Consider the following 115,343-nt stretch of genomic DNA (forward strand, 5'->3'; position numbering starts at 1 on the left):
GCAGGGCCTGCCTGCGTCCACAAATCACGACTTGTGCGCCGCGGCGGGCCAGCAGGGCGGCAGTAGCCAGCCCGATGCCGTCGCTGCCGCCGGTGATGATGGCGACGCGTCCTTCGAAATCCTGGATCATCCGATGTCGAACCTCTTCTATGGTGAAAGCCGTGCCGCATTTGTGCGGGCCAGCGCTGTTCTCCTTCTCAGGATTCTTCAAATTGCGTAATTTGTAAATTAATAAATTCCGAATATATCGGAACCGCGTGAAGGCGGTGTGGCATTGCATATTGCGGGAGCGCCGGATTTTCCTGGAGCGTGTGGCCGAAGGGAATCGATATTTGGATGGATATTCTGCGTTTTCTCCGTCGGATGACCCAAGATGCGAGCGAACGTTTTGGGTTTCCATGCAGCCAATATATGCGGAAAAAAATAATTGTTGAATTACGCATAATGAGGAATAGGATCGCTCCATCGAGAACAGAAGACGAATCGAGGAAATTCGGATGTCCGGAACGAAGCTGGCTCTTGTCGCCGGTTTTAGCCGGCGCGTCGGGCGCGGTATCGCCGTCGCCATTGGCGAACTGGGCTGCATCGTTCTTGTGACCGGCCAAGTCGTCCGGTCCGATAGCGCGCGAGGCTGGGACGGGCGGTTCCCCGCCGAAAAATCCCGTAGCCGTCCATTGATTTAAGGAAGTCATGAGCAAGATTGATCCGATTTTCGCGGCCGTAACCGCGCCGGGCACGCCCTTTGAGATCGGGCAGCAGGACGGGGTCCGCTTTTTCGTTCATGCGCCTTCCGACCTTGGCCAACTGATCGAAACTGCCCGCCGGTTCGGTGATCAGACCGCGATCGTCGATTTCGACGGGCCACAGGGGGAACGGCGGTTCAGTTTCGCGGACATTTTCGACTGGCGCGACCGGCTGATCGGTCATCTGGATATCCGGCGCGGCGATCGCGTCGCCATCTGCACGCGCAACCGTGCCGAATGGATGGTGGCGTTTCTGGCCGTGATCCGCGCTGGTGGCGTTGCGGTGCTGCTCAACAGCCGCGGCTCCGCCGCCGAACTGGTCGCCATGATCGGGGAAGTGACGCCCCGGTTCGTTCTGACCGACGGAGAACGTGCTGCGTTGATCCGCGAGGGCGGCTATGAGGGAGGCTTGTTGGATATTACCCGGCCTTTGGCCGGGATTGGCGCGCCGCTGGAGGATGGTCAGCCCGCCGGTCCGGGCGATTCCTGCGCCATTCTTTTCACCTCGGGAACGACCGGGCGGGTCAAGGGGGCCGTTCTGTCCCACCGCGCCGTTATCACCGGACTGCTCGGTGCGCAGCTCACCGGATCGATGGTGATGCACAATATGGCGCAGCATTATGGGTGTTCGGTCGAGGCGATGATGGCGCAGGTGCCGCCGCAGGCTCTCCTGCTCGTCGCACCGCTTTTCCATATTTCCGGCCTCGGCGCGGGTTTTCTCGCGCCCTTCCTGTCCGGTGGCAAGATCGTCGTGATGCGCCGCTGGGATGCCCCGGAAGCGGTGCGTCTGATCGAGCGCGAAAGGGTGACACAGCTCGCGACCGTACCGACCATGTTGTGGGACATGGTGAATCATGCGCGGCGGAAAGGCGCGGATCTCGGCTCGGTGCGGAATATCGGGTCGGGCGGGCAGGCCTTGCCGCTCAATCTGCTGGAAGAGGTGCGGGCGCTCTGCCCCCATGCGATGATGGGGGTCGGCTATGGCATGACCGAAACGGCGGGCGCGATCGCCCAGGCCGTCGGCGCGGATTTCCTGCGCGCTCGTGCTTCGGCGGGCCGGGTGTTGCCGCTGGTCGACCTGCGGATCGAAGGACCGGACGGTGCCATTTGCGATCCCGGCGAAACCGGCGAGATCGTTGTGCGCAGCGCCATGGTTATGAGCGGCTACTGGAATCGGCCTGAAGACACCGCCAGAAGCTTTACGCCCGATGGCTGGTTGCGCACTGGCGACATCGGCTATCAGGATGAAAACGGCTATATCTTCATCGTCGACCGGGCGAAGGACATGGTCATTTCCGGGGGCGAGAATATCTATTGCGCCGAGGTTGAGCGCGTCCTGAGCGAAATGCCGCAGATCACCGAATGCGCCGCCTTTGGCATTACGGACGATCGGATGGGCGAATTGCTGGTCGCGGTCGTGCAGGCGGACGGCCTGGACGAACGCGCCGTCATCGACTGGGTGGCCGGCCGACTGGCCCGGTACAAGGCGCCCGCTCATGTCGCCTTTCTGCGCGGGCCATTGCCGCGCAATCATGCCGAGAAAATCGACAAGATGGCGCTGCGTGCCTTGTGGCCGCAACTTGCCGTCAAAAACTGACAGGAGAGTTTTCCATGGGGATGCCCAAGGATATCGGGATCATCGACTGCATGTTGGGCATTCCGGAAGCGGAGGATCGGTCCGAATGGTTCGCGCCTTTCCGGCCGCTCATCAAGGATCGGCAGACGCTCCAGCAATTCGCCATGCCGGCGCAATATATGTTCAAGGATATTCCGCAGACCGGCCAGGTCGACGATTTCGTGTCCTGGACCGTCGAGCAGATGGACCGGCACAATATCGACAAGGCGCTGGTCGGCTGGAACGATAATGCGACATCCTATCGCGCCAAGGAAATGTATGGCGACCGCTTTTTCTTCGACCTGCCCTGCGACCCGAATCGGGGCATGGAAGAGGTGCGTCGGATCAAGCGTATCCATGCCAAGGTCGGCCTGTCGGCGATCAGCATCTTTCCGGCGGGCACGTTGCCGCAGGTGGCGATCAACCATAAATATATGTTTCCGCTCTACACCTGCGCGGCGGAACTGGGTCTTCCGGTGCTGTTGAACGCCGGTATTCCCGGCCCGCGCATCCCGATGGAAACGCAGAAGGTCGAACATCTGGACGAGGTCTGCTGGTACTTCCCGGATCTTAAAATCGTCATGCGTCATGGCGCGGAGCCATGGGAAGCGCTGGCGGTCAAGCTGATGCTAAAATGGCCGAACCTCTATTATTCGACCAGCGCCTTTGCACCAAAACATTATCCCAAGGCGATCATCGATTACGCCAATACACGCGGCGCCGACAAGATCATCTATGCCGGATATTTTCCGATGGGTCTCAGTCTCGAACGTATCTTCAGCGACATGCAGAATGTTCCGTTCAAGGATGAGGTTTGGCCGAAATTCCTGCGTGAAAACGCTCTCAAGGTCTTTGACCTTGCATAATCAGACAGAGGTTCCCATGCCCAATACAGAGACCGGCGCCGCCGCTGACGCTCGCACGCCCCCCGTTGCCGTCTGGCAGATCCTTGAAAAGCTGCGCGGGCAGGACTTGCTCGACTGGCGGCTGGCCGAAGTGGAGGGGCGCGCATCGATCGCCGAGCGCAATCTCGACATCGGCATCCCCTTTGGCTGGTATCCGGTGCTGCTCTCGTCCGAACTGGCGGTGGGAGAGGTCAAGCCCCTGCGCTATTTCTCGCAGGATCTTGCTATCTGGCGGGGTGAGGACGGCAAGGTCCGTATGCTCGACGCCTATTGCAAGCATCTGGGCGCGCATATGGGCCATGGCGGCAAGGTCCATGGCAATCTGCTCGAATGTCCTTTCCACGCCTGGCGCTATGACGGCGATGAGGCAGTGGTGAAAGATGTGCCCTATGCGCGCAACATCCCGCCGCAGGTGAAGCGCAAATGCACCCGCAACTGGCACATTACCGAAGCCAACCGCTTCATCTGGGCCTGGTATCACCCACAGGACGCCGATCCGCTATTCGATGTCGCCATATTGCCGGAGGCCGCCGACCCGGACTGGACCGATTTCGAGGTACATGAATGGAATGTCTGGGGTTCGATCCAGAACATGGCGGAAAATGGTGTGGACGTCGCCCATTTCCGCTTCATCCACGGCACCGCCAATGTGCCGCTGGGCGAATTGCGCTGGGGCGAATGGGGCCGTGGCGCGGATGTCAGGGCGAAGATGGGCACGCCCTGGGGCGAGGTCGATGGCTGCATCAGTTACGACACCATGGGTCCGGGGCAGAGCTGGACGCGCTTCACCGGCATTTCTGAAACGTTGCTGGTCGCCTGCCTCGCGCCGGTCGAGCTGGATCATGTCCATGTCCGCTTCTGCTTCACCCAGCCCAAGGCGCAGGCCGAAGGGGAGCGGGCAGGCGTGGCCAAGGCAATCATCCGCGACATCTGCAAGCAGTTCGACCAGGACAAGGTGGTGTGGGACCGACAGAAGTTCGAGCCCAATCCGATCATCTGCGACGGTGACGGGCCGATCCCGCAGTTCCGCAAATATTATGCGCGCTATTATGTGCAGGACTGAGGGGGGTGCGATGGAAGCAGATACCGGCGTCACCCGTCGCGAAATGATTGCGGGCGCGGCCGCCCTTATGGGCGTGGCAAGTGCATCGGGCGCTGTCGCGGCAATGCGGACCGAACCGCTGGATAGCCATGACGCCCTGGGCCTCGCCGATCTGGTCCGCAAGAAGCAGGTTTCGGCCGGTGAATTGCTGGAGGCGGCCATCGCTCGCGCGGAGGCGCTTGATCCGCGTTTCAACTTTCTCGCCCAGAAACATTATGACTATGGCCGTGCGGCGATAGCCAGGGGATTGCCGCAGGGGCCGTTCGCTGGTGTGCCGTGGCTGCTCAAGGATTTGAATACCTATATCGCCGGGCTGCCGACTGAAAATGGCAGCCGCTTCTTCAAGAAGTATAAGCCCGAAGTGACCTCGGAACTGGTCCGGCGGATCGAAAAGGCGGGCTTCGTCATTTTCGGCAAGACGACGGTGCCCGAACTGGGGCTGACCGGCACGACCGAAAACAAGCTGACCGGCGATACGCGCAATCCGTGGAACCCTGCCCATATTACCGGCGGATCGTCGGGCGGCGCAGCGGCGGCGGTGGCGGCGGGGGTGTTGCCGGCGGCCCATGCGACCGACGGCGGCGGTTCGATCCGTATCCCGGCCTCCTGTTGCGGCCTGTTCGGGCTCAAGCCCAGTCGGGGGCGGGTGCCGATGGGGCCGCCGCGCACCGAGGGCTGGGGCGGGCTGTCGGTGCATCATGCGATCACCCGCAGCGTGCGCGATTCCGCCGCGATTCTCGATGCGACCCAGGGACCGGAGCCGGGGAGCCGCTATGCCGCGCCGACCCCGGCGGAGACATTCCTATCGCAAGCTGGCCGGGCGCCCGGCCGGTTGCGCATCGCGCTGATGCTGAATGCGCCCGTGGGATCGCCGGTCGATGCCGAATGCATCGAGGCCGCCCGCAACGCTGCGCGCCTCTGCGAAAGTCTCGGTCACCATGTCGAGGAGGCCGCGCCGAAGCTGGACGTCGCAGCGATCGGGGCCGCGAGTTTCGTTCTGATCGGCGCGTCGGTCGCGGCGGACATGCTGGATCGCGCCAAGGCGACCGGTGTGGCCATCAGTCCCGATGTCCTCGAACCCATCACTCTGGGCTTCGTCGGCTATGGACAGAAGACGACCGGCATGGACTTTGCGCGCGCCAACAACACGCTTCAGAATGCGGCTGTCGTCATGGCGCAGTTCATGGCCGGTTATGACATGATCCTGTCGCCCACGCTGGCCGCGCCGCCGCTGGAACTGGGCCGGATCAATCTGACGCCCGATGTCGATTTCATGACCTGGGGCCAGCGCACCGCGGCCTTCTCGCCTTTCACCCAGATCGCCAACATGACCGGTCAGCCGGCCATGTCAGTGCCGCTGGGCATGGCGAAGAACGGTCTGCCGGTGGGGGTCATGTTCATGGGCCGCTATGGCGACGAGGCGCTGTTGTTCCGGCTTGCCGGGCAGTTGGAAAAGGCCGCCCCCTGGAAGGACCAGCGCCCGGCGCTGTGACGATTTCAGGACCGGTATTTGGAGAGAATGATGCGGGGATTGGCAGGCAAGACAGGGGTTGTCGCGGGCGGCGGGCGCGGGATCGGGGCCGCCACGGCGCGCCGGCTCGCGGCCGAAGGGGCCTGTGTCGTGATCGGCGATATTGTCGGGGATTGGGCGCGCGAAACCGCGCGCGCCATTTGCGAGGCCGGCGGAAGGGCGATCGGCGTGCAGCTGGATGGAACCAGGGCCGCGTCGCAGGCCGCCATCGTCGCCGCCGCGCTTGCCGAATTTGGCGCCCTCGACTTTTACCATTCCAATCTTGCGGGCGGCACCGAAGGCGATATCGATGTCCTCAATTGCAGCGAGGCGGTGCTCGATCGCTCCTTTGCGATCAATGCCAAGAGCCATTTCCTCGCAACGCAGGCGGCCCTGCCGGTGCTGATCGAGCGCGGCGGGGGCGCGATGATCTACACCTCCTCGGGCGCCGCGATTTCGGGCAATCCGTTGCAGGTCGCCTATCCCATGACCAAGAATGCGTTGCACGCCCTCGTGCGCCACGTCGCGCGGAAATTCGGCAAGCAGGGCATCCGCGCCAACGGCATCTGCCCCGGCATCGTCCTGACCGAAGCGGTCGCCCAGCATCTGACCGAGGATTATGTCCGGTCGATGCTCGACAGCCTGCCGCACCGCCGCCTCGGCCAGCCGGACGATATTGCCGGGGCGGTCGCCTTCCTGGCGTCCGACGATGGCGAATGGGTCAACGGACAGTTGTGGCATGTCAATGGCGGGTCATTGCTGCGTGACTGAGGGAAAGCTGATGCGCCCTGTTTCCAACCCCTGGGTTGTGCTCGCGACGCTGCTGCTCATCTATATCGTCAACTATGCCGACCGATACCTCATCACCGGGCTGATCGGGCCGATCAAGGCAGAGTTCGGCATCGGCGATGCAATGGTCGGGATGCTGATGGGGCCGGCCTTCGTCCTGCTCTATGTTCTCCTTGGCGTGCCCTTTGCGCGGTTGGCGGACCGCACGTCGCGGGTGCAGATCATCGCGGCGGGCTGCGTGCTGTGGAGTGGCGCGACCATCGCCACCGGCCTGGCCCATGGCCCGGTCAGCCTGACCCTGGCGCGGATCGCGGTCGGCGTGGGGGAGGCGGCGTTCGTAGCGCCCGCCTATTCGCTGCTGTCCGATTATTTCAGGCCTGAGCGGCGCGGCCTGGCCTTCGCGATCCTCGGCCTTGCCGCCTATGTCGGCCAGATTGCCGGTCAGGCGGGTGGTCCTGCAATCGCGGCCCAGCATGACTGGCGCATGGCCTTTCATATCATGGGCGTCGTTGGCCTGTTGCTGGGTTTTTGCGCCCTGCTGCTGATCCGCGAGCCGCGGCGCGGGGGCGGGGGCGAAGGCCCGGTCGATGCCATGCCCTTCGGTCTATTGCTGCGCTGCCTGATCCGCAGCCCGGCCTATTGCAGCATGATGTTCGCCTTCGGCTTCGGCGTGCTGTCGGGCGTCGCCTTCGGCTATTGGGGGCCGGAGCTTTTTACCCGCAGCTATGGGCTTGATCCGGTGGCGGTGAAATCCACCTTCGCACTCAATTTCGGTGCGTCGGGACTGGTCGGCATGTTGCTGTTCGGCGCCCTGTCCGACCGGCTGGCGCGGCGCAGCATGGTCTGGCCGGCACGGCTTTCGGCGTTGGCGCTGGGCGCGGCGACCTGCGCCATCCTGTTCGCGACCTGGGCGGGGAGCTTCACTCTGGCGCGTCTGGCGGCCATTCCTGCCGGATTGCTGGGCGGCGGCTGGTCGGTCGGCTTCCTCGCCAGCCTGCAATATATGCTGCCGCCGCGCATCCGCGCGGCATCGACGGCGCTGTTCCTGGCGGTCACGACCCTGCTTGGCTTTTTCGTGGGGCCATGGGCGGCAGGCGCGCTGAGCGAGATGATGGGGCATGATGCCGCGGCGCTACGTATGGCGCTGACCCTCGTCATCCCCTTCGGCTTCCTGGCTGCGCTGCTCGGCTGGGCCGCAAGCGGGCGGGTCGAGCGCGATCGGGCGGCCCTGCATGACACGCTTTCGATTCGACCTGCCGATCCTTTGCTGGCAAGACCGGCAACGGAAAGGGATTGAAGCCGTCTATGAATGAGATGTTCGCGTTCGACGAAACCGACCGCAGGATTGTCGAACAGTTGCGGCAAAATGGTCGGGCGACCAACCAGCAGATTGCGGAGTCCCTGAATCTGATCGCCTCGACCGTGTCGACCCGCATCCGCCGGATGGAGGATGCGGGCATGTTGCGCGTCGTCGCTGTGTCCGATTTCGCGGTCCATGGCTTTCATGTCCTTATCCATGTGGCTGTCGAGGTCAGCGGCCGTCCTGCGCTGGATGTGGCGGAGGATCTGGCCGCCTTTCGCGAAGTGTTCGCCGCCCATCTCGTCACCGGCCGCTATGAGATCAGCCTGCTGCTCGCGTTGCGTGACATGGATGAACTGTGGCTGCTCGTCGCCGACAAATTGTCGCAGGTACCCGGCGTCCGCGCGATGACCCCGGCGATCGGCCTGGACATCGTCAAATATGGTCTCGACACTGCGCCGATCGACAGCAGGAGGCTCGCATGAGCAAGCCGGTTCTGGACGAGCTGGACCATCAGCTGATCGCCATTCTGGCGCAGGATGCCCGCGTCTCCAACCGCAAGATCGCCGGTGACCTGGGCGTCAATGAAGGCACGGTGCGCGGACGGATCAAGCGCTTGCAGCAGGACGGGCTGATCGCCTTTACCGCGCTGACCAGTCTGAAGCTGGAAAAGGCGACCAACATCGCCTTTGTCGCGGTGCAGGCCGAGGTGAGCCAGGCGCGCCGGATCGCGCGTGATATTGCACATATCCCGCTGGTTCAATCGGTGATGATCGTGCTGGGGCCGTTCAACATCATGGCCACCTGTCTATACGACGATCTGGACAATCTCCACGCGCTGGCATCGGGCCGGATATTGGCGATGCCGGGCGTCCATCATGTCGAAACCTCATTGGCGGTCAGAACGGTAAAATTCAGCAACCGGGTGGTGCGGATCACAGATGCGCCGATGGACGGCGGTGCGTAACGCTCTTTAAGGTATTCGGAATTTATATAATAAAAATTTCCGCAAATCATTGCTTGAACCAAGGAAAATCATAATATAGCACAATATCGGACGGCTAAAATAGCGCAAGCGCGCTGCCGTTCCGTTCGCGACAGAAGCTGGATGCGCTGGACCATGGCCGGCTCATCATCCTTGTCCCGCAAGTCGTCGGCAGCAAGGCCGATCGCGCGGGCAAGGCCTAGAGCAGCTTCCGATCCGATTGCATCGGCTCGGCTGCTCTAGTCTTTTTTTGCCGCCTTTTCCGAGCCAGCAGATGATTCCATCTGCTTGGAAGAGGCTCTAACAGGGATATTGAAGGCGACCCCAGATGGAATTCGCATTTACCGACGAACAACAGATGATCGCGGAGACGGCGCGCGCCTTCTTTGCGGACAATGCGACGAGCGAGCGCACCCGCAAGGCGATGGCCGGCGACGGTATCGATCGCGCGCTGTGGCACGCTTTCTGCCGGGATCTCGGCCTGTCGGGCATCGGCATCCCGGACAGCGCCGGGGGCGCGGGGCTGGGTCTGGTCGAATTGGCGATCATCGCCGAAGCGGCGGGCGCGCAGGTCGCCGCCTTGCCGATGCTGGGCAGTCTCGCGCAGGCGGCGCAGGCGATCGCGGCGGGGGGCAGCGATGCGCAGCGGACGCAATGGTTGCCGCCTCTGATCGCGGGCGATCGGATTGCGGGCTATGTCCATGACGGGGCGTTGCAGGCCAACGGCGACAGGCTGACGGGCGGATCGCGCTTCGTCACGCATGGGGTAAGCGCCGACATCTTCGTCGTCACCGACATGCGGCAGGTCTGGATCGTGCGCGCAGATGCGCCGGGCGTCGCCGTGACGATGCAGACCAGCATGGACCAGACCCGCCCCTTCGCCCGTGTCGCGCTGACCGATGCGCCGGGCGAACTCTTGCCTGATCCGGGCGCAGGGCTGGGCGCGGCACATCGTGCGGCCCTTATCATGACGGCCGCCGAAGCGCTGGGCGGCGCGCAGGCCTGCCTCGACCGCACGGTCGCTTATGCCAAGGAGCGGGTTCAGTTCGGTCGCCCGATCGGCTCCTTTCAGGCCTACAAGCATCGGTTGGCCGACATGATGATCGAGATTGAGCAGGCGCGTTCGGCTGTCTATTGGGCCGCCTGCACGGTGGACGAGGGATCGGACGAAGCGGACATCGCGATCCACGCCGCCAAATCCTTTGCCGCCGACAGTTTCTTCCGCTGCGCCGGGGATATGATCCAGCTCCATGGCGGTATCGGCTTCACCTGGGAGCATGACGCGCATCTCTTCTTCAAGCGCGCCCGTTCGCTCCAGACCATGCTTGGCAGCGGCAACTGGCATCGGGAGAAAATTGCCACGATGATGTTGGGGGAAGCAGCATGAAACTTGGTTTTTCTCCCGAGGATGAACTGTTTCGGCAGGAATGCGCCGATTGGCTGGGCGGCCAGATGGCGGGTGAATTTCGCGACATCAAGGGCATCACCAAGCTGACCGGCAGCCCGGAGCGACGCAAGGAATGGGAGCAGCAGCTTGCCGCCCATGGCTGGTCGTGCATCGGCTGGCCCCGCAAATGGGGCGGGCGTGACGCGACGCTGGCGCAGCAGGTGATCTTTGCCGAGGAATATGCCCGCGCGGGCGTGCCCGGGCGGGTCAATCATATCGGCATCGAACTGGCCGGGCCGACCATCCTGACCTTCGGCGGGGAAGAACAGAAGCAGCGCTTCCTGCCCGGCATCGCGGCGGGCAAGACCATTTTCTGCCAGGGCTTTTCCGAACCCAATGCCGGGTCGGACCTGGCCAGCGTGCGGACCAGGGCGCGCCTGGAGGGCGACGAATGGGTCGTCAACGGCCAGAAGATCTGGACCAGCCTTGCCCATGTTTCCGACTGGATCTTCGTCGTCACCCGTTCAGAGGAAGGATCGCAGGGGCCAAAGGGCCTGACCTTCCTGATGATGCCGATCGATCAGCCGGGCATCGATATTCGCGGCATCCGCCAGATCAACGGCGACGCGGAGTTCAATGAAACCTTTTTCACCGATGCGCGCTGCCCGGCGGACAGCCTGATTGGCGCGGTGGGCGACGGCTGGCGCATCGCCATGGGGCTGCTGGCGTTCGAGCGCGGCGTGTCGACGCTGGGCCAGCAAATGGGCTTTCGCAATGAACTGGACGAGATTATCGCGGCGGCCCGGAGCAATGGCGCGGCCAACGACCCGCTGATCCGCCAGCGGATCGCCAGGGCGGAAATCGGCCTGCGGTTGATGCGCTATGGCGCGTTGCGGATGCTGTCGCAGACCGACCATGCGAAGATCGACGGGGCGGCGCTGACCTACAAGATCCAGTGGGCGAGTTGGCGGCGGAACCTCGGCGAGCTCGCGATGGACGTGCTGGGGCAGGGGGGCGAGATCAGCGATCATGCCGATTATGAATGGGACACGCTGCCCAATCTGTTCCTCTTCTCGCGCGCCGACACCATCTATGGCGGCACCAACCAGATCCAGCGCAATCTGATCGCGGAGCGGGGGCTGGGCCTGCCGCGTGAACTGCGCGGCACAGCCTGAAAGTCCGGGATGTGGCAGAGGATCAGGAATCCCCTGAACGATTGAAATCGCTTCGACTGCCGCATAGTCCATTCTGACGCCAATGTGGAAGCGGTGTGGACAGCCAATGCTCATATTATATGATGTCGTATGTTTATCGGAGAAACAAAGTTCGATGATGGGAAAGCATAGGGTCGACATGCACGAGGATTTGGCGTGATGCGACCCCGCATATTGGATTCGCACCAGCATTTCTGGCGGATCGGCGGTCCTGGGCAAATGTGGCCCGATGCCGATTGGCCTTTGCTCCATCGCGATTTCCTGCCCAACGATTTATATGCCGCGACCGAGGGGCTGGATATGGCGGGAACCATTTTAGTCCAGTCCCAGCCGGACGATCGTGACACCGATTGGATGCTCGATCTGGCGGCGAATGAGCCGCTGGTGCTGGGCGTGGTCGGCTGGGCCGCACTGGAGGATGGTGCGGCGCCTGCGCGGATCGCGCAGATTGCCGCCAGACCCAAGCTTGTCGGTTTGCGACCCATGCTGCAGGGGATAGAGGATAGCGACTGGATATTGCGCGATGATCTTGTTCCGGCGATCGAGGCGATGCTGGCACATGGCCTGCGCTTCGACGCATTGGTCCAGCCGCGGCATCTGTCCGTCATTGCCCGCTTCGCCGCGCGCTGGCCCGATCTGCCGATCGTGATCGACCATGGCGCCAAGCCCCGCGCGGCGGAACGAATATTCGATCCCTGGCGTGAGCAACTCGCCGCACTCGCCCGCCATCCCAATGTCTGGTGCAAGCTTTCGGGCTTGCGAACCGAACAGGCGCAGGGGCAGATGGCGGATGCGCTGGCGCCCTATGTCGCGCATATCCTGCATTGTTTTGGCGAGCGCACGATGTGGGGCAGCGACTGGCCGGTTCTGCTGCACATGGGCGATCGCTATGCCGACTGGGTGGACGACGCATTGCGCCTTGCCGGTGATCTGGGCGAGCCAGCGCGCGCGCGCCTGTTCGAAGGGGCTGGGCGCGCCTTTTATGGCCTCCATCGATAGGAGACAATGGCGACGCCCGACTTTGGCAGGCTGAATCTTGGTGCCGTAGCGACAGTCCGGCTGAACAATGGCTGATGATAATGAAATATGCGTCCGTCGATAATGTTCAGTCAGCGGTTTCGACCGAAGGCATGAGGGCGATGGCCGAATTGCGAAAGCGAGGATCGTCGGTGACTTCCTTTCCCACCCAGTCCGGCAGTTCGACGAACTGATCCGTGGTGGAAAGCTCCACTTCGGCCAATATAAGGCCTGTCGCACGTCCAGCGAAGACATCGACATCCCAGACACGTCCCGCATGTGGAACGTGATAGCGCGTCTTTTCTATTATCGGGCTGGCGGATAGCCGTTCCAGCATCTCCTGCCCGTCTGCCGCCGATATCTCATATTCAAATTCATCGCGCGAAATGCCCGCACGCGCACTTTTGATCGTGAGCCATGCCCGGTCGTCTACGAGGCGGACGCGCACGCTCGCATGGCTTTCGTGCGCGATATAAGCTTGGCGAAGCAGTCGGCCGCCGTCGGCTGCATTTTTCCAGGAGTCGCTGACGACCAGAAATTTTCGCTCGATTTCTACTGCCATAGGCGCTCGCGGCAAGATCGCCAGGACGTAGCGAACTGATCCAGGTTAAACCAAATATCGGTTGGGTGAAAGTCTCTGTGACTGAAGTCCGGCCGGGGTGCTGGCCGATCCATTCAACCGCCATCGTCAAGCCATGTGGCAAGACGATGGCGTCGATTTTCAGCCTTCTGCCGGGACGGGCGCGGTATTTGACTTTGGATCCGAACCCGCAGGCTTTGCCTTGGGCGCGCTGATGCCCAGCTTCCGACGCGCAGGCTTTGCCGACGCAGCCGTTTCGACGGGGCCCACGCCCTTGTCTGCCGGAGCCGGCTTTGCCCTGGAACGGGTCGAGGCTTTGCCTTCGCGTGTGGGCTTGACGGTTTCGCTTGCCGCGGGCTTCGCGTTGCGGGATGTCTTAGCGGGGGAAACAGCCGTTTCGGCGCTACTCTTGGGTGCCTTGGCTTTGCGGGTGGGTTTGGGAGCCGTTTCTGCCGCAACGGTGATCTGCTCCTCGGCCGGCTTCTTCGTCGGGCTCTTCCGCGACGGGGGCGCTGCGGCCTTCGTTTGCGCTGCTGGAGTTCCGGTCTTGCCGCGGCTCTTTTGATCCGAAGATTTTTCGGTTGCCGTCAGCGGCTTATCCGCCGCTACCGGCTTATTCGATGGCGGCGAAGACTGGGCCGCTGCCTGGGCGGCCGTGCCGCGCTGGCCAAGGCCGATCTTCTGAGCGACGGCGCGGCGCTGTTCGGAATAGCCGGGTGCGACCATCGGATAGGATTTGGGCAAACCGAAACGCTCGCGATACTCGTCCGGCGTCAGGCCATTGGCGGCGAGATGGCGCTTCAGCGTCTTGTAGGGGCGTCCGTCGATCAGGCTGATGACATGTTCGCGCGAGGAAAGGCTCTTTCGAATGCTGACCGCCGGTATATGCTCGGGTGTCTCGACTTCGGCAGGCGCGGTTTCCTCGATCAGTGCGCTACGTGTCGACTGGATAAGTGCCGCGAGTTCGTTGCTCGGTACGGAATTATTGGCGACATAGGCGCTCAACAATTGCACGGTCAATATCGTGTAATCGGGCTTTTCGGTATCGGACATGAGGATTTCCCGTCGAGATAGATGTCAAGGACCACGCCGCATTGCCATGTCTGTGGACCAGCAATGGCGACTTTGCCGTATGCCGACAACTTTGTCAAAGACGCCTTATATAAGTCGCTCATGCAGTTGCTGGTCATGTCGATCCTGTATGGCGCCTATCCTATCACATCCTTCCATCGGGCTTTCCGGTTCGGCGCGGGCAGCGATGACTTCATCTATTCGGCAGAGGCGATGGGTCAAGCGTTGCCCGCGATCGACAGCACACTGGTCAATATGTTGCGAACCAGTTCGGCCTGACCGCGCGCGCCCGTCTTGGCATAGACTTTCTTCGAATAGTTGCGGGCGGTTTCGACCGTGATGCCGAGTTCCGCCGCAGCCTCCTGAATCGAAAAGCCGCTGGCGATCGCCCAGGCCAGCCTGGCCTCGCTGGGGAGAAGGCCGAACAGGTCGGCCAATTGTTCGCAGCGATCGGCGTGCGACCAGCGATCGCCGCTCAGATAGGCAATGGCGACCGGCTTGGAATGCGGGGTGGAAAAGCGATTGTGGACCGGAGTGACGAGCATGTCCATCCAGGGATCGCGGCTGAGGTTGAAGGCGCGCGGCCTGCCTTCGCGTGCATCGACATAGGATTTGACGAGCGCCGTAAGCGTGCGATCCATTTCCGGCGAGGCGGGCGTCAATCGATCATAACGGCCCCGGCGCAATATCGTCGTGCGCTGGAATAATTGTTCGACATGGGGGGTCATGTCGATGATCCGGCAGCGAGCGTCCAGTGTCATCCAGCCGAAATTCAACCGTCCGAACGCGTCCGACGTCACCGACGAACGAAAGCGTTCGCGTTCTAGCGCGATCAGGCTGCGGAGCGCGATGCGCAAATGCGGGACGAGCGCCGTCAAAAGCGCGCTGGCCGCCGATCCGATATTCCGGTCGCCCGCGCAGGTCAGCCAGGCGTCGACGCCACTTGGTTCGGTGACGCGGACGGAGCGTATATTGATGACGCCCAGCCCATGCAGAAATTCGTCGCGATAGGCGTGCTGGACCGGATCGTGCGGATTGAGCAATTCGTCGAGCGTGTAGATCCGCTCTTGCCGCATCTCCCGATAGGGAAGGGGATCGCGCTGGCCGTATTTTTCCACGAAGAGGCGATCGAGATGTGGCGGCATAGCTGGGCCGGAATGCAGTTCGACGATGGCGTCTTCGTCGATCGGCCGAAACGCCAGGCTGACATAGCGCGCGCCACTATGCGCGCGCAGCCTGTCCAGAAAATCATGCCACAAGGGCTGCTGGAATATGCCCTCGTGCAGGGCCGCCAAGAGTCCGCCGTCGTCCAGTCGCATGGCAGACATATAGGCTCCCATTTGGGAGGTGCAACATTGCGTGCGGAGTGTTGGGCCATGATATGCGAATGACTTGCAAAAGCATATTCTTTTCTGTAGAGGGCGCGCGGCTTTCAGAGGGGTTTCATGCGCCGTTTCATTTGTTCCGCGTCGGTCCTGGCGCTTTTCTCGTCCATGCCAGCCCTTGCCCAGGGGGCGCCTGCCGATGAACCCAGCGACTCGATCGTCGTGACCGCGGCGCGCACGATCCTGCCTGCCAACGCGCTGCCCCTTACCATCGAGGTCATTGATCAGGAGACGTTGAACCAGCAGGTCGCGATCGGTGGGTCGATCGTCGATGCGATCTCCACCTTGACCCCATCTTTTTCGCCGACGCGCCAGAAATTGTCCGGCGCTGGCGAAACATTGCGTGGCCGTTCGCCGCTCTATGCGATCAACGGCATTCCCCAGACCGCCGCGTTGCGCGACGGCGCGCGCGACGGCTTTACCGTCGATCCCTTCTTCATCGACCGGGTGGAGCTGATCTACGGTTCGAACGCGTTGCAGGGGATTGGCGGCACGGGCGGGATCGTCAATCAGGTCACGGTCGCACCGCCCAAGACGGACGGCATCACCGGGCGCGTGCTGGTGCAGGGCAATACCGATACGCGGTTCAGCGGCGATGGCATCGGCGGCAAGGTCGCCGGCCTCATTGGCTGGCGCAGCGGCCGCTGGGACGCCACCGTTGGGGCGGCCTATGAGAAGCGCGGCGCCTTTTACGACGGGCATGGCAATCGCGTCGGCACCGACCTGACGCAGGGTGAAACGCAGGACAGCCGCAGCTGGTCGCTGTTCGGGCGTTTCGGCTATGCGTTGAGCGACAGTGCCCGGCTGGACCTGACGATGAGCCGGTTCGAGTTGAAGGGTGAGGGCGATTATATCGCCGCCAATGGCGACTATAGGATCGATCGGCCGACCACGTCCGTCCGGGGCACGCCGCCGGGCGAACCCGCCAGGAGCCGGACGGAAAGCGCTGCCCTAACGCTGACCGACAGCAATTTGTGGGGCGGCAATTTCATCGCGCAGCTTTTCTTCAACCGCTCGCGCGACACATATGGCGGCGAGGTTGCGCCCATCGCGACCTTCCAGGACGCATCGCTTGCGCCGATCGGCACGTTGTTCGACCAGTCGCAGAATCGCAGTCGCAAATATGGCGGCAAGATCAGCTATGAGCGCGCCGTTCCGGGTTTCGAGGCGCTGACCGCGACCCTGGGTTTCGACGCGCTCTACGATCTCACCGAACAGCGGTTGATCGCGACCAACCGGACCTGGGTGCCGCCGACCGACTATCGCAGCCTCGCGCCCTTCGCGCAGTTCAATCTTGCCTTGTTCGACAAGAAGCTGCGTCTGGCCGGCGGCGTGCGGCATGAGGATGTGCGCATCAGCATCGACGATTATCAGACGCTGGCCAGCTATGGCGGCTACGCCGTGTCCGGTGGCACGCCGAGCTTCAGCGACACCTTGTTCAACGGCGGCGTCATCCTGGAGCCGTGGGACGGCATCCGCGCCTATGCCAGCTATGCCGAAGGCTATACCGTGCCCGATGTCGGCCGCATCGCCCGTGCCGTCGGTACACCGGGCGTCGATCTGGACGATTATGTCAATATCAGCCCGATCGTGTCCAATAATCGCGAAATCGGCGTCGAATTGAAGCAGGGTCCGCTCAATGCGAGCGCCGCTTATTTCTGGTCGACCAGCAAGAATGGATCGCTGCTCGTCCAGACCGCGATCGGTGCGCCGTTTGAAATCCAGCGCCAGCGCGTCGAAATACAGGGGCTGGAACTGAACCTGTCGGCCAAGATGCCCTTGCCCGGCCTGACCCTGTCGACCGGCTATGCGCATCTGATCGGCCGGACGGACGGATCGGACGATGATGTGGACGTCGTGGATCGCGATCTGGACGGCGCGAATATTTCCCCCGACCGGCTCAACGTCGCCGCCAGCTATGTCAACGGACCGCTGACAGCGCGTATCCAGACGCAATTCTTCCTCTCGCGCCAGTTCGAGCGGGAACCCGGAAAATATAATCCGCTCTATCGCTTCGACGGCTATGACGTGACCGACATCAGCCTGCGTTACCAGACGCGCTTCGGCGCCGTGACACTGGCAGCGCAGAATATCTTCGACAGCTTCTACATCGACTATTACAGCCAGACGGTCCGCCCCAACGACAATGCCCATTATTTCGCCGGGCGCGGGCGCAACTTCACTCTGTCATGGGATTATCGCTTCTGATGAAGCTGATCGACACGCTGCATCGCTGGACGGGCGGCATCGTTGGCCTCTTGCTGGCGATGCTCGGCCTGACCGGCGCGCTGCTCGTGCACAAGGACGCCTGGGTGTTGCTGCCTCACGCCCATGACGCGCAAGTGCAGGATACGGCGCATCTGGCGATGGTCACGCAGAAGATCATGGGCGATCCGGCGGTCCGGCCGCAATCGCTGACTTTCGCGTCGCAGAATTTCGGCCTGTTGCGGACGGCCCGTGGCGGCGGCGCCGGCGCCTATCTGGATCAGAATGGCGCTGTCGTCACCCAATGGCAGAGCCAGTGGGAACGCCCCGAAATCTGGATGTTCGATCTGCATCATCATCTTTTCTCCGGCGACACGGGCGAGGTGGTGATCGGCATCGCCGCGCTGTGCGGGCTGTTCTTCGTCGTCACCGGCACTTTGCTGTGGTGGCGCACGCGCAAGACTTACGCATTTCGCCTGTGGCCGGCGCGGATGAGCCGGCCTGCCATCGTCCGTCATCATCGCGATCTGGGCGTGGTCGTCGCGCCCCTGTTGCTTCTGTCGCTGGTGACGGGCGCGGTACTGGTCTTCAGGCCGATGGCCGCCCTGCTGCTGGGTCCCGGCGCGCCCGCCACGATCGACAGGTCGTTGAAAGCGCCGCCGCCGATCGACGCGAAACTCTCCGACAGGCTGGACTGGTCGGCCATGATCCGCACCGCGCGGAGCCGCTTCCCCGACGCCGAACTGCGCCGGATCAACCTGCCGCGCAGGAATAGCGGCCTCATCACGCTGCGGATGCGGTCGCCCGAGGAGTGGCTGCCCAATGGCCGCACCACGCTCTGGTTCGCGGCCGACACCGGCAGGCTCGTCGCGGCGCGTGACGCCGCCCGGCTGCCGATTTCGGTCAAGGGCTATAATCTCCTCTATCCGCTCCACGCGGCCAAGGTCGGGGGCCTGCCGTTCAGGATCGTCATGACGCTGTCGGGGCTTGCGCTGACCGTGCTGGGGACGTTGGCGGTATGGACCTTCTGGTTCAAGAAGCCGAAAGCGGCCAAGGGGCGAGGGGGAAGACCGGCTGCCCGCTCCCCCGTTGCAAAACAGACAGCGAAATAGACAATCAAACGGCGTCATGGCCGCCATAATCCGAAAAATATTCAATATAATCAAATAGTTAATTTTTATCCTGGTGATGGAGGAATGCGGAATAGGAGGGGTGCCCGTCACTGGAATGCGGGAAATATTATGGGAGCCATGCCGGGAAAAGCGCGCTACAACTGATGGGGTCGCCGATCTTCGACCCTGGCATCATCGGCGATCCGCGCCAGCTTTCGGGTTAGACGGCCATGCATGATCCTTTCCACCAGCCGCACAGATCATTGCCCGACGGCTTTCTCGATCGGCTGCGCGATCTGTTCGGCGATCGTCTGGCGACCGGCGAAGCGGTCCGCAGCCAGCATGGCCAGAGCGAAACCCATTTCGTGCCCATGCTGCCCGACGCGGTGGTCTTCGTCCGATCGACCGAGGAAGTGGTCGAACTGGTGAAGATCTGCGCCGCCGCGGAGGTGCCGATCATTCCCTATGGCGCCGGCACCTCGATCGAGGGGAGCACGCTGCCGGTGCAGGGCGGCGTCACCGTCGACCTCACCCAAATGGACGCGATCGTGGAGGTGAATGGCGAGGATTTCGACTGCACCGTGCAGGCCGGGGTGCGACGCGAGCAGCTCAACGAATATCTGCGCGACCAGGGGCTGTTCTTCCCGATCGATCCTGGCGCCAACGCCACGATCGGCGGCATGGCGTCGACCCGCGCGTCGGGCACCAACGCCGTCCGATACGGCACGATGCGCGAGGCGGTCCTGTCGCTGCGCGTCGTGACGCCCGATGGACGGGATATCCGCACCGCACGGCGCGCGCGCAAGTCTGCGGCGGGCTATGACCTCACCCGGTTGATGATCGGCAGCGAGGGGACGCTGGGCATCATCACCGAGATCACGTTGCGGCTGCACGCCATTCCCGAGGCGATTTCCGCCGCCGTGTGCAGTTTCGACAGCTTGCAGGGCGCGGTCGACACGGTGGTGCAGGCGATCCAGATCGGCGTGCCGCTGGCGCGGGTCGAGATATTGGACGACCATCAGATGCGCGCCGTCAACCGCTGGTCGAAGCTCGACTATCCCGAACTGAACACGCTGTTCTTCGAATTTCACGGATCGCCATCCTATGTCGAGGAGCAGGTTCGCACGGTGGAGGAGATCGCCGCCGCAAACGGCGGCGGCGCGTTTCGCTGGTCCAATCGGCCCGAGGAACGATCGAAGCTGTGGAAGGCGCGGCACGAAGCCTATTATGCCGCGGTCAACATCCGGCCCGGCGCGATCGGATGGGCGACGGACGTGTGCGTGCCGATCAGCCGCCTGGCCCAATGTATCCTGGAAACGCGGGCCGATCTGGACGGCGCGCGCGTTCCGGGGACGATCCTGGGCCATGTCGGCGACGGCAATTTCCATGTCATCTTCTCGATCGACCCCCATGCGCCGGAGGAAATGGCGCAGGTGGAAGCGCTCAACGACCGATTGGTCCAGCGCGCCCTGGCGATGGACGGCACCTGCACCGGCGAACATGGCATCGGCCTTGGCAAGCAGCATTGCCTGGTCGACGAACTGGGGGATGCGGTCGACCTGATGCGCGCGATCAAGCGGGCGCTGGACCCGAAGAATCTGTTCAATCCCGGCAAGATTTTTACGGTTTAGAGTATGATGACTTCACATTGATCCACCCGTCATTGTGAGCGTAGCGAAGCAATCCATGGCGCGACACTGGATTGCTTCGCTGCGCTCGCAATGACGATCCAAGAAAATGTCATCCTGCTCTAGCCCCGGACGGGTATAGCGCGCAGCGCGCCATCGGGCCGGATGCGCGTTCGAGCTAATCCCTAAGCGCGCTCCTCAATCTGTTCCCGTCATCCTAATTTTCGGGCGATGGATGGGCGGCGCTCTCATGACGGCAGGATCGGGATGGCCTTTGCCGGCAGCCTGATCGGGGGCGGTCATTTGGCCGTGCCGGGACTGGACAGGCATTTGGACGGGTTCCGCTTCGATCCTTCGCGACAGATGACGCCGGTCCGTCATGGGCTATTCCCGGCCGCCCGGTCCTCGTTTCGACCGCTGCGCCCATGAGCCGGGAGACGGCGCCCGCATTGTCCGCTGCGTTCCCGGCGCCGGGGCGCGACTGGCGAAGGCTGCTGGGCGGTTCAGGCCCGGAATTCAGGATCGGGCTGGGCCGGGTGATCGTGTCGTCCTTCGGCCTTGCCGCCGTCTATGTCGACCCGACCCAGCCCGAACGGTTCGTGACGACGGCCTATGGACTGCTGGCGAGCTATGTCGGCTTCGCTGTCCTGCTGCTGCTGTTGCACGGGAAGGTCGCGGCAAGCGTCGTCCTGCGCGTCGCATCGACGATCGTCGACATCCTGGTGGTCGGCATCCTCTCCTACATCACCGGAGAGCTTGAAAGCCCGTTCCTGATCTTCTTCATCTTCGTCATCATTTCCGCCGCCGTGCACTGGAATATCAAGGGCACGATCTGCGTCGCCGCCGCGCTTCAGGGTGTGCTGGTGATCGTGGCCATACCCGATTTGCAGGACGGCGAATCCGACGCCAATGTGCTGATCATCCGATCGGTCTTCTGCTGGGTTCTGGTTCTCCTGCTCGGCTATTTCATAGCCTACCGGAACCGCACCATTTCCAGGCTCGGCGAACTTGCGCAGTGGCCGCATGAATTCGTGCCGGACGTCGACCAGCCCTGGCTCGCCTTTTCGCTCCGGCACGCGGCGAAAGTGCTCAACGCGCACGCCATCGCCGTGCTGTGGCGCGACCCCGACGAGCCTGGTTCGCATATCGCGCTGTGGCGCGAGGGCCGGTTTCGCCTGATCGAGAAGGGCGAGCCGGGGACAATTGCGGAGCCGGCCGAAACCGGCATGGCGGATTGGCGAACCCAGGTGGAGGACCTCCAGCGGCTGGGCGCCCTGCCAAGTCTTTCGCCGGCGGAAATCGCCGCCGTCTATCATTCGGCGATTTCAACGATCCGGTATAGCGGCAGGCTGTTTCTCCTCTCGGAAGGGCCGCGCGACAATGACACGGCCGTCCTGACCCGGATCGTCGCGGCGCGCATTGCCATCGATCTGGAACAGCATTCCCTGGTGCGCGACTATGTCACCGCGGCGGAACTCAAGGAGCGGTCGAGGCTGGCGCGCGACCTGCACGATGGCGTCCTCCAGAGCCTGACCGCGGCCGTGCTGGAACTGCGCGAGCAGGAACGGGTCGTGCCCGCAGTCAGCCATCATGTGGCGCATATCCGCGCCGCGCTCGAACAGCAGCAGAAGCGTCTTCGCCGGCTGGTCGACGGCTCCTTCGCCAAGCAGCAGAGCGCCTGCTGCCTGGCCGACCAGATCGGCGTCTTCGTCGAGGCGCTGGAGCCGCAATGGGGCTGCGCGATCGCGGTGGAGATCGTCCCTGCCTATCTGGTGACGACGGCGCCGATCGCGACCGAACTCTGCCTGGCGCTGTCCGAAGCGACGGCGAATGCGGTCAAACATGGTCGTGCGACGCGCCTGGGCGTGAAGATCGTGGACCGGGGCGAACGGTTGACCCTGAGCATCGCGGACAATGGCAATGGGCATCTGGCGCCGGACCTGCCGGTTCCCGCTTCCCTGGCCGCCCGCGCGCGCGAACTGGGTGGCGACCTGGAAGTGAGGCGGGGGGATTTCGGGCTGATACTCCAGCTCTCGCTTCCCGCAACGCTGACGAAAGCGGCCCTGACATGAACGCTGCGTCGCTGGTGATATGCGATGATCACCCGCTTCTGGTCCGCGGGCTGGCCGACCTGATCGCCGGCAGCAACCATTTTCGGATCGTGGCGACCTGCGGCGACGGGCGGCATGGATTGTCCGCCATATGCGCCCTGCGGCCCGATCTGGCGGTGATCGATATCGCCATGCCCAAGATGAACGGGCTTGAACTGTTCGTCCAGGCGCGCGCCGCCGGCTGGGCCGGGCGCGGCGTGCTGCTGACGGCTGCGATTTCGGATCAGGAGACGGTGCACGCGGTCGCCGCCGGAATAAACGGCATCGTCCTCAAGGAAACGGCCGGCGCGACGCTGATCGACGCGCTGGAGGCCGTGCTGGCCGGTCAGCGATGGATGCCGCCCGACGTGTTGCAGGCTGCAGTGGGCCGCGTCCGCACCAGTCGGGACGGTTCGCCTCTGGCGGACCTGACGCCGCGCGAGCGGCAGGTGGCGCTGATGATCGCCGACGGGCGCAGCAATCGCGAGGCGGCCAGTGCCCTTGGCCTGTCGGAAGCAACGATCAAAACTTATGTCCGCACCATCTTCGAGAAGCTGGGCGCAGACAACCGGACCGCGGTGGCTTTGCTCGTCGCGCGCGCGGGCGCACGGAGCGAGCCGCATTTCAGGCGATGAAGCCCCGACCGCACCCATGCGGATTACTCCTGTCTGACTAGGCCCAAGGGTTGATCCGAAGGCGTCCCCGCTGCGCTAGTCTGGCCTCGTCCGCTAACAGGTGAGGCACAGACGATGATCGAGAATCTCGAACGGCTTGAGCTGTTGCTCCGATGTCCCGCGACGGGCAAGCCGCTGGTCCGCACCGACGCCGGCTATGAGACTGACGGCGACGCGCCGGTCATATATCCGGTTCTGGATGGAAAGCCGGTCCTCGTCGATTTTTCCCGTTCGGTCCTGTCGCCGGACGTCCTGCGCGCCTCCGCCGCCGGCAGCCCGATCGAACGTCCGAAAATCCGATCCGGCCGGAGCCTTTTCAAGCGGATGCTGTCGCCGGAAAAGAAGAGCACGCGCGACAATATCGCAAAGCTGATGGAAAGCCTTCCGCCGCAGCGCAGTTCGTCGGTCCTGGTGATCGGCGGCGGCACGATCGGCCAGGGAACCGACGCGCTCTATGACTGTCCGATGGCGCGGGTCATCGCGCTGGACATCTACCAGACCGCCAATACCCAATTGATCGCCGACGCCCATCACATTCCCTTGTGCGACGAGGCCGTAGACGCGGTGGTGATCCAGGCGGTGCTGGAGCATGTCATCGATCCGCAAGGGGTGGTGGACGAGATCTGGCGCGTGCTGCGGCCGGGCGGGATCGTCTATGCCGAAACCCCGTTCCTGCAGCATGTGCATGAAGGCGCCTATGACTTCATGCGCTTCACCGAGAGCGGTCATCGCTATCTCTTCCGCAAATTCTCGCTGATCGGTTCTGGGGTCAGCGGCGGTCCGGGGACGCAGCTGCTCTGGTCCATCGACTATTTCTTCAAGAGCCTGTTCCGGTCACGCCGCATCGGCAAGATGTTCAAGATGGCCTTTGTCTGGCTGCCATGGTTCGATGCCCTCATCCGGTCGGACTATGCGTCCGACGCCGCGAGCGGCACATTCTTCCTGGGGCGGAAATGCAACCGGACCATCTCGCCGCGCGATATCGTCCAATTCTATCGCGGCGCGCAGGTGGCCGGTCGCTGACGGGGCTGCGCCGGATTCGCAGGGCATCCTCATTTGCGGCCGCGACGGATGCAGCGAAAGCCGATATGGCTGGTGGCGCTGTCGATCGCCTGGGGATGGCGCGCCGCTGGGCGGTAGCGCTGGCAATAATTGGCCGCGCATAGATGCGATCCGCCCTTCAGGACCTTGCGGGGGATGGCGACGTGGGGCATCGCCGGGTCGAGGCTTTCCCGCTTCGTGCCGCCGCGCGGATTGGCGGGGACGCAGCAGCTGCCCTTCGCCTTGCGCTCCACCCGCGGCTGGGCGAACCAGTCCACCGTCCATTCCCAGACATTGCCGATCATGTCATACAGGCCATGGCCGTTGGCGGGATAGGTGCGCACCGGCGAAGTGCGTTCATAGCCGTCCTCCAGCGTATTGCCGTAGGGGAAGGCGCCCTGCCAGTAATTGGCCAGCATTTGCCCGTCCGGCGCCAGCGCGTCGCCCCAGCTATAATCCGCGCCGTCCAGCCCGCCGCGCGCGGCATATTCCCATTCGGCTTCGGTCGGCAGCGCCTTGCCGGCCCAGCGCGCATAAGCCTCTGCATCCTCAAACGCGACATGCACGACCGGATGGTCGGGCAGATCATGGGCATGGCTGTCCGGCCCATGGGGATGCCGCCAGTCGGTGCCGAAGCTGAAGCTCCACCACTGGCTATAATCGCCAAGGTCGACCGGGCCGGCGGTGCGCTGGAACAGCAGCGATCCCGCCCGCGCCATGGCCGGGTCCATGCCGGGATAATCCTTCGGATCGGGCGCGATCTCCGCAAGGGTGCGATAGCCGGTCGCCGCCACGAAGCGCGCATATTCGCGGTTGGTCACGGGCGTCTCGTCGATCCAGAAGCCGTCGACCTGCACCCGGCGCACCGGCGCTTCCTCGGGATAGAAGCGGTCAGACCCCATCAGGAAGGCGCCCCCTTCGACGAAGCGCATATCCTGCGTCTGCGCGACCTCCGCCTCAGCCATGACGGGTCTTGGGGGACGGGGGGAGGAGACGATAGGGCGTTTCGGGCATGATGAGACTCTGTTTCGGACATCCAGGCGAGCAGGACGATCTAGAGCCGGTGTCCATGATCCTGCAAGCCGGTCGTTCGATGCAGGTCATTTCAATCGGAGCGGGAGGCCTGCGGTGATCAGCATAACCTCATCGGCGATCGCGGCGACCGACTGGTTCAGGCGCCCCGCTTCGTCGCGAAAGCGCCGGGCGAGCGCATTGTCGGGCACGATGCCGAGGCCGACCTCGTTCGCGACGAGGATGAGATGGCCTTCGAATCCGGTGATGGACTGGATCAACTGAGCGCCCGCCGCCGCGATATCGGCATCGGTCAGCAGGAGATTGGAGAGCCAGAGCGTCAGGCAGTCGACCAGCAGGATATGGACGGGGGCGCTGAGCGACCGGATGGTCGCGGGCAAGTCGATCGGGGCATCGACCGTTCGCCAGCGATGATCGCGGTCGGCCTGGTGGCGGGCGATGCGGTCGTGCATTTCGTCGTCATAGGCTTCGGCAGTGGCGACGAAGATGGCGCTGCCATCCACCGATTCCGCACGGCTTTGCGCATAGCGGCTCTTGCCCGATCGGGCGCCGCCGAGGACGAAGAGGCTATGTCCGGTCATCAGGGGCCTTTCGGGGCGGGGATCAGAACAGCCATGCCGCCGCCGCGATCATCCATAGCAGCAGACAGGCGCGGCGATAGACGGCGAGGGCGCGACGAATGTCATAGGCATGGGCATCGCGTCCCTCGCCGCCGATCCAGGGCTTGGGGTGCGGGACGGCATCATAGCTGACCGGCCCGGCGAGCCGCACGCCCAGCGCGCCGGCCATGGCGGCTTCGGGCCAGCCCGCATTGGGCGAAGCATGGTTGCGCGCATTGCGCCACAGGATGCGCCAGCCGCGCCCGCCCGCCAGGCAAAGCAGCAGGCCCGACAGGCGCGCGGGGGCGAGATTGAGCAGATCGTCCGTTCGCGCCGCCGCCCAGCCAAAGGCGCGCCAGCGTTCCTCGCGATGGCCGATCAGGCTGTCGGCGGTGTTGATCGCCTTATAGACCCAGATGCCGGGCAGGCCGAGCAGCAGCAGCCAGACGAAAGGGGCCGTCACCCCGTCGCAATAGCTTTCGGCCAGGCTTTCGATGGCGGCGCGGGCGATGGCGCTTTCGTCGAGCGAGTGCGTGTCCCGGCCGACGATGGCGCCGACGGCGATTCGGGCCGCTGGCAGATCGCCCGCCTCCAATGCCAGCGCGACGGGCTGGACATGGTCGAAGAGGCTGCGCTGCGCCAGAGCGGGCCAGGCGAGCAGGGACAGGATGATCCAGCCGGGGCCGCCGAGACTCCGCAGCAGCAGCGACTGCAACAGCGAGCAGAAGCCGCCGACGACGATGAGAAGGATCAGGACCGTCATCACGCCCCATGCCCGCCGCAGGAAGAACCGCGTCTCCGGCCCGTTCCACCGCCTCTCGCATCCTTCGATCAGACGGGCGAACAGGCCGACCGGATGGCCGATGCGCCGGTAGAGAGATTGGGGCCAGCCAAGGGTGGCATCCAGCGCCAGCGCCGCAAGGGCGACCGGATCAGCCATGGCCGAGGGCCTGCTCCAGACGGAGCAATGTGGCGCGATCGGCCGGAAGGCCGATTCGCAGCCAGCGCGGCTGTTCGGCGAAGGGGCGGGTCAGGATGGCCCCACGGGCGAGCCGCTCGAACAGCGTCGGCGCTTCGCCCGTTTCGATCAGGCGAAAGAGAGGGCAATGCCCGATCGGGCGATGGCCCGCTTGCTCCAGCACCGCGTCCAGGCTGGCGGCGTCGGTGCGCAGGCGGCTGCGGGTCTGCGCGATCCAATGGCGGTCCTGATAGGCGGCCGTGCCGATCGCGATCGCGGCGGCGGAGAGCGGCCAGGCCCCAAGCCGATCGCGCAGCGCAGCCAGAAGCGCCGACGGACCGAGGACGAAACCCAGCCGCACACCGGCCAGGCCGAAAAATTTGCCGAAGGAACGGAAGATCAGCAGCCGCCGGTCGTCGTCCACCAGCGGCGCGAGGCTGATTGCCGGGTCGGTATCGGCAAAGGCTTCGTCGAGCAGCAGCCAGCCCTTTTCCCGGCGTGCCTCCAACAGATGCAGCAGTTCGCCCCGGTCGAGGACATGCCCGTCCGGATTGTTCGGGTTGGCGAGGATCAGGCTTCCTTCGGATCGGGCGGCGTCGCACCATGTGGTGGCGGCCGATCCGGCGATCATTTCGCCATGGGTCCGGTAGCTGGGGCTGACATGGCTGGCCGCTCCGTCGATCAGCCGCCCGGTCAGCCGAAGGCCGATCTCGGTGCCGGGGACGGCGCAGACATGGCGGGCGTCGACACCGAAATAGACAGATGCCGCCGCTTCCAGCCGGCGCAATGTTTCGGGTTCGGGCAGGCGTTGCCAGTCGATCGCCACCGCGTCCGCACCGGGCCAGGGATGGGGATTGATGCCGGTGGAGAGGTCGGCCCATGGCTGGGCATCCGTGCCGAAATGGGCCTTTGCAGCCTCCAGCGAGCCGCCATGAAAGGTCCAGGGACGGGTCATGCCAGCCGGTTCCAGAGCAGGGCGGCCAGCAGCAGCAGGCTTTCCGTCACTTCTGTGCCCGCGCCATGGCCATCGCCCGAAATCCCGCCGATGCGGCGACGCAGCCACCAGGCCCAGAGCAGCCACGCCGCGGGCGCGATCCAGAGCGACGGCGAGAGGAAGGTCGCGCCGACCAGCAGAGCGGTCCAGAGGATCAGGTCATATGGGCAGACGGCGTGCCGAAAGAGGGCGCCCAGCCCTTCATGCAGCGGAGGCAGATAGCGGGTCCAGAACAGCGTGCCGATTCGCGCGGCGAGGGGAATGAGGGCGATCGCGACATAGGCCTGGGCCTCGATCAGCAGGCGCAGCAGGACCAGCTTGCAGAGGAGCTGGGTCACGATCGCGACGATGGCGAAGCTGCCGACATGGGGATCGGCAAGCACCGCGACCAGTCGTTCGCGATCCTTGTGCGCCGCGCCCGCCGCATCGGCAATGTCGCCCAGTCCGTCGAGATGGAGCGCGCCCGTTACCGCCACCCAGCAGATGAGCGCAGCGAGCGCCCCCGCCCAGGGATCGATCTGCGCGCCGATCCAGCCGGTGGCGGCGACCATCGTGCCGACGATCAGGCCGACCGCCGGAAACCAGCGGATGGAGGCGGCAAATTCGGTGTTGGTCACGTCGACGCGCGGCATCGGCAGACGGGTGAGGAACTGGATGGCGATGATCAACCCCTTCATGCCGGTCCCTCGCACGGACGAAGCGCCCTGATCTGGGCCGTCCATGGCTCGCCGGGCCAGATATGGAGCGAGAGGAGCGCGCCATAGGGCAGGTCGAACGCCCAAAGCTGTTGATGGGCCATGCGGCACAGGCGGTGCAGGGCGGCGCGGATCGCCCCGCCATGGGTCACGATCACTGTGGGGGCGGGGGGCAGGTCCGTTAGCGCGGACGCGATCCGGTCGACCAGCGCGGACCAGCATTCGCCCTGCGGTGGCGGGTGCCGGTCGGGATCGGCCCAGAAGCGCGCGAGCGGTTCGGGATCGATCGCGCTGGCGGGCTGGCCGTCCCAGACGCCGAAGTCGAGTTCGCGCCAGCGCGGGTCGATCTGCGGCGTCAATCCATGCGAGTCGCCGATGGCTGCGGCGGCGCGCTGGCAGCGTTGCAGGTCGGACGAGACGATCCGGTCGATGGCGAGATCGGCGACCTGTCTGACGCAGGCGGCGATCCCCTCCGCCGTGGGCGGGGCGTCGGTGCGGCCGAGCATGAGGCCGGGCTGCTCCGGCGCGCCATGACGCAGGAAATGAAGGGCGAAGCCGTCGCTCACAGCGAACCGGACACCGCCGCTTCGGCGAAGGTCGCCATCCGGTCATGGGCGGCCAGCGCCGCACGGACGATGTTGGCGGCGACCGCAGCGCCGCTCCCTTCGCCAAGCCGCATGTCGAGTGACAGCAAAGGCGTCAATTCCAGCCGTTCGAGCAGGCGCGCATGGCCCGGCTCCAGCGAGCAATGGCCCGCCAGGCAATGGCCGGTGATGGCCGGATTGTCGATGGCGAGCGGGGCGATGGCGGAGGAGCAGATGAAGCCGTCGAGCAGCACCGGGATCGACAATTGGCGCGCGCGCAGGATCGCGCCGGCAATCGCCGCAATCTCGCGCCCGCCGACCCGGCGCAATGTTTCGAAGGCGGAGCGGGGCGCATCGCCATGATGGGCGAGCGCGCGGTCGATGAGCTGCCCCTTGCGCCGGACGCCTTCGCCGTCGATCCCCGTGCCGGGGCCGACCCAATATTGGGCCTCCGTCCCATAGCTGCGGGCGCAGAGTGCAGCGGCCGCCGTCGAATTGCCGATGCCCATTTCGCCGAGGATCAGGAGGTCGAGCCGCTCATCCACCGTCGCCGCGCCTGCGTTGAGTGCTGCCAGACAGTCCTCCACGCTCATGGCTGGCTCGGTGGTGAAGTCGGCGGTCGGCCGGTCCAGATTCAGCGCGACGACCTTGAGTTCCAGTCCCGCGACTCCCGACAGGGCGTTGATCGCGGCGCCGCCGGCCTCGAAATTCGCGACCATCTGCGCCGTGACGCTGGCGGGATAGGCGCTGACGCCATGGACGGTGACGCCATGGTTGCCGGCGAAGACGGCCGCGCGCGCCCGGTCGATGCCCGGCCGATCGCGCCTCTGCCAGCCGGCGAAGAAGATCGCTATCTCTTCGAGGCGTCCGAGCGACCCCGGCGGCTTGGTCAATTGCTCCTGACGCGCGCGGGCGGCGGCGGCGGCTTCCGGGTCCGGGCCGCGCAGGTCGGACAGGGCGGCTTCGAAGGCGGCGGCGGAGGCGAAGCTGGTCATTCGGCGACAAATCCCGGTGGCGGCGTGCGCGTGATGAAATGGCCTTTGACACCTTGCGGCCATTGCGAAAAGGGGACGCGGCCATGGTCGCTTTCGACATAATGGACGGCATAGTCCAATATGGCGCGGGCGGCCTCCTCATCCGGCGCGAACCGGCCCAGCACATAGCCGACCTTGTCCGGCGCGCGCAGGTGGACGGTGCAGAAATCCTGACAGGCGAAAAGGCAGGGCATTTCCTGCACCACGACGCGATCATAGCGGGGATCGCTGGCCTTTACGCGCTTCAGGGCGGACACCAGCCGGGCGCCGCCGCGAACGCCGTCGGGGTCTTCCCGCGCATCCTTGCTATGGCGGCAGCTGTTGCAGGCGACGATCGCCGGTCCCGGATCGACCCGCTTCAGCATCGGATATCTCGGCAAAGACATTTCGGCACGGCAATCCCATCGACATAGCCGTGCGATGGAGCCGGTGCGATCGCGATATATTGCGCGCGACACCGGCCGCGCATCGCGCGGTTTTCCCTGTCGTCGCGCGGGTTCACCCCCGTCCGCCCGGCTCACCCTGTCCGCGCGAAAGACGACTGCGACAGGCAGGTCTCCTGGCTTGCGGGTCAACGCCGGTCAGCCGCCTTCTCGGGACGTTCATCCCAATGGCATAGGGCCGATGGCTCGCCGCATACAGTTGCAGGGGCAGCCGGGTTTGTCCCGTTCCCATCTTCGTCCCCGTCGCCGAGGAACCTGTCGCGATGCGGGCGTTACATCGATTTCGATGCCCCGGTCAACGGGCTGCGCCCCAGCGGCGTGACGGTGGGCCAGACGCCGTCCAGATCGACCCGCGCCTCTATGCCGTAGACGGCGCGGAGATGGTCGGGGGTGAGCACCTCCGCCGGGCCGCCATCGGCGACCAGGCGGCCCCGGTCGATCAGCAGGAGCCGGTCGCAATAGCGCGCGGCCATGGTGAGGTCGTGGAGCACGGCGATCACCAGCGCCCCGTCCTGCGCCTGCGCCCGCAGCAGGTCCATGACGTCGATCTGGTGGCCGGGGTCGAGGCTGGCCAGCGGTTCGTCGGCGATCAGGGCGGGGGCTTCGACCGCCAGCGCCCTGGCCAGCAGCACGCGCGCCCGCTCGCCGCCGGACAGTTCGGTCGCGATCCGCTGGCGCAGGTCCAGCACGTCGGCGCGCGCCATCGCCCGCTCGATCGCCGCCGCATCCTCGCCACGGATGCGCGACATGGGGCCGAGATGGGGCAAGCGACCGAGGCCGACGAGCCGTTCCACCGTCAGCGGCCAATGGAGCGTCTGGCCCTGCGGCAGATAGGCGACCCGCCGCGCAAGTGCGTCGCGGCGCAGGGCGGCGACGTCCTGGCCGTCGATCAGGACATGGCCTTTCACCGGGACAAGGCCGAGCATCGCCCGTGCGAGCGTCGACTTGCCCGCGCCGTTGGGGCCGACGATCCCGACCAGGGCGCCGGCTCCGAAGCGCGCGCTGATTCCGTTCAGGACGGATCGTCGTCCAAGGGTGACGCGGATCGCGTCCAGTTCCAGCATCACCATAGCCGCCGCTCGCGCATCAGATGGAGGAGGAAGATCGGGATGCCGAGGAAAGCCGTGACCACGCCCAGCTTCAGTTCGTTCATGATGTTGATCAGCCGCACCGCTATATCGGCGAAGGTCAGCAGCGCGGCGCCGCCCAGCGCGGCGGGCAGCAGGATCGCCGAGGGGCTGCGATCGGTCAGTGGGCGCAACAGGTGCGGCACGATCAGGCCGATGAAGCCGATCGCGCCCGACACCGCCACCGCGCCGCCCACGCCGATCGCCGTGCCGAGCAGCAGGCGAAAGCGCGTGCGGCGCAGGTCCACGCCCAGCGCCTGCGCGCCATCCTCGCCCAGCGTCAGCGCATCGAGCGCGCGGCCATCCCACAACAGCAGCACCATGCCGGTGACGATACAGGGCAGCGCGATCCAGAGATGGTCGAAGGAGCGGTTTTCCAGACTGCCCATCAGCCAGGTCATGATCTCCATCGCGGCGAAGGGATTGGGCGAGAGGTTGAGCGCCAGGGCGATGCCCGCCTGCGCCAGCGTCGCCACTGCGATCCCGGCAAGGATCAGCGTCAGCGAACTTTCCGACCGTCCAGCGAGGAAGAAAAGGAGCAGCAGCGACAGGCAGGCGCCGCCGATCGACAGGAGCGGCAGCATCACCGGATGAAGCTCGGCCAGACCGAAATAGAGCGCGCCTACCGCGCCCAGCGCCGCCGCGCTCGACGTTCCCAGCACCGACGGTTCGGCCAGCGGATTGCGCAGATAGCCCTGCATCGCCGCGCCCGCCAGGCCCAGCATCGCGCCGACGGCGAGGCCTATGAGCGTGCGCGGCAGGCGCAGGTCGAACAGGATGATGTCCGTCACCCTGTCGCCATGGCCCCAAAGCGCGGCCCAGATGTGGGGCAGGGGGATGTCGACCGCCCCTAGCAGCAGCGATCCGATCGCCGCCGCTGCCGTGAGGACGGTCAGGCCCGAAAGGAGCAGGATGCGCTTTTGCGTCATCTCCATCATCTTAGCCATTTGCCGCACATGCGCCGGCGATTATGGGGAGAACCATGTTGCGCAAGGCCTTTCTTCTTTCCCCCTGCTTGTGCCTGCTCGTGGCGGGTGGATCGGTGCTCCGGGCCGGGGCGCCGGTCGCCGCACCAGTTACTGGGCCGGCTCGCCCGCCGCAGCGTATCGTGTCGCTGAACCTCTGCGCCGACCAGCTTGTCCTTGCGCTGGCCGACCGCAGCCAGATCGCCGGGCTGACCCGCAACGCAAGGGATGCGGAGATGTCGGCCGAGGCGGCGCGAGCGCGAGGCCTGCCGCTGCTCCGCAATTCGGCCGAGCAGATATTGGCGATCGGGCCGGACCTGGTCGCCGGCCTGCCGGCCTGGCGCAGCGCCATGCCGGGGGGATTGAACCGGCGCGGCTACCGGACGCTCGACCTTAAGAGCGCGGACAGTCTGGCGGATATCTACGCCTCGATCCGGGCGACCGCCGTTGCGGTCGGCCATGCCGATCGGGGCGAGGCCATGGTCGCGCGGATGAAAAGGGAACTGGCGGGGCTTCCCCGGCCGGGGCGGGGCCGCGTTGCCGCCTATTATCAGCGGCGGGGATATATGACCGGCACGGGCACGCTGATCGACGATCTGATGCGGCATATGGGGCTGGTGAACCTTGCCGCGAAGCTCGGCAAGCCGCCGCTGGCGCAGGTCAGCCTGGAGGAGATGGTGGCGGCGCGCCCCGACTTCCTGATCGTGGAAAGCGCCACCGACCGCGCGACCGATCAGGGCAGCGAGATGCTGCACCATCCCGCGCTGCGCGACATTCCCCGCATCAGCATCCCGCAAGCCTGGACCGTGTGCGGGACGCAGGCCTATGCCCTTGCCGCGCGCAGCATGGCCGGACAGATTATGCAATGGGATAGGGCGCATCGCTGACATTCATTCTTAACGAGACGACGCGCTGCCGGGTGCCGCGCGTCGCCCGACAGGTCAGAAGCTCAGGCGGACGCCGCCATAGGCGGCGCGCCCGGCGGTGGCGAAGCTGAACACTTCCTCATAGTCTTCGTCGGCAAGATTCTCGACCCGGCCGAACAGCGCGACGTTCCGCGCCAGCTTATAGTCGAGGCTGAGGTTCACCAGCACATATTCCCGCATCGATACGGTGACGGGGGCATAGCTGGGGTCGGTATAGGCCGTGTCGGTCGCGCGGCCATTGTAGCGGATGGTGAGGGTGCCGGAGAGCCGCTGGTCGGCGCTGCTGACCGTGGTGTTGAAGCTGGCGACATGCCTGGGCCGACGGATTTCGCGCACGCCATCCTCCCTGGCGTTGAGCCATGTATAGGCAAGGTCGAAACGCAGTTGGGGCAAGGGCTGGGCGCTCACGAACGCCTCGATCCCATGCTGCTTGCTCTTCGTGTCGCGATTGGCGGGTGTGGCGATGAAATCGGGGGCGGGGTAGCTGGTATAGATTTCATCCTTCAGCGTGGAATCGAACCAGGTCGCGCCGATCGTCGCCCAGCCGCCGACGCTCTGTTCAAGCCCGACTTCCCAGCCTTCGGATTTTTCCGGCTTCAGGTTCGCGTTGCCGATATAGGTGCCGTCCATATAGCCGTAGAGTTCATAATAGCCGGGATTCTTGACGCCCGTGCCATAGGCGGCGCGGATGCGCGTGCCGGTCGGCAGCGCATAGCTGCCCTGAACGCGCCAGGTGGTGGTATCTTCGAAGCGGTTATTATCGTCGTAACGCACCGACCCGCCCAGCGAGAGGGGGCCGGCGGTCAGTTCATATTGGCCAACCAGGCCCAGATTGTCGGTATGACGCTTGCCCTGGAAGACAAAATCGGATGGCGTCGTGTTTTGGAAACTTTCCCGCTCCACATCGACCGCGCCGGTGATGCGGTGCGTCACCGCCTCCGTGCCCAGCGTCAGGCTGGAGGTGAGGGAGCCTTTGTAGCGGCGGCCCTTGTCGCCATAGTCGAAGCCGAAGGCGTTATACCCCTTGCGGGTGGTGTCGGCGAACTGGCCCGACAAGGTGCTGATCCAGCGCCCGTCCAGCCCCGTGACCTGCGCGGACAGCAGGCCATAGAGCGCTTCGTTGCGATAGCGCACGCCGGGGCTGTCGACGGTATAGCCGAAAAGCGGGCTGGCCGGATCGAACTCGCTATTGTTGGTGTCCGCCCTGGTCAGACTGTAGCGCAGCACGCCGGTCAGCTTGAGGGCGTCGGTCGGCGTCCAGTTGAGCTTGGTGCTGGCGCCCAGGCTTTGCGAGCCGATGTCCCGGCTGCCGCCGCGCGCGGTCGGATAGCCGTCCGTGTCATAATAGGAGGCGGACAGCGCATAGTCGAAGGCGTCGCTCGCGCCCGCGATCCGCGCCGCGCCGCTGACCGTGCCGAAGGAGCCGCCCTCCGCCCGCGCGCTGATACCCGGCGCTTCCCGGCCCGACAGGGTGATATAGTTGATCACGCCCCCGATCGCGTCGGAACCGTAGAGCGAGGATTGCTGGCCGCGCAATATCTCGATCCGGGCGGCGGGATCGGCGATCAGCGTGCCGAAATCATATTCGCCATAATAGGGGTCGGCCGCCTCTATGCCGTCGATCAGCACCAGCACATGATTGGCTTCGCTGCCGCGCAGGCGGATTTGCGTCTGACCGCCGACCCCGCCGATGCGGCTGACGGCGATGCCCGGCACGTCGCGCAGCACGTCGGACACGACGCGGGTTTGCCGCGCCTCCAGCGTGGCGGCGTCGATCACGGTGACGGACGCGCCGAGCTGGCTGGCCCTGACGCCCTCGCCGGAACGGGACGCGGTGACGATGATCTCGTCGCCCGGCGGCGTGCCCGGCTCGCCATCGGGCGTTTGCGCCAGTGCGGGCGTCGCCGCCGCCATGGCAATCAGGGAAATGGTCGTAACGAACTTCATGGAAGGCCCCCTTCCGAACACCGGCAACGAAGGCGGGGCCTGCCGATGCGCCTATCGCGATCGACCGGCGCAGGGCTGGCGAGCCGGCGTCATTGCGCTCGACCAGCCTGCGCCGAAGCGGCCCGCGCCGCTTGGTCGTCGCTCGACGGACATCCTTCCGTGCCCCGGCCTTTCCCTGGACCTGGGACATGAGCGACCCACGCCGGCTGGTCTCCTGGCTCGCGGGTCGTCGCTTGATGCACACCTTCCCAGGTTTCCCCAGTGGCTGTCCCGGATCGGCCCGGAACCCGTGCATCGCGCTCGCCGCTTACAGTTGCAGGGACAGCCCTGGATTTGCCGGCTTTCTGGAAAGCCGCCTCACCCTGTTCCCATTCAAGCCCCTTGCGGGGCACCGGCGCGATCATGCGGGACGCATCTGCGCCCCACATGATCGCCCTTAGCGCAGCTTGCGATTTTCGCAATCGGCTTTCGCTTTTGCTGTGGGAAGCGGGGCTATCGACCCAGGGCCCGAAGACGTGCGCAGCCCCTTTTCCTTTGCAAAGACGGTGAAAAACCACAAAGGGGGCAAGTCGAGGGGGCACCATGAAGAAACATTGTCTGTCCATCCTGTTGCTGATTGTGCCCACCGTCGCCCGGGCCGAAGCGCCGGGCGACGCGCCATCCATCGTCGTGACGGGCGCGGGGCTGGACCTGCCGCCTGGCACGCCGGCCTATGGATCGGTGGTGATCGACCGGCAGCGGTTGATGGACAGCGCGTCGGGGCGGATCGAGAGCGTGCTGGGCGATGTCGCCGGATTCCAGCAGTTCCGTCGGTCCGACAGCCGATCCTCCAACCCGTCCAATCAGGGCGCCACGCTGCGCGCGCTGGGCGGCAATGCGTCGAGCCGGACGCTGATGCTGCTCGACGGCGTGCCGATCGCCGATCCCTTTTTCGGCTATATCCCCTTCAGCGCGCTGGCGCCCGAACGCCTTTCGGTCGTGCGCGTGACCCGGGGCGGGGGCATCGGCGTTTTCGGGGCGGGGGCGGTCGCCGGCACGATCGAGATGGCGAGCGCAACCCGCGACCAGTTGCCCGATTTCGCCGCCAGCGCCTTTTACGGCAGCCGCGATTCGACCGAATTGTCCGCCACCGTGACGCCGGACCTGGGCAGCGGCTATGTCTCGCTGTCGGGACGCTGGGACCGGGGCGATGGTTTCCAGACCACGCCCCGGTCCCAGCGCAACGCCGCGACCGCCCCTGCCGCTTATGATGGCTGGTCGACCAATTTGCGCGCGGTCGCGCCGATCGGCGCCACGTCCGAACTGCAATTCCGCGCGACCCTGTTCGAGGATAACCGCACGCTGCGCTTTGCCGGCGCCGACAGCNGTCGACCAATTTGCGCGCGGTCGCGCCGATCGGCGCCACGTCCGAACTGCAATTCCGCGCGACCCTGTTCGAGGATAACCGCACGCTGCGCTTTGCCGGCGCCGACAGCATGAGCCAGGGGCAGGATGCCAGCATCCGCTATATCTCCCGCGGGCCATGGCAGGTCGATGCGCTGGCCTATATCCAGGCGCGCAATTTCTCCAACATCGTCATCTCCTCCTCCAGCTTCCGCAAGTCGCTGGACCAGCGCAACACGCCTTCCACGGGGCTGGGCGGCAAGATCGAATTGCGGCCGCCGGTTGGCGGCAGCCATGTGCTGCGCATCGGCGCCGACTCGCGCTTTGCGACCGGCGATATGTATGAGGATGGCTATAACGCCAATGTCGCCGCCAATCCGCGCACCTTCCTGCGCCATGCCGGTGGCGACCAGCGGACGACCGGCCTGTTCGTCGAGGATGACTGGAGCATCGGTAAACTGGTGCTGACAGGGGGCGCGCGGGTGGATCGCTGGACAATCCGCAACGGTTTCTTCCATGAGGTCAGCGCGACGACCGGCGCGGCGACGGGGAGTGATTTTGCCGACCGGTCCGACTGGGAAGTGTCGGGACGGGTGGGTGCGCTTTACAGGGCCGGCGATGCGGTGGCGCTACGGGCGGCGGCCTATAGCGGTTTCCGCCTGCCGACGCTCAACGAGCTGTACCGGCCCTTCATCGTCTTCCCGATCAGGACGGAAGCCAATGCGGCGCTGACGCCCGAGAAGCTGAAGGGCGCGGAGGCCGGGATCGACCTGACCCCAGCCGAAGGTGTCAGCCTCTCCGCGACCGCCTTCTACAATCGGCTGGACGATGCCATCGCCAATGTGACGATCGCGACCAATATCCGGCAGCGGCAGAATGTGGATCGCGTCGTCGCCAAGGGCGTGGAACTGACGGCGACGGCAGCGCTGGGCGATGTCCGCCTGTCGGCTTCCTATGCCTATAGCCATAGCAGGGTCCATGCGCCGGGCGCGGCCTTCGACGGCTTCACCCCGGCGCAAAGCCCGCGTCATGCCGCCAGCGCGACGCTGGCCTGGGCGCCGCGGCAGGGGCCGTCGCTGTCGGCGACCATGCGCTATGTCGCGGATCAATATGAGGACGATCTGCAAAGCGACGTGTTGCCCGACGCGCTGACGGTGGACGCGATCGCGCGCCTGCCGGTCGGCCATGGCCTGAGCCTGGTCGCGCGCGGCGAAAATCTGTTCGACGAGGAGGTCCTCACCCGTAATGCCGGCGGATCGATCGACCTCGGCACGCCGCGCACGCTCTGGATCGGCGTCAGCTTCAGCCGGTGATCCTGTCCGCCACATCCGGGCCGTGAGCATGGCGCGCCGCTGCGCGGATATCCTCCATCTCCGGGCGGATGCCGGTGTAGAGGACAAATTGTTCGAGCGCCTGGAGGACGATGACCTCACCACCCGAAATAATGTCTTTCCCGGCGGCCCTTGCCGCGCGGACGAAAGGCGTTTCCACCGGCTGGGCGACGACATCGAACGCGATGGCGCAGGCGGCAATATGCGCCGGCGGGAAGGCGAGGGCGTCGCCATCCTGTCCCTCCATCCCCAAGGGGGTGACGTTGATCAGGAGGGGCGCGCTTTCGCCCGGCAGGTCGGCGCGCCACCCATAGCCATATTGCTCCGCAATCGCGCGTCCGGCCGGTTCGTTGCGCGCGATGATCACGCCTTCGGTAAAGCCCGCATCCCGTAGCGCGGCCGCCACGGCCTTCGCCATGCCGCCGCTGCCGCGAAGCAGGAACGGCGCAGGCTTTTCAATCCGTCGTTCCAGAAGCTGGCGCACCGCGACATAGTCGGTATTGTATCCGGTCAGTCGGCCATCGTCGTTGACGATCGTATTGACGCTGTCGATCGCGCGCGCAGAGGCTTCAAGCGCATCGATCAGCGGGATCACGGCTTCCTTGAACGGCATGGATATGGCGCAGCCGCGAATATCCAGCGCGCGTATGCCGCCGATGGCGGCAGCCAGATCCTGCGTGCTGAAGCTCTTATAGACATAGTCCAGCCCTAATATTTCATAGAGGCGGTTGTGAAAGCGCGAGCCGGCGTTACCGGGTCGGCCCGACAAGGACATGCAGAGCCTGGTATCCCGGCCGATGGGTGGTTTCATCTCTTCATTTCCTCGACTTGTGAAATCCTGGCAGTGGAGCCGCGGGCGACGAGACGTCCGGTCAGAACCACCTTGCGCGCGGCCGCGTCCGGATGGTCGAGCCGGTCGAGCAGCATGGCCATGGCGGTGCGGCCGATCTCCTCGACCGGCTGTTCGATGACGCTGAGCCCGTCGGCGGCGAACTCCATCCAGGCGTCATTGTCGAATCCGGCGAGGGCCACGTCCCGTGGGACGGACAGGCCCAGCGCATGGGTCGCCCGCAGCACCGACATCAGCATCACGCCGTTGCTCGCGACGATCGCCTCCGGCCGGTCCGGTTCGTCGAGCAGGGCGGCAACCAGCCGTTCCGCTTCGCCGTCGCCATGGGGGACCGACAGGGACCGGGTCGCCATGCCCAGGCCTTGGGCGGCCTTTTCGAAGCCGGCCCGCCGTTCCGCGCCGGTGGTGCTGGCCGCGCCGAACAATCCGGCGACCGTCTTGAACCCCTGCGCATGGAGATGGGCGACCAGCGCTCCCGCCATCGCTTCATTGTCGAGCACGACGCAGTCGGAGGTGGTCGTTGCCACGCGATCGATCAGGATGATGGGATGATCGGCCTTCGCGCGCGCGACCCGTTCGGCGCCCTGCCGGGTCGGGGCCAGGATGACGCCCGTCACCCGTTCTTCCTGCATCAGTTGCAGATACATGGCTTCCTTGGCGGGGTCCTCGTTCGTGTTGCAGAGGATGACCCGCAGGCCGCGTTCATAGGCGATGTCCTCGACCGTGCGCGATACCGCCGTGAAGAAGGGGTTGCGGATGTCCGCGACGATCAGGCCGATGGTGTTGCTGTGGCGCGAGCGGAGGCGCCGGGCGGCGAGATTGGGGCGGTAGCCGGTCGTCTTCACCGCAGCGAGCACGCGGTCGCGCATCGTCGCATCGACCGCCCGGCCCGACAGCACGCGGGAGACGGTGGCGGGCGATACCGCCGCGACTCGCGCTACATCCTTGATTCCGACGGCCATTGGAAAATCGTTTTCCTTATCCTCTCACGCTTCAGTACGGAATATGGCCGATTTTCGGGCTGAATTGCAAGTCGCTTGACAGAATCATGAGAAAACGTTTTCCTGAAAACAGAGAGGAAGCTGAAGAGCCATGATCGCCGAACCCCTGAACGCGCTTCGCCACGAAGATTTGATCCGCATCGACGCGCAGGCGTCCGACAAGGAGGCCGCGATCCTCCAGGCGGGCCAGATATTGGTCGCCGCCGGCTGCGTCGCGCCCGGCTATGAACAGAGCATGGTCCGGCGGGAGGCGGTGGCGAACACCTATCTGGGGTCGGGCGTCGCCATTCCGCACGGCCTGGGCGAGGATAAGGGGCTGGTGCGGCGTGACGGCATCGTCGTCCTGCAACTGCGCGAGGGGATCGAGTGGAACCCCGGTCAGCGCGCCCATCTGGTGGTCGGCATCGCCGCCAGTTCTGACAGTCATATCGCGATCCTGCGCCGCCTGACCCGCCTGATTCAGGATGAAGGGCGGCTGACGGCGCTGTTGGCCACGGACGATGCTGGGGAGATCGCGGCGGCGCTGCATCAGGACATCGCGTCCGGCAAAGCGCGGCCCGCCGCGGAGGATCTGGCCGAAAGCATCGAATGGACGGTGGACTATCCGGCGGGTCTGCACGCCCGCCCGGCATCGGCCTGGGGCGAAGCGGCCAAGGCCGGGGCCAGCCTGCTGCGCGTCCGCCATGGCGACGACATGGCCGATCCGCGCAGCCTCGTTTCACTGCTGCAACTGGGGCTGAAGGCGGGCGACCGCATCACCATTTCCGCCGGCGCCCGGCCCGCGCTCGACCAGTTCATGCGCGCCGTCACCGGCCTGACCGCCCGCGAAAAGGCGGATGCCGCCCGCGCCGCCGAAAAGGCGAAGGCTCCGGTGCGCGGATGGAAGCCGACCGGCCATCCCGCCATGATCGCTGGTGTCGCCGCCAGCCCCGGCCTGGCCATCGGGCCGGTCCATGTGCTGGCCGCGGCCGAACTGGAGGTGCCGGATCAGCCGGTCGATCTGGTCGCCGACGGCGCGCTGCTGAACGACGCGCTGGTCCGCACAAAGGCGCAGATGAAGGCGCTGGTCGACGACACCACCCGGCGGCTGGGCGCGGGGGATGCCGCGATCTTCGCGGCGCAGGCCGGGCTGCTGGACGATACCGACCTCATCACCCTGACCTGCCAGCTGATGGTGGAGGGGCATGGCGTCGCCTGGTCCTGGCATCAGGCGATCGACCGTATGGCGGGACAGCTTTCCGCGCTGGGCAATCCGGTGCTGGCTGCACGCGCCGCCGACTTGCACGATGTCGGCCGGCGCGTGCTAGCCCAGATCGATCCGGGCCTGAGCGTCGGCACTTTGACCGACCTGCCGGAGCAGCCCTGCGTCCTGGTCGCGGCGGACCTGTCGCCATCGGATACGGCGACGCTGGACACCGGCCGGGTGGCCGGCATCGCCACGGCGCTGGGCGGCCCGACATCGCACAGCGCGATCCTGGCCCGCACGCTGGGGTTGCCGTCGGTGGTGGCGGGCGGGGCCGATCTGTTGGCGCAGGCGGCCGGGACCACCGCCATCGTCGATGGCGACAGCGGCCGCATCTGGCTCGACCCTTCGGCGGAGGATATCGCCTCCGCCCGTGCGTGGATCGAGGAGATTGCCGCCAGGCGCGCCGCCGAGGAGGCCGAACGCGCCCTGCCCGCGCGCACCCGCGACGGTCATGAACTGGCCATCGGCGCCAATGTGAACCGGCCCGATCAGGTCGCCTTCGCCCTGGCGCAGGGCGGAGAAGGGGTGGGCCTGATGCGCACCGAGTTCCTGTTTCTGGAACGCGGCGACAGCCCCGGCGAGGATGAGCAATGCGCCATCTATCGCGCCATGATCGACGCGCTGGGCGACCGGCCGCTGATCGTCCGCGCGCTCGACATCGGCGGGGACAAGCAGGTGCCGCATCTCGATCTGCCCAAGGAGGAAAATCCGTTTCTGGGCGTGCGCGGCGCGCGGCTGCTGCTGCGCCGCCCCGACCTGCTGGAGCCGCAATTGCGCGCCCTTTATCGTGCGGCGAAGGGCGGCGGCGACCTGTCGATCATGTTTCCGATGATCACCTCCGCGTCCGAACTCGTCGCGCTGCGCGAACGCTGCGAGGCGATCCGCGTGGAACTGGACGCGCCCATGGTCCCCATCGGCATCATGATCGAGGTGCCCGCCGCCGCCGTCCAGGCCCATAAGCTGGCCGCCCATGCCGACTTCTTTTCGATCGGCACCAACGACCTCACCCAATATGCGCTGGCCATCGACCGCCAGAACCCGGAACTGGCGAGCGAGGCCGACAGCCTGCATCCGGCCGTGCTGCGGCTGATCGCCATGACCGTCGAGGGCGCGCGCAGGCATGATCGCTGGGTGGGCGTGTGCGGGGGCATAGCGGGCGATCCCTTCGGCGCGGCGTTGCTGACGGGGCTTGGCGTGCAGGAACTGTCCATGACGCCGCGCGACATTCCCGCCGTGAAGGCGCGCATCCGCGCAAGCAGCCTAGCCGATCTTCAGGCGCTTGCCGACCGCGCCCTTGATGCAACGAGCGCTGCCGACGTGCGGGCGCTCGACGGGGAGGACGCATGATGGCCATCCTGACCCTGACGCTCAACCCCGCCATCGACCAGACGGTGATGCTCGACCGCCTCATCCCCGGCGACGTCCACCGCGCCCGCACGGTGCGGCAGGATGCCGGCGGCAAGGGGATCAACGCCGCCAGTTGCCTGGCCGACTGGGGACTGCCGGTGACGGTGATGGGGTTACTGGGGACCGAAAATGCCGCGCCCTTCGACGTGCTGTTCGCCGCCAAGCCGATCATCGACCGCTGCCAGCGCCATCCGGGCGGCACGCGCGTCAATCTGAAGCTGGTGGATGCCCAAGGCACGACCGACATCAACATGGACGGCGCGCCCGCGACCCAGGCGAGCATCGATGAGCTGACCGCGACGCTCGATGCGGCAGCCCGGCCCGGCGACCTCATCATCCTGTCGGGCAGTCTGCCGCCGGGATGCCCGCCCGATATCTATGCCCGCCTCACCGCCATGCTGCGGACAAAGGGGGCCATTGTGCTGCTCGACAGCAGCGGCGCGGCGCTGCGCCATGCGCTGGATGGCGCCGTCCTGCCGAACATAGTGAAGCCCAATCTCCATGAACTGGAGGAATGGCATGGCGCCCCGCTCGACCGGCCGCAGCAGATTGCCGAGGTCGCAGCATCGTTGCTGGCGCGGGGAGTCGAGCTGATCGCCGTCTCCATGGGCGCGCAGGGCGGGCTGTTCATGACCCGCGAAGAGTCGGTGCGCGCGCGTCTGGCGGTCGAGCGCGTCGACAGCACGGTGGGCGCGGGCGACGCCATGGTGGCGGGACTGGCCGCGGCCTTTGCCGAAGGGGCGGGGCTGGAGCGCGTCGCGCGCCTGTCGACCGCCTTCGCCGTCGGCAAGCTGGGCCGCGCCGGCCCGCATCTGCCGACAAGGGACAGAATTGAGGCTCTCGCCGACCATGTCGTGACCGAGGCCCTTATGGGAGAGAAGCAATGAGCAGGATTTTCGCGGTCGTGGAGGCCGGCGAGTCCGGCGTCGCCGGCGTCCTTGCCGGGGAGGCGCTGCGCAAGGCCGCGCGCGCCGAGGGACGGGCCATCGAAATCGAGCTGCGCACTGCGCAGGGCGTCGTCAATCCGCTGCCGGCGGACGCCGAGGGCGACCTGCTTCTCATCGCCCCGGAAGGGGCCGACCCTGCGCCCGACGCCCGCCCGCATCGCCGCCTGACGCTGGAGGCGGTGCTGGCCGACCCCGCCGCCGCGCTGGCCGGAGGAGCGCAAGAAGGTGCGCCGTCGGCAACGCCGCGCATCGTCGCCATCACCTCCTGCCCCACCGGCATCGCTCATACCTTCATGGCGGCGGAGGGGCTGACTGAAGGCGCGCGCCAGCTTGGCTACAGCATTCGCGTCGAGACGCAGGGTTCGGTCGGCGCGGGCAATCCGCTGACGGCGGAGGAAATCGCTGCCGCCGACATCGTGCTGATCGCCGCCGACCGCGAGGTCGATCGCAGCCGCTTTGCGGGCAAGCGCCTATTCGCGGGCAATACCAAGCCTGCCATCACCGGCGGCGCGCGGCTGATCGAGCGGGCGCTGGCGGAAGCGACCGTGCAGGGCGGCGGCGGGGCGGAGGCGCAGCAGGCCGGTCCGGCCGCCGGGGCATCGGGCGCGAAACGCGCCGGTCCCTACAAGCATCTGATGACCGGCGTGTCCTTCATGCTGCCCTTCGTGGTGGCGGGCGGCCTGCTGATCGCGCTGGCCTTCGCGTTGGGCGGCATTCATGCGAATGATCCCGCCGCGGCGGGCACGCTGGCGCACGCCCTGTTCGAGATCGGCGCCAAGGGCGGCTTCGTGCTGATGGTGCCGGCGCTGGCGGGCTATATCGCCTATTCCGTCGCCGATCGTCCCGGCATCGCGCCGGGCATGATCGGCGGCCTGCTCGCCGCCAATCTGGGGGCGGGCTTTCTGGGCGGCATCGTCGCCGGCTTCATTGCGGGCTATGGCGTCGACTGGCTCAACCGGCTGATCCGCCTGCCCAAGAATTTGCAGGGCCTGAAGCCCGTGCTGATCCTGCCGCTGCTGGGGACGCTGCTGACCGGGCTGCTGATGATCTATGCGGTGGGCGGGCCGGTCGCGGCGGCGCTGACCTTCCTCACCGACTGGCTGCGCACTATGCAGGGATCGAGCGCGCTGGTGCTGGGACTCATCCTCGGCGCGATGTCGGCGTTCGACATGGGCGGGCCGGTCAACAAGGCGGGCTATGCCTTTTCCGTCGGCCTGATTTCCAGCCAGGTCTACACGCCCATGGCCGCGACCATGGCGGCAGGCATGACGCCGCCGCTGGCCGTCGCGCTCGCCACGCGCCTGTTCCGCAACCGTTTCTCGCATGAAGAGCGCGAAGCCGGGGCGGCCGCCGCCGTGCTGGGGCTGGCGTTCATCACCGAAGGCGCGATCCCCTTCGCCGCGCGCGATCCGCTGCGGGTCATTCCGGCATTGATGGCCGGGTCCGCCGTGGCCGGCGCCATATCCATGGCGATGGGCGTGGAGTTGAAGGTGCCGCATGGCGGCTTGTTCGTCCTGCCGATCCCCGGCGCCGTCTCCCATGTCGGGGTCTATGCGCTGGCGATCCTTGCCGGGACGCTGGCGAGCGCGCTGCTCGTGGGGCTGTTGAAGCGTCCCGCAACCAAGGCATCGGCCTGACGCCTGGCCGCGTGGGTATAAACGGAGAGGCTAATCATGCGTTTCGAGATGATGGGCGGCGCCGGCCTGGCGTGCGCCATGGCTCTGGCCGCGCCCGCCGTATCGGCGCAGGATGGGGCAGAGGCGGATGCCGCCCGGTCCTCCGCCCGGCAGGAGGCGAAGGTTCAAGCGGAGGCGTCCTGGCAGCCACTGGCCGGGCAGGGGGTGACGTTTTCCCTGGGCTATACCGGCGAGGCGGCGGCCAATCTGTCCGGCGGCCTGCGCCGCGAGGCGGCCCATGCCGGTCAGGTCTATGTCGGCGCGGATTTCGATCTCGACCATATGCTCGGCATCGGCGGCGGCGCGCTGCATGTTGCCGTCACCAACCGCCATGGCAGGAATCTTGCCGCCATGGCCATCGGCAACAATACGTCGGTGCAGGAAATCTACGGCACGCAGAATACGCATCTGGCGATCCTGACCTGGCAGCAGACCTTTCTCGACGGTCGGCTGGATGTCGAGGCGGGGCGCAGCCAGGCCAATATCCATTTCCTCAACTCCCCGCTTTATTGCCATTTCCAGACCAATTCGGCCTGCGGCAACCCGACCTTCGTCTTCAAGAACAGCAATTTCACCTATTTTCCGGCGTCGAGCTGGATGGCCCATGCGAAGCTGCATGTCACGCCGAAGGTCATGCTGCACGCGGGCGTCTATGAAGTGAACCCGGACCGAAAGCGCGCTGACGACCATGGTTTCAATTTCAGCACGAAAAATGCGACCGGCGTCATCGTGCCGTGGGAATTGAGCTATGGCAGCGATTTTACGAACGATCGCCTGCCGCGCCATTATATCGTTGGCGGTTGGTTCGACCGCGGCGATTATACCGATCCGCTGCGCGACGAGGATGGCGGCATTGCGATCCTGACCGGGCGACCGGCGGCGGCCCGGCACGGGCGGTCCGGTCTTTATGTCCGGTTCGACCAGATGCTCACCCGTCCCGATCCGGCTTCCGAGCGCGGATTGAGTCTGTTCGGCGTCGCCATGACCAACCTGTCGGGCCGGGTCGAGGAAAGCCGCTATCTGGGGATCGGCATTGTCCAGACCGGCACCTTCGCCGGGCGCGACAAGGATGTGATCGGCTTCGCGATCAACGACCAGCGCTTCAGCGATCTGGCGATGCGGCGGATGAATGCGGCGCGGGTCGCTGCGGGCGGCCGCGCGGACATTCGGCGCCATCAATATATGATGGAACTGACCTATGGGATGCAGGTCAGTCCGGCGATCCGCCTTTCGCCCAATGTGCAATATATCCTCCACCCGGATCAGACGGGCGCGCCGGATCGGACGAAGAATATCAAGGATGCCTTCATCCTCGGTTTCAAGTTCACGGTGGATGCGATGAAGCTGTTTGGAGGCGCGCCGCGTCTATGACTGGACCGTGCCACTTTTCAGCAAGGAGGTGAGGTTGGGGGAATAGGTGGAATAGAGGGGGAGCAGGCCCGCCCCGAGCGCGGGCGCGGTTTCGCCGTTGCGGCCGACCAGCAGATCAGGTTCGAAAAAGTCCCTGGGCGCCGCCTCTCTTATCCGGTCCTGCACTATCGCGCGCAGGACATGCAGGCTGTCTTGCGAAAGCGCGCCGCCGATGATCACGGCATCGAGGTCCAGCAGACTGTTCGCGCCGATGATCGTGAATGCCAGCGCGCCGGCGCACTGGGCCAGCCACTCCCGCTCCTGATCGCCATGCGGTTTGCCATCCGGGGAAAATTGATAGAGCGAAGCGGAATGAAGGAGGAAATCCAGGCCTTCGCCGCGCGGGATCGGCATGGAGGCAAGCGCGCCGGCATTGCCGTTTCGGCCGCGCTTGATTTCACCATTCAGGATCAAGCCGCCGCCCACGAAATTGCCGATATGGATATAGAGAAAGTTGGCGAGTCCCATTCCCACGCCACACATGAGTTCCGCGAGCGCGCCGGCATTGCCGTCATTTTCGAACAGGACGGGACCATCCAGGGCGCGCTGGAAAAAATCCTCCAGCCCGGCCGCGGACCATTCCCTGGCCTGACGGTCGGCGATGCCCGCCTCTTCCCGCCATTCGCCGATGAACCATGGCATGGCGATGCCATAGCCGAGAAAACCCTCCTGCTGTTCCCTGCGCAATTGCGGCAGATGGTCTTGCGCGAAGGCTCTGATGCGATCCGCGGCGCTCTGCGGGCTTGGGAAATCCGTCCCCTGGCTGTCGCAGGCGATGATTCGCCCGTCGAAATCGAGCATCGTACAGGTCAGGCGGTTACGGCCTATTTCGAAGCCGATCGTGCAGCCGCTGTCGCTGTTGATGCGGTAGATGATTGACGGTTGACCCATGCCGCCCGTGCGCTTCCCCGCGCGGACCAGCCGTCCTTCATCCGCAAGGCTCTCGACGATCCGCACCGCGGCCTGGGGGGAAAGGCCGGTTATTCGGGAAAGATCGGCCTTTGAGGCGCCATTGAGCCGCCTTATCGTGGCGAGGATAAGCCGTTCATTATAGCGGCGAACGCCCACTGCATTGCTGCCACGCTTGTTCACCAGCGACCCCATTCCATTTTATCGACAGCGATATGATGCCCGATAGGGGCGGATGTTTGAAACACACCGCCCCCAAAAGGCAAGGGCGACACTGACAAAGTGATGCTTGACAGACTAAATCACATTGATAGATTTAATCCGTCAGGCAGCAGAAGTGGGCTTGAAGACGATGACGGGGGCAGCAATCACTCCCCGTCCTTGAGCTTCGCTCGTTTTTGCAGGTGCGTGGCGGAAGAAAATCTCTCCTTTCTTCCGCCACGCACCCCTGACCGACCCAATAAGGATCGTCTGCCGCGACAGACGGACGTGCCCGATTTTCCAGGCTGCACACTGGAAATATGAGGGGGAGGATATGGGCTTTCAGCTTGAATCTTCCCCCTTTTTTTCGGCGGCGCAAGGCTTTCCTACGTCGCGAAGATAGCGGTTGACAGACTAAATCACATTTGTAGATTTAATGGAGTCGCACATGGCGGCGGGCAAGCACGAATACGTGCTGCAAAACAGGGAAGAGGATGATCGTGGAGGCCGATCCACATGATATGTTCCGCAGATTGCATGGCGCCTCGACGGCGTCCTGTCTCTGGTGGCCTGCTACGCGGGGCTGGTGGCGCGCCATGCCCGCAATCAATCCTACATTCCTAAAGCCTCGGTCCATGCTCTGTCGTGCATGGGCTGGCTTGCTGTGCGAGTAACCCATGCAGAATGAGAGCCTTCTCCTTGGCGCGATCGAAGCCGGTGGCACCAAATTCCTTTGCGGCATCGCCGATCGCGACGGCCAGCTGATTCGTCAGCTGCGGATTTCGACGACCCAGCCCGCCGATACGCTGGGCGCGGCGAGCGCCTTCTTCGCGCAGGCCATGGCGGATATGGGGCCTTTGTCGGCCTTTTCGATCGGGAGTTTCGGTCCGCTGTCGCTCAACCCCGTGGCCAAGGACTATGGCTGCATCACATCCACGCCCAAGGCGGGCTGGCAGGATGTCGACCTGCTCGGCCATTTCGCGCGGACGATCGATGCGCCCATGGCGATCGACACGGACGTCAATTGCGCGGCGGTCGGGGAACGGCTTTTCGGCAGCGGGCAGGGGCTGGACACATTCTGCTATGTGACGGTGGGCACCGGGATCGGCGTCGGTCTGTTGATCGGCGGCGCGCCTCATGGCGGCGCGAACCATCCCGAGGCCGGGCATATCCGCTTGCCCCGCGCGCCGGGGGACGATGCGTTCCCCGGTATCTGTCCCTTCCATGGCGATTGTCTTGAGGGTCTCGCCTGCGGGCCAGCAATGCACGCCCGCTGGGGCGTGCCGGGTGAACAGTTGCCGCCCGATCATCCAGGCTGGGATATCGAGGCCGACTATCTGGCGGGCCTCTGCGCGACATTGACCTATATCGTGCGGCCCGACCGGATCATCATCGGCGGCGGCGTGATGGACTCGCCGGGCATGTATGCGCGTGTCCGGGCCGCATCGACCGCGAAGCTCGCTGGCTATGACGCGAGCATGAGGGCCATCGATATGGACGATTATATCGCGGCCCCAACGGCCGGCGCGTCCGCCGGGCTGACGGGCGCCCTTGCCCTCGCCTACCGGACCGCGACCCGCCAATGGCCGATGCACTGGTCCGTCGGGCTGCCGTCTTCCCCGAGCCAATCTTCTTTGTCAGGAGCAGCACTTGCGTAGTCCCTCCCCATCGGATCATGCGGCCGATCGATTTGGCGATGCGGGCGACGCCCGGGTCACGGCCGCCATCATAGTGAGCGCGGCGGGCGCGGCGCTCGGCGGTCTTCTGTTCGGCTTCGATACGGCCGTCATTTCGGGAACGACCTCCGCGTTGCAGACGCGGTTCGGCTTGAGCGACGGCATGTTGGGTTTCACGGTCGCCTCAGCCCTTATCGGCACGGTGATCGGTTCGCTGATCGCGGGGGCGCCGGCCGACCGCTTCGGCCGGCGCGCGGTGATGCTGACGGTCGCGATCTGCTATGTGGTGTCGTCGCTGGGCACTGGGCTTGCGGGCAATTGGACGATGCTCCTGGCTTTCCGGTTCCTGGGAGGTCTGGCGATCGGCGCCGCCTCGGTGGTGACGCCCATCTATATCGCGGAAGTTTCGCCTGCGCGGTTCCGGGGGCGGCTCGTCGCCCTCAACCAGCTCAATATCGTGATGGGCATATTGATCGCGTTTCTCTCTAACTATGCGATCGCCAATCTGGCGCCCGCGGAGACGGCGTGGCGGTGGATGTTCGGCATCGTCACGCTGCCCTCTATCCTGTTCCTGAGCGTGACCCTCCTTCTGCCGGAAAGCCCGCGCTGGCTGGCGATCCACGGGCGGGGACCACAGGCGATCGACGTCATGAAGAGACTCGGCTTTCGCGATCCGGTCGGGGAACTGCGCCACATCCAGGACGCGGAGGCGCGTGTCGACCGGACCGCGGCGCCGGGTCTGTTCCAGGCCGCCTACGCCCGCCCGGTCGCCTGCGCCATCGCCATCGCCATGTTCAACCAGCTTTCGGGGATCAATGCGCTGCTTTACTATGCGCCGCGCGTCTTCGAACTTGCCGGAGCCGGCGCCGACAGCGCGCTGCTCCAGTCCATCGCCATCGGCGGGACCAACCTGCTCTTCACCATCCTTGCGCTTTTCCTGATCGATCGTTTCGGCCGCAAGCCGCTCCTCTATATGGGGTCCATCCTCTGCGCCGCAGCCCTGTTCCTGGTCGGGTTCCAGCTGGAGAGCGCCCGCCCGGACGGCGCGCTGATCCTGATCGGCCTGCTGGGTTTCATCGCTGCCTTCGCCATGTCCCAAGGGGCGGTGATCTGGGTGTTCATCTCCGAAATATTCCCGAGCGCGGTGCGCGGCAAGGGCCAGGCGCTGGGCAGCACCACCCACTGGGTCATGGCGGCGGCGATCACCTGGGCCTTTCCGGTCTTTGCCGTGAGCGTTGGTGGCTGGGTGTTCGCCTTCTTCGGCGCGATGATGCTGCTCCAGTTCGTCTGGACATGGAAATTCATGCCGGAAACCAATGGCGTGGCGCTGGAAGACATGAAGCTGGGGAGTGCACGGGTATGATGAGAACGCTGTTCCTGCTGGCGACCGCAGCCTTGATCCCGGTTCAGGCGGAGGCTCAACGGGCCGATCCCCGCCCCGCCTATCATTTCGCGCCTAAGCGGAACTGGATGAACGATCCCAACGGGCTGGTCTACTATGAAGGGGAATATCATCTCTTCTATCAATATAATCCCCATGGCGACCGTTGGGGCCATATGAGCTGGGGCCATGCGGTGAGCCGCGATCTGGTGACGTGGCAGGAATTGCCGGTCGCGATCCCCGAGACGGGCGACGTCATGGCCTTTTCCGGCAGCGCCGTGATCGACTGGAAGAACAGCAGCGGCTTTGGTCGCAACGGCAAGTCGCCGATGATCGCCATCTATACCGGGCATAATCCCAAGGCCAGGCTCCAGTCCCAATATCTGGCCTACAGCAATGATCGGGGCCGCAGCTGGACGATCCATGGCGAGGTGCTGAGCGTAGGATCGCCGGAGTTTCGCGATCCCAAGGTCTTCTGGCACGCGCCGACCAAGGCCTGGGTGATGATCGCGGTCATGGCCGAGGAGAACCGGGCGGTGATCTTCACGTCGCCCGATCTCAGACAATGGACCTTTGCGAGCAGCTTCGGCCCGGCGGGCGGGCAGGGACGCAATTGGGAGTGCCCCGACCTCAACCTGCTGCCCGTCGAAGGCGGGAAGGCCGGGGAAGAACGCTGGGTGCTCAGCGTCAATCTTGGCGACAAGGCCGTGGGCGGTGGTTCGGGCGGGCAATATTTCGTCGGCGACTTCGATGGGCGACGCTTTACCCCGGTCGAAGGCTGGGGAAGCGATCCGGTCTGGACCGATTATGGCGCCGACTTCTATGCCGCCGTCGCCTGGAACGACCTGCCTAGGGATGATCCGCGTCGAATCTGGATCGGCTGGGCCAATGACTGGCGTTATGCGGAGTCGATACCGACCTATCCGTCGCGCGGGATCATGACCGTGCCGCGCACCATCGCCCTGCGGAAAACCGATCGGGGCTATCGCCTGACGCAGCGGCCCGTGCGCGAGCTGGAGTCTTTGCGCGGCGTCGCGCAGATCGGGCGGCAGATTCGGCTGGGCGAGGAGCCCGTTCCGCTGCCGGTGACGGGTGGGGCCGCCGAACTCAAGGCGGACCTGACATTAAGCGGCGCCGAACAGGTCGCGATCGCGCTGACCGATGGCGAAGGCTATCAGACGATCATCGGCGTCAACCCGACGGCGAACGAAGTGTTCGTCGATCGCACCCGTTCCGGGCCGTATTTCCATGACGGCTTCGCCAACCGCCATGTCGCGCCGGTGGATTTGAGCAAGGGCAAGGTTTCGCTTCGCCTGCTGGTCGATGAATCGATCGTCGAACTGTTCATCAACGATGGCGAGCAGACGATCACCGACCGTTTTTTCCGCGGCTCCGGCGCCCTTGGCTGGAGCGCTTCGGCGCGCGGCGGCCCCGCCATGATGGATATGACCGCCTGGCCGATCAGACAGGAGGCCGCCAACTGAGGATCATTCCGAACACCGGCTGAAAACAGCCTTTCCCCATTGGGTGACATGGAATTTCCGCTGACGCAGCCAGCCGGGAAACGGCGGCGTGCGGCCAGCGCAGTTATAAACAAAGGGAGGATAATCATGAACTTCAGGACAGTTGCACTGCTCGGCTCCACTTCGCTGGCATCTCTTCTCCTGACCGCGCCGGCCATTGCGCAGGACAAGGCGGAAGAGGAGGCCGCCGCGCAAAAAAAGGACGGGGAGACGATCGATTCCGTGCCGGTTTCCGACATCGTGGTGACGGGCTATCGCGCCGCGCTCGGATCGGCGCAGGACATGAAGCGCCGGTCCGACGCCATCGTCGATGCGATCGTATCGGAAGATATCGGCAAACTTCCCGACAATAATGCGGCCGAGGCGATTTCCCGCGTCGTCGGCGTGCAGGTGCTGCGTTATAATGACGAGGCGGGCGTGGTGCTGGTGCGCGGCCTGCCCGACGTGAACACCACCTTCAACGGCCGCGAATTCTTCACCGCCGACGACCGCGTGCTGCACCTGCAGGATTTTCCGGCCGGCGTGGCCGCCGGCCTGGAGGTCTATAAGTCCGGCACGTCCGACCTGATCGAGCCGGGTCTTGCCGGCCTGATCAACCTGCGCGCGCGTCGGCCCTTCGATGTCAAGGATACGGAAATCGCCGGCGAAGTCCGCGGCTCCTATAATGACCAGTCCAGGGCCTTCGACCCGTCGGCCAACCTGCTGCTGACCAAGCGCTGGGACACGTCGATCGGCGAGATCGGCGCGCTCGTCAATTTCAGCTATGTCCGCATGACCTATCGCAACGCCGACCGCTATGCGGATTCCGCCGTCATCAGCCCCCTGGGTTTTGGCGCCGACGATCCGTCCGACGACATGACGGTGACGACCCCGGGCGTGGGCAATTTCCGCTTTCCTGCCAATGCCGGCAATTTCTACGAAAAGGGCGTCCGGCACCGGCCCGCCATCAACGGCGCCATCCAGTGGCGCCCGACGCCGGACCTGGAAATCTATGCGGAAGGCCTTTGGCAGGCCTATCGCGGCAAGGTGCTGCGCGACGGCTTCAACGTCAATTTCGAGCGCCGCAGCGTCGACGGCGTTCCCCCGACATTGAGCAATGTGGTCCTGGTCGAAGGCGAGCCGCTCAAGGCCGCCAGCTTCACCAAGACGGGCGGCTATGTGCCCGAATTCTTCCGTTCGACCCAGGATGACCAGACCGACACCTATCAGGCGGCGCTGGGCTTCAAGTGGAAGACGGGACGCGCCACCCTGTCGGGCGATTTCGCCTATACCTACAGCAAATATGAGGCCGACGAGGACAGTGTCGACGGGCAGCTTGCCAGCGCGCCGACCATCAACGTCGAATGGGACGTCAAGGGATCGGCGATCTTCGATCTGGGTGATTTCGACAAGACCAACCCCGCCAACTATGTCTGGCGCGGCTATTATCAGCGGCACTTCGTCGCCAAGGGCGATGGCGTGCAGGGACGGCTCGACCTCGACCTTGAAACCGACATGAGCTGGCTGCCGAAGATCCAGTTCGGCATTCGGGCGAGCGACCGCACCGCGCTGATGCAGAACAACAACCGCTATGCCTATACGGCGGGCCTCGGTCTACCGCTGGCGAGCCTGCCGACCGGCGAACTGCAATTGATCAATGACGGCTTCCGCGGCGATCCGCAGCGCTTCCAGAACTGGCTGGCGCCGACCCGGGGCGCGATCCGCGACAATGTCGAGGCGCTGCGGCAACTGGCCTATGCTTCGGTGCAGCAACTGACGGTGATGTTTCCCAATGACGGCGGCATTCGCGATGCGGTGACGAAGTTTGCGACCGAGGACATTCCGTTCGATCCGCTCAACGGCTTCACCGCCAAGGAAGCCAGCTATGCCATGTATGGCCAGGCCAAATATGAATTCGATCTTGGCGGCATCACCGCCGACGGCACTTTCGGCGTGCGCGTGGTCAACACCGACGGCCGCTATTCCGGCTTTTCGCGCGTGAACGGAACCGACGGTACATCGCAGATCGTCCCGCAGATATCGAACCAGAACTATCTGGACGTCCTGCCGTCCTTCCAGACCAGAATTCGGCTGACGCCCGAATTCCAAGTGCGCCTGGCCTTCAACCAGACGCGCACGCGGCCCAGCTTCGGCCAGCTCAACCCGTCGCTCGACATCACCCGCAACAGCCCCGGACCCGACGGATCGCCGCCCCAATATGCCGCCTTCGGCAATGGCGGCAATCCGAACCTCAAGCCGCTGATGTCCGACAATTATGACGCCACGCTCGAATATTATTTCTCGAAGAACGGGTCGGCGACGCTCGCCGTCTTCTATCGCGATCTGGAAGGTTTCATCAGCAACTATACCCGTGACGTGATCGACCCGGATTATGGGCGTATCCAGATCAACCGCCCGGAAAATGCCGGCAAGGGAAAGATAAAGGGCGCGGAGGCGTCGTTCCAGACCTTCTTCGATTTCCTGCCCGGCTTCCTGTCCGGTTTCGGCGTGCAGGCCAATGTCACCTATCTGGACGGCACCAATGCCCTGCCGACGGTGCTGGGTGAAGGCGCGCGTCAGGTGCGGATCACGGGGCTGTCGAAATGGGCCTATAATCTGACCGGCTTCTACGAAAAGGGGCCGGTCTCCGCGCGGCTGTCCTATAATCGCCGGTCGAGCTTCATCAACAGCTACAACCGCAACAGCAATGAGGATCAATATGCCGGCGAGATCACGCGCGGCATTTCGCGCCTGGATTTCTCCGCCTCATACGAAGCGATCAAGGGAATCACGATCGTCGGCAATGTCAGCAACATATTGGGCAAGCCGTTCAACAATTACCGCTACTATAATGAAACCCAGTATTTTCCCCGCGATCTGCGGATCGAGGGCCGCTATTTCAGCCTCGGCGTCCGGTTCAAAATGTAAAGGATAGGCTGATCTTTCGGCGAAGGGGAGGAGTGTTCCCCCGCCTTCATCGGTTCGAAAGCCCTGGCGCCGTTCATCGGCGGCGTCAGGGCGGGAGAAGAGGGACCATCATGCTACAGCGTCTTTTGCCCCTGTTGCTGATCGCCGCATCTACATCCTCGGCGGCGCAGCCGCCCGTCTATTTTGCCCATGAAGCACATGGTGTCGGCGATCCCAATCCCCATTTCGAGAATGGCGTCTATTCGATCTTCTATCTGAAGAATGAAGGCCGCCATCCCTTCTGGATGACGCAGAGCCGGGATCTGCAACATTGGTCCGCTCCGGTCGAGGCTGTTCCGGTGTCTGGATCGGAGGCACCGGACTATTGGACCGGCAGCGGGAGCGTGATCGCCAAACCCAAGGGCGGATACCGGCTCTATTATACGGGTCACCACCCTGAACGGCGGACGAAAGAGGTCGTCATGGCGGCCGATGCCGCAACGCTCGACGGGCCATGGCGCAAGCGGCCCGAACTGACATTCGATGGCGCGACGGCGTATGACCGCCTCGATTTCCGCGATCCGTTCGTTTTCTGGAACCCCCAGGCCCGGGCCTATTGGATGCTGCTGACGACCCGCAAAGCGGGCAAGGCGGTGATCGGCCTCTACAGTTCACCCGACCTCTCCCGCTGGGCACCGCGGGCACCACTCTATGAGGAGGATTCTCCTCTCAACCTCGAAGTGCCCGACCTCTTCAACGAGGGCGACGCCTGGTATCTGCTCTATTCCGATCAGCGCGCGCAGTTTCGGCAGGTGCGCTATCTCCGCGCGGCGCAAAGCGCCGGATCTTATGCACGCCGGGCCTGGGACGCGCTCGACGGTGCGGCCTTCTACGCCGGAAAATCGGCCGGAAGCGGCAATGAGCGCCTGCTGTTCGGCTGGATCGCGCATAAAAGGCAACGCGACGATCGCGCGGCATTCGACTGGGGCGGCGACCTGGTCGCCCATGCCCTGCGACGCCGGGCGGATGGCGAGCTCGCGGTCGATCTGCCCGAATCCATCGCGCGGCAGTTCACGCGGGAACGAAGCCGATTGTCGATGGCCCAAAGGCAGATCGGTCAGGCGCGGCAGGCGCTGCTGGTTCGAATGCAGGTCAGGATCAAGCCGGGAAGCCGCTTTGGCGTCCGTTTCAGCGGCGGCGACAAGGATGCCCTGCTGGCGGTCGACAGCAGGACAGGGGACGCGAGTTTCCATGTGTCCGCCGCCAAGGGGCAGGCGCCCCACATCGCCTTTCCGGTGACGCCAGACGGCAGCTATGCGCTTGACCTTGTCGTCGATCCAGGACTGGGACTGGGCATCGCCTATATCAACCACTTCCGGGCGCTGAGCTTTCGTTTCTACGATGTTAGCAGCACATCGCTTTCGCTGTTTGCCGATCACCCGCCGGTCGCGCTTGACGGATCGGTCCATGTCCGTTGACTGGAAGGACGAGCGTTCATGGAAATCGATCGTCCGAAGTTTGGCGATCGCCAGCCTTTCCCTTCCTTTCGCTTACCGACGCGGAATGGCATTGGATCGAGCCGGATGTGTCCGCGTCACGCCACCTCGAGCGACATTTCCAGGTTGGCCGTAAACAGCCAATCTGGAAATGTTCCGGATAGCCGATCCTTCGGGCGGATTTACTGCCGGGTCAGGATCATGCAGCCCGCGAGCGCGCCGCCGCCGGCCGCCGCGTTGCCGACCTCGGGGTTGCCGGGCACCTGCCGATCCCCGCTTTCACCCCAAAGCTGGGTGCAGGTTTCGTGGAGGAGGCCGAAGCCGTGGAGCCGCCCGCCCGAGAGCTGGCCGCCGCCGGTATTGGGCGGCGATTCGCCGTCACGCGCGATGCGGCTGCCGCCATCGATGAAATCGCCACTTTCACCCCAGCCGCAAAAGCCCAGCGATTCCATGGCATCACCGTGAACGCCATCGCCCCCGCCATCTGGACGCCCCTTTATGACAGGACGCGGGCATCCATGTCGCCCGAGGAACTGCGTGACCATGATTTTGAGAAGCAGCGGCTGATCCCGATCGGCGGCAAACTCGGTGATCGCGACAGGGATTTTATCCCCTATATGATTTTTCTCGCCGGGGATGGAGCGAACTTCATCACGGGCCAGACGATCATGATCGATGGCGGCATGGCTACGGGGCATCTTGCGGTGGCTTGATCGCAACCGCCGTCCGTCTGGATGTATCAGAGACGAGCCAGCCTTCCGCCGTCCACCAGTAGCGAGGCGCCGGAAATGAACCGCGCTTCATCGGACGCGAGAAATGTCGCGGCCGATCCGATGTCCTGCGGTATGCCGACATCGTCGGGCGCGATGACTTCCGCCCCGGACTCGATATTGGGGCTGGACCACAGCATCGGCGTATCGATGGCGCCGGGCAGGATGGCGTTGGCGCGGATGCGGCGCGGCTTGCCCTCGATCGCGGTCGTGCGCGTCAGGCTGCACAGCGCAGCCTTCGCCGCCGCATAGGGCGCGACGAGCGACGATGTCTGCATCGCATGGATCGATGCGACGTTCACGATCGCGCCGCCGTCGGGCATGTGCCGCAGCGCCTGCGTAGTGAAGAAGGCCGCGCCCAGCAGATTGACGGAAAGCAGGCGGTGCCAGTCCTCGCCGGTCAACTCGGCAATGGGCTTGTAGATCATCGCGCCGGCGACATTGACCATCATGTCGAATCCGCCCAGCTCCGCGCGTGCGCGATCGACCACCGCGGCTACGGTATGTTCGTCTGCGACATCGCAGGCCATGCCGGCCACGCGGCCCGCGCCCAGCGCCGCGAGTTCGCGGAGAACGGCCTCGTCCGCCGCGGCAAGATCGGCCAGCATCAGATTGGCGCCTTCGGCCGCGAACGCCCTGGCGACGGCCTGGCCGATTCCGCCCAGCGCGCCGGTGACGATCGCCGTCCTGCCGGTGAAGCGCATCGGATTCACCATTCCCGGAGGCTCCCGTCGGGGCCGCGCCACACGGGGTTGCGCCAGCGATGGGGGGTGATCGCGGTCGCACGGACGCGGGCCTCGTCGATGGCTATGCCCAGGCCCGGCGCCGTCAGTGCGGCGACGCTGCCCGCCTCGATCGCGAACACCGTCTCATCCTCCAGATAGGTCGTCAGATCCGCGTCCGGCCCATTATAGTGGATGCCCAGCGACATTTCCTGGATCGCGAAATTGGGCGTGGCGATGGCGATCTGCATACAGGCAGCGAGCGCGAGCGGTCCCAGCGGGCAATGCGGCGCGACCGCAACGTCATAGGCTTCCGCCATGGCGGCGATCCGCCGCACCTCCGATATGCCGCCGGCATGGCTGAGATCGGGCTGGATGACGTCGACCGCGCCCAGTTCGAAGAAGCGCTTGAAGTCCCAACGGGAATAAAGCCGTTCGCCCAGCGCCAGCGGGACATGGGTCTGGCCGGCGAGCTGGGCGATCGCCTCCGGATGCTCCGATGTCACCGGCTCCTCGATGAACATAGGGCCAAGCGGCTCTAGCGCCCGGATGAGCTGGCGCGCCATCGGCCGATGCACCCGGCCATGGAAGTCGATGCCTGCATCCATGCCCGTTTCCCGCACCAGCCGCAGCCGCTCGACCGACGCCTCCAGCTTGGACGGGCTGTCCAGCCAGCCCAGATCCTCCGTCCCGTTCATCTTGATCGCGCGGAATCCCTGCTGCTTGCGCTGGGCCGCCGCTGCCGCCACGTCGGCAGGACGATCGCCGCCGATCCAGGCATAGACGTCCACCCGTTCCCGCACCTGGCCGCCCAGAAGCTGCCATACCGGGACGCCCAGACGCTTTCCCTTAATATCCCATAGCGCCTGGTCGATCCCGGAAATCGCCGACATCAGCACCGGCCCGCCGCGATAGAAACCCAGCCGATAGCCGATCTGCCAGGCGTCCTCTATCCGGTCCGGGTCATGCCCGATCAGCCGGTCCTTCAGATGTTCCAGCGCCCCGGCCACGGCTTCGGCATAGCCCTCCAGGCTCGCTTCGCCCCAGCCGACCGCGCCGTCGGATGTCTCGACACGCACGAACAGCCAGCGGGGTGGAACCAGGAACCATTCGATTTCGGTTATCGACGTCATGCTGCGGTAGAACCCTTCACGCTTGATTGGATTGTCGTAGGGGCCGGCGCACGCCGTGCCAGCCGGATGCCGCCTGCCTGGCGCAGCCGGTCGAATATGACGGCGGCGAGCAGGATGCCGCCGCGCACCACATATTGGTAAAAGGTCGGCACATCGAGCAGGTTGAGCGCATTCTGGGCGATGCCCATGATGAACACGCCGATGATCACCCCCGTGATCGTCGCGACGCCCCCCGCCAGCGAGACACCGCCCAGGACGCAGGCGGATATAACCGCAAGCTCCAGCCCCAGGCTGGTGTTGGGCTGGCCGCTGGTGATACGCGCGGCGAGCACGATGCCGGCGAGCCCGGCAACCAGCCCCTGTATGCAGAAGACGATGATGCGCACGCGATCGACCGGCACGCCCGCCAGACGCGCCGCCTCTGGATTGCCGCCGATGGCCAGGATGTTGCGGCCGAACACGGTGCGGTTCAGCAGGATGCCGAATAGCAGGAAGCAGCCGACCATGATCCAGATCGGATAATTGACGCCGAGCCATGTGCCCGAACCGAGTTCGTAGAACTGTTCCGCCGGAATGGAGACGGCTTCGCCACTGGAGGCGAGGAAGGCCAGCCCCCGCACGATCTCCATCATCGCCAGCGTCACGATCAGCGAATTGACCTTCAGTCGCGCGATTACGATGCCATTGATCAATCCCACCGCCATGCCCGCCATCAGCCCCGCCAGAACGCCCGCGGCGACGCTGCCCGTGCCGGCGATCACGACCGCGCACACCACGCCGGATAGGGCGGTGACGGACCCGACCGACAGGTCCACTTCCCGCAGCGCCAGGACCAGCATCATCGTGGCCGCGACGGTGCCGACCAGCGTGACCGACAGCATGAGGCCGCGAATGTTCCTGATGCCGAAAAAGTCCGGCACGAACAGGGAAAGCAGGGCGAACAGGACGATGAAGATCAGTAGCGGCCCGACGGCGCCGAGGCGGTGGAGCAGGGGAGGGGAGGAATTGGCCATGGGAAGTCCTTGCAGTCGTTCAGCGTGGCGTGGCATCGGGAAGGGCGAGGCGGAGCAGGCCCTCGGCGGTCGCTTCTTCCCGCGGGAGATCGCCCGAAACGGTGCCGTCGCGCATCACGACGATGCGGTCGGCCACGCCCATCACCTCCGGCATGTCGCTCGACGCGAACAGGATCGTCTTGCCCGCTTCGGCCAGCCGATACATATGCGCGTAGATTTCGCTGCGCGCGCCCACGTCGATGCCGCGCGTCGGCTCGTCCATGAGGAGGATGCTCGCATCGGCGGCCAACCAGCGGGCGATGATCGCCTTCTGCTGGTTGCCGCCAGACAGCGTGGCGATCGCCGTGTTGCGCGATGCCGTCTTCACGCGCATCAGGCCGATCATTTCATCGGCTTGTCTCGCTTCTCCCGGACGATCGATAAACAGCGCGTCCCGTCCGGCAAGGTTGCGGCGGGAAATGGCGATATTTTCGGCCACCGCCGCCAATGGAACGATCCCTTCGCCTTTGCGGTCCTCCGGGCAGAGCGCCATGCCGGCGGCGATGGCGTCGCGCGGGCTTGCGGCGTTCAGCGGCTCGCCGTTCAGATATAGGCTGCCTCCGGTTGGACGTTCCGCGCCGTAGAGCAGCTTGAACAGTTCCGACCGGCCGGCGCCGACAAGCCCGAACAGGCCCAATATCTCGCCCCGGCGCACCGACAGACTGACGGGCGCGCGCAGGCCCGGTCCTTCCAGGGCGTCGATCTCCACCGCGACATCGCCCAGCGGCCGGCGCTGGTAGTCATAGATGGCGGAAATGGTGCGGCCCGCCATGGCGGCGATCAGCGCGTCCTGCGTCAGCGCGGGCATGTCGTGGAAATCCGCGACATGCCGGCCGTCGCGCAGGACGGTGACGCTGTCCGCCAGCGCGAACACTTCCTCCATCCGGTGGCTGACATAAAGGATGGCGCGCCCGTCCGCCCGCAGTTCGCCGATGATGCGCATGAGCGCCTCGGTCTCCCGCGCGCTCAGTGAACTGGTCGGCTCGTCGAAGGCGATGATGCGCGCGTCGCGCAGCAGGGCCTTGCCGATTTCCACCATCTGGCGCTTGCCGATGGACAGGGAGCCTAAGCGTGCGTCGGGGTCAATATCCTCGCCGAGCCGCGACAGGATCTTTGCTGCGCACGCGCGCATGGCCCCGCGCCGGATGAACCCACCGCGCGACGGCATCACACCCAGCAGCAGATTTTCCGCGACGCTCATATCGGGCGCGAGATGCAGTTCCTGATGGATGATCGCGATGCCGGCGGCCTGGCTGTCGCGCGGTCCGTGGAAGGCGCGCGCCTCCCCCGCTATTTCCATACAGCCGCTGTCCGGGACATATTCGCCGGCGATGATCTTCAGCAGGGTGGACTTGCCCGCCCCATTCTCTCCCATCAACGCACGGACTTCCCCGCCCCGGACGGAGAAGTTCACATCGTCGAGCGCGACGACGCCGGGGAAGCGCTTGCCCACGCCCCGGCAGGCGAGCAGCGTCTCGCGGATCATGCGGCTTCCTCGCTCAGCAGGGCGCGGTAATTGGCGCGCGTCATCAACTTGCCGTCTGTATAGACGATGGCGGCGGGGCGGATGCCGCGCCTGATCCATTCAACCATCGCCTTGGCCGTGTCGTAGCCGTGCCGGCGCGGACTGAGCAGGATGGAGGCGAAGAAGCCGGTCGGCCGGCTCTTGGCAAATTCCGCCACGGCGGAACCCGATCCGCCGATGCCGATCCCGATCACCGAATCCGCCCGCAGGCCCAGGCCCTCGGCGGCGCGCACCCCGCCCAGCACCGCTTCATCGTTCAGGCCGACGATGATCCATTGCCGCAGGGCGGGATGACGGGTCAGCACCGGATCGGCGGCGGTGAAGCCGCCCTCTGTATCGGTGGTGCGCTGCGGTGCGTCGAATATCTGTGCCGCCGGCAGGCCCGCGCCGATGATGGCGCGCCGCGCGCCCATGGTGCGTTCCCGGCCCGTTTCCAGGCTGTCATAGGCGATGCGCAGCACGCCGGTGCTCCGCATGTCCCAGCCGCGCCGTCGCGCCTCCGTCATCGCGGTTTCCCCCGCCATCTCGCCGATGGCCGTGGCGGAGATGCCGACATGCGGGATGGAGGCGATGGGCTTGCCGTCCGGCCCGATCAGCCGATCGTCGACCGACATGACCTTAAGCTCGTTGACCCGCGCCCGCTGCTCGATGGCCGTGCCGAGGCGGGAGTCGGGCGCGCAGATGACGAAGCCCGAGGCGTTTTTGGCGGCCAGATTGTCGATGGCGGTCAGGACCCGGTCGCCATCGGTCGCGCCGATGCGGATCAGGTCGAAATCCAGGTCGCGCGCGGCCAGCCCGGCGAAATGCCATTCGCTCTGGAACCATTGTTCCTCGGGCTGCTTGACGATGAAGCCGATGCGAACCCTGCCGTCGTTCGACGCGCGGCAGCCGGCGAGCGTCACGGCCCAGGCCGCGGCCGTGCCTGCCATGAGCTGTCGCCTCGAAAACATCTGCCCTCCCTGGGTTGCGGCGGATCGCTGCCATTTTCTTCGCTCTGCTTATCGTTTGGAATCGACAGGCGTCAACATTTTATCATATAAATCATGTGATTTGATTTTATGGACGGAAAATGAACCAGTTCCGCATTGTCGAAACCCCGCAAAAGGCCCTTTTGGGGGAAGGGCCGCTCTGGTCCCCCGGAAGGCGATCACTCTATTGGGTCGATATATTGGCGCCCGCGCTGCACCGCATGGAACTCGCCGGCAGGACAGTGGAAAGCTGGCGATTCGACGAGCCGATCGGTTGGGTGATGGAGCGGGCGGGGCGCGACGACCTGATCGTCGGGTTGAAGAGCGGTTTTGCGGGCCTGTCACTGGACCCCTTTCTATTGGAGCCGATCGGCGATCCCGAACCGGATCGGCCGCATAATCGCCTGAACGATGCGAAGACCGATCCGGCGGGACGCATCTGGGCGGGCAGCAAGGACGACCGCGACAGGGAGGCGAGCGGGGCGCTTTACCGCCTCGACCCCGATCTGCGCTGGACGCGCCAGGACGATGGCTACCAGGTTGCAAACGGCCCGGCCTTCAGCCCCGATGGGCGCACGCTCTATCATAGCGACAGCGGCATCCGAACGGTCTATGCCTTCGATCTGGCGGATGACGGGACCATCGGCGGCAAGCGCGTCTTTCTCCGCTTCGAAGAGGATTGGGGCTACCCGGACGGGATGACCACCGATGCCGAGGGGGGATTGTGGATCGCGCATTGGGCGGGCGGGCGGATCAGCCGCTTCCTGCCCGATGGCACGCTCGACCGCTCGATCGCCCTGCCAGCCAGCAACATCACGAGCTGCGCCTTCGCCGGCGCGGATCTCGACCGGCTGTTCGTGACGTCCGCCGCCCTGGGCACGGAGGGCGAGGAACATGCGGGTTCACTATTCGAAGTGGATGCGGGCGTGCGTGGTATTCCCGCGGCGATGTTCGCCGGATGAGCGGGCTCAACGGCATCGGTTCCTCGCTTTACTTGCCGGGCCGTTCCGTGGATGAAGTCCGCAAACGCGCGGTCGCCCTTGTCGGCGCGTGGATCGGCGGGGACGGGTCGTTGGACGGAAGAGAAGCGGAAGGCGCGAATGGCGGATGAGACGACGACGAGGATCGCTTATGATGGGCGCAACCTGACCGCGCGCATCGTCCACGATCTTGGCCGGGCCATCGTTACGCAGCGCTATGCGGTCGGCGATCCCTTTCCCGTCGAGGCCGATCTGTGCCGGCAGTTCAGCGCCAGCCGCCCCGTCGTTCGCGAAGCGGTGAAGATGCTGACCGCCAAGGGGCTGCTGAGCGCCCGGCCCCGCCAGGGCACTCGCGTCGAACCGGAAAGCCAGTGGAATCTGCTCGATCCCGACGTCCTGCGATGGATGTTGGAGCGCAAATTCTCGATCGACCTGCTCGTCGAGTTTACCGACGTCCGCCTGGCGATCGAACCGCGTGCCGCCGCCCTGGCGGCCGAGAGCGCGACAGGCACGCAGCGGACGCAGATCATGGCTGCGATCGACCGCATGGTGGCGGCTGACAATGGCGACGACGACGCGCTGGAGGCCGATATCGCCTTTCACGTCGCTGTCCTCAACGCCAGCAACAACCGCTTTCTGCGTCAGTTCACCGACCTTGCGGAAACGACCCTGCGCTTCAGCATCCGGCGGACCAACGAATATAAGGGCGTGCCGCGCGCCAGCGCCGAAGAGCATAAGCGCGTCGCCGATGCGATCGCGGCAGGCGATTCCCGGAAGGCGGCACAGGAAATGGCGACGCTGATCGCAGGCGCCCTCGAACTGTTGCTCAGCAAGAGCGGGCGCCCGCCGCGCCGTTCCCTGTAGAGTCAGCTTTAGGACAGAATACCGAACCGGAGGCGCGTTTCGGATCGATAGACTTCACCCGGACGCAGCAGGGTGGAAGGGAAGGCCGCGATATTGGGCGTATCGGGAAAATGCTGCGTTTCGAAGCACAGGCCCGCATGACGCCCGATGGGCTCGCCATCAGGTCCGGTAATGCGGCTGTCCAGCGCGTTGCCGCTGTAGAATTGCACCCCCGGCTCGCTGGTGGCGATATCCAGCACGCGGCCGCTGGGCGGATGCGCCAGCCGGACCGCGGGCTTCATGGCCATGGGCATGTCGCGCAGCACGAAATTATGGTTGAAGCCATCCCCCGCCCGGAGTTGCGGATGCACGACCGCCAGGGCCTGGTTGAGCCGGACGGGCGTCCGCAGGTCGAACGGAGTGTCTTCCACGGCCGCGATCGCGCCGGTCGGCAAGGCATCGGAGTCGATGGGCGTGAAAGCGTCGGCATGGATTTGCACAAGATGATCGAGCGCGCTGCCCGAAGCCGGTCCACCCAGGTTGAAATAGCTGTGACTGGTGAGGTTGACATGGGTGGGGCGGTCGGTGCGCGCCTCATATCGCAGGACGATCTCATCACCTTCCCACAGGAAATCGGCGATGACCTCCAGATTGCCCGGATAGCCCTGGTCTCCGTCCGGGCTGGCGAGGCGCAGCCGCACGCCGGCTTTGCCCGGCAGCGGCTCGGGCATCCAGTTCCGCCCGTCGAAACCCTGCCCGCCGTGCAGATGATTCCGGCCCTCATTTGCGGTCAGGGGATAGGTCGCATCGTCGATGACAAAACAGGCGCCGCCTATGCGGTTGGCATAGCGGCCGATCGTTGCGCCGAAATAGGGGTAGGCGGCACGGTAGGCGGATGACCGGTAGTCATCCAGGCTGTCGAAGCCGAGCACGACGCGGGCCGGCACCCCATGGCGATCGGGTACGCGAATGTCCGTGATCGTCGCGCCCAGCGTCGTGACGGCGAAGGGAAGCCCATCGGCGCCGGTCAGGGTGAAATGCTCGACGGGATCGCCGCTGGGCAGATGGCCCCATATCCGGTGTTCGACAGGCGCGGGAAAGGCTTTGCTCGTCATATGGCGTGTCCCGCCCAGTCTATCGCCGGGTCGCTGCCCGGTAAAGAGACGGCCGGCCGTCGTGCAGAACAGCCGGCCGTCAGGAGGAGCTCTTTAAAAGCTCGTGCGGACACCCACCGATACGCGTCGGCCAGTATCGTCAAGCTGGATCAGCCGTTCGTCATAACGGGAGAAGGTGCGGCGATGCTTGTTGGTCAGGTTCACGACTTCCGCGAAAACGGAAAGGTTGGGCGTGAACTTGAAGCTGCCGCTCAGATCATATTGTCCATAGGAGTCGACATTTTCCGGCTGGCCGTTGAGCCCGCGCGCCCGGGCCAGGAACTTGTCGCGCCAGTTATAGGCGGCGCGAAGCTGGATCGGACCCTTTTCGTAGAAGATGACGGCGTTCGCGCTGTCGGACAGGCCTTCGACCGAAAAGATGCCGACGGCAATGGCGGGATCGAAGCTCGTCGAGCTTTCGACCTTGGTATAGTTGGCCGACACGCCCAGGCCGTCGAACGGTTCCGGCAGGGAATCGAACGTATATTGGGCGGCGGCCTCGAAACCGTAAACCTTGGACTTGCGGGTGTTTTCCGGCCGCGTGACCTGGAAGTTGAAGCCGAAATAGGTTTCCGTGGTCGTGACCTGGGAAATGAAATTGTCCACCCACTTATAGAAGCCGGCGACGCTGAAATAGCTGGCCTTGCCGATGAAATAATCCACCGCGAGGTCCGCGTTCCACGCCAGATAGGGCTTCAGCCCCGGATTGCCGCTGGCGATGGTGTTCGATTGCGGTGGGCGGAAGTCGTAGGACTTGCTGAGCGTCAGATTGCTGAGCGTCGGACGGGTCAGCGTCCGCGAGAAGGCTGCGCGCGTCACCAGCTTGTCGGTCCAGTCGACGCGGAAGGTCGCCGATGGCAGCAGAAAGCCGTAGTGATGGCTTTCCGACACGGGCACGGGCGGGCTGAAGGTGGCGACGCCCGCGGTCGGATCGCCGGGATTCTGCGTGATGTTGAGGAGCTGGACCGAATTGCCCTTGGCCAGCGTGTCGGTATAGACATAGCGGACGCCGACGATGCTATTCCAGCGATGCTCGCCGAAGTCGCCGCCCATCTCCGCCTGCACATAGGCCGCCGCATTATATTCGCGGACCGACCCCGAGCCGCGCGGGTCGAAACGCGGGTCCAGACTGGAACCGTTGGCGGCAAAGACGGCGTTGAAGGCGGCTTCCTGCGCGGGATCGCCCTTTTGCGAGACTGCCGCCGGATTGCCATAATAGCGGGCCAGGGCACGCGGATCGTAGGTCAGCCAGCTCATGGGCGCGCCGCCCAGCACGCCGCCATCGTTGAACGTGCTGAACAGCGAGGGGTCGGCGCTCGCGAAATAGCCGCAATAGAAGCAACCGAGCGGATCGGGCGTCAGCAGCGATGTCACGTCCTTTTCCCGGCGCGTGCCGATCACGCCGAAGCGGATGGCCTTGAGCGAGGTATCGAACTCCTGCTTGCCGTCGATGCGGAAGGAGGTGATCTCATCCTTCACGATCGAGCCGCGCTCCGAGCAGCAGTGCAGCAGCGCGCGCGATGGATCGTCGGTGGGCAGGATGTTGGTGATGGTCGGCAGGCTGCCGGGGTTGAGGTCGAAGGTGGGCGTCACGCCGGCATTCTTCGCCCCTACCACATAGAATACGGAAGTGACCCCTTCCTTGGCGCGTGAATGCGAGATGTCGAAATCGATCGTCGTGTGGTCGCCCGGCGTCCAGCGCGCATTGAGGCCGATCTGGTAGGTCTTGGCGTCGCGCGGCGAATCGAAGACGATATTGTCGCTGGCCAGGCCGCCATTGGCGCTGCGCACGAAATGGGTGACTGTTCCGTTGCCGTTCGCCTCGGCATCGATAATATCGCCCGGATCGGTGTAGAAGCCGAGCTGGTTCGACCAGCTATTGACCTTGAGCTGGGTGTAGAGCGCGTCGAGCTTCAGCGTCAGCTTGTCGCTGACGATCCAGTCCAGGGCCAGCGTGCCGCCGATCCGTTCGCGCGAATTGCGTTCGACCGTGGTATTGTACGTGCGTGGCAACGCGACATCGGCAAGGTCGACCGTCCCGTCCTTGTCGAAGTCCAGATTCTGTCCGTCTATCCACCCGCTCGTATTGACATTGGAGAAGCGCGAGATGCGCTTGTCATAGTTGAAGCTGATCAATGCGCCGAATGTCTCGTCGTCATTGGTCTTGCTGAGGATGCCGGACACCACCGGCGCCGCCTTGTCGCGCGTGCTGTCGAATTTCATCGCGGCGCTGCCGGAAAAATGGAAGCCTGGACGGTCGAGCGGGCGGGCGGTGCGCAGGACGACGGTGGAGCCGATGCCGCCATCCTGCTGGTCGGCCGTCGCGGACTTATATACTTCCGCCGCGCTCAGCAGTTCGGAAGGCAGGATGTCGAAGCTGAACTCGCGGCCGCTATTCTCGGTCGCGAGCAGGCGGCCGTTGAGCAGCACCGTGTTGAATTCGGGACCGAAGCCACGCACGGTGATGAAGCGGCCTTCGCCGCCGCTGCGGTCGATCGACACGCCAGTGATGCGCTGGAGCGATTCGGCAACATTCTGGTCGGGGAACTTGCCGATATCCTCCGCCGAGATCGAATCGACCACGCCGATCGTCGCGCGCTTCAGGTCGACCGCGCGGCCAAGGCTGGCGCGGGTGCCCGTGACGATGATTTCCGATTCCGACGCGGCCGGGGCGTTCTGCGCGAAAGCAGCGCCGCCGGCCAGAAACGAAGCGGCGCTGACGCTGCACAAAAGGGTCCGCCCACACCGGTGGCGATGGAATTTCAGCATCTCAGTCTCCCTGCATATGGCTATCACTATTTGCTGATCGGTTTATAAATATGACAAATAATATCGTCAACCGCTGTTGCCATCCGACGTGCAAATGACGAATAGGACGATAAATCAGGAGCGATGCCGACGGTTTCGCGATTGACAGCGGCACGATTTCACGAACTTATATGATAAATCACGTTGGGAGAGAGAGATGCGCGTTACCCCTCACCATCTGCTGGGCGGATTGCTGCTGGCGTCGACCGCCCTCGGCGCCGCGGACGCATGGGCCAGTTCCAGCTACGACGCGCGCACTCGGGTCTTCCGGTTGGAGGGCGGAGACGTCACCTATGCATTTGGCATCAGCGATCGTGGCTATCTGCAGTCGGTCTATTGGGGTGGCAGGATCGCGGCGGGCGATGCGCTGGGTCCTCTGCCTTCATTGAAGGATCATTCCTCCGTCGACATGGCGGTGTCGATCACACCGCAGGAATATCCGGGGCAGGGCGGCGGCCTTTTCGCGGAGCCGGCGTTGAAGGTCGCCTGGCCCGACGGCGGCCGCGACGTCGTGCTCAAATATGAATCGCACAGCCTGGGCAAGGACAGCGTGACCGTCGTCATGAAGGACATTGCTCGGCCCCTGCGCGTGACGCTGCGCTATTCCATAGATTCTGAAACGGGCATAGTCGGCCGATCGGCGACGATCGAGAATCTCGACAAGGCGACCGTTCGTCTCGATCAGGCCGAGTCCGCCTCCTACACGCTGCCCGTCGGTGCGGACTACCGGCTCCATTATCTCACCGGCCGCTGGGCCGCGGAATGGACGTTGCAGACCCGTCCGCTGACGGAAGGATCGACCGTGATCGAAAGCCGTCGCGGATCGACGGGTCATCAAGCCAATCCCTGGTTCGCGATCGATCGCGCCGGAGAGGCGCAGGAGGAATCGGGCAGCGTCTGGTTCGGCGCGCTCGCCTGGTCTGGATCATGGCGCCTGACCATCGACCGCGACCAGATCGGCAAGGCCCGCGTCGTGGGCGGGTTCAATCCCTTCGATTTCGCCTATCGCCTGAAATCCGGGGAGAAGCTGGAAACGCCGATCTTCTATGCCGGCTATTCGGCACAGGGCATGGGCGGCGCGTCGCGGCTGATGCATCGTTTCCAGCGCGCCCGGATCCTGCCGGGCGACGGCACGCCGAAGGTGCGGCCGGTCCTCTACAACAGTTGGGAAGCGACCGAATTCAAGGTCGACGAGCCGGGCCAGATGGCGCTTGCGGAAAAGGCCGCGCGCATCGGTGTCGAACGGTTCGTGATGGACGACGGCTGGTTCGGCGCGCGCGACAGCGACAAGGCAGGGCTGGGCGACTGGACCGTCAATCCCAGGAAATTTCCCAATGGGCTCAAGCCGCTGATCGACAAGGTGAAGGGCCTGGGCATGGAATTCGGCCTTTGGGTCGAACCGGAAATGGTCAATCCCGACAGCGATCTCTATCGCGCGCATCCCGACTGGGTGATCAATTTTTCCGGCCGTCCCCGCAGCGAAGGGCGCAACCAGCTCGTGCTCAACCTGGCGCGCAAGGATGTGCGCGACCATATATTGAAGGTGCTGGACGACCTTGTCAGCACCAATGATATTCGTTTCCTGAAATGGGATCATAACCGCAACTGGTCCGAACCGGGCTGGCCGGAAGCCCCGCTGGAGGACCAGCAGCGGCTCTATGTCGATTATGTCCGCAATCTCTATTGGATCATCGGCGAACTGCGCCGCCGGCACCCGGGGTTGGAAATAGAAACCTGCTCAGGCGGCGGGGGGCGTGTCGATCTGGGCATCCTGGCGCTTACCGACCAGGCCTGGCCGTCGGACAATACCGATCCCTTCGACCGGCTGACGATCCAGGACGGCTTTACCCATGCCTATGCGCCCGCAGTGATGATGGCGTGGGTGACGGATTCGCCGAACTGGGTCAATCGGCGCACGACGTCGCTGGAATATCGTTTTCTGTCCTCGATGCAGGGGGGATTGGGCGTCGGCGCCAATCTCAATCACTGGCAGGGCGCTGATTTCGACGTCGCAAAGCGCATGATCGCGGATTATAAATCCTTCCGCGCCACGGTTCAGCACGGCGACCTCTATCGCCTCGTCTCGCCGCAGGAGGGCAGCAACCGATCGGCGACATTGTCCGTATCCGCCGACCGGCGGCAGGCGGTGCTTTTCGCCTTTCTGCACAGCAGCACGAAACTCGATCCCCTGCCGGCCATTCGCCTGCAGGGTCTCGACCCGGACAAACGCTATCGTCTTCGCCGGATCGGCGGTGTAGAGCCTGACCCGGCCAATGCCGGACAGAATCCAGCCGAGGCCAGCGGCGCCTATTGGATGCAGCATGGCGTCGACATTCCCCTGCGGGGAGATTTTCAGGCGGCTGGACTGGTGCTGGAGACGCAGTAACGGGCCTTGACCGATCACAAGCGGGCCTGACCAAGGTTCGATGAGCCGGGCTCCTCGAACCTTGGTGTCATCTGGTCACGCCGGTTCGAACAGCGGCAGCCAGACGTCCTGCCGGTGATCGAACAGGACCTTGACCTGCATACCGATATGGACGTCGTCGACGGCGCAGTTGACGATGTTGGTCGTCAGGCGGACGCTTGGCTGTTCCTCTATCTCCACGATCGCCACAATATAGGGAGCCTCCAGGCCCGCTTCCCATGGCTGTCGGTTGATGGTGAAGGTGGCAATGGTGGCGCGTCCAGAAAACCGCTTCGGGGCCGACGTCGAGCGAATGGCAGATCGGGCAGATCGGCGTGGCGGGATGGATGTAATGGCCACAGGGTTTGCAGCGATAGAATCTCAACGCGCCGTCCTCGCCCGCCTGCCAGAAAAACAGGTTGCGCTCGTTGAGCGCCGGCAGGTTGCGGCGTGGAATGGCGGCCAGATCGGTGCGGTGATCCTTTACATCTTCCCGTGCTTATTCAAAGGCTTGTGCCTGTCGCTTTGCCCTCAGCGCTTCTCCAGCTCGAAATTGGCGGCTTCACGGTCCCAGGTGTCAGGCGTGCAGCCTTCATCGCGCAATTGATATTTGAGTACGCGGCCGACGGGGTTGCGCGGCAGGTCGTCCCTGAATTCGAAATAGCGCGGCACCGCGAAATAGGGGACCCGGTCGGCGCACCAGCGGCAGAATTCCTCATGGGAAATCGACGCGCCCTCGACAAGCACGAGGGTGGCCTTCACCTCGTCTTCGGACTCGGCGAGCACGGCATGGACCGCGACGTCCTTGATCAGCGGATGGCGCCTGATGCCGTTCTCCAGTTCGAAGCTGGATATGTTCTCGCCGCGCCGCCGGAGATAGTCCTTCTTGCGATCGATGAAATAGAAGAAGCCATTCTCGTCGATCTTGCCGATATCGCCGCTGTGCAGCCAAAGGTGCGCATGATCTTCAGCGTTTCCTCCGGCCGGTTCCAATAGCCGTCGAACATGATGTCGGGGTGGCGTGGGCGGATGATGATTTCGCCTGGCGTGCCGGGCGCTACCTCATTGTCATTGTCATCGACGATGCGGACGTCGAAATCCTCGTTGATGCGCCCGGACGATCCGGGTGGTGCTTCTTCACCGTCGGGCAGGCTGGTGATGCGCGCGGCCTCGGTCAAGCCATAGGTGTTTGAGCCTGCATATTTGATCCCGAAACGGCGACGCCAGGTTTCCTGCAATTCGGGCGGGAAGGGGCTGCCGCGAACTGCGCGCAGCTTGCCAAAATAGCGCTTGGCGGCGTCGCAGTCCGGCGCATTGCCGACAAAGGCCAGCGTTGATCTCAGCAGGTTGACGATGGTAACGACGATTGTCGCAACGGTGGCGGGTGTCGTACTGGCACTGGGGCAGACCTTGTTCATATCATTGGCGTGGCTCGCCGTGGCGGCATTCATGTGCGGTTTCTTCAGCGGCACCGGCTATTCCATCATCCTGTCGCTGGCCTCCGCGGAGAAGCAGGGGACGATGCTTGGCGCGACCAAGCTGTTCCATCTTTGCCGGCAGTGGTCTCGTGCCGCTTGTCACAGGTGCTATTTCCGACGCGATCGGGGGCAGCGAATCGATTCGCCCGGCACTTCTGATCACCGTGTTGCTGCTGTCGGGCAGTACATTCTGTTATGCCATGGTGCGGCGCGTGCCGCTCAAGACTGCGATGGATATTCACCAATAGAGAGCCAATCTTTTCATGGCCTTAGCGGATGCGCTGCGGAAATAGTTGACCGACCATCATTTATGCAAGGAGTGCGAAGGCAGGGCGTTTGCCGGACCGCTTCCACCGCGATTTCAGCACAAGCTGTTTGACGCGAGCGGCATCATCTCTCAAAATCAGCTACTTCGTTCAACGTGGCATTGCGGCGAGTGGAACAAAAATGGTGAGGCTGAAGCAGAATCTCTATGGGCAGGCGATGGGCGCTAAGGGCCGATCGACTTGCGTCCGCATTCTCAAAGCTACAGCTGAACTGATGGAGAAGCGGCCGATCCGGGAACTTAGAGTGGCTGAAATCGGGGCGTTCGCCGGCGTATCCTCCTCCACATTCTATCTCTATTTCGAAAGCGTGCCCGAAGCCGCCCTTGCCGTCGTGGACGCATTGCAGCAGGCGACGCCGGAAATAATGGAGATATTGGAACGGGAATGGACGCGGGATACCGTGATGCAGGAAGCCAAGGCGTTCGTGCGGGCCTATTTCTCCTTCTGGGATCGTCACAATGCTCTGTTGCGGATCAGGAACTTTGCCGCCGACGAAGGGGATCGCCGCTATCTCGATGTGAGACGCAAGTCGACAGAACCCATTCACCTCGCGCTTCAGGACAAGATGCGGCAATTCGCTACGCAGGAACCGGGGTTGCACCACCTGCATCCGCCGTCGACCGCGTCCGTGCTGTTGGCGATGCTGGAACGCACGGCGGCGATCATCCGCTTGCCCTCTACGCACAAGGCGACACGTCCCAACCAGATCGAAAGCGCCGCCTTTCTGGTCGCGAGCGCCATGATCGGTCATGTCGGCGATATGGCCAAGCCTGCCGCGCCAAAACGGAAGGTCCCCAAGAAGATCATTCCATTGGTCGAAGTCAAGGAAGTGCATCGGTGACAGGATAGTCGACGGCCGCGCGTCTATAACCGATCGATCATCAGGAATCCATCAAGCTGGGGAATGATCGCGTCATGACGGATGAAGCTGATGCCTCCACGCGCATGATCTTCAGCATTCCCGTCAAGGATGAAGTGGCTGCCAAGCGGGTCGAGCAGATGCGAACGGGTATGCGCGCCGATCAGGTCGCGCAGTTCGCGGTCGCCCTGGCGTCGGGAGAGACAGCGGACGTTTCCGGCCAGATCTTCGTGGCGCGCGGCAATGCGATCATCAACTTTCCAAGCGCAGGTCTTGCAACGTTGGGGACCATGCCGAGCCGGCCATCCGCGGGTTTTTCCAGTCCTATTCCGACACAAGCTACATGAATGCATCGGCAAATATGGCCAAATATTTGTAGTAATAAGATGATTTAAAATGATTTTATTAATCAGCTTGTCTTGAAATCCTGGGGCCTAAATGTGATGTAAATCTCCTCAGTGAGCGCGATTGCCTATCGAGGAGACGGGCTTGTGAAACTTCTGCACTCACATGGTCCCCAAGGTAGAAGGCGCGCCCCCGGGCGGTTCTCGAAGCCTGACCCTACCCAGGTCAATTCGGGCATATGCGGCCGGAATTGCGTTAGGCCAACGGAGTTTCCTTCAGCGTCTTGCTGAACCGACAGGGCTGTTTGCGTTCCACGTCGATCCTCTGGCAGGCTGGCCGAGAGGGAGCGCCTCCGTCTCAATCGAAGGCGCGTGCTCCTCCGCCACGGTCCCCTGCCATATCGCCTGGATTGCGAAGAGGGCAATCGGACAAGGACAGGCAGCCGCAACCGATGCAACTGTCCATTTGATCGCGCAAGCGTGTCAGATATTCGATTCTCTGATCCAACTCCGTTCGCCATATCTTGGACAAGGTGGACCAATCGGCCGCGACGCGCAGATGGCCTGAGGGCAGTTGCGAAAGATGGTTCTTTAAGTGCGCCAGCGGAATGCCGACACGCTGCGCGATCTTGATGACGGCGATCAGGCGCAGCACCGAACGATGGTAACGTCGCTGGTTGCCGCCGGTGCGCTCGCTCTCAATCAGCCCCTGTGCCTCGTAGAAATGAAGAGTGGAGGCAGGCACGCCCGCACGCCGGGCGACGTCGCCCACGCTGAGATTGGCGGCGGCGAGGGGCATGGCTAGGCTCCTGGGCTGGGTAGAGAAAAAATTCGATCGAGGCTTTACCTCAACAATAGTTGAGGTTTTATAGAGGCACTTCCTGATTCGCAAGGGAGGCGCATTTGAGGTTTCTCATCCCTGATTCTGGCCGGTTCGTTTCCGCGCATGGGGCGGCCATTCGCCAAAAGCAGTTGCATATCTTTCGTAACGAGCTTAACCAGAAGCGGCCGGAAATAGAGTTGCAGGGTGGTGTCTCCTGCGCTTGTCGTGAGGCAAGTTCTTCCCAGCCACGGCGTCGACCTGACCATTTGCTCGGGGATGACGCGTGGATTTTGCGGCCTTCGCATTCGCACGTCTTTCCCCAAACGGAGGATTGCCCGTGCCTACGCCCCCTAATGTCAATGCCCCTTTATCGGTTCGACAGCAGCGTCGCACAGTCTGCGCCTGATCGTGCGGCGGCTTACCGCCCTGCTTGCCTCAATTCGTAATGGATCTCCCATGAGCATCGATCCCTACAGTCTTGCCGTTCTTTTATGGGTGCGGCCCTTCGGCACCAAGCGGAAGGGCATGGAAGCATGAGCGACCCTGTTGCTGCCGAAATCCCACGCGCCGCGCCCCGGCCGGTGCCTACGATCATTCTGACGGTCGTTATTCTGACTATTCTGTTGGGCACGCTCTATCTGTGGCGCGGCTGGCGGGCCGGGCAGGCGCAGGCGTGGCAACCGCAGGCTGTGCCGGTCGCCGCCGCCATGGTGACGCCCCGCAACATTCCGGTCACGCTGGAAGCGGTCGGCACTTTGCGCGCCGTGCGAGAGGTGACGCTGTCGCCCGAAGTCGCCGGGCGTGTGTCGTCGATCCACTTCGAGGCGGGCGCGCAGGTCGGCGTGGGCGCGCTGTTGGTGCAGCTGTTCGACGGCCCCGAGCGGGCCGACCGCCGCGCCGCGCAGGCCCGGGCAGCCTTTGCCGGGATACAGGTCGCACGATCGCAGGAATTGGCGCCGACCGGCGCGGAGCCGCGCGAAACGCTGGAGCAGCGTCGTGCCGATCGCGACCAGGCCGCCGCCGCCGTGCAGCAGATCGACGCTCGCCTGATCCAGAAGCAGGTCCGGGCGCCCTTTGCCGGCGTGCTGGGCATCCGTCGCGTCAATCTGGGGCAATATCTCAATCCCGGCGATGCGATCGCGACATTGACCGCGCTCGATAGGCTGTTCGTCGACTTCGCCCTGCCGCAGCAGGAACTGAGCCGGTTGAAGCCGGGATCGACCGTGGCCGTCACCAGCGATGCCTGGCCGGGTCGCCGCTTTACCGCGAAGGTCAACGCGATCGAACCGAAGATCGGCGAAGAAACGCGCAACGTCACCGTCCAGGCGGTGCTGCCCAATGCCGACCATGCGCTGCGCCCGGGCATGTATGTGACCGCGGCACTCGAACTGCCGGTGCAGCAAGGGGCGTTGCTGGTTCCGGCGACGGCGATCCAGACATCGGCGCAGGGCGACAGCGTCATCGTCATTCGCGGCAATAATCCGCGCGTCGGCGGCAAGGCAGAGGTCATACCGGTCCAGACCGGACGCAGGATCGGCAATGACGTGCTCGTCACCAGCGGTATCCGGCCCGGCGACATGGTCGTGACCGAGGGGCAATTGCGCGTCCAGCCTGGCGCCGAGGTCAAGGTCGCCGCGCCGGCGACGAAAGGGGCACGCTGACATGAACGCCGACAGGGCCTTCACCGATATTTTCATCCGCCGTCCGATATTGTCGGTGGTGGTCAGTCTCCTCATTTTGCTGGTTGGACTGGCTGCGCTGTTCAGCCTGCCGGTCCGGCAATATCCGAAGATGGAAAGCGCGACGATCACCATCGACACGGCACTGCCGGGCGCGACGCAGGATGTGATGCAGGGCTTCGTCACCACACCGATCGCGCAGGCGATCGCGACGGCGAACGGCATCGAATATCTGACCTCCACCTCCAGCCAGGGCAAGAGCCATATCGCCGCAAAGCTGGTGTTGAACGCCAATGCCGACCGGTCCATGACCGAAATTCTGGCCAAGGTGCAGCAGGTCAAATATCGCCTGCCCAGCGGCGTCACCGACCCCGTCATCAGCAAGATCACCGACGGCGCGTCGGCGATCCAATATGTCGCCTTCACCAGTGATCGGTTGCAACCTTCGCAGATCGCCGATTTCGCGACCCGCGTGGCGCAGCCGCTCATCACCTCCATTTCCGGCGTCGCGTCGGCGGAAATCAGCGGCGGCGCGCCGCTTGCCATGCGCATCTGGGTTGATCCGGTGAAATTGACCGCGCGGGGCCTGACGGCGGGCGATGTCGCCAACGCCCTGCGCGCCAACAACGTCCAGGCGTCGCCGGGGCAGCTGAAGGGCGCCAGCACCGCGATCAACATCACCGCCGCGACCGACCTGCGCGATGTGGCGGCTTTTCGCGACATGACCCTCAAGAGCGGTGACGGCGGCCTGGTGAAGCTGGGGGATGTCGCGACCGTAGAGATGGGTGGCCAGAATTACGATGTCGGCACGATCTCCTCGGGCAAGCGGGCGGTGTTCATCGCCATTTCGCCCACGCCCGACGGCAATCCGTTGGAAATCGTGAAGGCGGTGCAGGATCTGCTGCCCGGCATCCAGCGGGTCGCGCCGCCCAGCATCCATGTGAGCAACCAGTTCGACGTGGCCCATTTCGTCAATGCGTCGATCGAGGAAGTCGAACATACGCTGGTCGAGGCTATCCTGATCGTCGTGATCGTGATCTTCCTGTTCCTGGGGTCGCTTCGCGCCGTCGTCATTCCCATCGTCACCATTCCGCTGTCGCTGCTGGGCACGGCGGCGCTGATGCTGGCCTTCGGCTTTTCCTTCAACCTGCTGACCTTGCTCGCCATGGTGCTGGCCATCGGGCTGGTGGTGGACGACGCCATCGTCGTGGTGGAAAATATCCATCGTCATATCGAGGACGGCCTTTCCCCCTTTCAGGCGGCCCTTGTCGGCGCGCGGGAAATCGTTGGCCCGGTCATCGCCATGACGATCACGTTGGCCGCGGTCTATGCGCCGATCGGCCTGATGGGAGGCCTGACCGGCGCGCTGTTCCGCGAATTCGCCTTCACCCTGGCCGGATCGGTGATCGTGTCAGGCGTGATCGCGCTCACCCTTTCGCCGATGATGAGCGGCAAGCTGCTCAACAGCAAGCTTGCCGAAGGCAGGCTCAGCCAGGCGATCGAACGCAACATGCATCGTCTGACCGAAGGCTATGGCAGGCTGCTCGACCGGACGCTGGCGTCCCGCGCGGCCGTGCTGATCGTCGGCTTGGCGATGATGGGCGCCATCGTGGTGCTGTTCACCGGCAGCAAGCGGGAACTCGCGCCGCAGGAGGACATGGGCTATATCTTCGTCGCGACCAAGGCGCCGCAATATGCCAATATCGACTATATGGCGCGTTTCAACGCGCAGGTCGACGCGATCTTCCACACCGTGCCCGAATATGAGAGCAGCTGGTTCGACGCGGGCGGTCCGAACGGTGCCAACAACGGCTTTGGCGGTATCATCCTGTCGGAATGGGCCGATCGCGAGCGCAGTGCGGATGACATCCAGAATGAATTGGCGGGGCGCACCGGCGCTGTCACCGGCATCTATGCCACAGCGTTCCAGGACAGCCCCCTGCCCGCGGGCAGCGGCGGCCTGCCGGTGCAGATGGTGATCCGTTCGTCGGATGATTTTCCGCAAATCTACAAGACGCTGGAGGCCGTGAAGGGCGCGGCCTGGGGTAGCGGTCTGTTCGCCTTCGTCGATAGCGACCTCGCTTTCGACAGCCCCGAAGCGCATATCAGCGTTGACCGGGCCAAGGCCGGGCAGCTCGGCGTCACCATGGCGGAGATCGCGGACACGCTGGCGGTGCTGGTGGGCGAGAATTACGTCAACCGCTTCAACTGGCACGACCGATCCTATGACGTGATCGCGCAAGTGCCCCGCGACAAGCGGGTGACGCCCGACAATCTCGGTCAATATTATGTCAAGACCGGATCGGGCGCCTTGATTCCATTGTCCACCGTGGCGAAGGTCGAGATGCGGCCGCAGCCCAACAAGCTGCCGCAGTTCAACCAGATGAATTCGGCCACCCTGTCGGCCGTGCTGATGCCCGGCGTCACCATGGGGCAGGCAGTGGAATTTCTGAAGAACCAGCCGATGCCGACCGGCACGACCATCGACTGGCTGTCCAACAGTCGCCAATATGTGACGGAAGGCGACCGGCTCACCATCTCCTTCGCCTTTGCGCTGATCGTCATCTTCCTGGTGCTGGCGGCGCAGTTCGAGAGCTTCCGCGATCCGCTGGTCATATTGGTGACGGTGCCGCTGGCGGTGTGCGGCGCGCTGGTGCCGCTCTATCTCGGCTTCACGACGCTCAACATCTATACCCAGATCGGGCTGGTGACGTTGATCGGCCTCATTTCCAAACATGGCATATTGATGGTGTCCTTCGCCAACGAGATGCAGGCACGAGAAGGATTGAGCCGGATGGACGCGATCCGTCATGCCGCCGCGGTGCGGATGCGGCCGGTGTTGATGACCACGGCGGCGATGGTGGCCGGACTTGTGCCACTGCTCTTCGCCGGGGGCGCGGGGGCGGCCAGCCGCTTCGCCATCGGGATCGTCGTGGTGATGGGCATGTTGATCGGCACCCTGTTCACCCTTTTCGTCCTGCCCACATTCTACACGCTGCTGGCCGGCGACCATCGCAAGCTGAGCGCCCGCGATGAAGGCGGCCTGCCTGCGGGAGATCCCGTTCATGCGTAAATCGATCCTGCCGCTCATCGCGGCGCTGCTTGCCGGCGGATGCGCTGCCGGTCCCGACTATCATCGGCCCGTTCCGAAGCCGGCCGCGAGCGGCGCCTTCGGAACGCAGGCGGCCGCCTTCGATCCGACGGCGCCGCTGCCGGACCAATGGTGGAAACTCTATGACGACCCGACGCTCGACGCGCTGGTGGCGCAGGCGCTGTCGGCGAACACCGATCTGCGCGTGGCCGCCGCCAATCTCGCCAGGGCGCAGGCGACGCTCAGCGAAGCCAAGGCGGGGCGCCTGCCAAGTACCAATGTCAATGGCGGCGTCAGCTATGGCGACGGGGTGCAGGGTGGGGGCGGCGCTTTCACCCAGGACAATGCGCAATGGTCGGGCAATGGCAGCATCGCCGTCAGTTGGGAGGCGGATTTGTTCGGTCGCGTAAGCCGCGCGGTCGAAGCGGCCCGCGCGGATGCGCAAGCGGTGGAGGCTGCTCGCGACGCCGTGCGGGTGATGGTGGTGGCGGAAACCACGCGCGCCTATATCGATGCCTGCTCCTATGCCCATGCGCTCGCCGTGGCGCAGGACAGCTATCGCACCAGCAGCGACAGTTTAAGGCTGATCACTGCACAGGAGAAGGCAGGCGCTGTCGGCCAGTTCGACGTCGAGCGTGCCGCCGCCGCCGCTGCAACCGCCCGCGCCGCGATTCCGGGCGTCGAGGCGCAGCGGCAGGTCGCGCTGTTCGAACTGGCCGCCTTGCTGGGCGGGACGCCCGCTGACATTCCCCTTGCTGCCCGGCAATGCGCCATGCCGCCCGCCCCCGCGGCGGCGTTGCCGGTGGGCGACGGCGCATCCCTGTTGCGCCGTCGCCCCGATCTGCGGCAGGCCGAGCGGCAACTGGCCGCGGACACGGCGCGGATCGGCGTCGCCACCGCCGCCCTTTATCCCACGATCAGTCTTGGGGGATCGGGTAATTTCTTCCGCAATGACAGTGTCAGGGGCAGCGACAGCCTGTCCTTCTCGGTCGGGCCGCTGCTGTCATGGAGCTTCCCCAATGTCAGTGTCGCACGCGCGCGCATCCGGCAGGCGGCGGCGCAGGGGGACGCGTCACTCGCCACCTTCGACGGCAAGGTCGTGACGGCGCTCAAGGAGGTTGAAACGGCATTGAGCAATTTCGCGCAGGAGCAAATGCGGCTGTCGTCGCTGGAGGAGGCGCAGCGCAAATCCGAACGCGCGTACCGCTTCGCCGATCAGCGTTATCGCGCCGGGTCGGCCGGCTGGCTGGACGTGCTGGCGGCGCAACAGGATATGCTGACTGCGCGGGCGGCCCAGGCGGAGTCGCTCCAGAGACTGTCCTCCTTGCGCGTCGACATATTCAAGGCGCTGGGCGGCGGCTGGCAGGAAGCCGCGCCTGACGCGCCGGGATAAGGGCGAGGGTCATCAGCGCGCCCTGCGCGATCCGTCTTCTGTCCGGTCTTTCATGAACCTATTGTAATAGAGCGCCCATCTGCCGGTCATATGGCGCGGCCTATGGATACTGACGGTCATCGTGCATGGCCAAATGGGTGAGAGACGGCGCGTCCCCCTGTCGCGCCGTCTCTCCAAATCGCCGAACGGAACGATGCACAGGCCGATTTTCTATGACGCGAGCGGACGGCGGCGGCGGCTGACCTTGCCCGCCCTTGGACTTGCGCTGACCGCCATTCTGGTCGCGGCGATCGCCTTCGCCGTCACGATCGTGGACGTTCCGGTGCCGGCGGCTGTCCCCCTGCACATGGAGCGGCCTCGCGCGGAAGGCATCGGGCAGCGACTGGGGCGGCTGGGCGCGTCGTTGCGCAAACTTGCCGGTTGGCTCCCGACCGAAGGCCCGGCCCGCGTGGCGAGACCTGTCCGTGTCGCCTTCTACGTGCCGTGGGACGATGCGAGCAAGGCGTCGTTGCGGCAGCATGTAGGCTCGATTGATTGGGTGGCGCCGGCCCTGATTTCGGTCACGGGGCGGGATCATAGCCTGCAGGTGACGGCGGACCCCGCCTTCGCCGCCATCGTCCGGGCCGCGCATCGCCGGCCCAGGGTGATGCCGGTCGTGCAGAATGTCGCGGGCGGCGATTGGGACGGGGCCGGAACTGCCGCGCTGCTGCATGATCCCGCCGCGCGAACCCTGTTCTTGCAGCGCTTGCTGCCCGTTTTGAAGCAGCTGCATGGATCGGGCGTGGTGTTCGATCTGGAAGCGCTGCCTGCCAGCGCCCAGCGCGACTATCCGGCCTTTCTGCGGCAGGCCGCATCGCTGTTGCATGAGCAGCGTCTGCAATTGATGCTGACCGTGCCGGTGGATGATGCGGGCTGGAACCTGCGAGCCTATGGGCGAGTGGCCGACCGGCTATTCCTGATGGACTATGACCAGCATTATGTCGGGCAGAGCGCCGGGCCGATCGCGGCGCAGCCCTGGTTCGTCGCGCGGCTGCGCGCCGCGTTGCACGCCGTTCCCGCTTCCAAGACTATCGTCGCGGTCGGCAACTATGCCTATGACTGGACCGAGGGCGGCGGCCCGGCCGACACGCTCTCCATTGAGGATGCCTGGCTTTCCGCCCATTATTCGGACGCGCAGATCCGGTTCGATCCCGGCAGCGGCAACCCCACATTCGATTATCAGGAAGACGGGCGGGTCCATCATGTGTGGATGCTGGACGGCGCCAGCGCATGGAACCAGATTCGCGCGGCCAGGCTGTCGGGCGTCGGCGGCGTCGCCCTCTGGCGGATGGGATCGGAGGACCCCGGCTTCTGGTCCGCGTTCAAGGCGCAGGACGATGCCTCGGCAAGCAGAATGAGCCGGCTCACCAGCTTCAACTCCGTCGATATCGAGGGCGAAGGCGAGATATTGCGCATCGACGATGTGCCGACCATCGGCCATCGCGTGATCCATATGGGATCGGGGGCAAGCAAGGGGCTGATCGTCGACGAACGGTTCGCCAGCCTGCCCACGCCCTATGTGATCCGCCGCACCGGTTATCGGCCGCATATGGTGGCGCTGACGTTCGACGATGGGCCGGACGCGGTCTGGACGCCGCCGATCCTGAACATATTGAAGTCGGCCCATATCCCGGCGACCTTCTTCGTGATTGGCGAGAACGCCATCATGCATCCCGGCCTGCTGCGGCAAATCATCGCGCAGGGCAGCGAGATCGGCAGCCACAGCTATACCCACCCCAATATGGCGCAGGTGTCGCCCCGGGGCATATCCCTGGAACTCAACAGCACGCAGCGGCTGATCGAGGCCTATACGGGTCATGCGGTCCGGCTGTTCCGCGCGCCCTATTTCGGCGATGCCGAGCCGACCACGGCGGACGAGATCGGACCGGCGCTGGAGGCGCAGAAGGCCGGATATGTGAATGTCGGGCTGCATGTCGATCCGGGCGACTGGACCCGGCCGGGGGTGGACGCCATCGTCGCGCGCACGGTCCGGCAGGTGGAGGAGGGCAATGCCGGACGGTCGGCGCAGATCGTGCTGCTGCATGACAGTGGCGGCGACCGGGCGCAAACCGTGGCGGCGCTGCCCCGCATCATTCAGGCGCTCAAGGCGAAGGGCTATCATTTCGTCGCGGTGTCTGCGCTGGCCGGCCTTACTTCTGCGCAGGTCATGCCGCCGATCCGCGGCGCTGATCTTGTCGCGGTTCGCATTGACGTCGCCATATTCCTGATCGTCGCGTCCATCGTGACGATACTCAAATGGCTGTTCTTCGCCGTCATCCTGTTCGGCATGGGACGCGCGGTGATGCTCGCCGGGCTGGCGCTCGGCAGCCGGTTGCGGTCCAACCGCATTGACCCGCCAGCCCTTCGTCCGGGCGAGTTCGTGTCCGTCATCATTCCCGCCTATAATGAGGCTAAAGTGATCGAGGCGTCGGTGCGGCGCGTGCTTGCCAGCCGCGACGTCCTGCTGGATGTCATCGTCGTCGATGACGGATCGACCGACGCAACCAGTGCGATCGTGGCCGGGGCCTTCGCCCATGATGCGCGGGTGCGGCTGCTCACGCTGGCCAATGGCGGCAAGGCGGCGGCGCTCAACCGGGCGCTGGAGATGGCGCGGGCGCCGATCATCGTCGCGCTGGACGCGGATACCCAGTTTGAGGAATGGACGATCGCCCGGCTGGCCCGCTGGTTCGCGGACCCGCAGGTCGGGGCGGTTGCGGGCAATGCGATGGTCGGCAACCGCGTGAACCTCGTCACCCGCTGGCAGGCGGTGGAATATGTGACGGCGCAGAATCTGGAGCGTCGCGCCCTGGCCCGATTCGGCGCGATCACGGTCGTGCCGGGCGCTGTCGGGGCATGGCGGCGGTCGGCGCTGGATAGCGTGGGCGGCTATCCGCTCGATACGCTGGCAGAGGATCAGGATCTGACGATCGCGGTGCAGCGCGCGGGCTGGCGCATCGCCTATGATACCGATGCGGTGGCTTGGACCGAAGCGCCGGAAAGTTTTCGCGCGCTCGCTCGCCAGCGCTTCCGCTGGGCCTATGGCACGCTGCAATGTCTGTGGAAGCATCGGAGCATCTGGCGCGACGGTAATCCGGCCGGGCTGGCATGGGTCGGCTTGCCCCAGGCATGGCTGTTCCAGATCGGCTTCGCCATCCTTTCCCCCATTATCGATCTCGCGCTGGTGGTCAGCATGATCGATACGGCCGTGCGCGTGCATCAGCATGGCTGGGCGCAGACAGAAAGCGACGTGCTGCGCATGGCCTTTTACTGGTTGGTCTTTACCGCGGTGGATATTGCCTGCGGCGCAGTCGCCTATCGGCTGGAACCGCGCGAGCGACGCTATCCGGCGCTGCTGCTGGTCGCACAGCGGATCGTCTATCGGCAGATCATGTACGGCGTCGTCATCCGGGCGGTGGGCACCGCCATATTGGGGCCGTGGGTCGGCTGGGGCAAGCTGGAGCGGACGGGGCGCGTGCAGTCCGGCGAGGTCGAGAGTGGAGCAGCGCTGGCGACCGGTCGGAGCGCGATGGCATGAGGAGGGTCATCCGCCCGCTCATCATCGTGGCGGGCCTGGCGTTGCTTGCCCTTTGGTATATCGGCTATATCGGCGGCACCCTGTTCGGCGTCATGCCTGCCACGGCGCAGGCGTCGCCGCACCCGCGCGCGGTGGCGCTCTATCTGTCGGGCGACATGGGATTTCATGCGGGGCTGGGGCCGGCCATCGTCGAGCGGCTGAACCGGCACGGCATCAGCGTCATCACCGCAAACAGCCTGCATTTCTTTCGCACGCGGCGGACGCCCGAACAGACGGGCGCGATGATCGCGGACGGGTTGCGCCGCGCCATCGCGATCGATCCGGCCGCGCCCCTGCTGTTGATCGGCCAGTCCTTCGGCGCGGACGTGATCGCGCCTTCGCTCCCCTTTGTGCCGGAGCCGCTGCGCAGGCGGATAGCATTTGTCGGTCTGGTCGTTCCGGGCGCGACGCGGCAATGGCGCGCCTCTCCCACCGAGATTTTCTCGATGGGAGAACCGGAAGAGGATGCCGTGGTGGCGGCGCGGCGCCTTAGCTGGGTTCCCTTGCTTTGCATTTATGGACGGGAAGAAGCGGCGAGCCTCTGCCCCTCGCTCCATCAGCACAATGCGACACGGGTCATGCTGCCTGGCGGACACCCGCTGGAGCATGACGCGGATGCCGTGAGCGCCGTCCTGTTGCGAGCCATAGACCGGAGCCTGCCGGCATCGGGAACGCGGCGATGACCACCAATGCGATCGAGGGCTGGATACGCGGCCACAAGACGCTGCTTGCGATCGGTGGCATGATGCTCGTGACCGGGCTGGGCTTCGCGGCGCTTCATCATCTGCTGGCCGGGATGCATGTGCGGGATTTTCGGGCGGCCTTCCATGCGATTCCGCCAAGTGCGATCGCATTGTCGGCCGGGCTGACCATTCTCAGCTATCTCACGCTCACCCTCTACGACCATATCGCATTGCACGCCATGGACAGGCGGCTTCGATGGCGGACGGTCGCGCTCGCCTCCTTCTGCAGCTACACGCTCAGCCACAATCTGGGGCTGTCGTTGTTGACGGGCGGATCGGCACGGCTGCGCATCTATGGCGCGGCAGGGCTGCGGCCCAGTGAAACGGCCCGCATCATTCTGTCGGCCGGACTGGCATTCTGGGGTGGCGTTATTACCATGGCGGCGCTCCTGATGGTGCTCCACCCCATCGCCATGTCCCTGGACGGCGTGGGCGTCGCCATGCCGCTCCAGCAGGGCATCGGCGGCATCTTGCTGGCCGGCGCGGCGGTCCTGCTCCTGGCGCTGGGCAGGCGGTCTCGGTCGATCCGTCTGTTCCACTGGACGCTCGCGCTGCCGACGCGGCGACAGGCAGCGGCGCAGATCGGCGTGGCCTGCATCGACCTGATGGCGGCGAGCGCCGCGCTGTTCGTACTGGTGCCGCAGGCGAGCATCACCCTCTACCCCGCCTTCTTCATCGGCTATGCGCTGGCGATCATCCTGACGCTGGTCAGCCATGTACCGGGCGGGATCGGCCTGTTCGAAGCCGTCATGCTGGCGGCGGTGCCGCAGGTCGACCGGCCGAACATGCTCGCTGCGTTGCTGGCCTATCGCGCGATCTACTATGTCATACCGCTGTTCGTCGCGATCATCCTGATCGCCGTTCATGAAGGCCGGGCCTGGCGAAAGCCGGCCAGCCGAATGCTGGACGGCGCCGAGATGCTGTTGCGGGAAATCGCACCGGCACTGCTGGCGGTGCTGGTCGCGGTCGGCGGCGTCGTGCTTCTGGTGTCGGGTTCCCTGCCGGCGGAACCTGGGCGGTTCCGCGCCTTGAATGCTTTCTTTCCCATGCCTTTTCTGGAAGCATCCCATCTGGCTGCCAGCGTCGTCGGCGCGGTCCTGATCCTCTTGGCATCGGGCCTCTACCGCCGGCTGGACGGCGCCTTCTGGCTGACGCGCCTGCTGCTGGTTTCCGGGGCTATCTTCTCGCTGATGAAGGGGCTGGACTATGAGGAAGCTCTTGTTCTGATCATCATCGCAGGCCTGTTGCAGGCGAGCCGGTCGGCCTTTTACCGCAGAACCAGTTTCACCACCGCCATTCTGTCTCCTGAATGGATCGCCGCGCTAGCGGTGGCTGTAGGCATTTCGATATGGATCGGCTTTTTCGTCTATCGCCATGTCGATTATCAGAATGACCTGTGGTGGCAGTTCGGCCGTCATCATGATGCGTCGCGTTTCCTGCGCGCCGCGCTGGCGACCGGGGTGGTGGTGATTGGCGCCGCGATCTGGACCATGCTCCGGCCTGCTTCCGCCGGTGCCGTCACGGCCACCGACGCCCCTTCACCGAGCGCGGCCGCGCTGGCGCTGGCCAGCCGAACCGATGCCTGTCTGGCCCTGACCGGCGACAAGCATTTCCTGGTGTCGCCCTCCGGGCGCGCCTTTCTCATGTATCAGGTCCAGGGGCATAGCTGGATCGTGATGGGCGATCCGGTCGGTGATCCGGCGGAATGGTCCGACCTGCTCTGGCAGATGCGGGAACGCGCCGATGCAGCTCAAGGCCGGTTGCTCATCTATCAACTCAGCATGGATAGCCTGTCCCTCGCGATCGACCTTGGCCTGTCGATCGTCAAATATGGCGAGGAGGCGCGGGTGGATCTGGCGCGCTTCACCCTGGATGGCCCCAACGCCCGTCCTCTGCGCCATGCCGTTCGCCGGGCCGAGCGGGAGGGCGCCTGTTTCGAGATCGTCCGCGCGGCGGAGGTGCCGGCGCTGTTGCCCCGGCTGCAGGCGATTTCGGACCATTGGCTGGACGCGAAAGGCGCGAGCGAAAAGGGATTCAGCGTCGGTCGTTTCGATCCGTCCTATCTCCGGCATTTCGATCTTGCGCTCGTGCGCTGCCGGGGCGAGATCGTCGCCTTCGCCAATATCTGGACGACGCCGGACGGATGCGAATTGTCCGTCGATCTGATGCGCCACGACAGGGCCGTCCCCTATGGCGTGATGGATTTCATGTTCGCCCGTCTGATGCAGTGGGGCCAGGACCAGGGCTATCGCTGGTTCGCGCTCGGTCTGGCGCCATTGTCCGGCCTGGAGGCACGGCGGCTGGCATCGCCCTGGACGAAGGCGGGCGCTTTTCTCTATCGTCATGGCGGGAGCTTCTATGGATTTGACGGGCTTCGGGCCTATAAGGCCAAGTTCGCGCCCCAATGGGAACCACGCTTCATCGCTGGTCCGCAAGGCCTGTCGATGGCGCGCGCCATGGTCGACCTGCAACGGCTGGTCGGCGGCGGCCGGGGGAGCGCGACATCGCGTATGAGCGGCTCCGCAAGGATGCGCGCCATGGAAGGGGTAGGCTGATCATGAGCCACAAGGTGCTGCTGATCGAGGATGACGCCACGACGGCAGACTATATCGCCAAGGGTCTCGCCGAGGAGGGCTTTGTCGTCGATCGCGCAGACAATGGCCGCGACGGCCTGTTCATGGCGACCGAGCAGACGCATGACGCGATCATTCTCGACCGGATGCTGCCCGGCATGGACGGCATGGCCGTGCTGGCCGCGATGCGGGCGGCGTCCATTGCCACGCCCGTCATCATATTGTCCGCCCTGGCGGATGCGGACGACCGGGTGGCGGGCCTGACCGGCGGGTCGGACGACTATCTGGCAAAGCCCTTCGCCTTCGCCGAACTGCTGGCCCGGCTGCGCATCGTCATCCGGCGGCGAACCGGGGCCGAAGGGCGGAAAACGAGGCTCCGTTGCAGCGACCTGGAGGTCGACCTGCTCGCCCGGAAGGTCAAGCGGGGCGGACGGGCCATAGAGTTGCAGCCGCGCGAGTTCCGCCTGCTCGACTATCTGCTTCGGCACAAGGGCGAGGTGGTGACGCGGACCATGTTGCTGGAAGGGGTCTGGGACTATCATTTCGACCCCGGCACCAATGTCATCGACGTGCATATCAGCCGGTTGCGGCGCAAGATCGATGAAGAGGGGGAGGCGCCGCTGATCCACACCGTCCGGGGCGCGGGCTACCGCCTGAGCGATCGGGGCTGACCCGCCTATGCGCTGGCGCCATTCGGTCATATGGCGCTTTGCCGCGCTCATCTTCCTGATGCAGATCGCGTGCGTGCTGGTCGCGCTCTGGGCGGTGCACCAGTTCACCGGACGGTCGGTGAACCATGCCAGCCGGGAAGTGGCGGTCGGCCTGCGCGACGATATCGCGGCCACCTATGCGGCCGCCGGCTTCGCGGCGGCGGGCGCGACCGTCCGCAACCGGATCGCCAACGACCGCACGGGCGAGACGGTGATCCTGCTGCTGTCCCCGCGCGGAGAAAGGGTCGCGGGCAATCTCGACCGCTGGCCGGCGGGCGTCGGGGTTTCGGAAGAATGGCATCTCGCCAATCTGCTGCGCAATGACCGGCGCGGGCGCGAGCCGGAGGTGATTGGCGTGGTCAGCACGCGCTTTCCCGACGGGACGCGCCTGCTGACCGGCCATGTCGTCGAGAATGACCTGCGTTTCGGCGGCTTTCTGGAGACGGCGCTGGTGAGCGCTGTGCTGCTGGCCGTGCCGCTCGCGGGCGGCGCTGCCTGGCTGTCGGCGGCCATCATCCGCCGCCGGCTGCGCTCGGTGATCGACACGGCGACGGCGATCGGCACGGGAGATATGGGGCGACGGATCGTGCTGACCGGCAGCGGCGATATGTTCGACGCGCTGGCGCGCGCTATCAACGACATGCTCGACCGGATTACTGGACTGGTCGGGGAATTGAGGCTGGTGACGGACGGCCTCGCCCATGATCTGCGCTCCCCGCTCACGCGCCAGCGCGCGGTGATCGAAAACGCGCTCAGCAAGAGCCGCGACGAAAACGCCATCGGTGCGATGGAGCGCGCCCTGGAGGAAAGCGATACGCTCATCAGGATGCTGAACACCGCGCTGACGATCAGCCGGGCGGAGGCGGGGATCGGGCGTGACAGTTTCGCGCCGTTCGACATCGGGGCGATGCTGCACGATTTTCAGGACATGTATGGCGCGGTCGCCGAGGAAAAGGGCGTGACGATCGCTGTGGATGCGCCGGCCAATCTCGTCATTTGCGCGCATCGGGAACTGGTCGCTCAGCTTCTGTCGAACCTGATCGACAATGCGCTGAAATATGGCGGGGACCATATTCGACTATCGGCACGGCAGGAAGCGACCAGACTCCATATCAGCGTGTCGGACAATGGACCGGGTATAGCGGAGGCGCGCCGGGCGGAGGCGCTCAAGCGGTTCGCGCGGCTGGATGCGTCGCGTCATATCGCCGGGGCCGGGCTGGGCCTTTCGCTGGCGACGGCGGCGGCGCGCCTTCATGGCGGCGAACTCATCCTGGACGACGCGAAGCCGGGGCTTCTGGTCGTCCTGACGCTGCCGACCGACGGTTCGATCTCCGCCGGCGCGCGATAGCAGCCGCTGCCCCGCCGGTCGCGCCATTGCGGCGTGACTTGGGCGGTTTCTTTGGCTACCGATAAATCCCTTCTCAAACGGGGCGGGCGGTTGCGATGAAATAGAATGATGCGGCTCACGGCCCGGCATCGTCGGGCCCTGCTCCGATCCCCGACGTAAAAGGGGGACGGAGAATGTCCGTTCCCGCTCTCGTCACGGCGCAATCCGGCGGAAGGATCGGTGTTTTTTGGGAACCGGCAAGGACCGGAAACCCCGGAGTCTTTGGTTCGAATGACAGCAGGCAGCACTGGTCCCGCGATGCCCGGCCCTCCCGCCTATCGCGCGTTTCTCAGCTACAGTCATGTCGATGAGCGGGCCGCGGCCAGGCTGCATCATTGGCTGGAGGCCTATCGCCTTCCTGCCCGCCTGGTCGATGCTTCGGCGCCGCCGGGAATGGTTCCGCGGCGGTTGGCGCCGATATTCCGCGACCGTGCCGAACTGCCGGCAGCTTCAAGTCTCGACAGGGAGGTGCGGTTGGCTTTGTCCCGATCGGATGCGCTGATCATCCTATGTTCGCCGGCGGCCAGGGCGTCGCGCTGGGTCGATGCCGAAATCAGCCTGTTTCGTGAAATGCATCCCGATCGCCCCGTCATCGCGGCGCTGATCGAGGGCGAACCCGCGGACAGTTTTCCATCATCATTGACGGCGCTCGATGCGGATGGCGTGCGGCATGAGCCGATCGCGGCGGACTTTCGGTCCAATCAAGATGGGGTCAGGCTGGCCCGGCTCAAGATCGTGGCCGGTCTTACCGGCATTGCGCTGGACCGGATCATCCAGCGTGATGCGCAGCGTCAGCTCAGGCGTGTGATCGGCATCACATTTTTTGCGGTTATTCTGGCCCTATTCATGGCGGCAATGCTGATCTTCGTCGCGCGGGCGAGAAGTGAGGCGGAAAAGCAGCGGCAGCAGGCGGAAGGATTGATCGAATTCATGCTCACCGACCTGCGCGAAAAGCTCAGAGGTGTGGGGCGGCTCGACATTCTCCAGACGGTCAACCGGCGCGCCCTGAACTATTATGCCGACCAGCCCGATCTCGCCGCGCTTCCCGGAGATTCGCTCGAACGGCGCGCGCGCATCGTGCAGGCGATGGGCGAGGATGATTATAAGCGGGGTGACGAGGCGGCGGCGGTGGCGGAATTTCAGGAAGCCTATCGCGTGACGAACGCGCTGATTTCGGGGGAACCGCGCAACCCCGAACGGATATTCGCCCACGCCCAGAGTGAGTTCTGGCTGGGCTATGTCGACTTCATGCGGGGCCGCAACCAACAGGCGCTCCCCCGCTTCCGGGCCTATGGCGCGCTGGCGCGGCGGCTCGTCAAGCTGGAACCGCGGAACGAGAAATATTGGCGGGAATTAAGCTATGCTCAGGGCAATATCTGCACCATCGCCATCGACGACGAACAGCGTCGAACGCCGGACCTGGATAGCTGTCGCGAAGCGCTGGAGACGATGCAGCGCGTGCACGACATGGCGCCCGCCGATCAGGCCGTCGCCGCGGATCTGGCCAATCGCCATGCATGGATGGCGGATGCGCTGCGCTTGAAGGGAAAGAATGACGCGGCGCTGGAACAGCGGAACCGGCAAAGCGCGATCCTGCGGGGGCTGCTCCGCAGGGATCCGAAAAATGCAGCCTATCTTCAGGACTGGATACTTGCCCGTTACTCCATGTCGCAACTCCTGTACCAGATGGGCCAGAAGCCGCGCGCGGAATCGCTGAGGAAGGAGGCGCGGGAGGATGTAGACCGGCTCGTCGCGTCCGATCCGGCGAACAACGACTGGCGCGTCTGGCGGACCAAACTCGCAGAACCTTTCGAAATCAACGGGGAGTGATTCATGTCGACATTGAACTATACCCAATATGGACTCGCGCCGCTGGCGCCGATCGAACTGCCGAACGCCGATCCGATCCGGTTCAATGTCATTCTCAAGGCCGAAAATGACCGGATCGTGCTGCGGTACGAGCAGCCAGCTGCCCCGTGCAGAACCTATATCGCCATCACGGAGGATTCGGTTGTCGAGATCGCGCTGGTCGGCGATCAGCTCTGTTTCTCGAAAGATCGCGAAGGCATCACCACCAAGGAATCCCTGGCTTCCTTTTACGGGGGCGTCGAATATGATGGCTATGACGCGACGCTGGATCGCTACAAGATTCTCCGCTTCCATGCCCGCTACAACCGGGGCGGCAAATATGGAACGCGGCATGGGTTCAATATCAATGTCGACCTTTTGCAGGAAACGGAGGCCGGAGAGGTTCAGTGGATCGCGTTGTCGATCGACCCCGACATCAAGAACCCGCCGCCCAGGGATAATTGAACGGCGCGGCGGGGAATGACGGCGGCATGACTTTGGCGGCTCTGGCCCGGATACGCACGGTTGCGCGCGGAGGCGACACGCTCCGCGCGTGGCGAATGTTCAGCGAGGCTGGGCTGCTGGAAGCCGACGAACCCGAAGTCTTAAGCCTCAAGGGCCGCCTGCTGAAGGACCGGGCGTTGCGCAGCGATGCGGATGATCGCGCCAGTTTGCTGTCGCAGGCGCAGGACGCCTATATGCAGGCGTGTCAGGGGCGCCGCGCGACCTACCCCCTGATCAATGCCGCTACGCTCGCTTTTCTGAACGGCAGGCCCGACCACGCCGCGCGCCTTGCCCGCGACGTCCTCCTCTTGTTGGATAGCGGCGATCATGAACCCGAAACCCGCTATTGGCTCGCCGCCACGATGGCGGAGGCGCATCTGCTTCTGGGGGATGAGCAGGCCAGCAGGGCAGCGCTGGCACGGGCCGTGGCCGCCGCTCCGCAAGCCTGGGAAGACCATGCCGCGACATTGCGGCAATTCCGCCAGATTCTGGCGCTGACAGGGCGACCGGCCGACATGTTCGATCCGTTGCGCCCGCCGCCGAGCCTGTATTTCAGCGGCATTATCGGCCTGCCGGACAATGAGGATGAGGCTCGTCATAAAATCGGCGAGGCGCTGGACGAGATTCAGCCCGGAGCGGTCTATGGCGCGCTGGCGGCGGGCGCGGACATATTGGTCGCCGAACTGGCGATCGCCAAGGGCGCGCAACTGCATGTGGTCCTGCCGACAGCCCTGCATGTCTTTCGCGACTTTTCCGTGATCCCGTTCGGCGGCGAGTGGCGGCGACGGTTCGACCGGCTGGTCGATAGCGCTGAAAGTCTGGAGGCGCCGGACGGCATTGCCAGCCTGTCCGAAGCTGCGATCGCCAAAGGTGCGGAAATCGCGATGGGGCTGGCCTTGCGTCGCGCCAGCGCCTTTGCGACGCGCGCGGTCGCCTTGAATGTCGGACGGCGATCGGGCGTCTATATGGCGGCGGACATGCTGTGGCAGAGGCGTGGCCTTCCGTTCCAATGCGTTATTCTTGATCAGTCGATGCCGCCCAGGGACGGGCTTCTCGTCACGGCCGTAAATCGGGCGCTTCTCGCATCGTCATCCCCCCTTTCACTGCCCGATGCGTTTCGTCACCTGGCAAGACGGCATTCGGTGAACGACATGTTCTACATCGAACTGGACGATCTCCAGACGGCGATGCACCTTGCGCAAGCCATGGTGAGCGCAAGGCCGGAGCGCGGGCTGGGGCTGGAGTATCGAACAGTGACGACGGGTGAGGACGGGGCGCCGGGCGAAGATGCGCTGGCCTTCATCCTGGCCCGCGCGGCTCCTGCCGGCAGCATATGGGCGCCATGGCCCCAGGCGGCGGCCATGGATGTCCATGCGCCGGAATGCCGCTTCGAATTTGCCGGGGAGATCACCACGCCCAATGGCGATTGCCCGGTCGCTGAATATTATCCGGCCGTTACGTGGGAGGAATGAGGGCCAGCCGGCATCCTCACCGTGCTGTCACCGCATTTCCGGCATTGTCGAGCAGGATATGATCTCCCGTCGATCGCCGATCGGAGCGTGTCGGCGCGGCCTTTCCGAAGACATGCTGGGGCATGATCGACGCCAGCGCGACCGCCGCGCATAGAAACGAAACCAGACCGCATAAGCTCCATAGACTGGTTTGCGTTGGCGCGCTTTGCTGGCTGAGCCAGGCACCCGTCAAAAGGCCCGACAGCCCAAGTCCGATCTTGGAAGTGGCCGTAAACCAGCCAAGAGCCTGCGCGGCGGGCAGGGAACGGCCCGAGCGATCGGGGCGCGCAACCAATTCGGACAGGCTGGACCAGGCGAACAGCGCGATGCCCCCGCCGGCAAAGCCAAAGAGGCAAAGGCCAAAGGTTGTCAAAGCCCACTCGCCATGGCTCACTATGATCGGCAGCAGCATTACGGACAGGGCGCACAGGGCATAGGCGCAGCCCAACGCGACCCGGGAACCGAGCCAGCCAGCCAGCGGCGACCAGAGCCAGGCAGCCGCCAGCCGCATGAAGCACAGGAGCAGCAGGGCATTCTCCAACCCCATGGTGCCGAGATGCAACACAGCCTTTGCCACGGAACCCAGCGCCGCGAAACCGATCATCTGGGTGAGGCAATAAGCAGCGAGTCCCCAATTGCCTCCTCGTCGCTCGACGGAAGGATGAGCGGCCGGCCTGCTCTTGTCCATGGCTCGCAGCAGCCAGGGCAGGGGGACGAGGAGCAGCGCGGCGATCAGAGCGACGCCGGCGAGCATCCACCGGACGCCGCCTGTGGTCAACCCGTTGGCCTGAACCAGAGGGATGGCTGTCACCGCGATCAGAATCGAAGCCGCGCCGCCCAGCAATGCGCGCCAGCGCGAGACGACGACATGCCCCTGAACCGATGCGATCGTCGCGCCTGCGGCATTATGTGGCACATCGATCAATGAGAAGGCGGTTCGGAAAGCCAGCAGGGCGAGGGCGGCAGATAGCGGTTGGCCAGGCGGCAGGCAGGGAAGCAGGAGGAAGGACCCGCTGGCAATCACCGCCATCCACCCGGCGATCGATGCACGCTTGTCGGGGAATCGATCGAGCCATCGCGCGCATTGCGTATCGATCAACGCATTCCAGAAGGAAGCGAAGACGAACAAGCCGCCCGCCACCGCCGGCGTGATATGAAGAACCCGGATGAGGATGAACAGGTGCAATGCATCCGCCCCGGTCCACAGCAGGCTTTTTCCGCCATGGGCCATGCAGAAGGCCAGGCCAAGGGTGCGGGTGCGATTCACGGTTCGCGCGATAGAAGCGCTCCATGACAAAGTGGAGACATAGGAGATGCTGGACTGTGTCAGCGGGCGCGATATGCAAATGGCATGACAACAGCCACAAACCGCTCGTCCATTCGCCAGATTCAGGCCAATGCGCCCATTATCGATGCCGCCCGCGCCGTGATCGCCGCGCGCGGTCTTGCCGGCATGAGCCTGCGCACGGTCGCGGAGCAGGCCGATATGTCGGTGGGATCGATCAGCTACCGGATAGGCGATCGTGCCGCGCTCGTGAATGCGGTGATCGCACGGGAAATCGAGTTGACCGAGCAGGCCGCCCGGGATTTTCGGGAGCGGGTGCGCGGCATCGAGCCGGTCCGCGCGGGTGTGTTGCCTGATCTGGTAGGGGCGTGGCTGGACCTGATGTCGGGCGAGCAGCGCATTTCCGGCATCGTCACCTGCGAACTGGCGCTGCTCGCCAGCCGCACGCCGGAGGCGTTGCCGGCGGTGCCGATATTGCTGGATGCGGCGGAAGAAATGTGGCGTGACATGCTGCGGGATTCGCCCGATAGCGCGCGGCTGGCGCAGACGATCGCGGCCTATTGCCTGGACGAGCGTCCCTTTTCCATCGCCCTGGGTGATATGGTCGACTATCGCCTGTTGCGGCAATCGACCATTCGCGCCCTGCTGCGTGACGGCCATGTGCCTCCTGATCTCGCGTCCAGCCAATGGCACATGGCGATTGTCGAGCGGCTGGCGGTCCCAGCCGCACCCGCTCTGGATTCGGCCAATGTCCTGCCGCAAGGCGTGAAGGCAACGCTTGCAGACCATATTGCCGACCTGATCGTTGCGGACGGCGTGGGCGCGCTGTCGCACCGGGCGGTGGCCCAAGCGTCGGGCATGGCGGCGTCGAGCGTCGCCCATCATTTCCCGACGCATCGCGACATCGTCTTTGGCGGCGTCGAAGCCATTTATCGTCGTATGCGCGCCGCGATTCGCGCGTCCAACGGCGCGGCCCCAGGCAATAGCGACATCATCCGCCTGACCCATGAAAGCGCATTGCTGGCGAACAACAACCCCGCCTTTCGTCCCTTCGCCATCGATATGCGGCGGCGGCGCGCGGAGAATGTCCATGTCCAGGTCGCCGAATGGATCGGATCGCCGGTCGATGGGGACCGCGCCCGTGTCCAGGCCGTGGTGGTCGCGATCATCGGTCATAGCCTTGGAAAGGCGGCCCGTGGTGCTCTGGTCGACCCGGTGCCGGATATGGTTCAATTTATCGCCGGTGTCGAACAATCGTCTTAAAATATAAAATTTAACGGAAAAATATACGAACAATCGTCTTAAAACCGTAAAACTCGCAATCTAGTGCGCCGCCCAACGGTTCGATGGGACGGAGCAAAAATCATGTTCGGATTACAAGCCAGGCGCAGGGTCTATCTGCTTTCGACGATGTTGATGGGCGGCGCGTTGCCGCTGGGCGCCACAGCGGCGCACGCGCAGGCGGCCGCCGAATCGGACGACGCCCTGCCGGAAATCGTGGTGACGGCGGAGCGCCGCAGCGAAAGCAGCCAGAAGGTGCCGTTGGCGATCCAGTCGGTCGACGGCGCGGCGATCGCGAATAGCGGCTACACCTCCGTCACCGACCTCCAATATATGATGCCGGGCGTGCAATATGACCCGACCCAGGGCGCGGCCTTCCAGATTCGCGGCGTCGGCAGCACATCCTTCGACTTTTCCAACGCCAAGTCGGTCAGCGTCGTCGTCGACGATGTGGTGATGGACGGGCAGCGCGCCAACGGTCTGACCGGCATGGTCGACATCGCGCGCGTCGACGTGCTGATGGGGCCGCAGGGAACGCTGTTCGGCAAGAACGCCACCTCCGGCGTGATCGCGGTGTCGACCGGCAAGCCCAAGCTCAACGACACATCGCTGCGTGCCTCGGCCAGCCTGGGCGAGCATGACGAGCGCATCCTGAACGCCACCGCCAATATTCCGCTCGGATCGATGGCGGCGCTGCGTGTGTCCGGCTTCGACCAGGCGTTCGACGGCTTCGGCCGCAACGTGACGCTCAATCGCCTCGTCGGCTCACAGCATGAATATGGCGGCCGCGCGCGCCTCTATGTCGAGCCATCCGACCGGATCAATTTCACCCTGTCGGGCGACTATGCCTATCATTGGGACAGCAGCGTCCGCACCCCCGTTTCGGGGCAACCCGCCGCGCTGACCGCCATTCTGAATAGCTTGGGCGTCTATCCGGGGCCGAAGAGCGCCGATACGGCGGACTCCTCCTTCGGCGAGATCACCACCGAGGAATATGGCACGTCGCTGCGCGTCAATGCGAAGCTGGGCGATCACGACCTGACATCGATCACCGCCTATCGCATCACCCGCTATGTGAACTCGACCCCGGCGAACCTCGCCCCGACCAATCTCTATGCCTATATTCCCTTCAACATCGGCGACCTCGACACCGACAAGGTCAGCCAGGAAATTCATCTGGCCTCGCCCACGGGCGGCTTCGTCGAATATCTGGTCGGCGGCTTCTACAACAAGCTGCACGCCCGCCAGACCCAGTTACAATGGGGTACGCTGGGTGCGCCGCTCTACGATGCCAACGGCACGCCGCGCCAGACCCTCTATGCGCTGACCGGCGCGATCGGGGTCGACGCCAATGCCTCGCTGTTCGACGCGAACAACGAGACGATCGCCGCCTTTGGCCAGTTGAAGTTCAACGTCACGCCGCGGCTCAGTCTGACGCTGGGCGGCCGCTACACCCATGACAATAATTCGCAGAGCCTGGACTTCATTACTGTCGATCCGGTGCCGATCGCGGGCTACACCCCGACCTTCGTGGGATCGAGCGCCGCACCCGCGATCGATTTCGGCCGGGTGAAGGGCGATAATTTCTCCTACCGGATCGCCCCGCAATGGCAGGTCAGCGACAATGTCATGCTCTACGCGACCTATTCGACCGGCTACAAGCCGGCAGGCATCGCCTTTGTCGGCAACAAATATGCGCCCTATCGCGACGAGACGGTGAAGGCATGGGAAGCGGGCATCAAGTCGGAATGGTTCGGCCGCCGCCTGCGCTTCAACCTCGACATTTTCCGGTCGGACTTCAAGGATTTCCAGGCGACGATCCTGACCACCATCCCCGATGGCGCCGGCGGCCAGCTCCAGGCGACGGTGATCGGCAATGCGGGCGGTCTGCGCACGCAGGGCGTCGAGGGCAATATCGCGGTGCAGCCGGTCAAGGGCCTGACCCTGTCCGGCGCGCTGACCTATACCGACGCCAAGTTCACCGACTATGTCTATAACGCCACCACGGACTATACCGGGTCGCGCCTCACCAACTCGCCCAAATGGGCGGGCACGGCGGCCGTGGATTATGAGACGGAGTTCGGATCGGGCCTGGGTCTGCGCGCTCATGCGGACTATGCCTATCGCAGCAAATATTGGACGGTCGTCGGCCAGCCGGGCTATTCGGAGGTGCCGGGCTATGGCCTGGTCAACGGCCGCATCGCCGTCACCCTGCCCGGCAAGTCGGTCGAGGTCGGCGTCTATGCGCGCAACCTGTTCGACACATATTTCTCGACCGGTTGGCAGCAATATGGGGCGCTCGGCCTGCTGCACTACACCTCGCCCAATGCGCGGCGCACGGTGGGCGGCTTCGTCAACGTGAATTTCTAAGATTTTCCAGAGCCTTCGGGAACCAAAGCGATGAAAAAGAAGATTGCTGGCGGCATCGCCGCCACGATGCTGGCCGCCGGCGCCGCCTGGGGAGCGATGGACGGCGCGCCGCAGGACGATGCGCTGCCCATCAATCAGATCCAGGTGGTGGGCACGCACAACAGCTATGCGCTGCCGGCCGATCCCCGCGTCATGGCGCTGATGGCGCCGCGCCTTTCCGCCCTGATGGCAAAAATGGGCGGCGCGATGACCCCCGAACAGCGGGCAGCGATGGAGGACGAACATCCCGGCGGTCTCAATGACATGGCGAAAAGCCTCGACTATGTGCAGATGCCGCTTCAGGCCCAGTTGCGCAGCGGCGTGCGCAGCATCGAGATCGACCTGCAACCCGACCCCAAGGGCGGCGCCTATGCCGATCCGCTGCCCTATCGCCAGTTGAGCGCGCAGGGTGCCACCGACCTCGCCCCCATCTACCGCGAGGAACTGGCCAGGCCGGGTCTTAAGGTGCTGCATGTCGCGGACCTCGATTTTCGCAGCCAGTGTCCCAGCTTCCGGTCCTGCCTGACGCTGCTGCGCCAATGGTCGGACAGCGAGCCGGATCACAGCCCCGTCTTCATCCTGCTGGAACCCAAGCTCAGCGGGCTGGAGCGCGCCATTCCCGGTGCGACGGCGGTTCCGCCCTTCGACAAGGCGGCGTTCGACGAAGTGGACGAAAGCATCCGCAACATTCTTGGCCGGGACAAGGTCTTCACTCCCGACGATCTGCGCGGAAATATGCCGACGCTGGAAGCGGCGGTGCTGGCCAAGCACTGGCCGAGCGTGAAAGCGGCCCGTGGCAAGTTTATCTTCTTCTTCCTCGTGCCCGGCATGAACCTGGCCGCCTTCGCGCCCTATCTCGACGGCCGCCCGTCGCTTCAGGGGCGCATGGCCTTCGTACAGGGCAAGCCCGGCATGGCGCATACCGCCTTCATGCTGTTCGACAATGCGCTGACCCGCGGCACCGAAATCCGCGACGCGGTGAAGAAGGGCTATATCGTGCGCGCCCGCGCCGATATCGACACGGCGGATGCGCGCCGCAATGATGCTCGCCGTCGCGATGCCGCGCTCGCCAGTGGCGCGCAGATGGTGTCGACCGACTATCTGACGGCGCCCAATATCTACGCCAATGATTATCATCTGGCGCCCTTCGCCGGCGGCTGGCGCTGCAATCCGGTCGCGGCACGCTGCGGGGCAGGGGGGCAGTAAGGATGGCGCCCGACATATCCCGCAGGACCGCCCTGGGCCTGGTTGCGGCCGGTATGGCGGGCGTCGCGCCGGGGAGGGCGGCCACCTCTTCCGCACGGGTCTTCCCCAGGGATTTCCTCTGGGGATCGGCCACCGCCGGCCATCAGGTCGAGGGTAATAATGTCGCGTCCGACATATGGCTGCTGGAACAGGTGAAGCCCAGCCTGTTCGGCGAACCGTCCGGCGACGCCTGCGACAGTCTGCACCGCTGGCGCGAAGATCTCGATCTTCTGAAGGCACTCGGGTTGAATGCCTATCGCTTCTCGCTGGAATGGTCGCGGATCGAGCCGGAACCGGGCCTATTTTCCGCCGCCATGCTCGATCATTATGATCGGATGATCGACGGCTGTCTGGAGCGTGGCCTGGCACCCGTCGTCACCTTCAGCCATTTCAGCGTCCCCCGCTGGTTCGCCGCGCGCGGGCATTTTCAGGGGCGGGACGGGGCCGCTCTCTTCGCCCGCTTTTGCGAGAAGGCCGGGCGGCGCATGGTCGACCGCATCAGTCATGCGGTGACGCTGAACGAACCCAATGTGTCCGCCCTGCTGCGCTTCGTCGCGTTGCCGCCCACGTTCCTCCCGGCCGTGCGTGCAATGTTGGCGGCGGCGGCCAAGGCGACGGGCTCGACCGGTTTCGCCAGCGCCTTGTTCAGTGAACAGGACGTGACGCCGCATATGGTCGCGGCGCATATTGAGGGTTTTCAGGCGCTCAAGGCCATCCGCTCAACCCTGCCGATCGGGGTGGGGCTGGCGATCGAGGACGACCAGCTTGTCGGCGCCGACGACAGTTTTCGCGCCACTAAGCGGCAAATGGTCTACCAGCCATGGTTGGTCGTCAGCCGCTCCCATGCCGACTTCATCGGTGTGCAAAACTACACCCGGCGGCTTTACGATGCCAAGGGACTGGTTCCACCACCCGCCGACGCGCCGATCGCCAGCGATGGGCGGGAAATCTACCCGGCCTCGCTCGGCAACAGCGTGCGCTATGCCCATGTCGGCAGCGGCAAGCCGGTGCTGGTGACGGAAAATGGCCTGGCCGTGCATGACGACGTCCAGCGGCAGCGCTACATTCCCGAAGCCGTGGCGGGGCTGCGCGCGGCGATGGCGGAGGATGTGCCGGTGATCGGCTATATTCACTGGTCCCTGCTCGACAATTATGAGTGGATTTCCGGCTATGGCCACCAGTTCGGCCTGGCCTCCGTCGATCGCGCGACCTTTGCACGGACGGTCAAGCCCAGCGCCCGCGTGCTGGGTTCGATCGCGTCGGGCGCGCCGATATAATCCATGTCCCTGGAGGGGAGCCGTGCTCCTGGCCCTTTTGCGGGTTTCCGGTCGTGGCGCCGGCCTGGGCCGAGCAGGCGGTTTGTAGGGCTTTCCGCTGGTCAAAGCGTGGTTGACACTTGAAATGATAGCGCTATCAATCAGCCGTGATATATGTGGAGAGGATGGATGAAGACCAGACGAGGCTCGATGCCGCGAACATTACCTCTGGCGCTGGGGCTGGCATTGGTCGCTTGCCAACAGGCGCCGCAGCCGGCGGACAACCCCAAAAAGGACAGGCGTGACGCAGCCGAATATCTGTCCCAACCGCTGGTCAAGGACATATATACCGCCGACCCGTCCGCCCATGTGTGGAACGGGAAAATCTATGTCTATCCCAGCCATGATATCGATGGGCCGACGCCCGAGGACGATCTGGGCAGCCATTTCGAAATGCGCGACTATCATATCCTGTCGATGGACAGGATTGGCGGGCCGGTAACCACGGGCCCGGTCGCGCTGGAGGTCAAGGATGTGCCTTGGGCTGAAAAGCAGATGTGGGCGCCCGACGCCGCCTTCAAGAACGGCACCTATTATCTCTATTTCCCGGCCAAGGACAAAGCGGGCGCCTTCCGCATCGGCGTCGCCACGGCAAAGGACCCGATGGGACCGTTCAAGGCGCAGCCCCATCCGATCAAGGGCAGTTATTCGATCGACCCGGCGGTCTTCACCGACGATGACGGGCAGAGCTATATGTATTTCGGCGGCATCTGGGGCGGGCAGCTCCAGCGCAATATCGACGGCAAATATGATCCCGACGGGTCCAAGACCGACCTGCAGCAGGATGACAAGCCCGCCCTCGCGCCGCGCGTCGCGAAGATGAGCGGGGACATGCTGGAATTCACCGAAACGCCCAGGGCCGTGCAGATACTGGATGAAAAGGGACGGCCCCTGCTGGGCGGCGACCATGATCGTCGCTTCTTTGAAGCGTCGTGGATGCACAAATATAAGGGCAAATATTATTTCAGCTATTCGACCGGCGATACCCATTATCTGGCCTATGCCGTCGGCGATTCCCCTTATGGTCCCTTCACCTACAAGGGTCGCATCCTGGAACCCGTGGAAGGATGGACCACCCATCATTCGATCGTCGAATGGAATGGACGCTGGTGGCTCTTCTATGCCGATACGCAATTGTCGGGCCAGACCCGCCTGCGCAACGTGAAGGTGACTGAACTGCGCTACAATCCCGACGGGACCATCCAGACCATCAATCCGCTGCTCCCGGCAAAAGGTGCGACGCATTGATCGAAAGAGGAGGAAAGCGCGTTGTGTTCCGACGCGCTTTCTTCTTCGCTTCAATCAGCGGGAAGCGCCGTCCATTTGGCATCGGAGGCGGCGTTTGCGATGACGCTTTCGACGAAGGCCATGGTCCGCAGACCGTCTTCGATCGAGGGACACCAGTCGACCTCGCCTATCACGGATTCGCCGACAGCCGCACCGTCGCATATCCGCATGGCGAAGGCGCGATAGAGATTGGCGAACGCCTCGACATAACCCTCCGGATGGCCGGCCGGTGTGCGCAGCCGCGTCAGGGTGGAAGCCGCAAGGCCGGGTCCGCCGGCGCGCACGACCTCAGCAGGCCGGTCGAGCCAGCGCAGGAGCAGCGTGTTCGGCTCCATCTGCGACCATTCCAGCCCGCCAAATTCGCCATGGATACGCAGCTTCAGTCCATTTTCGTCGCCCGCTGCGACCTGTGTCGCCTTGAGCACGCCGCGCGCGCCGCCGTCGAGGCGCAGCAGCACGCTGACATCGTCGTCCAACCGCCGGCCCTCGACATGGATGGAGAGATCGGCGCACAGTTCCTTCACGCGCAGCCCCGACACATGCTCGGCCAGATGGAAGGCATGGGTGCCGATGTCGCCCAGGCATCCGCCAAGGCCAGCGCGCGCGGGATCGGTGCGCCATTCCGCCTGCTTGTTGCCGTCCCGATCGATCGCCTTGCTGAGCCAGCCCTGCGAATATTCGACCTGCACGAGGCGGATACGACCAAAGTCGCCGCGCGCCACGCGCGCGCGCGCCTCCTCCACCAGCGGATAGCCGCTATAGGTGAAGGCCAGGCCGAACTGGCGGCCCGATCGCGCGACGGCCTGCGCGATCAGCCGCGATTCCTCCACGCTCATCGCCATCGGTTTTTCGCAGAAGACATGGAAGCCCGCATCCAGCGCGGCCATCGACATCGGCGCATGAAGATGATTGGGGGTCACGATCGATATCGCGTCGATCCGCGCTTCGACCGGCAATGCGCTTTCCGCTGCGAGCAGAGCGTCGAGCGATTCATAGATGCGGGCAGGATCGATTCCCAGCATGTCGCCCGAGCGGCGGTTGCGGTCGGGGTCGCTGCTGAAGGCGCCAGCCACCAACCGCCAATCTCCGTCCAGCGCGGCGGCGGCGCGATGAATCGCGCCGATGAAAGCGCCTTCGCCGCCGCCGACCATGCCAAGACGCAAGATACTCTTTCCCATCTCTCTCCTCCGTTCGTCGAATTCCGGTAACGTGATCATTCTTGGTCTTGATCTGCCATGATTTACCGGTAAATGATAGAAGGAACAATAGAACGGAGAGTCGAGGATGCGAAGGGTAGCAAGCCTCAGTCTGATATCGATCGCCGCAATGGCGTTTGTCACGCCAGGTGCGGCGCAGACGGCGCCACCCGCTTTCAACGCCTGTCGCGCCTGTCATAGCGTGCAGAAGGACGCGAAAGGCGGGCTCGGTCCCAATCTGAATGGGGTTGTCGGCCGTCCCGCGGCCGCGCTTCCCGGCTTTACCTATTCGGCGGCGCTCAAAGGTTCCAAGCTGCGCTGGGACGACCAGACGTTGAACGACTTCCTTGCGGCGCCGATGAAGAAGGTGCCGGGCACGCGTATGCCGATCGGGACACCCGATCCGGCCAAGCGCGCCGCGATCATCGCCTATCTCAAGGGCCTTAAATGACGGCGAAAAAGCCCATGCGTGGCCCCGCCATCTTCCTGGCGCAGTTCATGGGCGACGCCGCACCGTTCGACACGCTGGACAATGCGGCGCGCTGGATGGCGCAGGCGGGTTACAAGGGCATTCAGGTGCCCAGCAACGACCCGCGTTGCATGGACCTGGCGCTTGCGGCGGAAAGCCAGGATTATTGCGACGAACTGGCCGGGCACTGCCGCGAGGCCGGTGTCGAAATCTCGGAGCTGTCGACCCATTTGCAGGGGCAATTGGTTGCCGTTCATCCAGCCTATGACGCGGCCTTTGACAATTTCGCGCCGCCGGCATTGCGCGGCAAGCCCGTGGAGCGGCAGGCCTGGGCCGTCGATCAGCTGAAGCTGGCGGCGAAAGCGAGCCGTCGGCTCGGCCTGTCCGCCCATGCGACCTTTTCAGGGGCGCTGGCCTGGCCCTTCATCTATCCCTGGCCGCAGCGTCCGGCCGGTCTGGCGGACGAAGCATTCGCGGAACTGGGTCGGCGCTGGCGTCCCATATTGGATGCGTTCGATGAGGAGGGCGTCGACCTCTGCTACGAACTGCATCCGGGCGAGGATCTGCACGATGGCCTGACCTTCGAGCGTTTCCTGGATGCGGTCGGCGGGCATCGCCGCGCCAATATCCTCTATGACCCCAGCCATTTCCTGTTGCAGGCGATGGACTATCTCCAGTTCATCGACATCTATCATGACCGCATCAGGATGTTTCATGTGAAGGATGCGGAATTCAACCCGACCGGGCGCGCCGGCGTCTATGGCGGCTATGCCGACTGGGTCGATCGGCCCGGCCGCTTCCGTTCGTTGGGTGATGGACAGGTCGACTTCACCGGCATCTTCTCGCGCCTGACCCAATATGGCTATGACGGCTGGGCCGTGCTGGAATGGGAATGCTGTCTGAAGCATCCCGAAGACGGCGCGCGCGAAGGCGCGCCTTTTATCGAGGCGCACATGATCCGCCGGCCGGAACGGGCATTCGACGATTTCGCTGGGGGCGGCGATCCCGCCGACAGCCGGCGCTGGCTGGGGCTGGCCTGACAGCGACGCAGACACGACCCCGATAATATAGCGGACGGGGCGCAGGGTAGAGGAGCGGGCATGACGGGTATAGACCGGCAGAGGCTATTTTGGCTGAGCGTCCTGGCGCTCTTCACCGCGTCGATGAGCGCATCCCTGCGCGCGGCGGTGGCGAGCAGCCTCAAGGCGCAATGGATCGATCCGATCGCGCCGATCGCGGCGGGGGAACTGATCGGGGCCGCGCTCGGCTCAGCCTTCCTCGGCTTTTCGATCACGGTCTTCGTCGTCAGTGCGCTGCTCGACAAGCTGCAGATCCGCCGCGTGCTGATCGGCTGCGGCGTCGCCTTCCTGATCGGCACGAGTTTGATCGTCGCAGCCGGCGCGCTGGCCAGCGGCATGGCGGTCTATCATCTGGTCTGGCTGGGCATGTTGCTCAGCGGCATCGGCTGGGGCTTTGCCGAGGCGTCGATCAATCCACTGACCGCCCGCCTCTATCCCGAAGACACCACGCATCGCCTGAACGTCCTCCATGCCTGGTATCCCGGCGGCCTGATCGTCGGGGGCCTGGCCGGCGTATTCCTGGCGCCGGTCCTGCCCTGGCAGGCGATCATGGCGCTGGTGTTCCTGCCCGCCATCGGGGTCATCCTGATCGCGGCGACTACCCGGTTTCCCGAGCCGCCCCAGGTGGTCGGCGGGCGGGGCATGAAGGACATGATGCTCGAAGTAGTGCGCCGTCCCAGCTTCTTCATCTGGTTCGGCGCGATGTTCCTGACCGCTTCGTCGGAACTGGCGCCGGGGCAGTGGATCGACGTCGCGCTCAGCAACCGGGTCGGGATGCGCGGCATATTGTTGCTGGTCTATGTCAGCGCGCTGATGTTCGTGTTCCGCCATTTCGCAGGGCGGATCGCCGGCCGCCTCTCCAATCCGGGCCTGCTCTGGGTGTCGAGCCTGCTGGCGGCGATCGGCCTGTTCCTGCTGTCGCAGGCGCAGTCGCCCGTCTCGGCGATCCTGGCGTCGACCGTCTGGGGGCTGGGAGTCTGCGCCATGTGGCCGACCATGCTGGCGTCCGTGGCGGAACGCTATCCCCGCGGCGACGCCTGGGCGCTGGGGCTGGTCGGGTCGGCGGGCGCACTCGCCAGCTTCTTCGTGCTGCCGCGTCTGGGGGAAATGTTCGATCAGGCCAAGGTGGAGATTGCCGGCGGGCCGGAAGCCTTCACGCGGCTAAGCGGCGCGGCGTTGCGCGCGGTGGAGGATGCCGCGGCGTCCCAGTCCTTTGCGCGGCTGACCTTCGTGCCGCTGACGCTGCTGGTCGTCTTCGGTTTGATCTGGCTGGCGGAACGGCGCGCAAGCCGTCGAGCGGCGCGCGTGGCGGAGGGCATGGCATGAGCATTTCGAGACGGACGATGATCGCGACCGGACTGGCCGTGGCGGCGGCTCCCGCCTTGTCCGCTGCCGGCAAGGGCAGTTCCAACGCCGCCCGTTTCTCGCTTGGCTACGCCCCGCATGAAGGCAGTTTCGCCAGTCGGGGCGGCCTGTTGGAGCAGATCGCCTTCGCCGCCGACCAGGGCTTTCGCGCCTGGGAGGATAATGAGGCGCGCAAGCGGCCGGTCGAACAGCAGGAGGCGATGGCCCGCGCATTGGCGCAACGGGGCATGACCATGGGCGTATTCGTCGCCAGTATGCCCAAATGGGCGGACTTTCGCCCGGTGCTGGGCGCCAATGATGACGCCGACCGGAATGCGTTTCTGGACGATATCCGCACCTCGGTGGAGGTCGCCAAAAGGCTCAACGCCAAGCATATGACGGTCGTCACCGGCTTCATGGACCGGAAGGTGCCGGAAGAGATGCAGACCGGGCGGATCATCGACTGTATGCGCCGCGCGGGCGACATCGTCGCGCCGCATGGTCTGGTCCTGGTGATGGAGCCGCTCAATACCCGGACCAACCATCCCGGCGTCTTCATGCAGTCGATCGCGCAGGGCTATGCCGTGGCGCGCGGCGCCAACAGTCCGGGCGTCAAGATATTGGCGGATCTCTATCATGAGCAGATCCAGTCGGGGAATCTGATCCCGACGCTCGACGCCTGCTGGGCGGAGGTGGGCTATCTCCAGTTCGGCGACAATCCCGGTCGCAAGGAGCCGGGCACGGGCGAGATCAACTATGCCAATATCGTCCGCTGGCTGCGCGCGCGCAGCTATGCCGGCGTCATCGGCATGGAGCATGGCAATTCGCTGGAAGGACGCGCGGGCGAGGAACGTCTGATCGCGGCCTATCGCGCGATCGACAGCGTGTGAAACGGGGCATGAAGAGGAGCGAGAGGATGAAGGGCATCCAGATCGGGATGACGATGGCGGCCGGCCTCTTGGCGGGCACGCTAGTCCATGCGCAGGAAAAGCCGGGCTTCAAGGACACGCCGATCCTGCCGGGCGGCAACTGGCATGTCCATGATCCCGATCGTCCTGCGCCCACGGTGGTTATGCCCGCCGCCACGCCGGGCGGCGCGCCATCGGACGCCATCATTCTGTTCGACGGCACATCGCTTGACGCCTGGCGTGGCGAGCGTGGCCCGTGGACGGTCGCAAATGGCGTGATGACCATTCCCTCCCGCGCCAGCAGCGGGGGCGAGAACAACCTGATTTCGAAACAGGAATTTGGCGATGTCCAGTTGCATCTGGAGTTCCGGTCGCCCAATCCGCCGCAGAAAAGCTCGCAGGACCGGGGCAATAGCGGCATCTGGTTCATGCAGCGCTACGAGGTGCAGATTCTCGACGGCTATCGGAACGCGACCTATGCCGACGGCACGGTGGGTGCGGTCTATGCGTGGAAGCCGCCGCTGGTGAACCCGTCGCGCCGGCCGGGCGAATGGCAGAGCTACGACATCGTCTTCGAACGGCCGCGCTTCGCGGCGGACGGCAGCCTGACGCGGCCAGCCTATGTGACCGTGCTGCTGAACGGCGTGCTGGTGCAGAATCATCAGGCGATGCTGGGCACGACCGCATGGCGCAAGATCGCGCAATATCAGGCGCATGGCGACAAGGCGCCGATCCAGTTGCAGGATCATGACTCGCCCGTGTCGTTCCGCAACATCTGGGTCCGGCCGCTGCCGGAAGAAGCCGTCGCGCAGGATTTAAAGGGGGCAGGGCAATGATGGATCGCAGACACGCGCTGGGCGGCATAGTCGCCATGTTCGGCGCCCAGCTTTTCGCGCCGCTCGCGCGCGCGGCGGGGATCGCACCCGCCGCCGCGATCCCGGTGATCGACCAGGGCGCGCCGAGCATTCAGGTCTTCACACCCGAACAGCGTGCTCTGATGACGGCATTGTGCGAACGCATCATACCCGCGACCGACACGCCCGGCGCCATCGCTGCCGGCGTGCCTGCCTATCTCGAGAAGCTGCTGGCCGACTGGGCGGTCGCGGAGGATCGCGACCCCATATTGTCGGGCCTCGCGGAAATCGATGCGCGCAGCCGGCAGGACTATAAGCTCCCCGCCGCTCAGGCCACGCCGGAGCAGCAGGATGCGCTGATCACGCTGGCGATGGACGACGAAATACCGGACGGCGAGGAGTTTTTCGAAGCCTTCAGGCAAATGGTCATCGTCGGATACTACACGTCCGAGATCGGTATCACGCAGGAACGCGAATATTTGCCTGTTCCCGGCGAATATAATGGCGCCTTCCCCTATTCTCAGGTCAACAAGGTCTATTCCGCATGATCATCAATCGTCGCTCTATGATGCTGGGCGCCGGCGGTCTTGCCGCGCTGGCCAGCCAGCCCTTTATCGGCGGCACGGCTCGCGCCGCGCAGATCCGCAGCGTCGGCCTGCAACTCTATACGGTGCGGGAACTTTTCTCTGCCGATCCGGTGGCGACGCTGGAGAAGGTCGCCAAGGTCGGCTATCGCGAAGTCGAATATGGCGGTGGCGGCTATGACACCATGGATCATGGCCTGTTGCGCAAGACCATGGACCGGCTGGGACTGAAATGCCCGTCCATTCATGTCGGCTATGATGCGCTGCTGGAGAAGCTCGACGCCAGCGTCGCCATGGCGAAGACGTTGGGCGCGGATACGATCGTCCTTCCCTATATGGTCGACAAGTATCGCAATGCGGCCGCGTGGGACGCCGCGCTCGTCAACATCAATCGGTTCGGCGAACAGCTGAAAGCGGCGGGGTTGGGCTTTGCCTATCATAATCACGACTTCGAATTCACCGTCAAACCCGACGGCGTCAGCCTGTTCGACCGACTGGTCAGGGCCTGCGATCCCGCGCTGGTGAAGATCGAACTCGATCTCTACTGGGCCGTCTATGCCGGGCAGGACGTGCAGGCGCTGGTCCGCAGTCTCGCCGGCCGCATCTATTCCTATCATGTGAAGGATATGCGCGCCGATCGCAGCATGACTTCGGTGGGCGCGGGCACGATCGACTTCGCCGGCATCTTCAAGCTGAACGACCTTGCCGGGGTGCGGCATTTCTATGTCGAGAACGATCAGTGTCCCGCCCCCTATGTCCCCGACATCACCAAAAGTTTTCAGACGCTGCGCGCGCTGCGCTTTTGAATCACATTTCTGGGAGAGGATCATCATGGCTTCGACGGACAGGTTCGATGCGATCGTCATCGGTTCGGGCATCAGCGGCGGTTGGGCCGCGAAGGAACTGACGGAAAAGGGGCTGCGCGTGCTGATGCTCGATCGCGGTCATATGGTCGAGCATGGCGAGGGCTATACCTATGACGGTCGCCCCGCCTATGACGTGCCGGCGCGCAATATCATGCCCGACACGCTGCGGGAGAGCGACTATTTCATCGCCCAGCATGGCTATGTCGCGCCCAGCAACCAAGCCTTCTACAATAATGACCGGCTGAACCCCTACGACTATAGCGAAGGCAGCAAATTCTACTGGATCCGTCCGGCGGCGGTTGGCGGCAAATCGCTGATCTGGGGCCGGTGGAGCTTCCGCTGGAGCGCGGACGATTTCGAGGCGAACAGGCGTGAAGGCATCAACGGCGTCTGGCCGATCGGCTATGACGATCTGGCGCCCTGGTACAGCTATGTCGAGAAATATATCGGTGTGTCCGGCTCGCGCGAAAATCTCCCCTATCTGCCCGACAGCGAATTTCAACCGCCCATGCCCATGAACGTGGCAGAAAAATGGATGAAGCAGCAGCTGGAGACGGAATTTCCCGGCCGCAAGATGATCAATGCCCGCCTGTCCAACATGACCGAGGACAAGCCGGAACAGGGACGGACCAAATGCCAGTTCCGCAACCAGTGCGGCAATGGCTGTTCTTTCGGGGCCTATTTCTCGACCCAGGCGGTCACATTGCCGGCGGCGCGGGCGACGGGGCGGCTGACGCTACGGTCCGATGCGGTCGTCACCAACCTCGAATATGATCCGGCGAGCCGGAAGGTGACGGGCGTCCGTTTCGTCGACGCCAAGACCGGACAGGCCGAAGTCGTGACTGCGAAGCTCGTCTTCCTGAATGCCTCGACCCTGGGTTCGGTGCAGATCCTGATGAATTCGCGCCCGCAAGGCAGCCAGCGCAGCCATTTCGATTCCAGCGGCACGCTGGGTCGTTATGTGATGGACCATATCTTCCGGGTCAATGTGAAGGGCGACATTCCCGGCATGGAGGAATTTATCGAATTTGGCCGCCGGCCCGGCGCCGTCTATGTCCCGCGCTTCCGCAATATCGGCAAGGACGAGGATCTCGGTTTCCGCCGTGGCTATGGCTATCAGGGCGGCGCCTATCGCGAGCCGGCCAAGCCGGTCGGCTTCGGCGCGTCCATGAAGGAAGGGATGCGCCGCTATGGCGGCTGGAAGTTCCAGATGGGCGCGTTCGGCGAATGCCTGCCCTATGAGGATAATCATGTAGCGCTCAATCCGGCCAAGACCGACCGCTTCGGCATTCCGTTGATGCGGTTCAACGTGACCTTCCGCGACAATGAGTTGCGGATGATGGCGGACGCGCGTGAACAGGGCGAAAAGATGCTGCGCGCCGCAGGCCTCAAAAATATCGAAAGCAAGGAGAAGGAGCATGTGCCGGGCGACGCCATCCACGAGATGGGCGGCGCGCGCATGGGCGACGACCCCCGCGCATCGGTGCTCAACAAATGGAGCCAGGCGCATGATGCGTCCAATCTGTTCGTCACTGACGGCGCGCAGATGGCGTCGATTTCCTGCGTCAATCCATCGCTCACCTTCATGGCCCTGACCGCGCGGGCGGTGGACCATGCGGTCAAGACGCTGAAGGAAGGTGCGGCCTGATCCTTGCCCTGTCCGTTTCGGCACTATGACGCCGGCCAAAACCCGCTATCAGGGGAAATGGGGGCGATGAAACTGATGGCGAGACGAAGACGAAGTGGCGTAACGATCCGCGCGGTGGCGGAGAGGGCGGGCGTGTCCGCGATGACCGTGTCCAACGTCATCAACGGCGCCGGCCGGGCGAGCGCCGCCACAATCGCAACGGTGCGGGCGGCGATCGCCGAACTGGGCTATGTTCCCAATCTGGCGGCGCGGCGCCTCGCCAAGGCGCGCGCGACGACCGTCGGCCTCATCTACAGCGACCGGCGCACGCCGTTCCTCGACGCGGTGCTGGTGGGAACGCTGCGCGCGACCAATGCGCACGGCCTCCAGCTGATCCTGCGCGATGGGGAGGGCGTGACGCAGGGGGAAGCGGAGCGTATCGCCCAGGATCTGGTGCGCAGCGGCGCCGATGCGCTCCTGCTCATCCCGCCCTTTGCCGAGCAGCTCAGCGGATCGGCGGTCCTCGCTTCGCTGGGCGTGCCCCTGGCGGCGATCGCGACGGGTACGGCCATGCCGGACGTCACGACGGTCAGGATCGACAACCGGGCGGCCATGCTCGCCATCACCGAATGCGTCATCGCCCATGGGCACCGCCGGATTGCCTATGTCGCCGGACCCGATCATTACAGCGTGGTCGCCGCCAGGCTCGATGGCTTCCGGGCGGCGCTGAGCAGGCATGGCATTCCCGACGAGACCGGTCTGCTCGTGCAGCATGGCGAGTTCGACTATGCCTCCGGCATCGCTGCCGGCCAGACTCTTCTGGCGCGGGATGATCGACCGACGGCCATCATCTGCAGCAGCGACGATCTGGCGGCGGGCGTCATCGCGCAAGCCAACCATATGGGGCTGTTATTGCCGCGCGATCTGGCCGTGACCGGTTTCGACGACACGATCCTGGCGTCGCGCATCTGGCCGCCGCTGACGGTAGTCCGGCAACCGGTGGAGGACATGGCCTTTCGCGCGACCCAATGCCTGATCGCGGCGCTCGGCAATGTCCAGGGACCGGCAGGGGTGCGCGACGAGATTTTCGATCATGACATAGTCGAGCGAGAGTCCATAACGACCGCGCGCGCCGGCATGTCCGAAAGCTGATCGTCATCGGCGGGGCCTCCGGCTTCGTCCTTATCGCGAGGGAACGGCATCGTGAAGACAAGCAGGAGGGAAATGGCGGCCATGATGGCGATGGGAAGCGTGGGCGCGGCCCTGTCGCCGGCCAGAGCAGCGACGCCGACGGTCGAACCGAAACTGGTGCATCATGTCTTCTTCTGGCTGAAGACACCCGGTTCCCTGCCCGATCGCGACCGGTTGATTGCGGGTCTGCGCACGCTCAAGAATATTCCGGTCATCCGAAAGCTCCAGATCGGCGTGCCGGCCGGAACGGAAAAGCGCGAGGTCGTGGATGCCAGTTACGACGTGTCGGAACTGATGTATTTCGACAGTGCGGCGGACCAGAAGGCCTATCAGGACCACCCCATCCATCTGGCCTTCGTCAAATCCTGCGAGCATCTTTGGCAGAAGGTGCTGGTCTATGACATGCAGGTCGTTCCGGAGGCGTGACGGAAAGGGTTTGATCCGATGTGCGGCCGCCGATCGGCATGCCGTTGCGCGTCATGGCTGGAACCGGCGAACAAGCCTCGCTATGGCGGGGCATCCCCGACCGAAAACAGGATCATCCCTATCTCATGACCGTCTCGTCGTCGCCCCGTAGCATCGGTCCCTTCACCGTCTCTCCCATTGGCCTTGGCTGCATGAATCTCAGTCACGCCTATCTGCCGCGGCCCGAGCCACGCGAGGCGGAAAAGCTGCTGCTTCATGCGCTCGACCGGGGCGTGGACTTTTTCGACACGGCCGCGCTCTATGGCTTTGGCGACAACGAGGAATTGCTCGGTCGCACCCTGATGCACCGGCGCGACGCATTTGTGCTGGCGAGCAAATGCGTGCTGGGTGGCAAGGACGGTCAGCGTGGACTCGATGGTTCGCCGCAGGCCATTGCCGCGACGCTGGAGGATTCGCTGCGGCGGCTGAACGTCGAGCATATCGATCTCTATTATCTCCACAGGCTCGATCCCAATGTGCCGATCGAGGAGTCGGTCGGGGCGCTCGTTCGCGCGGTCGAGGCGGGCAAGATCGGCGCGATCGGCCTGTCGGAAATGTCGGCTGCGACGCTCCGGCGCGCCCAAGCCGTCCATCCCATTGCGGCGATGCAAACCGAATATTCGCCCTGGACGCGCAATGCGGAAGTCGCCGTGCTGGACGCTTGCGTCGAACTGGGCGTCGGTTTCGTCGCCTTTTCTCCCGTGGCGCGGGGCGTGCTGGCGGGCGGCGTGGGGCCGGAGGGCGTACCCAAGGGCGACATTCGTGAATCCATGCCACGTTTCCAGCCGCCGCATCTGGAACGCAATCTGGAACTGGTCGCGCAATTCAAGGCGATTGCGGATCGGGCTGATTGCACCATGGCGCAACTGAGCCTGGCATGGGTCTTGTCGCGCCGGCCCAATATTGTGGCGATTCCCGGCACGACCAGCATCGCCCATCTGGACGAGAATATGGCGACGCTGGCGCTCGACCTGTCGGCCGGGACATTGGCGGCGGTCGATGCGCTTTTCACCTTCGAAGCCGTGTCGGGACCGCGCTACGCCAAATCCGCCCAGGCGCAGGTCGACACCGAAACCTGGCCGGGCGAGCCGCTCGACTAAGCCTCACGCACGCAGACCGTTATAAGCGACCAGGGAGAAGAGGAATGACCGCCATGCTGCCCGCCAAGCTGCGCTCCTGGCTTTTCGCGCCGGGAGACAGCGAGAAGAAGATGGCCAAGGCGGTCGACAGCGTGGCGGATATCGTCATCTTCGATCTGGAGGATGCGGTCGCGCCGGACAAGAAGGAAGTGGCACGCCGGATGGTGCATGACGCGCTGCGGGCGCAGGAGGAAGGGCGCGATCGTCTCTGGGTGCGGATGAATCCACTGGATGGTCCGCATACGCTGCATGATCTGGCCGCGATCATGCCGGCGCGGCCGGGTGGTCTGATGCTGCCCAAGGCCAATGGTCGCGCCGATGTCGAACGGCTGGATCATTATCTGTCCGCGCTTGAAGTTGCGAACGGCATCCCGGAAGGCTCGACACCGTTGATCGTGCTGATCACGGAAACAGCGGAGTCGATGTTCCATACGGGAGACTATAAGGGCGCGCCGCGCGTGGTTGCGCTGAGCTGGGGCGCGGAGGATCTGGCGGATTCGATCGGCGCCGGCAGCAATCGCGATCCTGACGGCACCTATGGGTTCACCTATGAACTGGCGCGCAGCCTGTGCCTGCT

The 115,343-nt window shown here is 64.6% G+C and carries 95 protein-coding genes, 2 pseudogenes and 2 riboswitches (2 of these 99 only partly in view); of the genes and pseudogenes, 64 read left to right on the top strand and 33 right to left on the bottom strand.

The window, feature by feature from the left end:
* Positions 1–130, bottom strand: the beginning of a protein-coding gene (locus AC58EF_RS10885) for an SDR family NAD(P)-dependent oxidoreductase (RefSeq protein ID WP_497276205.1). Its footprint begins 644 nt before the window's first position; the window shows 130 of its 774 coding nt (coding positions 1–130); its start codon is at positions 128–130; its stop codon lies beyond the left edge, outside the window.
* A gap of 67 nt (positions 131–197) precedes the next feature.
* Positions 198–692, bottom strand: coding sequence for a hypothetical protein (locus tag AC58EF_RS10890; protein WP_497276207.1), 495 nt, complete (start codon positions 690–692; stop codon positions 198–200).
* On the opposite strand from AC58EF_RS10890, the gene AC58EF_RS10895 reads away from it, so the two are divergent.
* The 11 genes from AC58EF_RS10895 to AC58EF_RS10945 all read left to right on the top strand — a co-directional run bounded on the left by AC58EF_RS10895 (position 691) and on the right by AC58EF_RS10945 (position 12,549).
* The gene (locus AC58EF_RS10895) at positions 691–2,340 is read left to right on the top strand and encodes a class I adenylate-forming enzyme family protein (protein WP_497276208.1); all 1,650 of its coding nucleotides are present in this window, start codon (positions 691–693) and stop codon (positions 2,338–2,340) included. The genes AC58EF_RS10890 and AC58EF_RS10895 overlap by 2 nt on opposite strands.
* Positions 2,341–2,354: 14 nt before the next feature.
* Complete coding sequence (locus AC58EF_RS10900; protein WP_497276209.1) at positions 2,355–3,224, top strand: amidohydrolase family protein; 870 nt, start codon at positions 2,355–2,357, stop codon at positions 3,222–3,224.
* A 16-nt stretch (positions 3,225–3,240) separates the two neighbouring features.
* Positions 3,241–4,326, top strand: a complete 1,086-nt coding sequence (locus AC58EF_RS10905; protein WP_497276211.1) for a Rieske 2Fe-2S domain-containing protein — start codon at positions 3,241–3,243, stop codon at positions 4,324–4,326.
* A 10-nt stretch (positions 4,327–4,336) separates the two neighbouring features.
* On the top strand, positions 4,337–5,857 hold the full coding sequence (locus AC58EF_RS10910) for an amidase (protein ID WP_497276212.1): 1,521 nt from the start codon (positions 4,337–4,339) through the stop codon (positions 5,855–5,857).
* Positions 5,858–5,887: 30 nt separating this feature from the next.
* The gene (locus tag AC58EF_RS10915; protein ID WP_497276213.1) at positions 5,888–6,646 is read left to right on the top strand and encodes an SDR family NAD(P)-dependent oxidoreductase; all 759 of its coding nucleotides are present in this window, start codon (positions 5,888–5,890) and stop codon (positions 6,644–6,646) included.
* 10 nt (positions 6,647–6,656) lie between these two features.
* Positions 6,657–7,961, top strand: coding sequence for an MFS transporter (locus tag AC58EF_RS10920; RefSeq protein WP_497276215.1), 1,305 nt, complete (start codon positions 6,657–6,659; stop codon positions 7,959–7,961).
* 8 nt (positions 7,962–7,969) lie between these two features.
* Positions 7,970–8,449: an Lrp/AsnC family transcriptional regulator gene (locus AC58EF_RS10925; RefSeq protein ID WP_497276217.1), complete on the top strand. Its 480-nt coding sequence runs from the start codon at positions 7,970–7,972 to the stop codon at positions 8,447–8,449.
* On the top strand, positions 8,446–8,931 hold the full coding sequence (locus AC58EF_RS10930) for an Lrp/AsnC family transcriptional regulator (protein WP_497276219.1): 486 nt from the start codon (positions 8,446–8,448) through the stop codon (positions 8,929–8,931). Before AC58EF_RS10925 ends, AC58EF_RS10930 begins: the two co-directional genes overlap by 4 nt.
* 346 nt (positions 8,932–9,277) lie before the next feature.
* On the top strand, positions 9,278–10,336 hold the full coding sequence (locus AC58EF_RS10935; protein WP_497276220.1) for an acyl-CoA dehydrogenase family protein: 1,059 nt from the start codon (positions 9,278–9,280) through the stop codon (positions 10,334–10,336).
* Positions 10,333–11,511 (top strand): acyl-CoA dehydrogenase family protein, encoded by a 1,179-nt coding sequence (locus AC58EF_RS10940; protein WP_497276221.1) that lies wholly within the window; start codon positions 10,333–10,335, stop codon positions 11,509–11,511. The genes AC58EF_RS10935 and AC58EF_RS10940 overlap by 4 nt, the downstream gene beginning before the upstream one ends.
* 198 nt (positions 11,512–11,709) lie before the next feature.
* Positions 11,710–12,549: an amidohydrolase family protein gene (locus AC58EF_RS10945; protein WP_497276373.1), complete on the top strand. Its 840-nt coding sequence runs from the start codon at positions 11,710–11,712 to the stop codon at positions 12,547–12,549.
* A gap of 106 nt (positions 12,550–12,655) precedes the next feature.
* On the opposite strand, the gene AC58EF_RS10950 is transcribed toward AC58EF_RS10945, so the two are convergent.
* From AC58EF_RS10950 to AC58EF_RS10960, 3 genes are all read right to left on the bottom strand, one after another.
* A complete protein-coding gene (locus AC58EF_RS10950) occupies positions 12,656–13,129 on the bottom strand; it encodes a CYTH domain-containing protein (protein WP_497276223.1) in 474 nt (157 codons plus the stop codon).
* 159 nt (positions 13,130–13,288) lie between these two features.
* Positions 13,289–14,200, bottom strand: coding sequence for a Ros/MucR family transcriptional regulator (locus AC58EF_RS10955; protein WP_497276224.1), 912 nt, complete (start codon positions 14,198–14,200; stop codon positions 13,289–13,291).
* A 236-nt stretch (positions 14,201–14,436) separates the two neighbouring features.
* Positions 14,437–15,537: a helix-turn-helix transcriptional regulator gene (locus tag AC58EF_RS10960; RefSeq protein WP_497276374.1), complete on the bottom strand. Its 1,101-nt coding sequence runs from the start codon at positions 15,535–15,537 to the stop codon at positions 14,437–14,439.
* Between the two features lie 126 nt (positions 15,538–15,663).
* Between AC58EF_RS10960 and AC58EF_RS10965 the strand changes: the two genes are divergently transcribed.
* The 6 genes from AC58EF_RS10965 to AC58EF_RS10990 all read left to right on the top strand — a co-directional run bounded on the left by AC58EF_RS10965 (position 15,664) and on the right by AC58EF_RS10990 (position 24,335).
* A complete protein-coding gene (locus tag AC58EF_RS10965) occupies positions 15,664–17,811 on the top strand; it encodes a TonB-dependent receptor (protein ID WP_497276225.1) in 2,148 nt (715 codons plus the stop codon).
* The gene (locus tag AC58EF_RS10970) at positions 17,811–18,920 is read left to right on the top strand and encodes a PepSY-associated TM helix domain-containing protein (protein ID WP_497276376.1); all 1,110 of its coding nucleotides are present in this window, start codon (positions 17,811–17,813) and stop codon (positions 18,918–18,920) included. Before AC58EF_RS10965 ends, AC58EF_RS10970 begins: the two co-directional genes overlap by 1 nt.
* Positions 18,921–19,150: 230 nt before the next feature.
* Complete coding sequence (locus AC58EF_RS10975) at positions 19,151–20,551, top strand: FAD-binding oxidoreductase (RefSeq protein ID WP_497276226.1); 1,401 nt, start codon at positions 19,151–19,153, stop codon at positions 20,549–20,551.
* A gap of 422 nt (positions 20,552–20,973) precedes the next feature.
* A complete protein-coding gene (locus AC58EF_RS10980) occupies positions 20,974–22,620 on the top strand; it encodes a sensor histidine kinase (RefSeq protein WP_497276228.1) in 1,647 nt (548 codons plus the stop codon).
* The gene (locus AC58EF_RS10985; protein ID WP_497276229.1) at positions 22,617–23,273 is read left to right on the top strand and encodes a response regulator; all 657 of its coding nucleotides are present in this window, start codon (positions 22,617–22,619) and stop codon (positions 23,271–23,273) included. Before AC58EF_RS10980 ends, AC58EF_RS10985 begins: the two co-directional genes overlap by 4 nt.
* A 114-nt stretch (positions 23,274–23,387) precedes the next feature.
* Positions 23,388–24,335 (top strand): class I SAM-dependent methyltransferase, encoded by a 948-nt coding sequence (locus AC58EF_RS10990; protein WP_497276231.1) that lies wholly within the window; start codon positions 23,388–23,390, stop codon positions 24,333–24,335.
* A 29-nt stretch (positions 24,336–24,364) separates the two neighbouring features.
* Here AC58EF_RS10990 and AC58EF_RS10995 read toward each other — a convergent pair whose 3' ends face one another.
* The 10 genes from AC58EF_RS10995 to AC58EF_RS11040 form a co-directional block, all read right to left on the bottom strand.
* Complete coding sequence (locus tag AC58EF_RS10995) at positions 24,365–25,318, bottom strand: formylglycine-generating enzyme family protein (protein ID WP_497276232.1); 954 nt, start codon at positions 25,316–25,318, stop codon at positions 24,365–24,367.
* A gap of 135 nt (positions 25,319–25,453) precedes the next feature.
* A complete protein-coding gene (gene cobU / locus AC58EF_RS11000) occupies positions 25,454–25,966 on the bottom strand; it encodes a bifunctional adenosylcobinamide kinase/adenosylcobinamide-phosphate guanylyltransferase (RefSeq protein ID WP_497276234.1) in 513 nt (170 codons plus the stop codon).
* A gap of 22 nt (positions 25,967–25,988) precedes the next feature.
* On the bottom strand, positions 25,989–26,924 hold the full coding sequence (cbiB, locus tag AC58EF_RS11005) for an adenosylcobinamide-phosphate synthase CbiB (protein WP_497276235.1): 936 nt from the start codon (positions 26,922–26,924) through the stop codon (positions 25,989–25,991).
* A complete protein-coding gene (locus AC58EF_RS11010) occupies positions 26,917–27,897 on the bottom strand; it encodes a threonine-phosphate decarboxylase (RefSeq protein ID WP_497276236.1) in 981 nt (326 codons plus the stop codon). Before AC58EF_RS11010 ends, cbiB begins: the two co-directional genes overlap by 8 nt.
* The gene (locus AC58EF_RS11015; protein ID WP_497276238.1) at positions 27,894–28,613 is read right to left on the bottom strand and encodes an adenosylcobinamide-GDP ribazoletransferase; all 720 of its coding nucleotides are present in this window, start codon (positions 28,611–28,613) and stop codon (positions 27,894–27,896) included. The genes AC58EF_RS11010 and AC58EF_RS11015 overlap by 4 nt, the downstream gene beginning before the upstream one ends.
* On the bottom strand, positions 28,610–29,197 hold the full coding sequence (locus AC58EF_RS11020; RefSeq protein ID WP_497276239.1) for a histidine phosphatase family protein: 588 nt from the start codon (positions 29,195–29,197) through the stop codon (positions 28,610–28,612). Before AC58EF_RS11020 ends, AC58EF_RS11015 begins: the two co-directional genes overlap by 4 nt.
* Positions 29,194–30,210 (bottom strand): nicotinate-nucleotide--dimethylbenzimidazole phosphoribosyltransferase, encoded by a 1,017-nt coding sequence (gene cobT / locus AC58EF_RS11025; protein WP_497276241.1) that lies wholly within the window; start codon positions 30,208–30,210, stop codon positions 29,194–29,196. Before cobT ends, AC58EF_RS11020 begins: the two co-directional genes overlap by 4 nt.
* Entirely contained in the window at positions 30,207–30,614 is a 408-nt protein-coding gene (locus AC58EF_RS11030; RefSeq protein ID WP_497276378.1) for a DUF1636 domain-containing protein, read from the bottom strand. The genes cobT and AC58EF_RS11030 overlap by 4 nt, the downstream gene beginning before the upstream one ends.
* Positions 30,615–30,781: 167 nt before the next feature.
* Positions 30,782–30,966, bottom strand: a riboswitch (cobalamin riboswitch).
* Positions 30,965–31,762, bottom strand: coding sequence for an ABC transporter ATP-binding protein (locus tag AC58EF_RS11035; protein WP_497276242.1), 798 nt, complete (start codon positions 31,760–31,762; stop codon positions 30,965–30,967). It overlaps the preceding riboswitch by 2 nt.
* Positions 31,756–32,748 (bottom strand): FecCD family ABC transporter permease, encoded by a 993-nt coding sequence (locus AC58EF_RS11040; protein ID WP_497276380.1) that lies wholly within the window; start codon positions 32,746–32,748, stop codon positions 31,756–31,758. Before AC58EF_RS11040 ends, AC58EF_RS11035 begins: the two co-directional genes overlap by 7 nt.
* Positions 32,749–32,801: 53 nt before the next feature.
* On the opposite strand from AC58EF_RS11040, the gene AC58EF_RS11045 reads away from it, so the two are divergent.
* The gene (locus AC58EF_RS11045) at positions 32,802–33,671 is read left to right on the top strand and encodes an ABC transporter substrate-binding protein (RefSeq protein WP_497276243.1); all 870 of its coding nucleotides are present in this window, start codon (positions 32,802–32,804) and stop codon (positions 33,669–33,671) included.
* A gap of 54 nt (positions 33,672–33,725) precedes the next feature.
* Here AC58EF_RS11045 and AC58EF_RS11050 read toward each other — a convergent pair whose 3' ends face one another.
* The gene (locus tag AC58EF_RS11050) at positions 33,726–35,657 is read right to left on the bottom strand and encodes a TonB-dependent receptor plug domain-containing protein (RefSeq protein ID WP_497276244.1); all 1,932 of its coding nucleotides are present in this window, start codon (positions 35,655–35,657) and stop codon (positions 33,726–33,728) included.
* Positions 35,658–35,844: 187 nt separating this feature from the next.
* Positions 35,845–36,067: riboswitch (cobalamin riboswitch) on the bottom strand.
* 172 nt (positions 36,068–36,239) lie between these two features.
* Between AC58EF_RS11050 and AC58EF_RS11055 the strand changes: the two are divergent.
* Positions 36,240–37,010: pseudogene (locus tag AC58EF_RS11055) on the top strand (TonB-dependent receptor); the annotation flags it as partial.
* 110 nt (positions 37,011–37,120) lie between these two features.
* A pseudogene (locus AC58EF_RS11060) lies at positions 37,121–38,353 on the top strand (TonB-dependent receptor); the annotation flags it as partial.
* Here the strand turns inward: AC58EF_RS11060 and AC58EF_RS11065 are convergent.
* Positions 38,343–39,182, bottom strand: a complete 840-nt coding sequence (locus tag AC58EF_RS11065; RefSeq protein ID WP_497276246.1) for a shikimate 5-dehydrogenase — start codon at positions 39,180–39,182, stop codon at positions 38,343–38,345. The pseudogene AC58EF_RS11060 and the gene AC58EF_RS11065 overlap by 11 nt on opposite strands.
* Positions 39,179–40,183 (bottom strand): LacI family DNA-binding transcriptional regulator, encoded by a 1,005-nt coding sequence (locus tag AC58EF_RS11070; RefSeq protein ID WP_497276247.1) that lies wholly within the window; start codon positions 40,181–40,183, stop codon positions 39,179–39,181. Before AC58EF_RS11070 ends, AC58EF_RS11065 begins: the two co-directional genes overlap by 4 nt.
* 130 nt (positions 40,184–40,313) lie before the next feature.
* On the opposite strand from AC58EF_RS11070, the gene ptsP reads away from it, so the two are divergent.
* Genes ptsP through AC58EF_RS11090 form a run of 4 tightly spaced genes read left to right on the top strand, consistent with a single transcriptional unit; the run spans position 40,314 to position 46,869 of the window.
* Positions 40,314–42,815 carry a phosphoenolpyruvate--protein phosphotransferase gene (ptsP, locus tag AC58EF_RS11075; RefSeq protein WP_497276248.1) on the top strand — a complete coding sequence of 834 codons (2,502 nt, stop codon included), beginning with the start codon at positions 40,314–40,316 and terminating at the stop codon, positions 42,813–42,815.
* Positions 42,815–43,762: a 1-phosphofructokinase family hexose kinase gene (locus AC58EF_RS11080; protein ID WP_497276249.1), complete on the top strand. Its 948-nt coding sequence runs from the start codon at positions 42,815–42,817 to the stop codon at positions 43,760–43,762. The genes ptsP and AC58EF_RS11080 overlap by 1 nt, the downstream gene beginning before the upstream one ends.
* Positions 43,759–45,459 carry a PTS fructose transporter subunit IIC gene (locus tag AC58EF_RS11085; protein WP_497276250.1) on the top strand — a complete coding sequence of 567 codons (1,701 nt, stop codon included), beginning with the start codon at positions 43,759–43,761 and terminating at the stop codon, positions 45,457–45,459. The genes AC58EF_RS11080 and AC58EF_RS11085 overlap by 4 nt, the downstream gene beginning before the upstream one ends.
* A 36-nt stretch (positions 45,460–45,495) precedes the next feature.
* Positions 45,496–46,869: a carbohydrate porin gene (locus AC58EF_RS11090; protein WP_497276251.1), complete on the top strand. Its 1,374-nt coding sequence runs from the start codon at positions 45,496–45,498 to the stop codon at positions 46,867–46,869.
* Here AC58EF_RS11090 and AC58EF_RS11095 read toward each other — a convergent pair.
* The gene (locus tag AC58EF_RS11095) at positions 46,864–48,012 is read right to left on the bottom strand and encodes an ROK family protein (RefSeq protein WP_497276252.1); all 1,149 of its coding nucleotides are present in this window, start codon (positions 48,010–48,012) and stop codon (positions 46,864–46,866) included. The genes AC58EF_RS11090 and AC58EF_RS11095 overlap by 6 nt on opposite strands.
* A gap of 683 nt (positions 48,013–48,695) precedes the next feature.
* On the opposite strand from AC58EF_RS11095, the gene AC58EF_RS11100 reads away from it, so the two are divergent.
* The 5 genes from AC58EF_RS11100 to AC58EF_RS11120 all read left to right on the top strand — a co-directional run bounded on the left by AC58EF_RS11100 (position 48,696) and on the right by AC58EF_RS11120 (position 56,962).
* Positions 48,696–49,676 carry an ROK family protein gene (locus AC58EF_RS11100; RefSeq protein ID WP_497276253.1) on the top strand — a complete coding sequence of 327 codons (981 nt, stop codon included), beginning with the start codon at positions 48,696–48,698 and terminating at the stop codon, positions 49,674–49,676.
* Positions 49,669–51,057: a sugar porter family MFS transporter gene (locus AC58EF_RS11105; protein ID WP_497276254.1), complete on the top strand. Its 1,389-nt coding sequence runs from the start codon at positions 49,669–49,671 to the stop codon at positions 51,055–51,057. The genes AC58EF_RS11100 and AC58EF_RS11105 overlap by 8 nt, the downstream gene beginning before the upstream one ends.
* On the top strand, positions 51,054–52,559 hold the full coding sequence (locus AC58EF_RS11110; protein ID WP_497276255.1) for a glycoside hydrolase family 32 protein: 1,506 nt from the start codon (positions 51,054–51,056) through the stop codon (positions 52,557–52,559). Before AC58EF_RS11105 ends, AC58EF_RS11110 begins: the two co-directional genes overlap by 4 nt.
* A gap of 126 nt (positions 52,560–52,685) precedes the next feature.
* Entirely contained in the window at positions 52,686–55,505 is a 2,820-nt protein-coding gene (locus tag AC58EF_RS11115) for a TonB-dependent receptor (protein ID WP_497276256.1), read from the top strand.
* A 110-nt stretch (positions 55,506–55,615) separates the two neighbouring features.
* Entirely contained in the window at positions 55,616–56,962 is a 1,347-nt protein-coding gene (locus AC58EF_RS11120; RefSeq protein ID WP_497276257.1) for a hypothetical protein, read from the top strand.
* A 200-nt stretch (positions 56,963–57,162) separates the two neighbouring features.
* On the opposite strand, the gene AC58EF_RS11125 is transcribed toward AC58EF_RS11120, so the two are convergent.
* Positions 57,163–57,432, bottom strand: a complete 270-nt coding sequence (locus AC58EF_RS11125) for a thiolase C-terminal domain-containing protein (RefSeq protein WP_497276258.1) — start codon at positions 57,430–57,432, stop codon at positions 57,163–57,165.
* A 9-nt stretch (positions 57,433–57,441) separates the two neighbouring features.
* Between AC58EF_RS11125 and AC58EF_RS11130 the strand changes: the two genes are divergently transcribed.
* Entirely contained in the window at positions 57,442–57,693 is a 252-nt protein-coding gene (locus AC58EF_RS11130) for a hypothetical protein (protein WP_497276259.1), read from the top strand.
* A 26-nt stretch (positions 57,694–57,719) separates the two neighbouring features.
* On the opposite strand, the gene AC58EF_RS11135 is transcribed toward AC58EF_RS11130, so the two are convergent.
* The 5 genes from AC58EF_RS11135 to AC58EF_RS11155 are packed head-to-tail and all read right to left on the bottom strand — an operon-like array spanning position 57,720 to position 63,111.
* The gene (locus AC58EF_RS11135) at positions 57,720–58,466 is read right to left on the bottom strand and encodes an SDR family NAD(P)-dependent oxidoreductase (RefSeq protein ID WP_497276260.1); all 747 of its coding nucleotides are present in this window, start codon (positions 58,464–58,466) and stop codon (positions 57,720–57,722) included.
* Positions 58,460–59,605, bottom strand: coding sequence for a galactonate dehydratase (gene dgoD / locus AC58EF_RS11140; RefSeq protein WP_497276261.1), 1,146 nt, complete (start codon positions 59,603–59,605; stop codon positions 58,460–58,462). Before dgoD ends, AC58EF_RS11135 begins: the two co-directional genes overlap by 7 nt.
* Positions 59,602–60,618: an L-arabinose ABC transporter permease AraH gene (gene araH / locus AC58EF_RS11145; RefSeq protein WP_497276262.1), complete on the bottom strand. Its 1,017-nt coding sequence runs from the start codon at positions 60,616–60,618 to the stop codon at positions 59,602–59,604. The genes dgoD and araH overlap by 4 nt, the downstream gene beginning before the upstream one ends.
* Positions 60,619–60,637: 19 nt before the next feature.
* Entirely contained in the window at positions 60,638–62,143 is a 1,506-nt protein-coding gene (gene araG / locus AC58EF_RS11150; protein ID WP_497276263.1) for an L-arabinose ABC transporter ATP-binding protein AraG, read from the bottom strand.
* Positions 62,140–63,111: a substrate-binding domain-containing protein gene (locus tag AC58EF_RS11155; RefSeq protein WP_497276264.1), complete on the bottom strand. Its 972-nt coding sequence runs from the start codon at positions 63,109–63,111 to the stop codon at positions 62,140–62,142. The genes araG and AC58EF_RS11155 overlap by 4 nt, the downstream gene beginning before the upstream one ends.
* Before the next feature lie 140 nt (positions 63,112–63,251).
* On the opposite strand from AC58EF_RS11155, the gene AC58EF_RS11160 reads away from it, so the two are divergent.
* Together AC58EF_RS11160 and AC58EF_RS11165 are read left to right on the top strand one after the other, a co-directional pair.
* Complete coding sequence (locus tag AC58EF_RS11160; RefSeq protein WP_497276265.1) at positions 63,252–64,112, top strand: SMP-30/gluconolactonase/LRE family protein; 861 nt, start codon at positions 63,252–63,254, stop codon at positions 64,110–64,112.
* Positions 64,113–64,250: 138 nt separating this feature from the next.
* Positions 64,251–64,994, top strand: coding sequence for a FadR/GntR family transcriptional regulator (locus AC58EF_RS11165; protein ID WP_497276266.1), 744 nt, complete (start codon positions 64,251–64,253; stop codon positions 64,992–64,994).
* An 8-nt stretch (positions 64,995–65,002) separates the two neighbouring features.
* Here AC58EF_RS11165 and AC58EF_RS11170 read toward each other — a convergent pair whose 3' ends face one another.
* Entirely contained in the window at positions 65,003–66,088 is a 1,086-nt protein-coding gene (locus AC58EF_RS11170) for an aldose epimerase family protein (protein WP_497276267.1), read from the bottom strand.
* Between the two features lie 93 nt (positions 66,089–66,181).
* A complete protein-coding gene (locus AC58EF_RS11175) occupies positions 66,182–68,896 on the bottom strand; it encodes a TonB-dependent receptor (protein WP_497276268.1) in 2,715 nt (904 codons plus the stop codon).
* A gap of 196 nt (positions 68,897–69,092) precedes the next feature.
* Here AC58EF_RS11175 and AC58EF_RS11180 point away from each other — a divergent pair, with 196 nt between their 5' ends.
* A complete protein-coding gene (locus tag AC58EF_RS11180) occupies positions 69,093–71,321 on the top strand; it encodes an alpha-galactosidase (RefSeq protein ID WP_497276269.1) in 2,229 nt (742 codons plus the stop codon).
* Between the two features lie 75 nt (positions 71,322–71,396).
* Here the strand turns inward: AC58EF_RS11180 and AC58EF_RS11185 are convergent, their stop codons facing one another.
* The 3 genes from AC58EF_RS11185 to AC58EF_RS11195 all read right to left on the bottom strand — a co-directional run bounded on the left by AC58EF_RS11185 (position 71,397) and on the right by AC58EF_RS11195 (position 72,790).
* Positions 71,397–71,699, bottom strand: coding sequence for a Zn-ribbon domain-containing OB-fold protein (locus AC58EF_RS11185; protein ID WP_497276270.1), 303 nt, complete (start codon positions 71,697–71,699; stop codon positions 71,397–71,399).
* Between the two features lie 171 nt (positions 71,700–71,870).
* Positions 71,871–72,125: a hypothetical protein gene (locus AC58EF_RS11190; protein ID WP_497276271.1), complete on the bottom strand. Its 255-nt coding sequence runs from the start codon at positions 72,123–72,125 to the stop codon at positions 71,871–71,873.
* A 23-nt stretch (positions 72,126–72,148) separates the two neighbouring features.
* On the bottom strand, positions 72,149–72,790 hold the full coding sequence (locus AC58EF_RS11195) for an AMP-binding protein (protein ID WP_497276272.1): 642 nt from the start codon (positions 72,788–72,790) through the stop codon (positions 72,149–72,151).
* Between the two features lie 74 nt (positions 72,791–72,864).
* Here AC58EF_RS11195 and AC58EF_RS11200 point away from each other — a divergent pair, with 74 nt between their 5' ends.
* The 3 genes from AC58EF_RS11200 (at position 72,865) to AC58EF_RS11210 (ending at position 74,349) form a co-directional block, all read left to right on the top strand.
* On the top strand, positions 72,865–73,065 hold the full coding sequence (locus AC58EF_RS11200) for a hypothetical protein (protein ID WP_497276273.1): 201 nt from the start codon (positions 72,865–72,867) through the stop codon (positions 73,063–73,065).
* Positions 73,066–73,264: 199 nt separating this feature from the next.
* Positions 73,265–73,984 (top strand): TetR/AcrR family transcriptional regulator, encoded by a 720-nt coding sequence (locus AC58EF_RS11205; RefSeq protein WP_497276274.1) that lies wholly within the window; start codon positions 73,265–73,267, stop codon positions 73,982–73,984.
* A 74-nt stretch (positions 73,985–74,058) separates the two neighbouring features.
* Positions 74,059–74,349: a hypothetical protein gene (locus tag AC58EF_RS11210; protein ID WP_497276275.1), complete on the top strand. Its 291-nt coding sequence runs from the start codon at positions 74,059–74,061 to the stop codon at positions 74,347–74,349.
* Positions 74,350–74,704: 355 nt separating this feature from the next.
* Here AC58EF_RS11210 and soxR read toward each other — a convergent pair whose 3' ends face one another.
* Positions 74,705–75,145, bottom strand: a complete 441-nt coding sequence (gene soxR, locus AC58EF_RS11215) for a redox-sensitive transcriptional activator SoxR (protein ID WP_497276276.1) — start codon at positions 75,143–75,145, stop codon at positions 74,705–74,707.
* A gap of 557 nt (positions 75,146–75,702) precedes the next feature.
* Here soxR and AC58EF_RS11220 point away from each other — a divergent pair.
* From AC58EF_RS11220 to AC58EF_RS11270, 11 genes are all read left to right on the top strand, one after another.
* Positions 75,703–76,830 carry an efflux RND transporter periplasmic adaptor subunit gene (locus tag AC58EF_RS11220; protein ID WP_497276278.1) on the top strand — a complete coding sequence of 376 codons (1,128 nt, stop codon included), beginning with the start codon at positions 75,703–75,705 and terminating at the stop codon, positions 76,828–76,830.
* Position 76,831: 1 nt separating this feature from the next.
* Positions 76,832–79,921, top strand: coding sequence for an efflux RND transporter permease subunit (locus AC58EF_RS11225; protein ID WP_497276279.1), 3,090 nt, complete (start codon positions 76,832–76,834; stop codon positions 79,919–79,921).
* Positions 79,914–81,332: an efflux transporter outer membrane subunit gene (locus AC58EF_RS11230; protein ID WP_497276280.1), complete on the top strand. Its 1,419-nt coding sequence runs from the start codon at positions 79,914–79,916 to the stop codon at positions 81,330–81,332. Before AC58EF_RS11225 ends, AC58EF_RS11230 begins: the two co-directional genes overlap by 8 nt.
* Positions 81,333–81,525: 193 nt before the next feature.
* Complete coding sequence (locus AC58EF_RS11235) at positions 81,526–84,906, top strand: trifunctional glycoside hydrolase family 18/polysaccharide deacetylase/glycosyltransferase family 2 protein (RefSeq protein WP_497276281.1); 3,381 nt, start codon at positions 81,526–81,528, stop codon at positions 84,904–84,906.
* Complete coding sequence (locus tag AC58EF_RS11240) at positions 84,903–85,628, top strand: AcvB/VirJ family lysyl-phosphatidylglycerol hydrolase (protein ID WP_497276283.1); 726 nt, start codon at positions 84,903–84,905, stop codon at positions 85,626–85,628. The genes AC58EF_RS11235 and AC58EF_RS11240 overlap by 4 nt, the downstream gene beginning before the upstream one ends.
* Positions 85,625–88,243 carry a bifunctional lysylphosphatidylglycerol flippase/synthetase MprF gene (gene mprF / locus AC58EF_RS11245; RefSeq protein ID WP_497276284.1) on the top strand — a complete coding sequence of 873 codons (2,619 nt, stop codon included), beginning with the start codon at positions 85,625–85,627 and terminating at the stop codon, positions 88,241–88,243. The genes AC58EF_RS11240 and mprF overlap by 4 nt, the downstream gene beginning before the upstream one ends.
* A gap of 2 nt (positions 88,244–88,245) precedes the next feature.
* Positions 88,246–88,932 (top strand): winged helix-turn-helix domain-containing protein, encoded by a 687-nt coding sequence (locus AC58EF_RS11250; RefSeq protein WP_497276285.1) that lies wholly within the window; start codon positions 88,246–88,248, stop codon positions 88,930–88,932.
* Between the two features lie 7 nt (positions 88,933–88,939).
* Entirely contained in the window at positions 88,940–90,319 is a 1,380-nt protein-coding gene (locus tag AC58EF_RS11255; protein WP_497276286.1) for a sensor histidine kinase, read from the top strand.
* 270 nt (positions 90,320–90,589) lie between these two features.
* Positions 90,590–92,188: a TIR domain-containing protein gene (locus AC58EF_RS11260; protein WP_497276288.1), complete on the top strand. Its 1,599-nt coding sequence runs from the start codon at positions 90,590–90,592 to the stop codon at positions 92,186–92,188.
* Between the two features lie 3 nt (positions 92,189–92,191).
* Positions 92,192–92,671 carry a nucleotide synthetase gene (locus tag AC58EF_RS11265; RefSeq protein WP_497276289.1) on the top strand — a complete coding sequence of 160 codons (480 nt, stop codon included), beginning with the start codon at positions 92,192–92,194 and terminating at the stop codon, positions 92,669–92,671.
* A 26-nt stretch (positions 92,672–92,697) separates the two neighbouring features.
* On the top strand, positions 92,698–94,182 hold the full coding sequence (locus tag AC58EF_RS11270; protein WP_497276291.1) for a TRAFs-binding domain-containing protein: 1,485 nt from the start codon (positions 92,698–92,700) through the stop codon (positions 94,180–94,182).
* A 16-nt stretch (positions 94,183–94,198) separates the two neighbouring features.
* On the opposite strand, the gene AC58EF_RS11275 is transcribed toward AC58EF_RS11270, so the two are convergent.
* Positions 94,199–95,488 carry an MFS transporter gene (locus tag AC58EF_RS11275; protein ID WP_497276292.1) on the bottom strand — a complete coding sequence of 430 codons (1,290 nt, stop codon included), beginning with the start codon at positions 95,486–95,488 and terminating at the stop codon, positions 94,199–94,201.
* An 84-nt stretch (positions 95,489–95,572) separates the two neighbouring features.
* On the opposite strand from AC58EF_RS11275, the gene AC58EF_RS11280 reads away from it, so the two are divergent.
* The 5 genes from AC58EF_RS11280 to AC58EF_RS11300 all read left to right on the top strand — a co-directional run bounded on the left by AC58EF_RS11280 (position 95,573) and on the right by AC58EF_RS11300 (position 103,005).
* Entirely contained in the window at positions 95,573–96,769 is a 1,197-nt protein-coding gene (locus AC58EF_RS11280) for a TetR family transcriptional regulator (protein ID WP_497276293.1), read from the top strand.
* A 102-nt stretch (positions 96,770–96,871) separates the two neighbouring features.
* The gene (locus AC58EF_RS11285; RefSeq protein ID WP_497276294.1) at positions 96,872–99,157 is read left to right on the top strand and encodes a TonB-dependent receptor; all 2,286 of its coding nucleotides are present in this window, start codon (positions 96,872–96,874) and stop codon (positions 99,155–99,157) included.
* A 30-nt stretch (positions 99,158–99,187) separates the two neighbouring features.
* Positions 99,188–100,402, top strand: a complete 1,215-nt coding sequence (locus AC58EF_RS11290) for a Ca2+-dependent phosphoinositide-specific phospholipase C (protein ID WP_497276295.1) — start codon at positions 99,188–99,190, stop codon at positions 100,400–100,402.
* A 2-nt stretch (positions 100,403–100,404) separates the two neighbouring features.
* Positions 100,405–101,718: a glycoside hydrolase family 1 protein gene (locus AC58EF_RS11295; RefSeq protein ID WP_497276296.1), complete on the top strand. Its 1,314-nt coding sequence runs from the start codon at positions 100,405–100,407 to the stop codon at positions 101,716–101,718.
* Positions 101,719–101,886: 168 nt separating this feature from the next.
* Positions 101,887–103,005, top strand: a complete 1,119-nt coding sequence (locus AC58EF_RS11300) for a glycoside hydrolase family 43 protein (RefSeq protein WP_497276298.1) — start codon at positions 101,887–101,889, stop codon at positions 103,003–103,005.
* Between the two features lie 50 nt (positions 103,006–103,055).
* Here the strand turns inward: AC58EF_RS11300 and AC58EF_RS11305 are convergent, their stop codons facing one another.
* Positions 103,056–104,222 carry a Gfo/Idh/MocA family protein gene (locus AC58EF_RS11305; RefSeq protein WP_497276299.1) on the bottom strand — a complete coding sequence of 389 codons (1,167 nt, stop codon included), beginning with the start codon at positions 104,220–104,222 and terminating at the stop codon, positions 103,056–103,058.
* 106 nt (positions 104,223–104,328) lie between these two features.
* Here AC58EF_RS11305 and AC58EF_RS11310 point away from each other — a divergent pair, with 106 nt between their 5' ends.
* From AC58EF_RS11310 to AC58EF_RS11365, 12 genes are all read left to right on the top strand, one after another.
* The gene (locus tag AC58EF_RS11310) at positions 104,329–104,691 is read left to right on the top strand and encodes a c-type cytochrome (RefSeq protein WP_497276301.1); all 363 of its coding nucleotides are present in this window, start codon (positions 104,329–104,331) and stop codon (positions 104,689–104,691) included.
* A gap of 14 nt (positions 104,692–104,705) precedes the next feature.
* Positions 104,706–105,749: a sugar phosphate isomerase/epimerase family protein gene (locus AC58EF_RS11315; RefSeq protein ID WP_497276302.1), complete on the top strand. Its 1,044-nt coding sequence runs from the start codon at positions 104,706–104,708 to the stop codon at positions 105,747–105,749.
* 60 nt (positions 105,750–105,809) lie between these two features.
* Entirely contained in the window at positions 105,810–107,114 is a 1,305-nt protein-coding gene (locus AC58EF_RS11320) for an MFS transporter (protein ID WP_497276303.1), read from the top strand.
* Positions 107,111–108,022, top strand: a complete 912-nt coding sequence (locus AC58EF_RS11325; protein ID WP_497276305.1) for a hydroxypyruvate isomerase family protein — start codon at positions 107,111–107,113, stop codon at positions 108,020–108,022. The genes AC58EF_RS11320 and AC58EF_RS11325 overlap by 4 nt, the downstream gene beginning before the upstream one ends.
* Positions 108,023–108,048: 26 nt before the next feature.
* The gene (locus tag AC58EF_RS11330) at positions 108,049–108,876 is read left to right on the top strand and encodes a 3-keto-disaccharide hydrolase (RefSeq protein WP_497276306.1); all 828 of its coding nucleotides are present in this window, start codon (positions 108,049–108,051) and stop codon (positions 108,874–108,876) included.
* On the top strand, positions 108,873–109,442 hold the full coding sequence (locus AC58EF_RS11335; protein WP_497276308.1) for a gluconate 2-dehydrogenase subunit 3 family protein: 570 nt from the start codon (positions 108,873–108,875) through the stop codon (positions 109,440–109,442). Before AC58EF_RS11330 ends, AC58EF_RS11335 begins: the two co-directional genes overlap by 4 nt.
* On the top strand, positions 109,439–110,284 hold the full coding sequence (locus AC58EF_RS11340) for a sugar phosphate isomerase/epimerase family protein (protein WP_497276309.1): 846 nt from the start codon (positions 109,439–109,441) through the stop codon (positions 110,282–110,284). Before AC58EF_RS11335 ends, AC58EF_RS11340 begins: the two co-directional genes overlap by 4 nt.
* Before the next feature lie 25 nt (positions 110,285–110,309).
* A complete protein-coding gene (locus tag AC58EF_RS11345; protein WP_497276310.1) occupies positions 110,310–111,992 on the top strand; it encodes a GMC oxidoreductase in 1,683 nt (560 codons plus the stop codon).
* Positions 111,993–112,067: 75 nt separating this feature from the next.
* Positions 112,068–113,123, top strand: a complete 1,056-nt coding sequence (locus AC58EF_RS11350) for a LacI family DNA-binding transcriptional regulator (protein WP_497276311.1) — start codon at positions 112,068–112,070, stop codon at positions 113,121–113,123.
* Between the two features lie 84 nt (positions 113,124–113,207).
* The gene (locus AC58EF_RS11355; RefSeq protein WP_497276313.1) at positions 113,208–113,588 is read left to right on the top strand and encodes a Dabb family protein; all 381 of its coding nucleotides are present in this window, start codon (positions 113,208–113,210) and stop codon (positions 113,586–113,588) included.
* A 125-nt stretch (positions 113,589–113,713) separates the two neighbouring features.
* Positions 113,714–114,727, top strand: a complete 1,014-nt coding sequence (locus tag AC58EF_RS11360; RefSeq protein WP_497276382.1) for an aldo/keto reductase — start codon at positions 113,714–113,716, stop codon at positions 114,725–114,727.
* A 44-nt stretch (positions 114,728–114,771) separates the two neighbouring features.
* On the top strand, positions 114,772–115,343 hold the 5' portion of the coding sequence (locus AC58EF_RS11365) for an HpcH/HpaI aldolase/citrate lyase family protein (protein ID WP_497276314.1). It continues 313 nt past the right edge of the window; 572 of the gene's 885 nt are visible here — the first part of the coding sequence; its start codon is at positions 114,772–114,774; its stop codon lies beyond the right edge, outside the window.

Source organism: Sphingobium sp. WR1 (assembly GCF_059693745.1).

Bases quoted from the DNA above. Each gene is read 5' to 3' on its own strand.
- AC58EF_RS10895 (WP_497276208.1), top strand. From the start codon at position 691: ATGAGCAAGATTGATCCGATTTTCGCGGCCGTAACCGCGCCGGGCACG.
- AC58EF_RS10890 (WP_497276207.1), bottom strand. From the start codon at position 692: ATGACTTCCTTAAATCAATGGACGGCTACGGGATTTTTCGGCGGGGAA.
- AC58EF_RS10900 (WP_497276209.1), top strand. From the start codon at position 2,355: ATGGGGATGCCCAAGGATATCGGGATCATCGACTGCATGTTGGGCATT.
- AC58EF_RS10905 (WP_497276211.1), top strand. From the start codon at position 3,241: ATGCCCAATACAGAGACCGGCGCCGCCGCTGACGCTCGCACGCCCCCC.
- AC58EF_RS10910 (WP_497276212.1), top strand. From the start codon at position 4,337: ATGGAAGCAGATACCGGCGTCACCCGTCGCGAAATGATTGCGGGCGCG.
- AC58EF_RS10915 (WP_497276213.1), top strand. From the start codon at position 5,888: ATGCGGGGATTGGCAGGCAAGACAGGGGTTGTCGCGGGCGGCGGGCGC.
- AC58EF_RS10920 (WP_497276215.1), top strand. From the start codon at position 6,657: ATGCGCCCTGTTTCCAACCCCTGGGTTGTGCTCGCGACGCTGCTGCTC.
- AC58EF_RS10925 (WP_497276217.1), top strand. From the start codon at position 7,970: ATGAATGAGATGTTCGCGTTCGACGAAACCGACCGCAGGATTGTCGAA.
- AC58EF_RS10930 (WP_497276219.1), top strand. From the start codon at position 8,446: ATGAGCAAGCCGGTTCTGGACGAGCTGGACCATCAGCTGATCGCCATT.
- AC58EF_RS10935 (WP_497276220.1), top strand. From the start codon at position 9,278: ATGGAATTCGCATTTACCGACGAACAACAGATGATCGCGGAGACGGCG.
- AC58EF_RS10940 (WP_497276221.1), top strand. From the start codon at position 10,333: ATGAAACTTGGTTTTTCTCCCGAGGATGAACTGTTTCGGCAGGAATGC.
- AC58EF_RS10945 (WP_497276373.1), top strand. From the start codon at position 11,710: ATGCGACCCCGCATATTGGATTCGCACCAGCATTTCTGGCGGATCGGC.
- AC58EF_RS10950 (WP_497276223.1), bottom strand. From the start codon at position 13,129: ATGGCAGTAGAAATCGAGCGAAAATTTCTGGTCGTCAGCGACTCCTGG.
- AC58EF_RS10955 (WP_497276224.1), bottom strand. From the start codon at position 14,200: ATGTCCGATACCGAAAAGCCCGATTACACGATATTGACCGTGCAATTG.
- AC58EF_RS10960 (WP_497276374.1), bottom strand. From the start codon at position 15,537: ATGCGACTGGACGACGGCGGACTCTTGGCGGCCCTGCACGAGGGCATA.
- AC58EF_RS10965 (WP_497276225.1), top strand. From the start codon at position 15,664: ATGCGCCGTTTCATTTGTTCCGCGTCGGTCCTGGCGCTTTTCTCGTCC.
- AC58EF_RS10970 (WP_497276376.1), top strand. From the start codon at position 17,811: ATGAAGCTGATCGACACGCTGCATCGCTGGACGGGCGGCATCGTTGGC.
- AC58EF_RS10975 (WP_497276226.1), top strand. From the start codon at position 19,151: ATGCATGATCCTTTCCACCAGCCGCACAGATCATTGCCCGACGGCTTT.
- AC58EF_RS10980 (WP_497276228.1), top strand. From the start codon at position 20,974: ATGAGCCGGGAGACGGCGCCCGCATTGTCCGCTGCGTTCCCGGCGCCG.
- AC58EF_RS10985 (WP_497276229.1), top strand. From the start codon at position 22,617: ATGAACGCTGCGTCGCTGGTGATATGCGATGATCACCCGCTTCTGGTC.
- AC58EF_RS10990 (WP_497276231.1), top strand. From the start codon at position 23,388: ATGATCGAGAATCTCGAACGGCTTGAGCTGTTGCTCCGATGTCCCGCG.
- AC58EF_RS10995 (WP_497276232.1), bottom strand. From the start codon at position 25,318: ATGGCTGAGGCGGAGGTCGCGCAGACGCAGGATATGCGCTTCGTCGAA.
- cobU (WP_497276234.1), bottom strand. From the start codon at position 25,966: ATGACCGGACATAGCCTCTTCGTCCTCGGCGGCGCCCGATCGGGCAAG.
- cbiB (WP_497276235.1), bottom strand. From the start codon at position 26,924: ATGGCTGATCCGGTCGCCCTTGCGGCGCTGGCGCTGGATGCCACCCTT.
- AC58EF_RS11010 (WP_497276236.1), bottom strand. From the start codon at position 27,897: ATGACCCGTCCCTGGACCTTTCATGGCGGCTCGCTGGAGGCTGCAAAG.
- AC58EF_RS11015 (WP_497276238.1), bottom strand. From the start codon at position 28,613: ATGAAGGGGTTGATCATCGCCATCCAGTTCCTCACCCGTCTGCCGATG.
- cobT (WP_497276241.1), bottom strand. From the start codon at position 30,210: ATGACCAGCTTCGCCTCCGCCGCCGCCTTCGAAGCCGCCCTGTCCGAC.
- AC58EF_RS11030 (WP_497276378.1), bottom strand. From the start codon at position 30,614: ATGCTGAAGCGGGTCGATCCGGGACCGGCGATCGTCGCCTGCAACAGC.
- AC58EF_RS11035 (WP_497276242.1), bottom strand. From the start codon at position 31,762: ATGGTGATGCTGGAACTGGACGCGATCCGCGTCACCCTTGGACGACGA.
- AC58EF_RS11040 (WP_497276380.1), bottom strand. From the start codon at position 32,748: ATGACGCAAAAGCGCATCCTGCTCCTTTCGGGCCTGACCGTCCTCACG.
- AC58EF_RS11045 (WP_497276243.1), top strand. From the start codon at position 32,802: ATGTTGCGCAAGGCCTTTCTTCTTTCCCCCTGCTTGTGCCTGCTCGTG.
- AC58EF_RS11050 (WP_497276244.1), bottom strand. From the start codon at position 35,657: ATGAAGTTCGTTACGACCATTTCCCTGATTGCCATGGCGGCGGCGACG.
- AC58EF_RS11065 (WP_497276246.1), bottom strand. From the start codon at position 39,182: ATGAAACCACCCATCGGCCGGGATACCAGGCTCTGCATGTCCTTGTCG.
- AC58EF_RS11070 (WP_497276247.1), bottom strand. From the start codon at position 40,183: ATGGCCGTCGGAATCAAGGATGTAGCGCGAGTCGCGGCGGTATCGCCC.
- ptsP (WP_497276248.1), top strand. From the start codon at position 40,314: ATGATCGCCGAACCCCTGAACGCGCTTCGCCACGAAGATTTGATCCGC.
- AC58EF_RS11080 (WP_497276249.1), top strand. From the start codon at position 42,815: ATGGCCATCCTGACCCTGACGCTCAACCCCGCCATCGACCAGACGGTG.
- AC58EF_RS11085 (WP_497276250.1), top strand. From the start codon at position 43,759: ATGAGCAGGATTTTCGCGGTCGTGGAGGCCGGCGAGTCCGGCGTCGCC.
- AC58EF_RS11090 (WP_497276251.1), top strand. From the start codon at position 45,496: ATGCGTTTCGAGATGATGGGCGGCGCCGGCCTGGCGTGCGCCATGGCT.
- AC58EF_RS11095 (WP_497276252.1), bottom strand. From the start codon at position 48,012: ATGGGGTCGCTGGTGAACAAGCGTGGCAGCAATGCAGTGGGCGTTCGC.
- AC58EF_RS11100 (WP_497276253.1), top strand. From the start codon at position 48,696: ATGCAGAATGAGAGCCTTCTCCTTGGCGCGATCGAAGCCGGTGGCACC.
- AC58EF_RS11110 (WP_497276255.1), top strand. From the start codon at position 51,054: ATGATGAGAACGCTGTTCCTGCTGGCGACCGCAGCCTTGATCCCGGTT.
- AC58EF_RS11115 (WP_497276256.1), top strand. From the start codon at position 52,686: ATGAACTTCAGGACAGTTGCACTGCTCGGCTCCACTTCGCTGGCATCT.
- AC58EF_RS11120 (WP_497276257.1), top strand. From the start codon at position 55,616: ATGCTACAGCGTCTTTTGCCCCTGTTGCTGATCGCCGCATCTACATCC.
- AC58EF_RS11125 (WP_497276258.1), bottom strand. From the start codon at position 57,432: ATGGAATCGCTGGGCTTTTGCGGCTGGGGTGAAAGTGGCGATTTCATC.
- AC58EF_RS11135 (WP_497276260.1), bottom strand. From the start codon at position 58,466: ATGGTGAATCCGATGCGCTTCACCGGCAGGACGGCGATCGTCACCGGC.
- dgoD (WP_497276261.1), bottom strand. From the start codon at position 59,605: ATGACGTCGATAACCGAAATCGAATGGTTCCTGGTTCCACCCCGCTGG.
- araH (WP_497276262.1), bottom strand. From the start codon at position 60,618: ATGGCCAATTCCTCCCCTCCCCTGCTCCACCGCCTCGGCGCCGTCGGG.
- araG (WP_497276263.1), bottom strand. From the start codon at position 62,143: ATGATCCGCGAGACGCTGCTCGCCTGCCGGGGCGTGGGCAAGCGCTTC.
- AC58EF_RS11155 (WP_497276264.1), bottom strand. From the start codon at position 63,111: ATGGCAGGCACGGCCGCGGCCTGGGCCGTGACGCTCGCCGGCTGCCGC.
- AC58EF_RS11160 (WP_497276265.1), top strand. From the start codon at position 63,252: ATGAACCAGTTCCGCATTGTCGAAACCCCGCAAAAGGCCCTTTTGGGG.
- AC58EF_RS11165 (WP_497276266.1), top strand. From the start codon at position 64,251: ATGGCGGATGAGACGACGACGAGGATCGCTTATGATGGGCGCAACCTG.
- AC58EF_RS11170 (WP_497276267.1), bottom strand. From the start codon at position 66,088: ATGACGAGCAAAGCCTTTCCCGCGCCTGTCGAACACCGGATATGGGGC.
- AC58EF_RS11175 (WP_497276268.1), bottom strand. From the start codon at position 68,896: ATGCTGAAATTCCATCGCCACCGGTGTGGGCGGACCCTTTTGTGCAGC.
- AC58EF_RS11180 (WP_497276269.1), top strand. From the start codon at position 69,093: ATGCGCGTTACCCCTCACCATCTGCTGGGCGGATTGCTGCTGGCGTCG.
- AC58EF_RS11195 (WP_497276272.1), bottom strand. From the start codon at position 72,790: ATGAATGCCGCCACGGCGAGCCACGCCAATGATATGAACAAGGTCTGC.
- AC58EF_RS11205 (WP_497276274.1), top strand. From the start codon at position 73,265: ATGGTGAGGCTGAAGCAGAATCTCTATGGGCAGGCGATGGGCGCTAAG.
- AC58EF_RS11210 (WP_497276275.1), top strand. From the start codon at position 74,059: ATGACGGATGAAGCTGATGCCTCCACGCGCATGATCTTCAGCATTCCC.
- soxR (WP_497276276.1), bottom strand. From the start codon at position 75,145: ATGCCCCTCGCCGCCGCCAATCTCAGCGTGGGCGACGTCGCCCGGCGT.
- AC58EF_RS11220 (WP_497276278.1), top strand. From the start codon at position 75,703: ATGAGCGACCCTGTTGCTGCCGAAATCCCACGCGCCGCGCCCCGGCCG.
- AC58EF_RS11225 (WP_497276279.1), top strand. From the start codon at position 76,832: ATGAACGCCGACAGGGCCTTCACCGATATTTTCATCCGCCGTCCGATA.
- AC58EF_RS11230 (WP_497276280.1), top strand. From the start codon at position 79,914: ATGCGTAAATCGATCCTGCCGCTCATCGCGGCGCTGCTTGCCGGCGGA.
- AC58EF_RS11235 (WP_497276281.1), top strand. From the start codon at position 81,526: ATGCACAGGCCGATTTTCTATGACGCGAGCGGACGGCGGCGGCGGCTG.
- AC58EF_RS11240 (WP_497276283.1), top strand. From the start codon at position 84,903: ATGAGGAGGGTCATCCGCCCGCTCATCATCGTGGCGGGCCTGGCGTTG.
- mprF (WP_497276284.1), top strand. From the start codon at position 85,625: ATGACCACCAATGCGATCGAGGGCTGGATACGCGGCCACAAGACGCTG.
- AC58EF_RS11250 (WP_497276285.1), top strand. From the start codon at position 88,246: ATGAGCCACAAGGTGCTGCTGATCGAGGATGACGCCACGACGGCAGAC.
- AC58EF_RS11255 (WP_497276286.1), top strand. From the start codon at position 88,940: ATGCGCTGGCGCCATTCGGTCATATGGCGCTTTGCCGCGCTCATCTTC.
- AC58EF_RS11260 (WP_497276288.1), top strand. From the start codon at position 90,590: ATGACAGCAGGCAGCACTGGTCCCGCGATGCCCGGCCCTCCCGCCTAT.
- AC58EF_RS11265 (WP_497276289.1), top strand. From the start codon at position 92,192: ATGTCGACATTGAACTATACCCAATATGGACTCGCGCCGCTGGCGCCG.
- AC58EF_RS11270 (WP_497276291.1), top strand. From the start codon at position 92,698: ATGACTTTGGCGGCTCTGGCCCGGATACGCACGGTTGCGCGCGGAGGC.
- AC58EF_RS11280 (WP_497276293.1), top strand. From the start codon at position 95,573: ATGACAACAGCCACAAACCGCTCGTCCATTCGCCAGATTCAGGCCAAT.
- AC58EF_RS11285 (WP_497276294.1), top strand. From the start codon at position 96,872: ATGTTCGGATTACAAGCCAGGCGCAGGGTCTATCTGCTTTCGACGATG.
- AC58EF_RS11290 (WP_497276295.1), top strand. From the start codon at position 99,188: ATGAAAAAGAAGATTGCTGGCGGCATCGCCGCCACGATGCTGGCCGCC.
- AC58EF_RS11295 (WP_497276296.1), top strand. From the start codon at position 100,405: ATGGCGCCCGACATATCCCGCAGGACCGCCCTGGGCCTGGTTGCGGCC.
- AC58EF_RS11300 (WP_497276298.1), top strand. From the start codon at position 101,887: ATGAAGACCAGACGAGGCTCGATGCCGCGAACATTACCTCTGGCGCTG.
- AC58EF_RS11305 (WP_497276299.1), bottom strand. From the start codon at position 104,222: ATGGGAAAGAGTATCTTGCGTCTTGGCATGGTCGGCGGCGGCGAAGGC.
- AC58EF_RS11310 (WP_497276301.1), top strand. From the start codon at position 104,329: ATGCGAAGGGTAGCAAGCCTCAGTCTGATATCGATCGCCGCAATGGCG.
- AC58EF_RS11315 (WP_497276302.1), top strand. From the start codon at position 104,706: ATGCGTGGCCCCGCCATCTTCCTGGCGCAGTTCATGGGCGACGCCGCA.
- AC58EF_RS11320 (WP_497276303.1), top strand. From the start codon at position 105,810: ATGACGGGTATAGACCGGCAGAGGCTATTTTGGCTGAGCGTCCTGGCG.
- AC58EF_RS11325 (WP_497276305.1), top strand. From the start codon at position 107,111: ATGAGCATTTCGAGACGGACGATGATCGCGACCGGACTGGCCGTGGCG.
- AC58EF_RS11330 (WP_497276306.1), top strand. From the start codon at position 108,049: ATGAAGGGCATCCAGATCGGGATGACGATGGCGGCCGGCCTCTTGGCG.
- AC58EF_RS11335 (WP_497276308.1), top strand. From the start codon at position 108,873: ATGATGGATCGCAGACACGCGCTGGGCGGCATAGTCGCCATGTTCGGC.
- AC58EF_RS11340 (WP_497276309.1), top strand. From the start codon at position 109,439: ATGATCATCAATCGTCGCTCTATGATGCTGGGCGCCGGCGGTCTTGCC.
- AC58EF_RS11345 (WP_497276310.1), top strand. From the start codon at position 110,310: ATGGCTTCGACGGACAGGTTCGATGCGATCGTCATCGGTTCGGGCATC.
- AC58EF_RS11350 (WP_497276311.1), top strand. From the start codon at position 112,068: ATGGCGAGACGAAGACGAAGTGGCGTAACGATCCGCGCGGTGGCGGAG.
- AC58EF_RS11355 (WP_497276313.1), top strand. From the start codon at position 113,208: ATGGCGATGGGAAGCGTGGGCGCGGCCCTGTCGCCGGCCAGAGCAGCG.
- AC58EF_RS11360 (WP_497276382.1), top strand. From the start codon at position 113,714: ATGACCGTCTCGTCGTCGCCCCGTAGCATCGGTCCCTTCACCGTCTCT.